A 108953-nucleotide genomic window follows, 5' to 3' on the forward strand; every position below is an offset into this window, starting at 1 on the left:
TGCGGGGGCCGGATTTGAACCGACGACCTTCGGGTTATGAGCCCGACGAGCTACCAGGCTGCTCCACCCCGCGTCCGTGGAAGCGCACTATACGGAATATGCCGATCTTTGCAACCCAAATTTTAAAACATAACGAAAAAAAGTCTTATTTTGATGGATTAGTAGTCGTAACGCCCTTTTTTTAGTCATTTTTTGCGACGAGAGGGCTTTACAGTTTTAATCTAATAGGGGCTCTGCTATCTTCGCCAACAGAACATTGAGCGATAAGAGAGACGCATGAAACTCCCACTATTAAAACTAGCCGTTACCGGCTCCCTGGTCGCGATCTTACTTGCGGGCTGTTCATCTAAGCCTACCGATCGAGGCCAGCAATATAAAGATGGTAAAATCACCTCACAATTTGCCTTACGTAATCAGCCGAACGCTATCGGCGCGCCAATTAATGGTGGCGACTTCGTAGACCAAGTCCAACAGATCCAAGGGGCTTCGTCACGTCTATACCAGCGCCAACAAAGTACCTTTAATGCAATTCAGAGCTGGTTAAATTCAGGGGGAGATACCCGTCAGCTACGCAACTACGGTATCGAAGCCTGGCAAATGGAAGGCGCGGATGATTACGGTAACGTACAATTTACGGGCTACTACACGCCGGTTATCCAAGCGCGCTATACCCGCCAAGGCGAATTCCAATATCCTATCTACCGTATGCCACCCAAACATGGCCGTTACAAATTGCCGCGTCGTGCCGATATTTATAACGGCGCTATCGATTCGCGTTATGTCGTTGCGTGGAGTAACTCGCTTATCGATAACTTTATGATGGATGTGCAGGGGAGTGGTTATGTCGATTACGGCGATGGCCGTCCATTAACCTTCTTTGGCTATGGCGGGAAAAACGGCTGGGCCTATCACAGTATCGGAAAAGAGCTGATTGACCGGGGCGAGGTGAAACGCGAAGACATGTCGATGCAAGCGATTCGCGATTGGGCTGAGAGCCACTCTTACGCCGAAGTGCGTCAGCTCTTAGAGAGCAACGATTCCTTTGTATTCTTCAAGCCTGAACCTTTTACTCCGGTACGCGGTGCGAGCGCGGTTCCCCTCGTCGCTAAAGCCTCCGTCGCGGCAGACCGCTCGTTGCTCCCACCGGGGTCGGTACTCCTCGCTGAGATCCCGCAGCTCAACGAGAAAGGAAAGTTTAACGGTAAATATCAGATGCGCTTAATGGTGGCATTGGATGTGGGCGGTGCAATCAAAGGGCAACACTTCGATATCTATCAAGGTATTGGTCAAGAGGCTGCACACCTAGCAGGATTCTATAACCATTACGGCCGAGTGTGGATCTTGAAATCTGCCCCGGGCGCTGGCGTGTTCTCGGCGAATCCGGTTTTTAGTCAGTAGGCTATAGTAATTTTTTATTAAGAGTTAATTAACGATGACAGAAGCATGGCAGCAGCGCTTTGCCGGGATCGAACGATTGTACGGGCAACAAGCGGTACAATTTTTCCCCGACGCGAAATTCTGCGTGATTGGTATTGGTGGTGTAGGATCTTGGGCCGCCGAGGCGCTAGCGCGTACAGGGATTGGCCATATTACGCTGGTCGATATGGATGATATCTGTGTAACAAACACCAACCGCCAGCTACACGCGTTAAAAGGGACGGTGGGAGACCAGAAAATCGAGGTAATGGCCGAGCGTATTCGCCAGATCAATCCCGAATGCCAAGTCACTTGTATTGATGACTTTATTACCCCCGATAACGTGGCGGAGCACCTGACGCCTACGTTCGATTATGTGATCGATGCGATCGATGCAATACGCCCGAAAGCGGCGTTACTCGCGTATTGTCGGCGTAATAAAATCCCGGTGGTGACGGTCGGTGGGGCGGGCGGACAAATCGATCCAACGCAGATCTCGGTCGTCGATTTGGCGAAAACAATCCAAGATCCCTTAGCCGCAAAGTTACGTGAGCGCCTAAAAAGTGATTTTAATATCGTTAAAAACAGTAAAGGTAAGCTCGGTATTGACTGTGTCTTCTCAACGGAAGCCTTGCGTTATCCGCAGAACGATGGCTCAGTCTGCCACGCCAAAGCCACGGCTGAAGGCCCTAAGCGGATGGACTGTGCCTCGGGCTTTGGCGCGGTGACCATGGTCACCGCCTCCTTTGGCTTCGTCGCGGTATCTCATGCGTTGAAGAAGTTTATTGCCCGTAAGCTGCGCCAAGCCGAACGTTAACGCCTCTCCAATGCGGCATTCGCCGCATTTTTTATCGCCTGAACGACCGCCGTTAATCCACTATTACGCGTGGTAGACAGATGCTGTGCTAGACCAAGTTCACTCAATGAGCTAAGAAGGTCTTTGTCGACGAGCACGTGGGGGGGCTGGCCTTCGCATTGGCTTAATAAGAGTGCTAATAAACCTTTCACGATACGGCTCTCGCTCTCTAATACGAAGTGCATAGCTCCTTGTGGAGTCAGTTCATAAGCTACCCAGACGCGATTCTCGCAGCCAAATACCTCGTTCTCTACGCTGCGCCACTCCTCGGGTAACGTCGGCATTTGCCGACTTAAGCGGATAAGCTCGCGATAACGATCTTCCCAATGGGGACTTTTTTGTAAGCGCTCGGCGATATCCTGTGACGTGATAGCCGTTGCGAAAGGGTGGTCAGGGAGATGCATGAGTTTGGGGCCTTACTCTTCTTCAGTGAGGAGTTGATAAGCAAAAGTGACTGCGTTCACTAATTTTTCAACATCTTGATAAGTGTTATACGCGGCGAATGAAGCTCTAAGCGTCCCCTCTATGCCTAATGCTTGCATGAGCGGCTGAGCGCAATGTTGGCCAACGCGTAATGCAACATGCTGTTCGCTAATGATAGCGAAGAGATCAGCATGATGAAGATCGTCGAAGACAAACGAGATAATCGGCGAGTCGGTAGCACGAAATAGCCGGATACCGGGTAGGGCGGAGAGACGTTCTGCCGCGAGGTCTGCAAGTTGACAAGTCCACTCTTCGGCTGCCTGCCAATCGACAGACTGATGAAAGTCGAGGGCGCTCGCCAGCCCAAATATCCCGGCAATATTGGGCGTTCCCGGCTCAAAACACCAAGGAGCAGGTTGCAGACGATACCCCTCGAAATTAACCTGAGTGATCATCTTCCCGCCCCCTTGTACCGGACGCATTTCGGCTAATCGGTCCTCGCGTGCATAAAGGATGCCAACGCCTGTCGGGCCATAGAGTTTGTGCGCTGAGAAGACATAGAAGTCTGCGTTTAATCGACGGACATCTGTGGAGTGATGCACAATGCCCTGCGCACCATCCACCAAGACGGGCACGCCCGCTTGATGAGCGATAGCGATGATTTCGGCTAAGGCAGGGCAATACCCGGTCACATTAGACATTTGGGTGACCGCAAGCAGGCGGGTACGCGCAGTGAGTCGCGGCAGTAGCTGCTCGGTGACGAGAAAACCCTGCTCGTTTAGCGGCCAGGGTACGACTTTTGCGCCCGTCCGCTCGGCTAGCATCAGCCATGGGAGCAGGTTGGCATGGTGCTCCAGCTCGCTGACAATGATCTCATCGCCGGGCTGTAATCGATCGTCGAGCCAGGCTTGCGCGACCAGATTGATGGACTCGGTACTCCCGCGCGTCCAGATAATCTGTTGCGCGCAAGCGGCGTTAATGAGTTGGGCGACCTGTTGCCGACAAGCCTCATACCGTTCGGTACTTTCCTGCGCTGCAGCATAGTGGCTGCGATGGACGGTGCCACCGGTTTGGTAATACGCTTGCGTCGCGTCAAGGACTGCTTGTGGGCGCAGGCTCGTCGCGGCACTATCAAGATAACAGTAGGGTTCATGCAGCGCTGGGAACTGTTGGCGAAACCATTCAGGAGAGAATTTTCTCATACTGTGTGTAGTAACCCTTTTTTTGATCATCCACCATGGTAAATTCGTAAACTTCGCCTATGGTAGTTATAAGAACTGAAAAAATAATCAGCTCTATAATGACTGAAAATATTTAAGATGGAGATAATAAATGAAAAAGCATCTTTTAGCTGTATTGGCAGTATCGGGCTTAGCTTTTACTCTTGCAGGATGTTCGAGTAATTATGTTATGCATACTAACGATGGTCAAACTATCGTTACTCAGGGCAAACCTGCTGTGGACGAAGACACCGGCTTGATTCTTTATAAAGACGGCGCAGGCGTTAAGCAACAGATCAACCGCTCAGAAGTTAAAGACTTAACCGAAGTCGGTCAGTAGTTTCCCCAAGGCTGACTCTCAACAGTCAGCCTACCTCCCTTATCCCACCCAGCACTATTTTTGCATTAATTAAATCTATCCGGTATACACGCAAACGATTGGCATTGCGTTGCAGACATCCAGTACAAGTTACCCAGCGTATAGGCAAAAAAAAACACCGCCTAGGCGGTGTTATAAACAATATACTATGGACAGACAGGGTGTATATCACAGGAAATAGTGGACTCGAACCTTCCAAGTCAAATGCAAACACAACATCACCACCTAAGCTTCTGTTAATAAGCGATAGCGCTTATTGCCATACCACCTTCGGAAGTGGGCGCAACTATAGGTATTTAGTGGAAGTTACTCAATGGACAAATTATAATGCTTCACATTATAAAAACTAATGCACGATGGTTGATTGCCGTCCATAAATCGAGACCTATAGGGTATGTCCAAACGTCTTCCCCCCCTAAACGCGCTGAAGGTTTTTGACGCGGCAGCGCGGCACCTCAGTTTTACTCGCGCCGCAGAAGAATTATTCGTCACACAGGCGGCAGTAAGTCATCAAATCAAAGGATTAGAGGATTTTCTAGGATTAAAGCTGTTTCGCCGCCGAAATCGCTCGCTGTTACTGACAGAAGAGGGGCAAAGTTATTATCTCGATATTAAAGAGATATTCTCTGCGTTAAACGATGCGACACGCAAGCTTCAAGCGCGCAGCGCCAAAGGTGCGCTGACGGTAAGTTTGTTACCGAGCTTTGCTATCCAATGGTTGGTGCCACGATTGACCAGTTTTAATCAACAGCATCCAGGAATCGATGTGCGTATTCAGGCCGTTGATCGCGAAGAAGATAAGCTTGCCGATGATGTGGATATTGCCATTTTTTATGGTCGTGGTAACTGGCCAGGATTGCGCGTCGAAAAACTGTATGCAGAATATTTACTCCCGGTATGCTCACCAGTGTTGCTAACCGGCGAGCGTCCGTTACAATCCCCCGCAGATTTACATCATGTCACGCTACTGCACGATGCTTCACGACGGGATTGGCAGAGTTGGGTAAGACAAGTGGGATTAGCACACGTAAACGTGCAACAGGGGCCGATCTTTAGTCACAGTGCGATGGTGCTGCAAGCCGCGATCCATGGCCAGGGTATCGCGCTGGCTAATAACGTGATGGTACAAAGCGAGCTAAGTTCTGGGCGCTTGGTTTGCCCATTTAATGAAGTGCTCTCCACTAAAAATGCTTTTTATCTGGTTTACCATGACAGCCAAGCAGAACTCGGTAAAATAGCCGCCTTTCGGCAATGGATTATCGATACCGCCGCCCGCGAGCAAGATAGCCTAAGGGCTTAAGCGTTTGGTAGAAAAGGGGGATAAAATGAGTAGTCGCACCATTTATATTTTCGTCGCGATCAGCGGTTTTTTACTGGTCGCGTTCGGCGCATTCGGCGCCCATGTATTAAGTCATTTATTAGGTAGCGAGCAGCTAGCTTGGATCCACACAGGCCTGCAATATCAAGCATGGCACACGTTAGCTATCTTAGGACTGGGCAGCGTAATGCAGACCCGGCGCAATATTTGGTTTTATTGGAGTGCGGCCAGCATGGCTTTAGGGGTAGTGCTGTTCAGCGGAAGTTTATACAGCTTAGCGTTGTCACACCTGCGCTTCCTCGTTTTTGTTACGCCAATTGGAGGACTTTTCTTTCTGATTGGTTGGTTATTGATGTTAATTGGCGCGCTGCGTCTGAGAAATAGGGCTAGTCGCCATGAATAAAGTTTTACTGTACTGCCGACAAGGGTTTGAGAAGGAGTGTGCGGCAGAAATCACCGCCCGCGCCACCGAGTTGAATGCCTTTGGTTTTGCTCGGGTTAAAGATAACTCCGGTTATGTGCTATACGAATGTTATCAGTATGAAGATGCCGATCGTTTAGTTCGCGAGTTACCTTTTAACAGTCTTATCTTTGCCCGCCAGATGTGCATAGTTGGTGAATTACTGAAAAATCTTCCTCCAGAAGACAGAATCACACCGATTGTCGGGATGTTGATGGGGGTCGTTGAGAAAGCCGGTGATCTGCGCGTTGAAGTGCCTGATACTAACGAAGCGAAGGAATTATTAAAATTCTGTCGGAAGTTCACCGTGCCATTGCGCTCGGCCTTGCGTCAAGAAAAGCTATTACTCAACTTCGAAAGCGATAAGCGCCCGGTGATACATGTCTTTTTCATCGCACCGGGTACCTGTTATGTCGGTTACTCTTACTCAAACAACAACTCGACGCTATTTATGGGGATCCCCCGTCTGCGCTTCCCTTCCGATGCGCCGAGCCGTTCGACCTTAAAGCTCGAGGAAGCGTTTCATGTTTTTGTACCTGCCGATGAGTGGGATGAACGCCTAGCGAGCGGTATGTACGCCGTCGATTTGGGTGCTTGTCCGGGCGGATGGACCTACCAGCTGGTACAGCGGTCGATGATGGTTTTTGCCGTCGATAACGGCCCGATGGCGCCATCTTTAATGGATACCGGGCAGGTGACACACCTGCAAGAAGATGGCTTTCGTTTTCAACCCCCTCGCAATAACATTAGCTGGCTAGTGTGCGATATGGTGGAGAAACCGATCAAAGTGGCCCATCTTATGATGCGTTGGATTACTAATGGCTGGTGTCGCGAAGCGATCTTCAACCTGAAGTTGCCGATGAAAAAACGTTATGAAGAGGTGACGCAGATCCTGGCGATGATGGAGACCTCATGGGCAGAGCAGGGGCTGAATGTTCAAATTCGCGCGCGTCATTTGTACCACGATCGTGAGGAAGTGACCGTCCACATCCGTCGCATTTGGAGTGCTTGGGCGGGACGGATAGACGAACGCTAAACCGCTGTCGGGGTAAGATAGCGTAGCTGCTTTAGATTACCGCTGAGGTGTAAGTCGGTTTTCAGCTGCGCTAACTCACGACTCATAAAGGCGTTGTCACGCCCCGCTTCAAGCTTGCATCGCCACTTAGCGGGAACTTCATCAAGCTGATGATAGATTTCTTCTAATGTGGCGAATTGACTGATTAGCGCTTGTGCACTCTTCGGCCCAATCCCCGCTACACCGGGGATTTTATTGCTCGCTATCCCACATAATCCCCAATAATCCGGCAGTTGCTCGGCGTTAACGCCGTACTCGCGTTCGATAAACGGTACATCTAGCCAACGTTTTTGGAAGTAATCCCGAATCTGAATCTGCGCGGATAGCAGCTGGCAGTAACCTTTGTCCGTCGAGACTAGTGTGACTTGATGCCCGGCACTACGCATTTTGACGGCGAGGGTTGCCGCAAGATCGTCGGCTTCATCGTGCTCTGAGGTCCAGCTAGGGATCCCTAACGTCGCGAACGTTTGTTCGATACTAGGGAGTTGTTGTGCCAAATCCTCGGGCATCGCACTACGCCCTGCCTTATAGTCGGGGTAGCGTTGGTGCCGCCAGCCGCTCTTTCTGAGCGGATGATCGAAAACGGCGACGGTATGTGTGGGTTGGCTATGGTGTAGAAGCTGCTTAGCGGCGGCGACACAGCCGCTTAAGCAGTTGCTTCCTTGTACGGCATGAATACGGCGAATTAAATTCAACGCGTCGATAATCAGTAGGTGGTGAGTCATCTCTCTTACTCTCTCTTGGGCTGTACGCCGAACGTACAGCCTTCTGAGTTAACGAATAATTTGGTAACAAGGAACGTAGGCGCTGCCCGGTAATTTCATCCGCTGCTGGGCAACGAAGCCTTGCAACATTTCGTCCATTCTCGCCATGATGTCACTTTCGCCATGAATGAGATAGGGGCCATGTTGCGCGATTTCTCGAATACCGACATCTTTAACATTCCCGGCAACGATACCAGAGAACATACGTCTTAAGTCCGCCGCGAGTTTTTCTACTGGCTGGTCTTTGAACAGTTTTAGACTCGCCATGTTTTCGTGCGAAGGATGGAAGGGATGCTGTAATTCACTATCGATATGCAGTGACCAGTTAAAGCTGTAGGCATCGCCCGTATCACGGCGGTACTGCTTAACGGCAGGCATAGCCTCTTTCATCACGCGCGCGACTTCAGCAGCATCACCGATAATAATCCGGTAGTGTTGGGTTGCCGCCTCACCCAGCGTATGACGAATGAAGTCGTCCAGCATGGTGAAGTAGTCTTCACTTTCTTTAGGCCCCGTAAGGACCAAAGGCAGAACTTGCTGCTGATTATTGGGATGCATCATGATACCCAATAGGTAAAGTAACTCTTCCGCAGTACCAACCCCACCAGGGAAGATAATAATACCGTGTGCAATACGGACAAAGGCTTCGAGTCGCTTTTCAATATCCGGCATGATAATCAGTTCGTTGACCAGTGGATTGGGCGGCTCAGCGGCAATAATAGATGGCTCGGTCATGCCGATAAACCGGCTATCGTGGTAACGCTGTTGAGCATGGCCGACGGCGGCCCCTTTCATCGGTGCTTCCATGGCGCCGGGGCCACAACCGGTACAGACATTAAGCTCACGTAATCCCAGCTGTTTACCGACGTCTCGACAATAAAGATATTCTGTTGGATTGATCGAGTGTCCGCCCCAGCACACCACCATATTAGGGAGTTCACCGACGTGTAAGGCGCGGGCATTACGCAGTAAAGAGAAGACCATGTTGGTGATATACACCGAATCGGTCGGTGCATGCTGCTTAACGCGTTTATCGGTATTCAGTTGCGCAGTCACAAAAACAATATCGCGTAGCACGGCGAAGAGGTTAGCTTGCAGCGAACGAATAATTTGTCCATCGACAAATGCAGCTTGTGGAGGATTGATGAGCTCGAGTTTTACGCCGCGTTCACGGCGTAATACATTAATTTCAAAATCTTTATAAAGAGAGAGGAGCGCATCACTACTATCGGTTTGACTACCTGTATTGAGTACGGCTAATGAACAATTACGAAACAGTTGGTAGAGGTCGCTGCTGGCGGTATCTTTAAGCATATCGACTTCGAGCTGCGATAACAGATCCATTGCGCCTAACGGACTGACATGTGTAATCAAGTGAGCTCCTTAATAATTATTCATAAAGCGTCGGTCGACGCATCCATCTTTAGCTACAACGTCCAGACTACGGCGAGAGGCTCGCGACCGACAATCTCTTTTTAGTGTCGAGTTATTATTGTCGAGCGAGACGGCGGTTGTGTGGAGTAAAGTGCTGATTCGTTCGCCACGGATTGATATCCAACCCTCCACGCCGCGTATAACGGGCATATACCGTTAAGGCTTCTGGTTGGCAGAGCGCCATGATATCCATATAGATTCGTTCTACGCACTGTTCGTGAAACTCATTGTGCTGGCGGAAAGACAGGAGGTAGCGTAAAAGCGCCTCGCGGTTAATCTTTTTACCCGTGTAGCGGATCATCACCGAGCCCCAATCAGGCTGCTGTGTAATCAAGCAGTTCGACTTGAGTAAATGACTAACTAATGTCTCTTCAACTTGCTCATCAGTCGTCGCTTCACGTAGATAATCGCGGTTAAATTGGTAGTCGTCGACAGTGATTGGCTGCTCGTCAATGACTTCCCCAGTAAAATCGTCAATGGGCTGTGCGGTAAAGTCTTGCAGGCGATGTAACGTTACGCGAACGGCTCCCTGCGCGCAGTGGCTTAAGTCGCGGATAAGCGTCTGCTCAACGCTAGACCAGTCACTAAAGCGAGTCTGGTTGAAGCTGTTTAAGTAAAGCTTAAAGCTTTTCGATTCAATTAAGTTCTTACTACTCGCAGGGAGCGCGACATCGCCTATTGCGACCTGTGGGATACCCTGGTCGTTCAGCCATGAAAGTTCATAGAGAGTCCAATAATCTTCACCGTGGAAGGGGAGTTGCTGTTCATTAAGCTGCAGACTGTCGCGATTTAAGCTTCTTGGCACGGCTTGTAGAAGGTCTGGTTGATAATCGGAAATATAAGCGGTGGATTTACCTAACGTCAGTTCCGATAAGGTAGGATGGTTTTCGTAGTCGGCCATTGCATCTGCACCTAAGTAAATGGATGATGGGGGAATTGTAACTGATCCAGAGTAATAAATAGAATGTTAGATGAGACCTCTGCGCAGCTTAGCGATTTTACACAGCGTTATTGCAACTATTGGCAAGAAAAGCATCAAAGCGCGCCGCAAAACGAATTTTTACTGGGAGTTGATTCCCCGTGCCTAATCGGAACTTACGACAACTACATCACTTGGCAACCGCACCTTTTTAGTAGGCCGAAAAATTTGGATGCGGTATCCAACGGTGTCGACCTTCTGCTGCAACCTTCAGTCGTTGCTTTCTATGGCACGCAATATGCCGCAGAAATGCCCGCGATCTTTGAAGAGCTTCCCCTCACGTTACTGCAAGCATGGAACGACGAAGATTTCACGTTACTGCAACAGAATCTTGTTGCTCATCTTGTAATGAAACGGCGATTGAAGCATAGCCCCACACTATTTATCGGTACAACGGAGGATGACAGCACGATTATTTCTGTAGAAAACCTTTCGGGAAATGTGGTGCTTGAGCTCCTCGGTAAACAACAGCATAAAGTGTTGGCGCCCTCGCTTAGCGATTTTCTACAGCGATTAGTACCACGATCTCGGTTATTATCTTAATTATTATGTAAATAAGAATGATCTTATTATAGTGATCAGGATCACAAAATAACACGATTAATCAAAGGTAGTGGTTGGCGAATTGTATTTTGAATCAATTGTTTAAGTTTTTAACAATCAATAATCTAAGAATCTTAGGTAAGACAATGAAAAAATCTGGTTGTTTATCCTTATGACTTTGAGAGAATAGACGGGTCAGAAGGATGTTTGTAAGTTCTAAGGATAGGACCCAAGGATGGAACCGCTTTACAGTGAGTTGAGCGTGGGAATAGTAGATTAGGATGATGAGCTGTTTTCAAAACATTAGGGAACCTTCTGTAGAAGGACAAGCGACCAAGGAAGTGTGGCTAAGTTCATAGGATTACGTAGTCAGGGAGACACATCCTTCTGGATTGTCGAATCCTATGAAAGCAGGATGCAGACAGTGGTAGGATGCCGCAATGAAAAAGGGAGTACCGATTTTTCGGTACTCCCTTTTTTTCCGTTAATCCTCTTTCCCATGTTATTATCTTCACCTGTTAATCAGCCAACCTGTATCTATTTTAGCCGCATGCCTTATCGTGACACGAGATTATCTGTCTTATCTCACGATGCTGATTGCCTTTTATACTCGCGCATACTCCGATGGAGCCACTGCCACAGTGTATAGGGCTAAAGTAAGTACTCTGTTAAGAATTAGGTATTTTAGTGCTCGAGATTATTTATCAAGATGAGTGGATCGTTGCTGTGAATAAGCCCGCTAATATGCTGGTTCACCGCAGCTGGTTAGCGCGCCATGAAACTCAGTTTGTGATGCAAACCCTACGTGACCAGATAGGTCAGCACGTCTTTACTGTGCATCGCTTAGACCGCCCAACTTCAGGGGTATTAGTCTTTGGCCTATCCAGCGAGGCTGGCCGGGAGTTGTCGCAACTTTTCGAACACCATAAGATGAGTAAAACCTACCATGCGATTGTGCGCGGGTGGCTGCAAGGAGAAGGAGTGGTCGATTACCCGCTCCAAGAAGAACACGATAAGATTGCCGATAAATTTGCTACCAGTGAACCGGTTTCACAGTCAGCGATCACTGAGTATAAAACGCTGGCTCAGGTCGAGATGCCTTATCCGGTCGGGCGCTACGAAAGTTGTCGTTACAGTTGGGTGGAGCTTCACCCTAAAACCGGGCGTAAGCATCAACTGCGTCGTCATATGTCCCATCTGCGCCACCCAATAATTGGCGATACGGCTCATGGCGATCTTAAGCAGAATCGTGGGGCGGCGGAGCACTTTGGCTGTCAGCGTTTAATGCTGCATGCCCTTAAGCTCTCCTTTATTCATCCCTTTACCCAGCAGCTAATAAGCTTAGAAGCAGGGGTGGATGAAACTTGGCGTGAGATGCAACGCCAATTCGGTTGGATGCGTTAAGTCCTTCACAGGGAAAGGTTAACGTGAACGGCTCTATTTTTTATCTGTGAGATGTCATCGTTATGGTGCAATTTTATAAAGCAAAAAAAACCTCATCTGCTCGTCAAACGATGACTCTCTGTGCCGAGAGTATCGACCAGTTTGGACAGGGCGTGGGTCATCATCAAGGCAAAACCTGCTTTATCGAGGGAATGCTGCCCGGAGAAACGGGAAAAGTAGCGGTCACTGAGAATAAGCGCCATTTCATGCGCGCGAAACTTATTACTCTCACCACGTCCAGTGCACAACGCCGAGAACCGCTTTGCCCGATTTATCAGCAATGCGGGGGGTGCCAGCAGCAGCATATGAGCGAATCTTTACAACACACCTCTAAGGCTGAGGCATTAGCACGCTTATTAAAGCCGGTTGGCGTTGAGAACGTCGATGACATCATTAGTGCCCAGAGCTGGCACTACCGCCGCCGCACACGTATGAGCCTACGTGTCGACGATAGCGGACAGCTGGTTATGGGATTTCGGCGTAAAAAAAGTAACGAGATCGTCGACGTGCGCACCTGTCCGGTCCTGGTCGAAAAACTCAATACCGTACTAGAACCTCTCTATCACTGCCTTGCTCAATTACAGGGTGCCCCTCATCTTGGGCATGTTGAGCTGGTCGCAGCGGATAACGACAGCGTCACGGTTGTCCTAAGGCATTTGCGTCCTCTTTCTGATCAGGATTTAAAAAAACTGGAACAGTTTTCGCATAAGCATTCTGTTTCGCTTTTCTTAGCGGATGGACAGCAACAAACTCTGCTACGGGGGGAGATGCCGTGGTATGGTATTGGTGAGATAAATTTATATTTTAACCCTCAAGGGTTTATTCAGGTTAACGCGGAAATTAATCAGCAAATGATTGATAACGCGATAAAATGGCTGAATATCCAATCGACTGATCGTGTATTAGACCTCTTTTGTGGGGTAGGGAACTTCACCCTTCCTTTAGCAAGATTCGCGAGTTCAGTCACAGGAGTCGAGGGTTTAGCAGAATTAGTGGCGAAGGCAGAGTATAATGCTCAGCAAAATAACATCAGCAATGCTGCCTTTTACCAACATAATTTGGAGCAGGACGTCTCACAGCAACCTTGGGCAAAACAGGGCTTCAATAAAGTCCTGTTAGATCCCGCCCGTGCAGGGGCTGCAGAGGTCATGCCTTATATCTGTGCCTTACAGCCAGAGTGTATTGTCTATATTTCTTGTAATCCCGCGACATTGGCTCGGGATAGCAAAATCGCCTGTCAATTAGGGTATAGAGTAGTAAAAGTGGCGATGTTGGATATGTTTCCACATACCGAACATCTTGAATCAATGGTGTTATTTGAACGTCGTTAAGCATTAAGCCTATAGTTATGCGGGAGATATCATGGTTGCAGTAAGAAGCGCGCACCTCAATCCAGCCGGAGAGTTTGCTGTCGAGCAATGGATCGAGAGTTTACATCATATCTCGGCGCCGACAGGCCAAGCCCTTAGTACTTGCTGGAGTTACTGTCAGGAAAAAACCACCGATCATCCTTCTCAAGCTCTATTACTGAGCCGTGGTATCGAGATGGTCGAAATCCTAACCATGCTGAGTATGGATTGTGACACGCTATGTGCTGCCCTCATTTTCCCGCTGGCTAACGCCAATGTGCTCGACGCTGAACAGATTAAAACGACCTACGGTGACAGCATTCTCTCTTTGGTGAATGGCGTATTAGATATGGATGCCATTCGCCAGCTTAAAGCCATTCAGAATGATTCAATGGCGTCGGAGCAAGTCGATAATATCCGCCGTATGCTATTAGCGATGGTGGAAGATTTCCGTTGCGTGGTCATCAAGCTCGCTGAGCGAATCGCCTACTTACGGGAAATGAAAGATGCGCCTGAAGATGAAAGAGTCTTAGCCGCGAAGGAAAGTACGAATATCTACGCTCCCCTCGCCAACCGTCTCGGTATCGGGCAACTAAAATGGGAGTTGGAAGATTATTGCTTCCGCTATCTGCATCCCGAAGAGTACAAGCGTATTGCCAGTTTGCTGCATGAGCGGCGTATCGATCGTGAAATATATATCGATAATTTCGTCACACAGATTCGTGACATGATGAGCCAAGAGGGTGTGCGAGCCGAGGTCTATGGCCGGCCTAAACACATCTACAGCATTTGGCGAAAAATGCAGAAAAAATCTCTCGCTTTCGACGAGCTATTCGATGTACGAGCGGTGCGGATCGTTGCCGAGAGGCTGCAAGATTGCTACGGCGCATTGGGAATCGTCCATACGCTGTTTCGCCACCTTCCGAATGAATTCGATGATTATGTCGCAAACCCTAAACCTAATGGTTATCAATCCATTCACACCGTCGTATTAGGGCCCAAGGGCCAGACGGTTGAGGTGCAGATCCGCACCAAGCAGATGCACGAAGATGCAGAGCTGGGCGTTGCCGCACACTGGAAATATAAAGAAGGCAGCACGACGCCGGTAGGAAGAGGGGCTGCGGGTCACGAAGGTCGTATCGCGTGGCTGCGTAAGCTTATCGCCTGGCAAGAAGAGATGGCTGATAGCGGCGAAATGCTGGAAGAGGTACGCAGCCAGGTCTTTGACGATCGCGTTTATGTCTACACGCCTAAAGGGGATGTTATCGACCTGCCTGCTGGGTCTACCCCCCTCGATTTTGCTTACCATATCCATAGTGATATTGGGCACCGCTGTATTGGGGCTAAAATTAGCGGGCGGATTGTTCCATTCACTTATCATCTACAAATGGGTGACCAAGTCGAGGTCATTACTCAGAAGCAACCGAACCCGAGCCGCGATTGGCTTAACCCTCATTTAGGCTATATCACTACTAGCCGTGGGCGAGCAAAAGTCCACGCGTGGTTCAAAAAGCAGGATCGCGATAAGAATATTCTAGCGGGTAAACAGATACTGGATAACGAGTTGAGCCAGCTGGATATTAGCTGGAAAGATGCGGAAAAATTCCTTTTACCACGTTATAACATGACCTCGATGGAAGAGATCCTCGCGGCGATTGGCTGCGGAGATATCCGCCAAAATCAGATGGTCAATTTCTTACAGGCTAAGGTTTACAAACCGAGTGCGGAAGAAGAAGACCAGAAAGCGCTAGAGCAACTCACACAAAAATCGGCGAATAATCAAAACGCCCGTAAAGACAGTGGTCGTATCGTGGTGGAGGGCGTCGGCAACCTGATGCACCATATTGCTCGCTGTTGCCAGCCTATCCCAGGCGACGATATTACCGGATTCATAACGCAGGGGCGCGGAATATCGATTCACCGTGCCGATTGTGAGCAGCTTGCTGAGTTAATCAACCATGCGCCGGAAAGGATTGTTGATGCGGTCTGGGGGGAGAATTACTCCAGTGGCTACTCGCTAGTCGTCCGAGTCGTGGCGAACGATCGTAGCGGCCTATTACGCGACATCACCACCATTCTCGCGAATGAGAAAGTGAATGTATTAGGGGTCTCTAGCCATAGTGACACGCGTAAACAATTAGCGACCATCGATATGGATATCGAAATTTATAATCAGCAGGTCTTAGGCAGAATTATTTCGCGGTTGAATCAAATCCCCGATGTGATCGATGCTAAGCGACTCCATTAATTTTCAGTCTAACCACTCTTACAGAGTGGTTTTTTTTAAGAGGTTTACATGAGTGATTCATCATTGTCGCAATTATTATCAGTGATGCAGCGCTTGCGCGATCCAGATGAGGGATGTGAGTGGGATAAGCAGCAAACCTTCGAAACTATTGCTCCTTATACCTTGGAAGAGTGTTATGAGGTCTTAGATGCGATAGCCCGGCAGGATTTCGGGGATCTTAAACAAGAGCTTGGCGATCTCCTTTACCAAATCGTTTTCTATGCGCAGATGGCCTCGGAACAAGGCCAGTTCGATTTTGACGCTATTTGCCAAACGATCACACAAAAACTTATTCGTCGCCATCCAGATATCTTTTCTGACGTCGCGACTGCACCCGGTTGGGAGCAGATAAAACAGCAAGAACGCAAACAAAAAAACCAACACTCGCTACTCGACGATATTCCCCATGCTATGCCCGCCCTGATCCGCGCAGATAAAATTCAGCAGCGCTGTCAGACAGTGGGGTTCGATTGGGATACGTTAGGCCCGGTCGTTGATAAGGTCAAAGAAGAACTCGATGAGGTGATGGAAGAGGCGCTATTGGTCGATCGCAACCCCGAGCGCCTAGAAGAAGAGCTGGGCGATCTTCTATTTGCGACCGTTAATCTTACCCGTCACCTGGGGAGTCGCGCTGAAACCGCATTGCACAAAGCTAATTTAAAATTTGAACGGCGTTTTCGTCTGGTTGAGCAAAAAATTATCGAACAGGGTATGACCCTCGACCAAGCGACTCTCGAACAGATGGAACTTGCTTGGCAACACGTTAAGCAAGACGAAAAAAACGCGAACGCGATTGCTGATTGAAATCAAAAGAGAGGCGTGGCAGATTAGGTATTATCATTGTTAGTTGAACAGAGAAGGGGAGGGTGAATGAGCAATTGTGACGCCATAGAGTTTCGGGTATACTGCTTTCCCGTCCTGGTGCATCCACCGTCTTTAAACCTAAACCTTCAGGTTCTGCATGACAACTAACTATATTTTTGTGACCGGCGGGGTCGTTTCCTCTCTGGGTAAAGGCATTGCCGCAGCCTCTCTGGCAGCCATTCTCGAAGCTCGTGGTCTTAAAGTGACCATTATGAAGCTTGATCCCTACATCAACGTCGATCCAGGGACGATGAGCCCTACTCAACATGGTGAAGTGTTTGTCACGGATGATGGTGCCGAAACGGATCTCGATCTTGGTCACTATGAGCGTTTTATTCGTACCCGCATGAGCCGTCGTAACAACTTCACGACTGGGCGCATTTACTCAGAGGTGTTGAGAAAAGAGCGTCGTGGCGACTATTTGGGTGCAACCATTCAAGTTATTCCGCACATCACTAACGCAATCAAAGAGCGTATCATCGCGGGTGGCGAAGGTCACGACGTGGTCTTGGTCGAAATCGGTGGAACTGTCGGTGATATCGAATCGCTACCTTTCTTAGAAGCTATCCGTCAGATGGCGGTAGACGTTGGTCGCGAGCATACGCTCTATATGCACCTGACGCTGGTGCCTTATATGGCGGCGGCAGGCGAGGTCAAAACCAAGCCAACCCAGCACTCAGTCAAAGAGCTACTCTCTATCGGTATCCAGCCAGATATGCTGATTTGCCGCTCAGATCGTGCAGTGCCTGCGAATGAACGTGCGAAAATTGCCCTGTTTTGTAATGTGCCAGAAAAGGCCGTCGTTTCATTGAAAGATGTCGACTCGATTTACAAAATCCCTGGGATGTTAAAATCACAAGGATTGGACGATTATATCTGTAAACGCTTCAACCTTAATCCACCGGTTGCTGATCTTTCTGAGTGGGAGCAGGTGATTTACGAAGAAGCGAACCCAGGTGGTGAAGTGACCATCGGGATGGTCGGGAAATACATTGAACTGCCTGACGCTTATAAATCGGTCATTGAAGCGCTTAAACACGCGGGCCTGAAAAACCGTGTAACCGTCAATATTAAACTGATCGATTCGCAAGATGTCGAGACGCGCGGGACGGAAGTCCTGAAAGATCTCGATGCTATCTTAATTCCAGGTGGATTCGGTTCGCGTGGGATTGAAGGTAAGATTATGACTGCGCAATATGCTCGCGAGAACAAAATTCCATATTTAGGGATCTGTTTAGGGATGCAAATCGCACTCATTGAGTTTGCACGTAACGTCGCGGGGATGAAAGGCGCGAACTCAACGGAGTTCGACGCGAATTGTGAGTCGCCTGTCGTTGCACTGATCACCGAATGGCGTGACGAAGAAGGTAATTTAGAAGTCCGTGATGAGAAGAGCGATCTAGGCGGGACCATGCGTCTAGGCAGCCAACCTTGCCAGCTGAGTGACGAAAGCATCGTACGTAAACTCTACGGGTCTAGCACCATCGTTGAGCGTCATCGCCATCGCTACGAAGTCAATAACTATCTCTTGAAGCCAATTGAACAAGCGGGTCTACGTATTGCCGGTCGTTCAGGCGATGACCAATTGGTCGAAATCATCGAGAACCCTAACCATCCGTGGTTTGTTGCGTGTCAATTCCATCCAGAATTCACCTCGACCCCGCGTGATGGACATCCACTGTTTTCCGGCTTTGTCGGCGCCGCTGTCGATTTCCAGAAGCGGATGGATAAGTAAGCTTTTTGGTGCAGCCAGTGAACCTCTTGCTGGCTGTGTGTCTTAGATTTAAGAACGTTAGCTTAACTAGTACTGAGGAACAACGAATGTCCAAAATCGTAAAAATCATCGGTCGTGAAATTATTGATTCGCGTGGCAACCCGACTGTTGAAGCAGAAGTGCATTTAGAAGGCGGTTTCGTAGGTTTAGCGGCAGCACCATCAGGCGCGTCAACCGGTTCTCGTGAAGCACTAGAATTACGTGACGGTGATAAATCACGTTTTCTGGGCAAAGGTGTGACTAAAGCTGTCGCCGCAGTCAATGGCCCGCTGGCAGAAGCGTTAGCGGGTAAAGACGCGAAAGATCAGGCTAACATCGATAACATCATGATCGAGCTTGACGGTACCGAGAACAAATCTAAATTTGGTGCGAACGCCATCCTGGCTGTGTCGCTGGCTGCTGCGAAAGCCGCTGCGGCATCAAAGGGTCAACCACTGTACGAGCACATCGCTGAGCTTAACGGCACTCCAGGCAAATTCTCTATGCCACTTCCAATGATGAACATCATCAACGGTGGTGAGCACGCAGACAACAACGTCGACATCCAAGAGTTTATGGTGCAGCCGGTCGGCGCATCAAGCCTTAAAGAAGCCGTACGTATCGGTTCAGAAATTTTTCATCACCTAGCTAAAGTACTAAAAGCTAAAGGGATGAACACGGCAGTAGGCGACGAAGGCGGTTATGCGCCAAACTTAGGCTCTAACGCCGATGCACTCGCTGCAATCGCTGAAGCGGTCAAAGCGGCAGGCTATGAGTTAGGTAAAGACGTCACTTTAGCCATGGACTGTGCAGCCTCTGAGTTTTATAACAAAGAGACGGGTAATTATGAGCTGAAAGGCGAAGGTAAAACCTTTACCTCTCAAGAGTTCACCCATTACTTGGAAGAGCTGACTAAGCAATACCCAATCGTTTCCATCGAAGATGGTTTAGACGAATCAGACTGGGATGGTTTCGCTTACCAAACTAAAGTATTGGGCGACAAAATTCAGTTAGTGGGCGATGACTTATTCGTGACCAATACCAAAATTTTGAAAGAAGGGATTGAAAAAGGTATCGCTAACTCAATCCTAATCAAATTTAACCAAATTGGTTCTCTGACCGAAACGTTAGCGGCAATCAAAATGGCGAAAGATGCAGGCTACACGGCAGTCATCTCTCACCGTTCAGGTGAGACCGAAGATGCAACCATCGCAGACTTAGCAGTGGGTACCGCAGCAGGCCAAATCAAAACCGGTTCTATGAGCCGTTCTGATCGTGTTGCTAAGTACAATCAGCTGATTCGTATTGAAGAAGCTCTGGGTGGTAAAGCGACCTTTAATGGTCTTAAAGAAGTTAAAGGCCAAGCGTAAGCCTAGCATAATACGATATAGCCCTCATTATGAGGGCTTTTTTTTTAGCTATACCCATCGTTCAGGAGCATTACGGCTCAGCGACTTTCTCTAACTCTGCGAGACTGAGTAACGCATAAGGGAATAGGAAAAGAAGCGGTGCATCGCATGAAAGCGAAGTGGGAAGGATTGGGAAGAAAACGGTATTGAGAAGTGCTTGAGGGATCTCCTCTTGACCTGCAGAAAATGAGCAGAAACCTGCCTCGTCTATAAAATTCAGCGTACGAAACCGGAAATGCTTAACACAAATCTCATGAGCCAAGGCTGCCTTTTGTTGGCGTTCGTCAACGAGTATTGTCAGATATTTCATAAAATAGGAAGAGGCGAGAAAAGCTTTTACTATATCGAAACTGGCAGGGGGGTAAGTACTGACCATCGCACGGTGCGTAATATGCAACGTCTGACTAAACGATTCGGGTAATATAAGGATAGCGAGATTGTAAGTGGTCCCTACTAACTCAAAGAGGTGGGTGAGATAAAAAATAGGGATATCAGTATAAGTACTAAATAATGGCAGTGAGCTATTTTTCCCAAAACTGAGCATCGCATAGCGATCATCCTCAATGAGGATCGCCTGATTTTTAACGGTCCAGTCGTGAAGTCGCTGCCTGCGAGATTCGCTAAGCCGAGTGGCACTCGGATAGTGTAACGTTGGCATACAGAGTAGTGTTGCATAGCGGATATCGGGTAATGCCTCAACGATTAATCCCTGATGGTCGGTAGGGACATCGATAATCTCAAACCCATACTGAACAAATAACTCCCTCACTTCCCAAGAGCAAGGGGCCTCAAGGATGATGACGTTTCGACCTGGTTCGCGCTTAAGAAACAGTGCAATTAGGCTTAATGCCTCTTGGATACCGGGAAAGAGGAGGAGTGAATGGTTCCCAATATCTAAGCAGCGTGAGAGTTTGAGAAAGCGAGTAATTGGTGAGGAAGGCTCAAGGGTCGCGCGCCGAAAATGGCTTTTCTCGTAATTCACTAACCAGCGTCTGACAAAATGCATGGGCAGTCGACAGGGTTTTCTATCTATTAACGTAGTGAGTGGTTCATGGCTGGGAGATGATAAGTATTTAATGTCGGGTGCATCGATAAGCTGTTGTTGCGAAGGAGGTGGTGATTGCGTACTTTTTAGTACGACGTATCCGCTACGTTCGAAACCCTGGATATAGCCTATTGATTCCAAGTGCTTATAGACAACGAGTACCGTCCCGCGCGAGACATGGTAGCGCATACTCATGCTGCGGATGGAGGGCAAGAAATCGCCTTCGCTCAGGTTTCCCTGAATAATCATAGAAATAATATCGTTAATTATTTCTACTTTCACTATTCCTTTAGCCTTTTTCACGCTGACCTCTAGTTTTTTATAAGTCCATTTCGGTAATTGTATAAAGTATAAGAAATTTTTCTATAGTCGCATCATTACTATTTTTATTTACTTGTTTAACTGATTGGACTAATTAGATATAAGTTAAACATTTTATTTAATATTAATTAGGAATGGAATATTTAACAGGTTCTGACATTTTTTTAAAAGAGAATTGTATCTTGAATAAAATATACAATAAAGTAGTATCTGTCGTGTAAGTGGCCCTTTGGATAGTAGCCTCTTATTTCTTTTACTATATAATCAATATTAACCTCTGAATTTGGATAAGGAAAGCTAATGAAAGATACTATCATGTATGGAATTGTGCATGGACAAAACTATGCCCACGATAACATCAAAAAAATTAAGGGGCGTCTTAGCAAAGAAGATGGCGTAACCGCTATTGAATATGCTGTTATTGCGGTTGCTATTAGTGTAATGCTATTGGCAGTGTTTGGGAATGGTAAGGAGTCATTCATTACTGCAATTACCGAAAAGTTTAGAATCCTATCGACTAATATAAATGGTACCGTTAAGTAAAGTTATCAGAATTTATACCGATAAAGGAGTTTGCGCTCCTTTATCTAATAGTGTGCCTATGATTATTATTTTAATAGCATTACTTTTAAGAGTCTGTTATACAGATATTCGCTATAGAATTATCGAAAATAAGTGCGTAGCAGTAATAGTATTAGTTAACATCTTTTACTTATGTTCGATAAGCCAACCAGTGAACTTTATCAGTGCCGTAGTCGTATTCGGTATTGGAATTATTGTTATATTAACTAATTTTATTGGGGCTGGAGATATCAAACTCCTATCGGCGTTAGGACTCGCCTTCCCACTACGTGAGCTGCCGGATTTTATCTTCTTAGTCACTGTATCAGGGCTGCCACTAATTTTAATTGTCTTTTGCTTACATAAGTCCTCACAGGGAAAATTCTCTAAAACCCTTCCTTACGGCGTGGCGATAAGCAGTGGGTATTTACTTAAATTATTGATATAAGTTAGGGATTAACGTGAATCAAAGGCTGATTATCATAGTTTCTATCGTACTGTTGCTTTTAGGTATTTTAGGAATGTTTTTTTCTGACTCAGGGGATAGTACCTCCGCGGAACAAGAACCACAGACACCGCATATTACCTACTATGTTACTAAAAGAGTCATGGCAGCCGGCGAAAAAGTCACGAAAGATGATTACGAAGTAAAAACGGAAGACCTTGAAGATGGCGCCCCTGCGCCGGAAAAAGTGGAGGATGTTGCTGGGTATTATCTGACTGAATCAGTCGACGTGGGTACTAAATTAGTTCCTACACTATTAACTAAAGATAAACCAACACCTATTAAAAATAATCAGTATTTTCGATTTACCGTAAATCTTAACAAACGATATATAAATAATATAAATGGTCTCAGGCCCGGCGAGCTGGTAGATGTCTATTTACGATTTGAGTCACCGAAGAGAGAGCAAGACAATAAATCGACGATATTTCGCGGCGACTCTGTGGTGAGGATTGTTAAGATATTTAGACATAAAAAATTACTGACTCCCGCGCTGAGGGGAAAGGTTACCACTGCCGAGGGTGAAAAAAGTAATTTTTCAACAAGTAATTTACTTGATAATAGCACAGACTATTCAGTCGATATTGAACTCAGTCGGGCGGACTTAAAGAAAATTTATCAAATAGATAATAAATATGAAATGATTATTTTTCCCGCTGATATGAGTATTCCCGATAAAAAAAGTGAAAATATCCTTAAAAAAGGAAGTAAGTAATGAAGACACTCTACGCGGGGATTTCCTTAAAATTTATATTGATGATTTTAGTAATGTCACTTCCTTGTTTAGTGAATGCAGAAACGATCTACCTCTCGAAAGGCGGTGCAAGAACAATAAAAAGCCATACGCCTATAGATACTGTCTTTACCACGGATGCTAATGTCGTGAGTTATAATATGATTAGCGATAATGAAGTCGTGATCTATGGGGTCGATAATGGTGAGGGAGAAATACTTATCGTACAAAACGATACGACCCGTAATATAAAAGTCACTGTCGATCCTTTGATCGGTAAGTTAGCCAAGCAGATTGAAGATCAATTTGTAGGCTCCACCATCGGCTTAAAAAAAGTGGGAGATAGTTATATTCTCACGGGGATCGCCGCTGATGAAGAAAGCCGTGATGCGATATATCAAATCGTTGGTGAGGCATTAGGCCTAGAACGGATTGAGGTAAAAACCAAATTTACGAGCGAATCGGCCGGCTTTGAACAGGATAATATCCCTTATTTAAGTCAATACAGCTATCGTAAGTTACAAAATAAAATGACGCTCCCCTTTGCTAATCAGGTAAACGTCAAAGTTTCTATCGTCGAGTTAAATAGAAACTACAGCGATGCCTTAGGGATAGAGTGGGGGCAGGCGATGGATGTCGGGAGCTTCGTATTAAATAAGCTCAAGTTCGACGCCACACAGCTCACCTCAGTGATTAATGCGCTAGGCAACGAATCCGTCGCCAGGGTATTGGCTGAACCTAACCTTTCTGTCTTGTCAGGGGAAACGGCTGACTTCCTCGTCGGCGGAGAGATCCCCGTCTTAACGAGCTCCTCAAATGGTAGCAGTGTCGAATATAAAGAAGTGGGAATTAAGATGTTAGTGGCGGCCAAGGTTGAGAGTAGCCAGAAAGTACGGCTAACGCTCTCACAAGAGGTGAGTAATATCGATAGTAATAATATCACTAAGACCAACGAACTCCTTTTACCCGCCATTAAGTCCCGTAAATCGCGCACGACGATTGAACTCGCGGATGGCGAGAGCTTTGTGTTGGCCGGGTTACTGAGTGAGTCGGAAAAAGAAGTTTTAAAGAAAATTCCGTATATCGGGGATATACCGGTACTTGGCGCATTTTTTCGTTCGACATCCTCACAGCGCGAACGGACTGAGCTAGTGGTGGTGGCAACGGTGAATCTGGTACGACCGATCTCATCATCGCAAGTCACATTACCTAACTGGCAAAGAAGTACATTGCTAGAGCGCTATTTAAATATCGGCAGTTCAGGCAGCCACACCTCTAAAAAAGCAGTCGTCGATTTTCTCGAACAGGGAGGTTTTATTTACTGATGCTTAGCTTACTTAAAAAAATAATAGTCGGAACGACCCTGTCCCTTTCACTCAGTACACTATGCTCGGCTAGTGATTACGTCTTCAATGTTCAAGGGCGCAGCGATATAGAGCAGGAAATTAGCGTCGCGAAGATACTGCCTTTTTATCAATACCTGCATGGTGAGATAGAAATTCAATGGGCAAATCCTGAGCTACTTAGCTCCGTAAATAAGCTTGCCTCGTTGCTACAGAAAGAAGGCGTGCGTAAACAAGATATTGTCCGCAACTTCTCACAGAGCATGGCGTACAAAAACCATACTCGTGATTCTATTATGCTGGTACTTAAAACCTCTAAAACGAGTACCCAATGTGCTCCCTATAACCTCCGCTCGTCTTTTAAGGCGCTGGGCGAAGACAGTTGTGCAATCAATGACAATCTTGATGCGATGAAAATACGTAAATAACCTGACAGCGGGTAACACAAGGATGAATTATGTTACTTTTCTCCGAAAATACTAAGCAAGATGACTCACTGGGCAATTCCATACTCGTTGTCACCCCCGATCTGGGGAGAATGGAGAAGGTATGTGAACAATTATCTTTGCGCGATGTGGGAACGGTTAAGCAGTTTCATGGCGATATACGACAATTAGATCAATTGGAAGACACCGCTAATACTGATTGCATCATTTTCGATGCCTCGGAGCTTGATTCGCCCGATAACGTTATTGAGATTATCGATCTACAGTTATCGAAAAATATAACTAAAATAGCCTTTAGTACTAAGGACTCACTCCTCTTAGCTGAGGAGTTTCAAAAAAAAGAGATCCAATACTGCCACTATCCAACTCAAATTAACCGTATTGGTAGTTTAGTCCTTAACGATACGCAGCAATCGGTCGCAATCGGTAACAGTGCAGTACGCATTACCCTATTAGGCTGTAAGGGGGGCGTAGGCAATTCGATGCTAAGCTATTATGCCGCGCAATTTATTGCTAATAAACGGCAATCCTCTACCTTGCTGGTACAGGGTGCCTTTGGAAGCAGGAATTTAGACTTAATCTCTAAGGTCGCTATCTCTAATGAAGTCACTCTGTTAGAGAATAACCTCTCAGCCTTATATGAAGAGCGAAGTAGTGCTTGGCAATATTACAACTCAGTCTACGACAATTACGAATGTATTATTTTCGATTTTTCTGCCTATAACGCCGCTGATGAGAATATCGAAAATGTATTAACGCACACTGATTGTCTGTTATTGGTGTGTGACAGAGACCTTTCATCGGTAAGAACCGCAAAGAAAATTATCGAAGCCAATAACCATCTAATGAATAGTAATAATGGCGTACGGAGGATCTATGTCTGCCATAACCAACATCACAGTAAAGTTAACGGTGAAATTAGCAGTCAGGAAGTCAGCGGACTATTAGGAAAACCCGTCGATGTGACGATTCCTTTTCTTATAAAGCCCGGTGATCCTTCGTTAACACTTAATTTTAATGGTAAAAACCATCAGTACTTAGAGTCCTTATGTAATTTACTTCTAGGAAGGAAAAATAAACATCAGGAAAAAACAAGTTTATTCGACTCAATAAAAAAAATAACAGGAAGAGGGTAATATAAGGTGGCGGATAAGTACGAAGACATAGCTAAACAATTACGTGGCCTAGTGCTGCCCGAGCTGGATATCGATTTAGTCGAAAGTTTACTCAGTGATCGGGTGGGGTTAATTCGCGAGATCTCGAAAACTATCCAACGGGTCAGTATCGAGCGCAACCTTTACCTCCCCTCAGAGAATACGCAAATATTAGCGATTGCTGTCGCAGATGAAATTCTCGGCGTCGGACCGCTACGTGAACTGATGGAGGATACTACCGTCAGCGATATTTTAGTCAATGGCCCTGAAAAAATCTTCGTGGAACGCAGCGGTAAGCTAGTACGTACCAATAAGCGATTTATCGATAACCAGCAGCTGACCGAAATAGCCAAACGCTTAGTGAACCGAGTCGGTCGGCGTATCGACGAATCACAGCCGTTAGTCGATGCACGGATGAGCGATGGCAGCCGTTTAAATGTGGTGATCAATCCGGTCGCGCTAGATGGAACCTCTATCTCGATTCGTAAGTTCAGTAATGTCTCCAGGACACTGAAGGACTTAGTGAGTTGGGGCGCTATGAATGAGCAGATGGCGAATTTTCTCGCCCTTGCGGTCAGTTGTCAGGCGAATATTATTATCTCTGGAGGAACCGGCTCCGGGAAAACCACGCTGCTAAATGCCTTATCTCGCCATATTAATAGCGATGAAAGGGTCATCACACTTGAAGATGCCGCCGAACTAAAATTACAGCAAGAGCATGTTGTCAGGCTCGAAACCAAAATGGCGGGTATTGAAAGCAGTGGCCAAGTGACCATGCGTGACCTGATGATCAATACCTTACGGATGAGGCCAGACCGTATTATCGTCGGTGAGTGTCGGGGGGGAGAGACATTTGAGATGTTACAGGCGATGAATACCGGCCACGATGGTTCGATGACAACACTGCATGCCAACTCGCCGCGTGATGCCGTGGCGCGGCTTGAAAATATGGTGATGATGGCCGGGCTAAATCTTCCTATAGAGGCTATTCGACGCAACATTAGTTCTGCGGTCAACTTAATTGTGCAAGCTAACCGATTACACGATGGCTCGCGTAAGATCACTCACATCGCAGAAATTATGGGGCTAGAAGGGGAAACCATCATCCTGCAAGAAATATTCTCCTTTCAGATAGGCGAGTCCTCCACGGGAAGAGTGAATGGTAAGTTTGTCACCCCAGGACTCTCTACTCGGTCGAATATTTATAGCCGTGCCAAAATGCACTCAAAAGACTCGTATTTGAAACAGATATTTGGTCAATGATATGAAACAAATCTCGCTTATGTTGATTGTTATGGCGTTGTTTTTTTTTATGATGGTCGTCATTCGCAATAGAACGACACGCAATGCCTTTACTAAGAGCGACGATAGAAAAAATATGCTCATGACATTACTGGGTCAAAATTCCGCGGAGAAAATCGGTGATTCTCTAAACGTCATACTCTTACGAAGAGTGAATGAGACCCTATTTAAAATTAAGTATGTGTTTGTTGCGGATAATTTATTTGATTTAGTGAAAAGGTTAGCCATACCCTTAGTCTTTGTTATTATTGTTGAGGCAATTAATTTAAAGTTTCTTCACTTCCCCACTGTACCTATTGCGATAGTCTTAACTCCGGTGAGCTATATTTTTTGGTATAAGCTATTACTGAAAAAAAGAAAAAAAGTGTTTGAGGTTGATTTCACCGAGTCTATTTCATCGATTAATGGTGCTATATCTGCTGGGCGTACGTTCCTACAGGCAATGGATGATTATAGTCGTAACAATAGTAACAAGTTGGCGAAAGAGTTCGGTATCATCACCCGTCGCTTAAATTTCGGCGATAGCCCTGAAGTGGTGTTTCTCGACTCTTGGAAGGTTTATCCTTATAAAGAGTATTATTTCTTTATTGTTGCAATATTACTCAATATTAATAGTGGTGGCCGACTACGTGAAGTGTTGGGGAAATTACAGCGCTCCTTAGCGAACAATACGGCGATGGAAAGCAAAATGCAGACACTTACGTCAGAGATGCGTATGGCATCAAAAATCACAGGAGCGATACCGTTTATTTTTCTGATTCTACTCAAGTTTATTAGTGAAGATAATTTCAATTTTATTTTTGAGGACCCTCGCGGAAATATACTGCTCTATTATTTATTAGGAAGCGTGGGTGTCGGTACTTTAATTATCAAATTACTAATGAGGAAAATATAGTATGTCTATCTTCCTTGTTATGATGATCATTCCCTGCATAGTTATTCTGTCCTTTATCATGCGTAAGGTCAGACAATCCACCATTGAAAAAAGTATGACCTTGGTTGATGCCAAAACCCAGGAATTAAAAATACAGGAACATAAAGATCATCATCAAACCGAAGCAGTACTCGGGCAAAACAGCCAGACGCTCAACCTCTATCGACGTATCGACGCAAGTATCATTCTAAAAATCGGGCTAGCTGTCATGTTGACGGTGGTGGGGATAGTCGCCAGCCAGTTGATGGGGTGGGAGTTAGCGCGTAACGATTATGTGGTGGTCGGGATTATAAGCTTAGTGATAACTATCGTCCTCCCCAGCACGCTTAGGGCGATGTATGTCAAAAAGCGGGTCAAAAAATTAACGGCTGAGCTGCCCTGGATGATCGATCTTTTGGCGGTGAGTATTCAATGTGGAATGACGCCTGAGCAGGCGTTCAAATTCTTATCGACCAAAATGTCGGGGATTAATCCAGACTTCGTTCCCTTTTTACAGCGTTTAGTTAGACGCACCGAGATGAGCGGCTTAAGTAATGCGCTGTATCACTTTAGTCGAGAAATTCCCTCGACGGAGACGCGCCTATTCTGCGCCATGCTCGAACAGAGCTTACAGTATGGCTCCTCGCTGTATGACCAGCTCATGGAGCTCTCACGAGAGATACGCGAAATTCAGTTGCTGACCACCGAAGAAAATATTGGAAAGTTATCGGCGAAAATGAGCGTGCCATTAATACTCTTTTTTATGTTTCCCGTTGTCATTATCGTTGCCGCACCAGGCATTATGAGGGTTTTTTCTAATGGTTAAATCGCTATTATTTCCGCTATTTCTCTTTTCTTTCGTGGTGATGACCAGTGCGTGTACCAGTGGGAATGGGCCATCATTTAAAAATAACTCTCTGGCAAGCGAAAGTCTGCTCCTTAAGGTGAAAAATTATTCTGGACTGATTAAGATCAAGCGCGAAGAACTTAAAAAAAGTAATAACCCAAAGGTTCGTTATGAGCTGGCTAATTATTATTATCTTTCGCAAGATTACCGGTCGTCCATGTATTACCTTACTCCTTTATTAGCCTCTGGAGCATCCTCGGATATTTACCTCTTACAAGCAAAAAATCTGGCGGCATTAGGCGAATATAAAAAATCACTTAGCTTTGTCGACATTGCGTTGAGTAAACAGCGTAATAATGCCCAAGGGTTAAATTTAAAAGGGGTCATTCAAGCGCAAATGGGTGAGCTGGACGCTGCGTTGTCGTCCTTTACACAGGCGAGAGCAAGCTACGAAAAAGAAGAGGAGGTCGTGAATAATATGGCGATGATCTATATTATTCAGAAGAAATATACTGAGGCAGTACAACTGCTTCTCCCTATCTATTTACGCGGATACAGTAATCCACAGCTTGAACATAACCTTATTTTTGCTTTAGCGAAGAGTGGGGACTTACGGTACGCTAAAGATATTATGAAAAAAAGGAATTTCACCAAACATCCTGATCTTCTTGCTACCGATTTATTTAATGTGCAAACTTTTTAGAGGGTTGAAATTATGCAACGGTGGTACAGGAAGTTTTCCGCCCAGGATGGTGTGATTACTATAGAGTTTTCTTTTATCTATATAATATTTGTTGCCTTTGTATTTATCATATTTGAAATCAATAAATTTATATTCATTATTACCGCTATGGATTATTCGCTCTCTGAGGCGGCACGTAATAGTGCTTATCGAGATAATAGTACTTCGGTTGTCGATTATCAGCAGGTATTTGACGAGTATTTTTTTAGCCAGAATGGCTTTTGGAGTATGTTTATTAATCCAAAAGATATTAAAGTCGAGGCGAGTTTTTGCAGCACCGTCAACGAGGTTATTACAGGCCGTTGCTCATCATTGTATAACAGTCAAAAGAGGCTTGCGCTGTACTCAGTTAGCTATCAATACCGGCCTTTAAAAATAATCAGTCAGGTCGCGTGGGCCGAATCGTTATTTAGTCAGTTGGACGGGCTATTGACACGTAAGGTCACTTATATGATTGAGTCGTCGAGGTAAGGATGCTAGCGAGAATACATTCAGTCGTTAAGGATACCCGTGGAAGTATCGTGGTCGAGGCCGCCTTCATCTTCTCTTTTCTGTCGATTATCACGGTCGCCAGCTTAGAATATGGCTTCTGGCTCGCGGCAAAAAGCCAGGTAGAGCGGGTCAATTACTCGTTAGCCTCGCTGGTGCGGGAAAGAACGCAATTCTATGGTAATCGAGAGAGCTTTTCTAATAACGATATTAAACAAATTTATGATTTAGCAAAAAGCCTTACCTATCATCGCTACGACAAGGAGTTATGCCTTCGTGTCGAATCAATTGGCTTCACCCCCGCGGTAAAAAAGACGATTAGCTATCAACAGAAATTGGATTACGGCTCGACGCTTTGTAATAGCATCACTACGCCTCCGCTTAGAAATAGTATTGAATTTTCACCCTTTAGTAGCCGCCAGCGCTGGTTACCGCTGTATCAGGTCACCCTAATCTTGCCAACGCCTAAAGGGACGCTGCACCGATTGCTTAAGAGTGTCGATCTCCTTCCTGAGTATGTCTCGGCCTATACCATCCTCTTGGCGCGCTAACCATGAATCGGCCATGGCTCTTTGGGATACTGCTCTTTTTATGCATCTTCAAGGCAGCTGCCGGAAAGGCGCAGGGAAGGGTAGAGTGCTTCGTTTTTATCGATGCGGCGATACCCGCGCAGCTCGCGCTATTTAAACACTTTAATCGCGAATATTATTCGAGTCCGACATTGCAACAGCTAGGCTCGATGACTTTTATCAATATAGGCCTACAGCCGCTGGCTAACACGACGACCGTTCCCCTCATCAACGATACGACGGGGATCTGGGTACGAAAATTTAAACCGCAAAGTTTACCTGCGATGTTTTCGATGCACCAAGGCAAGCCTGTTCTGCAGGCGCTCAAGGATACTAGGGAGATGAGACAATGCTTACAAGGACAGTAAAGCAGATCCTAACCAGATGCCGCGATCAGCGCGGCACCATAATGATCTCCTTCGCCGTGTTATTACCCATATTGATGGTTCTCATTGCGCTGGGGGTTAATTCGGTCAAGATGTTTATCGCGAAGGCTAAACTGACTGATGTTGTAGCGGAGGTGGGCTTAATCGTCTCGGCACATAGCTCGGTGAACAATAAAGGCCAGTATCCACCGGAATTGAAGAATTTAGTCACTCGCTACGTTAAAAATTTCTTTCCAGAGGCATCCAAAATGCCGGAGGTGGTGGTCGATTTCTCGCAAGTGGCGACGGACAAGACCAGTAATGCCGAGTATATGACCTATCACCCTAGCATCAAGGTCGAATTACCCTTTCCCTTCTACCATGCCACCCTAAGCGAAGGCGCTAAGAACTTTACGATCTCCGCCACGCCGTTGACCGTTAAAAAACAAGTCTCGCGACCGGTAGATGTCGTGTTTGTGATGGACTTCTCGACCTCTCAACAGGGATCTCGGATGCGTATACTTAAAGAGGTCTTTCGAGAACTCACCGACTATATCTTAGCCAGTAACCCCGAGTCGAAAATAGGGATGATACCTTTTAGTAGCGGCGTGGCAGTGAAGTACCCCGAGACGAATCAACGCGGCGGCCCCAAAGCCGGTTGCAGCGTATTATTCGTCCCCAAAAAAGACTGGGCGATCGATTACGCGTTTTGGGGCGATAAATTTGTCGATAAAAAATACACTAAACTCACCGATCAGAGCTATTACATCGATGAGTACCGCAGGAAATATTATCTCAATCGCGTCGGCCAATCCCGACCGGCGCTAACAGTCGATGCGCTCAATAAGCAGTGGTGTCGTAAGAACGATGTATGGGGGACCAAGGTGGGGCAAACCCAATATTCGTGCTTCGATCCTCGCTTTAAAATACTTGATCTCGATGGCAGCCGGGTCGCTAAGGATGATATCTACACTAAGCGCGCGCAGCGGACAATCGAACAACAATATGCCATGGCGTTCAAAGTGCGTGAACGCCAACGTTCCACGTACACGATTGAGCACGATGATGCGATCGATTATGAAGCGACGCTGAACCAGATGTTTGGCGAACAGGCGATCATCACGTTCCCCATGTTATGGGACGACCGCGATAATTACCGCTACCGCGTCTATAACCAGATGTGCCATAACGTCGGGTGGTGGGGTAAATTTGGCGACCTTACCGGCGCACGCCTGTACTCGTGGCTGATCGAATTAACGAATAACGCCAATGAACTGCATCAGTTCCAAAACATGGAGCCACAGGGATGGACGGCAACGACCTCCGGGCTGGTGCGATCGGTACCGGTTATGATGAAAGGCACTAATCCACGGAAAATATTTGTCATTATGTCTGATGGAGAGGATAGTAAGGCACCTGGGATAGTCACTGATCGTTATCTAAAGAAATATAATCTCTGCGAAAAAATCCGTAGTGGCATTCTCGAACGATCGAAAGACCATACCGAACGCGTCGATATTTATTATGTCTCGACGACCAACTCAGACAAACGGGTGAATTACTGGAAAGACTTTTGTACCGGTGAAGGAAATGCAGCGAAAGCCGTTAACCGCCAAGCGATAGTGTCGTTAATCAAAGGATACTTAAGCGATGAGATCGGCAACTTCTCCCAGTGAGCATCATCGGGACATGGTAATTAGGGGATTTTCTGCGATAATAGACGTTTTCGCGCAACGATTGAGTCTCCATGCTTTACCCGATTAATGAAATGTTCCAAACCTTACAAGGCGAAGGGTTTTACACCGGCGCACCGGCGATATTTATCCGTCTACAGGGCTGTCCTGTCGGCTGTAGCTGGTGCGATACCAAGCATACCTGGGAAAAGTATGCCGATAAGCAGCAGCCGCTGTCCGATATCGTACAGAAAACCGCAGAAAGCGAGGCGTGGGCCGACGCCAGCGTCGAGCAGCTACTCGCGGTTGTCCGCGATCAGGGTTGGACCGCAAAGCATATCGTCATTACGGGCGGTGAGCCTGCGCTCTACGATCTGACGGTGCTGACTGAATACCTAGAGCAACAGGGTTTTCAGTGCCAAATCGAAACCAGCGGCACACATCCCATTCGTTGCTCTGCCGCGACGTGGGTGACGGTCTCGCCTAAAGTCAACATGCGGGGGGGCTATGATGTCCTAAACAGCGCGCTATTGCGGGCGAATGAGGTGAAACACCCCGTTGGACGTCAGCGCGATATCGATGCGTTGGATCTGTTATTGAGCCAAGTTCCACCTTCTAGCCAACGGATTATCGCGTTGCAGCCCATCAGCTGTAAGAAGGCGGCTACCGAGTTATGTATCGCCACCTGTATTGCAAGGAACTGGCGTTTTTCAATGCAAACTCATAAATACCTGAATATCGCCTAGGCTTATTCGCCGCGATAGGTACAACCGGCGGTACAGGTTTCTTTGATCATCACAGCACTTAGCAATGGCAGCAACGGTTTCATCTGCTGCCAAATCCATACCGCCAAGACTTCGCTGGTCGGATTCTCTAGACCGGGAATATCATTTAAATAGTGGTGATCAAGTCGTTCATACAGCGGCTTGAACACGGCCTTAAGCTCTGCAAAATCCATGACCCATCCCGTATAGGCATCAACCTCGCCTGTAATTTCGAGACGAACGAGAAATGAGTGACCATGTAACCGTCCACATTTATGCCCTTCAGGCACATGGGGAAGGAAGTGGGCAGCTTCGAATTGAAATTCTTTAAAAAGAGTGGTGACAGCCATAATAACGTGTAAATTCCGCGGTAGATAAGTCTAAAACCCGAAGTTTAGCGCAAATTAGCGGCTGACTCACCCTTTTCACGCAGAGTCGCGCGTTTTACCCATTCCCAATGACTAACCAGTTTTATCGATAAGTCTTAGCAACAAAACGAGTTAGTGTATTTAGTTATTTAATATGCTTAAGCCGTCTTTATCAGTAATAATCGTACGGTTACTCTACACTTACTACATTTTAAGCCATTGGCACTGGAACCTATTAAGCAATGACGACTCAAGCCCCTCAGCTGCCGCTTAGTGCGGAGCAACTCGCCCGCCTACAAGACGTGACCCAAGAACTCTCTTCGCACCAATTGGCGTGGATTTCCGGGTACTGCTGGGGGCGGCTTAACGAAACGTCTTCGGTGTCAAGCAGCACGACCACGAACGCCATCACGGCCCCTGAGGTCGTCGCACCGACGATTACGCTGGTCTCTGCCTCGCAGACCGGTAACGCTCGTCGCCTCGCCGAGGAACTGCGCGACGACCTGTTGGCTGCGCAGCTGCAAGTCAACTTAATCAACGCCGCCGACTACAAATTTAAGCAGATTGCAGCGGAAAAAATCGTCATCGTCATCGCCTCCACCCAAGGGGAAGGCGAGGCACCAGAAGAAGCGGTCGCTTTTTATAAATACCTTCATTCGAAGAAAGCCCCATCACTCCCCGACGTCGGTTTTGCCGTTTTCGGTTTGGGTGACTCTTCTTATGAGTTTTTCTGTAAAGCGGGCAAAGATTTCGACCAGCGACTCAGTGACCTCGGTGCGCAGCGTTTATTGCCGCGCGTCGATGCCGATGTCGACTACGCTCAGGCAGCCGAACAGTGGCGCACCGAGGTCGTTGCTGCGCTCAAGGCTCGCATGCCGACCAGTTCTGCGCAGGCTGTCGCGCACGCGGCAGCGGGTAACAGCGATACACTCGATAGCACGCCCTATACGAAAGAGGCTCCACTGACGGCAACGCTTGCCGTCAGTCAGAAAATCACTGGGCGCGACTCTGACCGTGATATTCGTCATATTGAAATCGATATCAGTGAGTCGGGCCTACGCTATAACGCAGGGGATGCGCTAGGGGTATGGTTTAAAAACGATCCCGCGCTAGTCAGCGAGATTATCGAACTACTCTGGCTTGACGCCAGCGAGATCGTAACGGTCGATGGCCAATCGCTGCCGTTAAGCGAAGCCCTCCAGCGTCGCCTAGAGCTGACTATTAATAGCGCTAAAATTGTCGAGCACTATGCACAGCTCTCTGCCAACGACAAGCTACTAGACCTAGTCAGCGATAAGCAAGCGCTGCAGCAGTTTGCACAGCTTTGGCCGATCGCCGATATGATCCGCCATGCTCCCGCGCAGCTTAAGGCTCAACAATTCGTTGACGTTCTCCGGCCATTAACGCCACGCCTCTATTCGATCTCCTCGTCACAAGCGGAAGTGGAGGACGAAGTCCATATCACCGTCGGGGTGGTACGTTATGACATAGAAGGGCGCGCACGGACCGGCGGCGCATCGGGCTTCTTGGCCGACCATCTGCAAGAAGACGACGAGCTGGAAGTCTTTATCGAGCATAACGATAACTTCCGTCTGCCGACCGCTGGCGATACTCCAGTCATTATGATTGGGCCGGGTACGGGGATCGCACCGTTCCGTTCATTTATCCAGCAACGGGATAACGACGGGGCAGAAGGGCCGAACTGGCTATTTTTCGGTAACCCACACTTCACCGAAGATTTCTTATATCAGGTGGAGTGGCAGAAGTATGTAAAACAAGGACTCCTCACGCGTATCGATCTGGCCTGGTCTCGTGACCAAGCAGAGAAAGTTTACGTCCAAGATAAACTTCGCGAACACGGTGAGGAAGTATGGCGCTGGATTGAACAGGGCGCCCATATCTATGTCTGTGGTGATGCAACGCGCATGGCAAAAGATGTCGAAAACACCTTATTGGCAATTATTGCTGAATATGGCGGAATGGACACTGAGTCTGCAGACGAATACTTAAGCGATTTGCGCATTGCTCGTCGCTATCAGAGAGATGTCTACTAATGAGTATAAAATATCCTGGCCCTCTGGTTGTAGAGGGTAAATTATCCGATGCCGAGCGCCTAAAGAAAGAGAGCAACTTTCTACGCGGAACGATCAAAGAAGATCTCGACGATGGCCTTACTGGTGGGTTTAATGGCGATAACTATCTGCTGATCCGCTTTCACGGCATGTATCAGCAGGACGACCGTGATATTCGTGCTGAGCGTGCCGAACAGAAGCTCGAGGCGCGCCATGCCATGATGCTACGCTGCCGTCTGCCGGGCGGGATCATCACCCCACAACAGTGGCTGGCTATCGACCGCTTCGCGCAAGATAAAACGATTTACGGTAGTATTCGTCTGACTAACCGTCAAACCTTTCAGTTTCACGGTATTCTGAAAAAGAACGTTAAGCCGGTACACCAGATGTTACATGAGGTGGGGCTTGATGCGTTAGCGACCGCCAACGACGTTAACCGTAACGTCCTCTGTACCTCGAATCCGGTCGAATCTGCGCTACACCAAGAAGCGTATGAGTGGGCGAAGAAACTTTCAGAGCATCTGCTTCCGCAAACGCGCGCCTATGCAGAGATCTGGTGGGATAAAGAGAAAGTCGCCACCACCGATGAAGAACCGATCTTGGGTGAAACCTATCTGCCGCGTAAATTCAAGACGACGGTGGTCGTTCCCCCGCATAACGATGTCGACCTGCATGCGAATGACTTGAACTTTATCGCTATCGCCGAAGAGGGCAAGCTCGTCGGCTTCAACCTACTAGTAGGTGGTGGGCTCTCTATCGATCACGGTAATAGAGCGACCTATGCGCGCACAGCAACGGAATTTGGCTTCCTGCCGTTGGAGAAAGTCCTCGATGTCGCGCAGGCGGTAGTCACCACGCAACGCGATTGGGGTAACCGTACCGATCGTAAAAATGCGAAAACTAAATATACCTTGGAGCGTGTCGGCCCCGATGTCTTCAAAGCAGAAGTAGAAAAGCGCGCGGGTCTAACCTTCGCGCCCATCCGTCCTTACGAATTCACGACCCGTGGCGATCGCTTCGGCTGGATTAAGGGAATCGATAACCAGTGGCACCTCACGCTATTTATCGAGAACGGCCGGTTACTCGACTACCCAGGACGCCCGTTAAAGTCAGGGATCGCGCAGATCGCTAAAATCCACCAAGGCGATTTCCGCCTGACGGCTAACCAAAACCTGATCGTTGCAGGAGTACCCGAAGACCAGAAGGCGGCCATTGAAGCCTTAGCGGTAGAACATGGTTTGATGGAAAAGGTTTCACCACAGCGTGAGAACTCAATGGCCTGTGTGGCATTCCCAACCTGTCCACTGGCGATGGCGGAAGCCGAGCGCTTTCTGCCAGGCTTCGTCAGCGAAGTCGAAACATTGATGACGCGCCATCAGGTTGCTGATGAGGCTATCGTGATGCGTGTCACGGGATGCCCTAATGGCTGTGGCCGTGCGCTGTTAGCTGAAGTTGGGTTAGTCGGTAAAGCGCCTGGGCGTTATAACCTCCACCTAGGCGGTAATCGAATCGGAACGCGCATCCCCGCGATGTATCGAGAAAATATTCAGGAAGCGGAGATTCTATCGATTCTTGATGAGCTGATCGGACGTTGGTCGCAGGAGCGTCAACCGGACGAAGGCTTTGGCGATTACACCATTCGTACCGGTATCGTGCGCGAAGTGATCGATCCGGCACGGGATTTCTGGGAAGCTGTGGAGGCATAATGGCAACACTTAACCTAGCAGAACTCGCGTCGCTTGAGAAAGCGGCGCAGCAGGCCGAACTCGCAGACGTCAATCAGCGCCTCGATACATTGAGTGCGCAAGAGCGGGTCGCTTGGGCACTGGAAAACTTACCCGGCCAAGCTGCTTTAACGAGTAGTTTCGGGATTCAAGCTGCGGTAAGCCTGCATCTGGTTAACCAACAATCCCCGAATATACCGGTGATCTTAACCGACACCGGTTACCTATTCCCGGAAACCTACCAGTTTATCGATAGCTTGCAGGAGCGCTTGCAGCTTAACCTGCAAGTCTACCGGGCTGAGCTATCCCCAGCCTGGCAAGAGGCACGTTACGGTAAACTCTGGGAGCAGGGCGTCGAGGGTCTTGAACGCTATAACCAGCTTAACAAGGTAGAGCCACTGACGAGGGCGCTGGGGGAGTTACAGGTAAGCACCTGGTTTGCCGGCCTACGTCGTGAGCAATCTGCAAGTCGTGCGCATTTACCCGTATTATCCATCGCACGAGGGATTTTTAAATTCCTACCGATTGTGGATTGGGATAACCGCCAAGTATATCAATATTTGAAAAAACACGACCTCAGTTACCATCCGCTTTGGGAGCAGGGCTACCTATCGGTCGGCGACACGCATACCACGCGTAAATGGGAGCCGGGGATGCGTGAGGAAGAAACGCGCTTCTTTGGGCTGAAACGCGAATGTGGCCTTCACGACGGCTAATGCTTTGGCGCAGAAGAGGTAGGTGCTAGTAGTCCTCGCAGCAGCGGCGTTAAGACGAGTACTAGCTGGTGGCCGCGCTGTTGTAACCGTTTAGGATAATGGCTGTCGATAAAGGCTAAATTATCCTTTGCGGCATCATCATGAAACAATGGCGCTTCGTCCGCTGCGGCAAGCGTAATCAGCGTGTTCGTATTCGAGGCGGTGACGCGCATATAGGGGAGCCCCAGCTTCTCGAACTCGGTTAACGTGCGCGAACGGCTACTGGCTAATTGCGCAGTTGATAGCGAAACATGGTAGTGCTGAGCGAGTCGCTTGGCTTCACCCGTTGTCTGTTTACGCACCGCTGCTGCGGTATTGGTACCGTTTAAAAAGGCCAGTTTTTTGCCTGCGATGATATTTTCTATATCGATCACCAGTAGCGTATTCGCCCGGTCGTGGGTCGACAAGCTATTCAGATAATCTTGAACGCCATGCTGCGGCGGCTGGGTGCCACTTAGCGCGACAAACCGTAAGCCATAGCCTTTGTGGGTGGTCGCTAAGCGCTTAGCTAATTCCAGCATAACTCCTAAGCTTGCGGCACTGTTATCGACGCCTTGAAAGGTTAATCCACCGATGTTCTGTTGGCGCTGCTGTGCCGTCAGTGCCTGCGGGGTATCGATATGGGTGACGATCAGGATCTGCTGAGGGAGCTGCCCACGATGCTCCGCGACAACAGATAGCGCTGAGCGCGGACGGGCCTCTCCCACCTGACGATGGATCTGTGTGGCATAGCCTAGCTGCGTGAATTGCTGGTCCAGATATTGCGCGGTCAGGAACTCAGCCGGTGACCCGGACATCCTGCCGGGAAAATAGGTGGCGATATAGCGTGCTTGCTGGTCTGCATAGTTTCCCACCTCTTGCTCAGATTGAGCCTGTGCCAGCAGAGGGGAGAACAAAAGGCTAGAGCAAAGCATACAAGATGCTAATTTATTCTTTAACAAACTTAACATTATTAATAGGTTCCACACAGTCACGCAGCGCAGATAATATCATTAGTCGTACGTTCTAAGGGTAGACATTTATCTGAATTACGCCGTTATACCCTAAAGCAAAAAAATTGCTAAGCTTATTCCATAATGTTACTGCTCATTCCAAAACAACATTTCATCATTAGACCCAGAAGCTTATATAGTTTAGTCATTGAACGACTAACTTTGTTGAGTGCGTGTGGACTACTTACCGCTGTTTGCTGAATTAAAAAATCGTCCAGTATTGGTGATTGGTGGGGGCGAAATTGCCTCCAGAAAAATCGATCTGTTGTTGCGTGCACAGGCGGTTGTGCACATTGCCGCGCGTGAGCTTTTCCACGAGGTCAACGAGCTAGTCGAGGCGCAGCAGGCCTTATGGATTGCGTCGGAATATCATCCTGATCAAATCGATAAGGTTTTTTTCGTTATTGCCGCGACAGACGACGCGGAACTCAACGAACAGGTCTATCAAGACGCACAGCGTAAATTCAAATTGGTTAATGTGGTCGATGACCAAGCACGCTGTAGTTTTATCTTTCCTTCAATTGTCGACCGCTCGCCGGTGATCGTCGCGATCTCCTCGGCGGGTACCGCTCCTGTATTGGCTCGCTCATTACGCGAAAAGATCGAGACACTGCTTCCGGCTCGTCTTGGCGATGCCGCACAACTCGCCGGATGTTGGCGCGACCGCGTGAAACAGCGTTTTCAGCGTATGGTTGATCGCCGTCGTTTCTGGGAGCGTCTGTTTAGCGGTGAGTTTATGCATCAAGCAACGGCGGGTAACCTGCAACAGGCGGAGGCGATCCTCGCACAAAGCCTGCAGCACCCGGTGGCGCAGCGTGGAGAAATCTATTTAGTCGGCGGTGGTCCTGGGGATCCCGGGTTACTCACGCTAAGGGGCCTGCAAGTAATGCAGCTGGCAGATGTCGTGCTCTACGATCACTTGGTAAGCGACGAGGTATTAGATCTGGTTCGCCGCGATGCAGAGCGGATCTGTGTCGGTAAACGTGCTGGCGCTCATTCAGTGCCGCAAAACGAAACAAACCAATTATTAGTCAGCCTAGCCCAACAAGGTAAAAAAGTCGTTCGTCTAAAAGGTGGAGACCCGTTCATTTTTGGGCGCGGCGGCGAGGAGCTAGAGGCGGCGGTGGCGGCCAATATTCCTTTCCAAGTTGTCCCGGGGATCACCGCGGCGGCGGGGGCGACGGCTTACGCCGGTATTCCACTGACTCATCGGGACTATGCGCAGAGCGCGGTCTTTATAACCGGACATTGTCGCAGCGATGGGCGAGAACCCGACTGGGCTGCACTGGCGCTCAGCGACCAGACCCTAGCCATCTACATGGGGACGGTAAAAGCGGGAGAAATTAGTCGCCGCTTAATCGAACACGGCCGAGCGGCCGAAACGCCGGTTGCGATTATTGCACGGGGCACCCGGCAAGATCAGTGCGTGCTCACCGGTCGGCTCGATCAGCTCGCAGATTTAGCGACTCATGCGCCATCGCCCGCTCTAGTGGTGATTGGCGAGGTCGTTCACTTACACAAGCAGTTAGCCTGGTTTCAGAAGTCATCCGCGATGATGACTCCCTCTTCAGCGCTTACCCCTATTATTTGAGGAATCGTATGGACCAACAACGACTGACTCATCTGCGTCAGCTTGAAGCAGAGAGTATTCACATCCTACGCGAGGTGGCAGCAGAATTCTCCAACCCGGTCATGATGTACTCGATCGGTAAAGACTCTTCGGTCATGTTGCATCTTGCCCGTAAGGCTTTCTACCCAGGCAAGCTTCCTTTCCCTCTATTACACGTCGATACGGGCTGGAAATTTAAGCAAATGTACGAGTTTCGTGATCGGATGGTCAAAGAGATTGGCGCTGAGCTTATCGTACACCGTAACCCTGAAGGGGTTGCAATGGGGATCAACCCCTTCGTACACGGCAGCGCCAAGCATACCGATATCATGAAGACGGAAGGCTTAAAGCAGGCTCTGAATAAGTATGGTTTCGATGCGGCGTTCGGTGGCGCACGTCGCGACGAAGAAAAATCGCGTGCGAAAGAACGTATCTATTCTTTCCGCGATCGGTTTCACCGTTGGGATCCGAAAAATCAGCGTCCTGAGCTATGGCACAACTACAACGGTCAAATCAATAAAGGCGAGAGTATTCGTGTGTTCCCGCTCTCAAACTGGACCGAGCTGGATATCTGGCAATATATCTTTTTAGAGAACATTGAGATCGTTCCGCTGTATCTATCGGCAGAACGTCCGGTTCTTGAGCGCGACGGCATGCTAATGATGATCGATGACGATCGCATCGACCTACAACCTGGCGAGAAAATCGAGCAGCGTAAAGTCCGTTTTCGCACACTAGGCTGCTGGCCGCTTACCGGTGCGGTTGAGTCTTCGGCCGAAACACTGCCGGAAATTATTGAAGAGATGTTGGTTTCCACCACCAGCGAGCGCCAAGGCCGCGTTATCGATCGGGACCAAGCAGGCTCGATGGAAATGAAAAAACGCCAGGGTTACTTCTAAGGATCTGATTATGAATAACGCATTAGCACAACAAATTGCCGAACAAGGTGGCGTAGAAGCCTGGCTGACCGCACAACAATACAAGAGCTTACTCCGCTTCCTGACCTGCGGAAGCGTTGATGATGGGAAAAGTACCCTCATTGGCCGCCTACTTCATGATACCCGCCAAATTTATGAAGACCAGCTCACCTCACTGCACAACGACAGTAAGCGCCATGGTACGCAAGGCGAGAAGCTCGATTTGGCGCTGCTGGTCGACGGACTACAGGCGGAGCGCGAGCAAGGGATTACCATTGATGTTGCCTATCGCTATTTCTCGACGGAGAAGCGTAAATTTATCATTGCTGACACGCCAGGCCACGAGCAATACACGCGAAACATGGCAACTGGCGCCTCAACCTGTGACTTGGCTATCCTACTGATCGATGCTCGCAAAGGGGTATTAGACCAAACGCGACGCCATAGCTTTATCTCGACCTTGCTGGGTATCAAGCACTTGGTGGTGGCGGTGAACAAAATGGATCTGGTTGAGTATAGCGAGACGACGTTTAACGACATCGTGCAGCAATATCTCGACTTTGCAGAGCAACTGCCGAAGGACCTCGATATTCGCTTCGTTCCGGTCTCCGCTCTAGAAGGGGAAAATATCGCGAATGCTAGCCAGCATATGCCTTGGTACACCGGCCCGACGTTATTAGAGATCCTAGAAACGGTCGACATCAATAAAGTCGTGGAAGGTCAAGCGATGCGCTTCCCGGTACAATATGTCAATCGTCCTAACCTCGATTTTAGAGGGTATGCAGGGACCGTTGCCTCGGGTACCGTCTCGGTCGGTCAACAGATTAAAGTATTGCCTTCTGGCGTTAGCAGCCGCGTAGCCAAAATTACCACTTTCGATGGGGATCTCGAACACGCCTCTGCGGGTGAGGCGGTCACCTTGGTGCTGGAAAGTGAAATCGATATCTCTCGCGGTGACCTGCTCGTCGACGTCGAGGCGCAATTAACCCCCACGCACTCCGCGGAAGTAGACGTGGTGTGGATGGGCGAAAATGCCTTACAACCTGGCCAGAGTTATCAGGTAAAAGTCGCCGGCAAGACAGCACGTGCCGTGGTCGATGAGATTATTCACCAAGTGAATATCAATACGCTCGCCACCAGTGAGACTCAGACGCTACCGCTCAACGCAATTGGCCGTGTGCTACTCACCTTTGACGAGCCGCTGATGCTCGATCCTTATGCGCAAAACCCTGTAACGGGCGGCCTTATCTTTATCGACCGCTTGAGTAATGTCACGGTGGGGGCGGGGATGGTCTATCAAACTCGCGCGGTAGACAGCCATCAGTCCACCGGACAATTCAGTGCCTTTGAACTTGAGCTGAACGCGCTAGTGCGTAAGCATTTCCCGCACTGGGATGCGAAGGATCTGCGAGATAGTCTGAAATGAGTCGGCAAGCCGAAAATATTGTCTGGCATCAGCATGCCGTGACGGCTGAGATGCGCGAAACACTGCACCGCCATCGCGGTGCAGTCGTATGGTTTACCGGGCTATCAGGGTCCGGCAAATCAACGCTCTCCGGCGCGGTAGAGCTAGCGCTGCACCAATTGGGGATTAGCTCCTTCCTTCTCGACGGCGACAACGTGCGCCAGGGGTTGTGCCGTGACCTTGGATTTAGCGATGAAGATCGCAAGGAAAATATCCGTCGTATTAGTGAGGTGGCCAACTTAATGGTGGATGCCGGGCTGATCGTACTGACGGCCTTTATCTCTCCGCACCGCAGCGAGCGCCAAGTGGCCCGTGAACTGATTGGTGAAGAGAGATTTATCGAAATATTTGTCGATACGCCAGTGGAAATTTGCGAACAGCGCGATCCCAAAGGGCTTTACCGTAAGGCGAGGGCGGGTGAAATCAAAGACTTCACGGGGATTGGCTCGGGTTACGAACCTCCTCTAACGCCTGAACTCAAGGTCGACGGTCAACAATTGGTTACAAAACTTAGCGAGCAGATCATCGATCTGTTGCGCGAGCGCGCTATTATTCCGGCTTAACTTTTTTCAAGGATAAGCCACGAGTTATGCCTGATTTGCCCGACCCAGTTAGTCATGCGCCACCCTATAATAAAGAATGGCCCTCCGCACTCGTTGCCGGGGGCTGTTTTGGCCTATTCGCTTACCTGCTTGCACTCCTTTCTCCCTTTATGGCGTTTGGCGCCAGCGTACTCTTCTTTTTCCTCTATACTTGGCCTTTCTTTTTAGCGCTACTGCCGGTTGCTGTCTTCTCAGGCATGGCGATATCGGTATGGCAACGTCAAAAGATATTTATCACTTTTTTACTCACCTTGGCCGTGGTCGGTCTTAGCTTCTGGGGATTATTTTATGCCTTCATCGGATGGTGAGGCGAATCGCCCGGGATAGAGGACACTAAAACTTGTCAGAAAACGCTGACTTGCGGCAGGTTACAGTGGAGTCAAAGGCTAACTTGTGGGAAGATTAGCGAATCTGTCGGGGGGAAGGATGGGAAAACTCACTTTATTGCTACTTATTTTACTGGGATGGTTACAATATTCATTGTGGCTCGGTAAAAATGGTATCCATGATTACAGTCGTGTCAGCGAGGAAGTTGCGCAGCACCAAGATGCTAATGCAAAACTTAAAGCGCGTAATGATCAGCTCTTTGCTGAAATCGACGATCTTAATGGCGGGTCTGAAGCCATTGAAGAGCGCTCGCGAGACGAGCTTGGTATGATTCGTCCTGGTGAAACCTTCTTTCGCTTAGTGCCTGAACAGAACCGTAACGCCGTTAATAATTCGGCATCAGGACAATAACAACGACGAAAATTAATGATGACAACCGTTTCTCCTACGGGAATTATTGCTGTGGTTCCCGCCGCCGGCATTGGCAGCCGCATGCAATCCTCTTGCCCAAAACAATATCTGTCGATCGGCTCTAAAACTCTCCTCGAACACAGTATCGCCGTACTCGTCGCTCACCCAGCGATTACCCAGGTTATCGTTGCCTTACACCCCGAGGATATCCACTTTCGTCATCTGCCCATCGCGGAGGATAGGCGGATAACGACGGTAATTGGCGGAGAAACGCGTGCTGAATCCGTTTTAGCCGCGCTGGAGAGTATCAATGCAGCAGCGACCCCTTGGGTACTCGTTCACGATGCGGCTCGTCCTTGCTTGGCCTTAACTGATTTAGAGCGTCTATTAGCCCTGACTACACAGAGTTCAGTGGGGGGCTTGCTCGCGACGCCGGTTAAAGACACGATGAAACGGGCGATGAGTGGAGAAAAACAGGTCGACCATAGTGTTGAACGGCGCGATCTCTGGCATGCGCTAACGCCTCAGCTCTTTCCATTGTCGTTGTTAAAGACGTGTTTATCTACCGCATTGCAACGGGGGGAAGAAGTGACTGACGAAGCCTCGGCGTTGGAGCTATGTGGCTATCATCCTGAACTCGTTGAAGGCCGCAGTGATAATTTAAAAGTGACCCGTCCAGAAGATCTGGCATTAGCGGGGTTCTATCTTTCTCAATAACACCAATAGGAGCCGCATAATGCGTATTGGACACGGTTTCGATGTACATGCTTTCGGAGGGGAAGGCCCCTTGGTCATCGGCGGAGTGCGTATTCCCTTCCCACAAGGTTTTCTTGCCCATTCTGACGGTGATGTCGCGCTACACGCGTTAACCGATGCCCTCCTTGGCGCGGTGGCGCTTGGGGATATCGGTAAACTCTTTCCCGATACCGACCCGGCCTTCAAAGGCGCGGACAGCCGCGGCTTGCTCCGGGAAGCTTGGCGCCGTATTCAAGAGAAAGGCTACACGATCGGTAACGTCGACGTGACGATTATCGCTCAGGTGCCAAAAATGCTGCCACATATTCCCCAAATGCGTATCAATATCGCTGAAGACTTAGGCTGCCACATGGACGACGTAAATGTTAAAGCGACCACGACGGAAAAATTAGGCTTCACCGGGCGTGGGGAAGGGATTGCTTGCGAAGCGGTCGCCCTGCTAACCAAGGTAGAAAAATGATAGAGAGTACTCCCTTAACGTGGTTGCTGGGTAAGCCCAGTGCGACGGGATTGATTAAACAGTCTGCGAGCGATTTTCGTGTTGTCGAAGATCTTGGCTATACTGCTGATCAACATGGTGAGCATTTGCTCATTCGCCTACGTAAAACCGGCTGTAACACGCGCTTCGTTGCTGATGCACTGGCGAAATTTTTAAAAATTCCGGCACGAGAAGTCAGCTATGCTGGCATGAAAGATCGCCATGCCGTCACCGAGCAAACGCTCTGCGCTCGCTTTCCGGGTAAAGAGATGCCAAGTTTTGCGGCATTTTCGCTCGAAGGGGTAGAAATCCTTGAGGTCGCCCGGCACCAACGTAAAGTGCGTATCGGTGGTCTTGCAGGAAACTCGTTTCAGTTGGTGGTTCGCGATATCAGCGATAAGCAGGCGGTCGAGCAGCGTTTAGCCGTTATCGCCGAGCAGGGTGTACCTAATTATTTTGGTGAGCAACGCTTCGGACGTGATCGCCACAATATTACCCTCGCTCAACAATGGGCGGCTGGAGAGATTCGGATTAAAGATCGTGCCAAGCGTAGCCTGCTGCTTTCTGCGATACGTAGCGATATCTTCAACCAAGTGACTAGCGCACGACTGGCGAAACAGGCGAGTCTCTCCCAATTATGGGTAGGCGACTGCGTACAGCTTACGGGACGGGGAAGCTGGTTTGTCGTCGACGATGACGAGTTTGCACAGACGCAGACCCGTGTTCAACATGGCGAATTACGGATTACCGCGCCACTCGTCGGTAAGGGCGAGGGGGTGGTGAGTGGTGCTGCCGCTGAATTTGAGCAACAACAGTTGGCGGCGCACAGCGCTTTTATTACATTATTATCTAACGAAAGGGTAGATGCGGCACGCCGAGCGATGCTGGTCTGCCCACAAAAAATGACCTGGGAATGGCTGGATGAGCACAATCTTCAGCTTAATTTCTGGCTGCCTGCTGGCAGCTATGCAACCAGTGTCGTCAGAGAACTCGTTTTACAGGGAGAAATGATTGAGGATCCTGCTGAGTAATGATGACGGTGTGTTAGCACCCGGCATTCAACGGTTGGCTCAAGCGCTGCGTAGCATGGCGCAAGACGTCCGTATTATTGCTCCTGACCGTAATCGTAGCGGCGCCTCAAGCGCGTTGACGCTCGATATGCCATTACGGACTTATCGGCATGCTAACGGCGATATCGCGGTGCAACAGGGCACGCCGACAGATTGCGTCTATCTAGGGGTTAATTGTCTGATGACGCCGGCCCCCGATATCGTGATTTCTGGCATTAACGCCGGGCCGAATCTTGGGGACGATGTCATCTACTCTGGGACGGTGGCTGCTGCCATAGAAGGACGTCACTTGGGGCTGCCCGCGCTCGCCGTGTCACTTAACGGTAGTACGCATTACGAGACGGCGGCCGAGGTAACCTGTCAGATCCTTCGCGTCCTTACCGCTCAGCCGTTACGCCTCAGCCCTGTATTAAACATCAACGTTCCTGATCTTCCTTTAGCTGAAATCAAAGGATGGAAGGTGACGCGCTGCGGTTACCGCCATCCCGCCGATAGAGTGATCACCCAACAAGATCCGCGTGGTGAGACCTTATATTGGATCGGCCCGCAGGGTAAGCCGCATGATGCAGGGGAAGGGACTGACTTCGACGCGATCGAACAGGGGTATGTTTCTATCACTCCATTAGGCATCGATCTCACGGCTTACCATGCAGTATCCCAACTTTCCGAATGGTTAGAGAATGTCGAGGGCCTAGTTACATGCTGAGTCGGCGTGTTGAGATGTTACTTGATTACTTACGTCTGCATGGGATTGCCGACGAGGCGATACTGCGTGCGATTTCGCTGGTTCCCCGCGAGCAGTTTGTCGACGAGGCTTTTGAACATAAGGCTTGGGATAATAATGCCTTACCCATAGGCTATGGCCAAACCATCTCACAGCCTTATATGGTCGCCAGAATGACGGAACTGCTAGGGTTGACGCCTTTTTCTCGTGTACTAGAGATCGGTACAGGCTCGGGCTACCAAACGGCCATCCTCGCAAACTTAGTCGAGCACGTTTATTCGGTGGAGCGGATCAAGGGATTACAGTGGGCGGCAAAACGGCGTCTAAAGAACCTTGACCTGCACAATGTCTCTACGCGTCATGGCGACGGCTGGCATGGCTGGGTCTCACGCGGGCCTTTCGATGCGATCATCGTGACCGCGGCTGCGCCTGAAATACCTTTCGAATTACTCGCGCAGCTTGCCGAAGGCGGCGTCATGGTACTCCCCGTGGGCGAAGAACAGCAGTTTTTACAACGTATCCAGCGAACGGGTGATACCTTCACTGACGACATAATAGAACCCGTACGATTCGTACCGTTAATTCCAGGCGACCTGGCTTAACGTTTTCCTGACATCGTCTCATAGCCTGATTCGGCGTTGCCTGCTACTATTGGACGATAATTTCATTTAAGCATCTTAAAATCTGAGTTTGGATCTTAATATCGATAGCCGTAAGCCTTATGGGGGAATGAATGAGCAAAGGAAGCAATAGTATTAATTATCGCCAGATGGCGCTAGCCTCATTGATTGCAGCCAGCTTGGCAGGATGCAGCAGTTCAGATAGTGATAATTCGCAAGCTCCAATCACCGCCATCGGCGCGAGCGGCGGCGCTCCAGCGGGATCAGCACAACCTGCAGTTCCAAACTATCCTTCACCGTCATCGGCCGTACCGAATGCTCCACGAGCCATGGCCTCGCAGCCTATCGCACAGCGTGTACCGCGTACTCAGCCAGTGACGAACGTAGTACCCACGGCAAGCTCAACTTCCGGACAAGTCCCTGTAGGCCAACCGGTCAAGTTACAGAATGGAAAAATCGTCTATAACCGTAATTATGGGAATATTCCTAAGGGTAGTTATAGCGGCAGCACCTACACTGTTAAGCGCGGTGATACATTATTCTACATTGCATGGATTACAGGTAACGACTTTCGTGATCTTGCACAAAAAAATAATGTCGCAGCACCTTATGGCTTGAATGCGGGTCAAGTACTGCAAATTGGTAACGGTGCCGGACAACCCATAACGGGGCCTAATGAAATTAGTAAGGCAGACAATGTCTCAACTAATGAAAATAGTGCAAATAATGTTCAGAGAACCGTTCCCAAAGAGGTTGCACAACGACCAATAGTTACGTATTCTGAAGATACTGATGAACAAAGCAGCAATAATTCTGCTCAATCAAGCAGCAAATTATTACCGGGCAAAGCTGCTGTGACAGGAAGTGCTGCAGCGCCAATTGTGGCGCCGGTTACGACTCCAACGGTCAGTAGCACCACCAGTTCAACACCAATTACTACTTGGCGTTGGCCGACAAGCGGAAAGATTATTGATGGTTTTTCTGCGTCGGAAGGGGGGAATAAGGGTATCGATATTGCGGGCTCACGTGGTCAGGCAGTGGTCTCTACAGCAGCGGGTAGAGTTGTTTATGCAGGTAATGCGTTACGCGGTTACGGTAACCTCATTATCATTAAGCATAATGATGATTATCTCAGTGCTTATGCACACAACGACACAATGCTGGTTAGAGAGCAACAGGAAGTCACTGCTGGGCAGAAAATTGCCACCATGGGGAATACAGGGACCAGCTCGGTAAGATTGCACTTTGAGATTCGTTATAAAGGAAAATCCGTCAATCCGTTGCGTTATTTACCGCAACGATAGATGCAGGGCCTTCTGGCTCTGCCCAGGACCAGGAGGCATCACAATGAGTCAAAATACGCTGAAAGTTGAAGAGTTACATGATATCGACCTTGAAGATCATGATAATGTAGCTTTTGAAGAGCAGAACGCGACGAGCGATTCAAAAGATGATTATGGAATTTCGAACGCGGAAGAGGATCTCTTCTCGCCGAATTCATCCCAACGGGTTCTGGACGCTACACAACTTTACTTAGGTGAAATTGGTTTCTCACCACTGCTGACCGCAGAGGAAGAGATCTACTTCGCTCGCCGTGCATTACGCGGTGACGTTTCATCACGCCGTAGAATGATCGAGAGTAACTTACGCCTCGTGGTCAAAATTTCTCGTCGCTATAACAACCGTGGATTACCGCTTCTCGATCTTATCGAAGAAGGTAACTTAGGTTTGATCCGCGCGGTAGAGAAATTCGATCCTGAGAAAGGCTTCCGCTTCTCTACCTACGCCACGTGGTGGATCCGCCAAACTATCGAGCGGGCAATCATGAATCAGACGCGTACCATTCGTCTGCCTATCCATATCGTGAAAGAACTGAATGTGTACTTACGTACCGCTCGTGAATTGACTCAGGTCTTAGACCATGAGCCAACGGCGGAAGATATTGCACATAAATTGGATAAGCCCGTCGAGGATGTCAGTCGAATGCTTCGCCTGAACGAACGTATCGCCTCAGTTGATACGCCTATCGGTGGCGATTCTGATACGTCGCTGCTTGATATGATTTCGGATGATGACGAGAACTCGCCTGAGTATACCAATCAAGATAACGATATGAAGCAAAGCATCGTTAAATGGTTGTACGAGCTGAATGCTAAACAGCGCGAAGTCCTTGCACGTCGTTTCGGTCTGTTAGGTTACGAACCCGCAACGCTTGAAGATGTAGGCCAAGAAATCGGTCTGACTCGCGAACGTGTTCGTCAAATTCAAGTTGAAGGTCTACGTCGCTTACGCGAAATCCTTGAAGGTCAAGGCTTAAGCTTAGATGCACTGTTCCTGTAGTCGTTATTGAATCGAAAAAAAGCCATCGTAAGATGGCTTTTTTTTTGCCTAGGTTTAGAGCAGCGTCTTAAGCCGATAGACCCACTCCAGCGCTTGGCGCGGGCTTAGGCTGTCGGGATCTAGCGCCTCCAACGCATCAAGCGCTGGCGAAGTCTCTTCCACCAGAAGGGGAAGTTGATGAGTATCGTCAGCTTGGCTAGGGCGCTGGCTGGGCTGGGTTTCGAGTTCACGCAACTTCTGCCGCGCACGCTTAATCACCTCTTTAGGTACACCAGCTAAGGCAGCGACCGCCAAGCCATAACTTTTACTCGCTGCACCCTCGCTAACCGTATGCATGAACGCGATGCTATCGCCATGCTCTCGGGCATCGAGGTGCACGTTCTCTACGCCTTGGATCTGGTCGGGCAGGGCAGTCAACTCAAAGTAGTGGGTGGCAAATAACGTGAGCGATTGTAACTGCTTGGCTAGATTTTCTGCACAAGCCCAAGCCAAAGACAGCCCATCGTAGGTCGAGGTCCCCCGGCCAATCTCATCCATCAATACTAAACTGTGTCGAGTGGCGTTGTTTAGAATATTCGCCGTCTCGGTCATCTCCACCATAAAGGTCGACCTTCCCGAGGCTAAGTCATCGGCCGCCCCAACCCGCGTGAAGATGCGATCGATAGGGCCGATGGTGACGGCGTCAGCGGGGACGTAACTCCCCATCCAGCTGAGTAGCGCAATTAGCGCGGTCTGACGCATATAGGTGCTTTTCCCGCCCATATTAGGCCCTGTGATGATCAGCATCCGGCGCTCGGGCTGTAACGACACGGGGTTGGCAATAAACGGTTCTTTTAATACCTGCTCCACGACTGGATGGCGGCCATTGGCGATTGTAATGCCGGGTTGGTCGGATAAGGTCGGGCAGACATAATGTAAGGTCTCAGCACGCTCCGCCAGGTTTGCTAAGACGTCCAGCTCTGCCAGAGCTGTCGCACTGCGTTGTAACTCGGCCAGGTGCGGCAAGAGCTGGTCAAATAACTGCTCGTAGAGCATTTTTTCTAAGGCAAGTGCTTTCCCTTTAGAGGTTAACACTTTGTCTTCGTACTCTTTCAACTCTGGGATGATATAGCGTTCCGCATTTTTCAGCGTTTGGCGGCGCACGTAGTGGATGGGGACTTGATGGCTTTGCCCACGGCTTACCTGAATGAAGTAGCCGTGTATCGCGTTATAGCCGACCTTTAAGGTATCGAGTCCTAAGCGCTCGCGTTCACGGATCTCTAAACGATCCAGATAGTCCGTCGCTCCGGCGGCTAGCGCTCGCCACTCATCCAACTCTGCGTGATAGCCTGCGGCGATCACACCGCCATCACGAACGAGTACGGGAGGGGCTTCGACGACCGCCTGATCGAGGAGTTCGCGTAGTGTACTAAAGTCGCCACAGCCTGCAGCGAGTGCTGCCAGCGATGCGCCACTCGTCTCGGCGAGTAGAGCTTGGATTTCGGGAAGTTGATGGAACGCATGACGCATCCGTGCGAGATCGCGAGGACGCGCGGTACGCAGCGCCAGACGGGCAAGAATACGCTCTAAATCGCCGACCTGATGGAGCAATGGCTGCAGCGAGGAGGCCAGCGGCTGCAATTCAGCGATCGCCTCCTGACGCGCAGCGATAACCTTGGCGTCGCGCAGGGGTGTATGTAACCAACGCTTAAGCATCCGGCTGCCCATCGGGGTAACGGTACGATCCAACACCGAGGCCAGCGTGTTATCCGTTCCCCCGGCGAGATTATAGGTAATCTCTAAATTTCTACGCGTAGCGGCATCCATGATGATGGTATCTTGCTGACGCTCCATCGTGATACTACGCAGATGGGGCAGGGCGGTACGCTGGGTATCTTTCGCATATTGCAGCAGGCATCCGGCGGCTGGCAGCGCGAGTAAGGCCTGTTCGACCCCAAACCCTTGTAGATCACGCGTACCGAACTGTAGCGTCAGTTGCTGGCGAGCCGTCGCCAGATCGAACTCCCACACTGGGCGGCGACGCAACCCACGACGCTGCTCGATCAAATGAAAAGCCGTAAAGCCTTCCGGGTAGAGGAGTTCTGCCGGATTGCTGCGTTGTAGCTCTGCCGCGAGCGTCTCTTCGCTCTGTGCCTCGGTAAGCAGAAAACGACCCGAACCGATATCCAGCGTGGCATAGCCAAAGCCTTGTTTGCTCTCGTAGACGGCGGCCAGCAAGTTATCTTGACGCTCGTTTAACAACGCCTCATCGCTAATCGTCCCCGGCGTGACGATACGCAATACTTTACGTTCGACCGGACCCTTGCTGAGTGCGGGGTCGCCGACCTGTTCGCAGATCGCGACCGATTCGCCCATCTGTACCAGCTTAGCTAAATAGCCCTCTACGGCATGATAGGGCACGCCGGCCATAGGAATCGGTTGTCCGGCGGAGGAGCCGCGCTTGGTTAAGGAGATATCCAGCAGTTGTGACGCCCGGCGAGCATCATCAAAAAATAGCTCATAAAAATCCCCCATACGATAGAACAACAGGATATCCGGATGCTCGGCTTTCAGGCCAAGATACTGCTGCATCATGGGCGTGTGGGTGGGTAAGTTGTCGTGAGTCGTCATTAGCTTGGGTATCCATTTCCGTGGTTTTCGATTGTGTCAGTGAATGTTCTGGTTATCGTTAGGTTTCACGTTGTCGCATCGAAATCATGAAATTATTAATTTGAAGATAAAGTTAAGTGTTACTTGCCGACGTCTCATCGGATGAGAGGCGGATGCATGTTGCGTGACCTACATCGATATTCGTGACTACATGAGGTGCATGATAACCGAGTCTGTTGGGCAGGAAAACACAAGGGGAAACGACTTTACTCTAAAATGAGAGAAATGACGAAGATGTGTGAAAACGATAAGCCCGATATAAGCGAAAACTGGGGGCTGTGTGTGTTGTAGATTGTCACTGGGATTCAAGTTGTTTTCTACTATTACACAAACTCTCGCATAGGAAAGCTTGCCAAATTTATACCGGTAAAAGCTTGTCTGGCCGTGAGTTTTTTGACTGAGCTTAATATGAAATTGCCTAGAAATTTTGGTATACTCTCTGAACGATGTCTTTCAGCCCAGATACTGCTTTCAGGAGTAATTATGAGCAACAACAAAAAAAATCAGGCACGCTACGCTAAGCCATCTCGTGCTGATATCGTTCGCTCAGTAGCAACCTCTACGGCTGTTGAAACAGGGCAGTCTTCCGCAAAGATCGAAGCTTCCCTCGAAGCGACACGCAAAAAATTTGCTCATTTGCGTCTTGCGGTTTAATCCCTTCTTAATGCTTCTCTCACCCAGTATTTCATCGGTTTGTAGTCAATCGACAATCTAGCGGTTTATATCCAACCTGAATGGCCACAACACAGTTAATTATCGCGTAAATTCCCCTTATTTTCTGAAAAGATGGATATATCTCAGTATACTGTGTACTCATTACTTATAATTTTTATTAGTCCTACTCGAATATTAATTAGTACTACATAAGCTTCCATCGAGAAAAATTACTCGTGGAGAAGGTTTACACAAAGACACCTTTACCTAGTTTAAGTAAAAAACTTCAATTACTACTAAGAATTACTGTGCGTTTATTAGTGTTTGTAAAATACAACACTTTCTTAATTTGTTATCTATAGAGATGATTGTTGATTCATGAATAGTAGGTTGGTAAGTAAAAAAGGATGTGTTATGGAAAAGGAAAATTCCCTGCGCCTTTTAACATTGGGTGAAATAAACCTAGGGTAAACAGTTTTCGGTAGTTCAATCGCATGGAGTAAGGTATGGGTTCATTGTGAGAGCTATCTTCCTTTTGGTTTACAAGGAAAATTCTTTGGGATGTCACCGAATGGTGAAATATATTTTAGAAAAGAGATTTATCTCAAGGACTTCTCCTCATCCACAAAATCTAACCAACATTTTTTTATGCATGAAATGACGCATGTTTGGCAACATCAGCATGGGATGTGGGTGAGAACTAGAGGTTTATTTAGCTGGGCATCAACATATCGCTACACTATCAACTCTAATAAGAAATTAAGTCAATATAGTATGGAGCAACAAGCGCAGATTATTGCTGATTACTTTATATTAAAAAATATGGCGTAAATGCTCTTAAAAGAGAAGTTGGCCACCAGGCCGGTTTTCAGGGGGGCTTAGATAGTAATTCCATTTCGCTTTTTAGAAAAATATCACCAGAATTCATTTTATAGGAGAGTGACAGGATGAAAGCTATAAGCCTAATCATCTCTATTTTATTCTTAACCTCTTGTCATATCAATGATCCCCGACCAGAAATCCATCGAGCCAAGGTGAATATAGTCGGCAATACTATCTGCGTCACGCTCCCTGATACTAAAAACGAAAATATATCTCTATTAAGTATAGATGAGATGGGTAAGAGTAATAGTGAAGTAGAAAAACAATTCACTATTGAAAACGCGCCTCAATTATATGCAGACAAATGCCTACCTAATTTTGGATTTTCCTTTGAGCCCGGTAGATTATATGTGTTCTCTATTAATACTATACGCATTAAAGACAATCACACTGCAGTAAATGGCAATAATTATGGTGTGACCTTTTCCGTTTGGGTCGATAAAGGGCAGTTAAACGTTAAAGATATTAATTAACGATATCCCCGCACTGGCATGCAAGACATATCTTGCTGCTAAAAAGTGACTCGCGTCGTTTAGCGAGTCACTCCTCGTCGTCATCGTGTTGGAGGCTATCAATCCTGCGAAGAACGCGTAGACAAGATTAGGTCTCCTCCTTTACCTCAGTAATAATTTTTGGAGCCAATTTAGCCGGCTGCGGCGAGAGTAGATGGCTGTCTTTTTGGAACCAAGGGAGGAAAAACTGAATCATAGGACCGATAGCCAACGCATAGACGATAGTGCCTATACCGAAATTCCCACCGAGAGACCAACCAATTAATAAGACAGTGACTTCAATTGAGGTGCGGATCAATCGTAACGACCAGCCTGTGCGGCGGTGCAGGCCAGTCATCAGGCCGTCTCGTGGGCCGGGACCAAATCCGGCACAAATATACATTACGGTAGCAATCGCATTGAGAATAACGGCGAAAATCAACACTAGCCAACAGGTTATGAGTGACGTGAGTGGCGGCATGAGGGCCAGGGTTGCGTCAGCCGCTAATCCCAGCACCAGCACATTGCTCAGTGTCCCGAGCCCGGGACGCTGGCGCAGCGGGATCCACAGTAGCAATACCAGAGCGCCAGTGATAATGATCACGTGACCCACCGAAAGTGAGAAGGTCTGTGCAATACCCAGATGAAAAACATCCCATGGGTCAGCCCCTAATCCCGTTTGGATGTACAGACCGCAGGAAACACCGTACAGCACTAAACCAACATAAAGTTGCGACAATCTCTTAAGCATCGTAGTTCTCATTATTTTTATATTGACAGTGGACTGATTGTTATTTGAAATGGATTACAAATTAATAGCCAGTTAAGTAAAAGTGGATTGGATATGACCTCAAGACGATTTGGCCAACAGTCACTGATTCAGTTACTCGGCCATTGGCAGCAAACGCCCTCCCGAATCCCTTTATGGCAGCAGCTTGCGGCCGCATTACGTCTGCTGATTCTTGACGGCCGGCTCGTACAGGGAGCTCGGCTACCCGGTGAGCGAGAATTAGCGTCAGGCCTTAACATAAGCCGTACCACTGTCAGCAGTGCGCTGGCGCAACTACGTGAACAGGGCTTTTTACAAAGTCGGCAAGGAAGTGGTAGCCAAGTGGTCATCCCGGCGAGTAGTACGTCTGCTCACCGAGCGATGTCGTCCACGACTCAACTAGATTTATCAACCGCCTCGTTGACGGCAGGGGCTGAAATTCATCAAGCTTACACGCATGCGATGGAATTATTACCTAGCCAACTGCAGACCTCCGGCTATAACCAGAAAGGCGTGTTACCCTTGCGAGAATCCATCGCGCAGCGTTATTGCTTAAGAGGGCTGCCGACCACGCCGGATCAGGTGATGGTGGTTAATGGTGCGGTCAGCGGGCTTGCTCTAATTTTGCGATTACTCGCAGGTCCGGGGGATCGGGTTCTCGTCGATCATCCGACTTATCCTTCGGCGCTGAGTGCTATTCGCGGCGCATCCTGTCAGGCAGTTGGCGTTCCCTTATTGTCAGGACGCTGGGATATTACAGGGCTAAAAGCGACCATTGCCCAAACTTCTCCTCGACTGGCCTACCTTATTGCCGATTACAACAATCCCACCGGTTACTGTATGGATGAAGCCAGTCGGGCTGAAATTGCCGCAATCGCCGCCCAGTCACGCACACCGCTGGTGATCGATGAAACACTGGCAGAACTTTGGTATCACGAGCCTCCGCCCCTGCCTGTTGCCGCTTTTTCCAACAGTGCTCAGGTAATCAGCCTTGGTTCGGCGTCGAAGAGTTTTTGGGGTGGGTTGCGGATCGGTTGGATTCGGGCATCGCCTTCACTGATCACCTCGCTGATACAAATTAGGGACTCGCTAGATTTAGGCTCGCCACTGCTGAGCCAGCTGGCGGTCGGATGGTTATTGGACAATAGCGATAACTTTTTAGCGCAGCGTCGTCACATGTTGAAACAGCAACGTGATGATTGTCAGCGTTTAATGCAGGAGTATTTTCCCGAATGGAAAACCTCTACTCCTGCCGGAGGTCTCTCTTTTTGGGTCGAGTTGCCGGGTATGCAGGCAACCCAGTTTTCGTCCAGGGCGAGTGATAGCGGAATATTATTGGGCACCGGTACACGATTCGGCCTGTCTGGGGCTTTTGACCGTTATCTTCGTATGCCTTTCACTTCAGATGAGCAAACCCTGCGTCGCGCCTTTCAGCAACTACAGCCGTTATGGTCGACCTTGCCGGAAAACACGGCTGCGGCTAATCACCGTAAAATATTTTAAGACAATGAGGGGTGACTCGGTTTCGTAACCGATTAATCTTCTTAGTGTGTATGGCGTACCTCTTAAAAAAAAAACTTATGCTGTGGTTATTGTGGGATGATAACGTAGTTGTAAAATAGACAAAATAGACAAAATAGACAAAATAGACAAAATAGACAAAATAGATCTGAAATAGATAAAATATTTGTAAAATAAAAAAGCTCAGTTTTGCTGCTTGACAGAATACTGGGCTTTTTTATGAGTAGAAATCAGCCGTCAGTCACTTGGGTATATAACGACTCATAGCGTCAGAATTCAACTAAGCGATCCTAGGGGGATGAGGAGATAACACTTAGGATTAAAATCCTTCATTCATGTTGGTAGTAGACATTAAAATGTGGGGCAGAAATTAAACCATCTTTGTAAGAATTTTTTTCCTTTCGTTGTTATTGATATTTCCCTATGACCCACTGTTTTTATTACTAATTTTTGCTCCAAGCAGTAGCTCAGTAGATTAGCGCCAGCTTCACCACCCAAGTGAAAATGTCTTTCACTCCAATCCAAACATGGACAGGCTCTCTTACGCTTAGAATTAGAATTGATTTTTATACCCAATTTTTCAAACTGTTTTAAACCATGCTCGCTTAAAGATGTTTGATCATCAGACAGCCATTGTTGTTCAAACATCGATTGATAAATTTTAACTGCAACTTCTCCTGCTAGATGATCATAGCAGGTTCTTGCATGCCTCAAATGAGATGGAGTTTTCGTCTTGAGAATAGGTACTGGAGTAATAGATATTGTCATCATTTTCTCCAATAGTTCAGCAATTTCGCATCGAGTAATACTGTAGTATCTATGACGGCCTTGTTGAAGACAGCTTATCAACCCTGATTTAACCAGTTTATCTAGGTGTGAACTTGTTGTGGACGGAGATACTCCAGATATTGTACCCAGCTCTGTTGCTGTCCATGCTTGTCCATTCATTAGCGAGCATAGAATTTTCACTCTTGCAGGCTCAGCTATTGCTCCAGCAATAGCTGATATCTGATTTTCAATGTGAATTACCGAATCTTCTTCTATCACGTGTGGACTTTCCTCAGTCAAACTGCCCAATCGGTAGTTACTTCGCTGGCAAGTTTATCATTGTCCGTTACTAGAATGAGTCTATTATTATGGTCACTGTATTGAACTAATATATTTATGCCTACTAAGGCAATGGCATTTGTTATGCTCCCTAGTTCACCTGGCTTTTCTTGCTTCAGCTTTCTAATTACTGGCTGAGATATACTTAAGACTTTGAAGCCTTTCTTTATGAGTATTTCTTGTGCAGCCTTTCCATTTTCGACAAGAAAATTAGCATGACTTGATATGCTATCGGTAGAAAACACACCTCCACCTTCCAACCCAATCCCATTTTCACCTAAAATTTTCCCGAATTCTGCGAGAGAGCCCGGCCGATTTTTCAAAATAACATGGATGTTGTACATATCATTCATTCTCCTTTTTCGATGAATAATCGCGTACAACTTTTGCAACTCTAATACGGTAGTAAGAAAAAATATCCTCTTTACCTTCTTTTTGAGCCGAGGCATGGGCCATATTTTGCTTCCATACGGCGATAGATTTTTCGTCTTCCCACCATGATAGGGAGAGTATTTTCCCTTGCGTACGAAGACTTTGGAATCGTTCTATATCAATGAACCCGGGTATTGTATTAAGCAGAGGTTTAAGTTCTGAAGCTAACTCAAAGTATCGAGTCTCAGCCTCTGGTTGCGTATCTGCTTCGAAAAGTACAGCGATCATGTTTAGCTCCTTAACGTTTTTTATATAGTAGAGGGAGCATTATTGTGATGTTTCGTTATCCATCGAACTATGGATTACTATTGATATCATAATTAATTGAAACGGCCTCAATTTAACATGATAGTGTTTTTACGTACCGCCGCCATACTGCTTAGCGCCAAAATCCCCTCAACTGCCCAAAATTTTCCCTTTACACATCTTAAATGAGGGATCATACGTAAATTATTCGTTCTATTTTAATAGAATATTATTTGAATCATAGATAGAAAATATATTTTTTAACTTTTTTCTATCTTGGAAAAAAACAATCCTCAAGCTTGGTATATTAATTTTATATCTATTTTGTCATCCCTCAGTTATCAAAGATAAAGAGGGGGAGTTAAATCAGGCTGTTGGCGAATATTCTCCCTTTATCTACCCGCCTTGTCTCCTCTCATGGCACTGTAAACAAACTGAAACTCACTGCCTTTACCTAGGATTCGGTGGCCATATCAAACTGTTAACGGCGCTAATTTTAGCAGTAAGAGTAATCAACAAGCTAAGCCAGTCTATAGCCTGTCCTCTGCGCATCAATGCTGAGGATTAGAGAAAAATATCACCAAACCTTAGAAAAGGATGGCTACGCTTAGCTAAGTTTTTTTTTGATAAAGCTAAGCGAGTTTTGTTATTTAAACTCTGAAAATCGTCCCCTTATGATGGCCTTATTAGAAAGTAATAATCATTAAGAGGCTGTGCATGAAAGGGGTGGGAATAAATCGTTTTACACATTATCTATGGCTGGCAGGCGTGTTGGCCTCTTCGTCGGCGTGGTCTGCGCAGCCGGTTCAAGGTGGCACGCTGATCTATCTCGAACAGCAGGCCCATACCACCCTCTACCCCCCAGCGGGGGGCTTCTATCCCAATGGCGGGATACTCAACCAGATCACCGATAAGCTCACCTGGCAAAACCCGAAAACGCTCGCGATAGAGCCGTGGATAGCCCAAAGTTGGCATAGTAATCCGCAGAAAACGGAGTGGACATTCACGCTACGCCCAGGGGTGACTTTCTCGGATGGAACGCCGTTGGATGCTGCAGCGGTGGCCAAAAACTTCGATACCTACGGCTTAGGGAATAAAGCCAAACACCTACCCGTTTCCGAGGTGATTAATAACTACGACCATAGTGAGGTCATCGATCCCCTTACCGTTAAGTTCTATTTTAAACAGCCCTCACCGGGTTTCTTACAGGGTACCTCCACCATTGGATCTGGCCTCGTTGCCTTGTCGACGCTAAATAAAGATTTCGAACAGCTCGGTGATGCGCGCAATATTATTGGTTCAGGACCTTTTGTGGTGTCGGCAGAAACCCTCGGCCACGAAGTCGATCTCACGGCACGCAAAGCCTATAACTGGGCGCCAGCAGGCGCGCAACACCAGGGCCCCGCCTACTTACAGGGAATTAAGGTCATCGTTACGCCGGAAGACGGTGTGCGTATCGGCGCATTACTCGCCGGGCAAGCAGACTTTGTTCGTCAAATTCAGGCCTACGATGAGAAGCGAGTCGAAGCGCAACATTTTGCTATCTATGCAGAGGCGACCCGTGGCGTAAACGATAGCTTGAGTTTCCGTCCAGATAATCCACTGGTCAGTGATATTCGGGTACGTAAGGCTCTCTCATTAGCCACTAATCGCCAGCAGATTGTCGATACCTTATTTTCACCGCGCTATCCAGTCGCTACCTCCGTCTTGGCGGCCACCGCTGCGGGCTACGTACCGCTGCAAGATCTTTTGCACTACGATCCTCAACAGGCCGCAAAATTACTGGATGAGGCGGGTTGGCGACTAAACAGTCAGGGGATACGTGAAAAACAAGGTGTTCCCTTATCGCTGAGCGTCTATATCTCGCCGCCACAGCCTCAAAACAAAGAAGTCCTGCAATTAATCGTTCGTCAGTGGAAGGCGATTGGTGTCACCTTGAATGTCCGCCCGGCTGATTCCGGCACCGCAGCCCTCAATAAACTCGACCCGATTAAAGCCCCATTGATGGTTTCAGAGGTAGGCAGAGCCGATCCGGATGTGGTGAAGAGCATGTTCTCGCCAGACAATCGCGATGCGTTGCTACAAAAAGGCGGCCTGAGCGATAAGGTGAAAACTTTCCGCGACGACAAACTCAATGCGTTATTAGCACAAATTTCGTCAGAAACAGACCCCGCGACGCGGCTGAAGCTTACCGGTGAGGCTCAACGTTACCTACTTCAGCAGGCCTATGTGATCCCAATTTTTGAAGAGCCACAGGTCTATGCCGGAGCGCCATGGCTGAAAGGCGCGAGTTTCGAAGCGGTGGGGCGGCCATCTTTCTACGATACTTGGCTTGCTAAGCACTAAGAGGGTAAAGGAATGGCGATCTATAGTCTAAAACGTCTGGGGCAAGGTTTGATTGTACTGTGGGCAGCGTGGACACTGTCCTTCGTCCTTTTGCAGCTCCTGCCGGGTGATGCAGTACTGATTAAATTTCTTGATCCCTCGCTAGGGTTGAGCGCTGATCAAGTGGCACAGATGCGCAAGGTCTATGGGGAGGGCACCCCCCTCTGGCAGCAATATTTTTCTGCGCTTAATACATTACTCCATGGAAATCTCGGCTACTCCGTACAACTCGGGGTGCCGGTGACCGACGTCTTGGCAGCAAACTTTCCTCAAACGCTTAAGCTTATTATCCCCGGCTTTTTCCTCGCCCTGATCGTAGGACCAGGGCTAGCCATTTTGGCTTGGCTCCCTGGGTTAAAAGTATTACGCAATCTATTACTGGCCCTTCCTTCGTTACTCGTCTCGCTACCGGTGTTTTGGTTAGGGATAGTCTTAATCCAAGTTTTCTCGTTCCACTTACACTGGGTATCGATCATCAATCCCTCGCCAATAGGCGGCATGGTCCTGCCGGTCATTACCCTAGCGCTCCCTATTGCGGCTCCCCTTGCCCAGATATTTATGCGAAGTATCGATCAGGTGCGTACGCAGCCCTTTGTCGCCGCTGCGCGCGCGCGTGGGCTGAGTCAGCAGCGCGTGTTATTCAAGCATGTGTTACGCAACGCTAGCCTGCCGCTACTCACGGTGGCGGGCTTGTTACTCGGTGAGTTGATTGCAGGAGCACTGGTGACTGAAACGGTATTTGGCCTCAACGGGTTGGGGCAGGTGACCCAGCAAGCCGTGGATTCACAAGATGTGAACGTACTGCAAGCGGTCGTCATGATTTCAGCCCTCGCGTACGTAGTGATTAATTTATTCGCCGATCTGGTTACTCCCTTACTCGATCCACGCCTTAATCTGGTTGCTGGAGGTTCTCAATGAGCTTAGCGAGCACGTTGCGGCTAGCCCCTCGACAGCGCACCCTAGCAAGGCGCAGGATCCCGTTCCGTCCTGGGCTGTGGGTCGCGTGGGCGATTATCGTTATCGTCATCGCCGCCGCATGTTTTCCACAACTCTTCACGCATTTCGACCCTTATAACAGCGTAGACGGTGCACAGCTTGTCGCGCCGGGGCATCTCTACTGGCTAGGGACCGATCAACTAGGTCGCGATCTCTATACGCGCATAGTCTACGGATCGCGCTGGTCGCTAGCGTCTGCGAGCGCGGCGGTCGCGGTTGGGCTGGTCTTCGGCTCTCTGCTCGGCATGCTTGCGGCGTTTGCCGGGGGGAAAACAGAAAACGTATCGATGAGAGTGGTGGATGTTCTGCTCTCTATCCCCGCATTATTGCTGTCGTTGAGCATTATTATCTTACTCGGGGTAGGGAGTGCCCATGCCGCCTTAGCGGTCGGCTGTGCATCCATCGCCCATTTTGCGCGGCTCGCCCGGGCCGAGGTATTGCGTATCCGCCAGCAGGATTATATCGAAGCGGCCTTCGGCAGCGGTGGCCGCTTCTTTTCCGTCTTCGTGAGACACGTCCTGCCTAATGCCTTACCGACATTGCTGGCCTTCGCCGCGTTACAGTTTGGGCAGGCGATCCTAGCGCTCTCTACGCTCAGTTTCCTCGGCTTTGGCAGCCCTCCACCGATCCCAGAGTGGGGGCTATTAATTGCCGAGGGTCGTAACTATTTAGCAACGTCTTGGTGGTTAACGGTATTCCCAGGGCTACTCGTCATTACCGTCGTCATCGCCACACACCGTATCAGCAGTGCCTTTGCAGGAGAAAACCGATGAGTACGAGCGACCTACCGGTCTTACAAGTAGAAGATCTCAGCCTAAGTTACCATACCGACGAAGGCTGGCGAGAGACGGTACATCGGGTAAGCTTCACGCTGGCCGCGGGAGAGATGTTAGCGGTGGTGGGAGAGTCCGGTTCGGGAAAGACGACAACCGCGCAATCTGTACTCGGGCTATTGCCGGAAAATGGCCGTCGTACCGGGGGCAAAATAATATTCCAAGGTGAGGAGATCAGCCAGTGGTCCTCTCGGCGGCTAGATAGTCTGCGCGGCTCCCACATTAGTCTGATCCCACAGGACCCGGGAAACTCGCTAAACCCATTGAAAACGATTGGCGATCAGGTAGGCGAAGTGCTGAAAATTAAGCATCGGCGTCTGTCTCGTGCCGACCGCCAACAACGGGGAATTGCGCTGTTACAGCGAGTGGGGCTAAGCCATCCAGAACAACGATTTTTTCAGTATCCGCATCAGCTATCCGGTGGAATGAAGCAGCGAGTACTGATTGCTATCGCTATCGCGCTACAGCCAGCGCTGATCATTGCCGATGAGCCAACCAGCGCACTCGATGTCACCGTCCAACAGCACATCATGGCGCTAATCGACGAGTTACGGCATGAGTATGGGACGGCAGTGCTGTTCGTCACCCACTCCCTCGCGCTAGCCGCTGAACACGCTGATCGACTCGCCGTATTCCAATATGGCAAGCTGCTTGAACAGGGAAAAACGGCAGCGATGATTCGCCAACCCCAGCACCCCTACACGGCGGCTCTATTGAACGATGTCGCGAGTCATTATCAAGCCGCGGATACGGCACCGATAACCCACACTGATCAGCCGCCTGCTATTCGTCTGCAGGGAGTGAGTAAGCAGTTTTCCCTGACTCGGCACCAGAAGCTGTTGGCCTTAGATAATATCTCTTTGACGATACAACGGGGGACCACTCATGCCTTAGTGGGCGAGTCTGGGTCGGGAAAAACGACCTTGGCCCGGATCTTATTAGGGTTTGAGCGCGCCGATAGCGGCACGATAGAGATCAGCGGACAACCGGTAATTGGATATCCTCGAGAACAGTGGCGGCGCTTAAGACAGACGATCCAATTCGTTTATCAGAATCCCTTTTCTTCACTCGATCCGCGACAGACGCTGTTTGCCGTCATTGAGGAGCCACTGCTCAATTTTGGATCGTTAACCCGCGAACAGCGACGAGAAAAAGTCCTAGAAGTGGTACGACAAGTCGCCCTCGATCCGGCGCTATTATCGCGACGCGCGCAGCAGCTCTCGGGTGGGCAACGTCAGCGTGTTGCGATTGCACGGGCCTTAATTGTACAGCCAGAAATTCTGGTCCTTGATGAGGCCACCTCGGCGTTAGATGTGACCGTACAGTCCCAAATACTCAACCTATTAGCATCGTTGCAACAGCGGTTATCGTTAACCTATCTGTTTATCACCCATGATTTACAAGTGGTTCGCCGCATCGCCCATCAGGCGACAGTGTTAAGGGGAGGACAGTTAATCGAAACCGGGAATACCTCACAACTCTTTGCACGCCCACAGCATGCTTATACCCAGCAATTGATCGCGGCCATTCCGCCCTTTCATACCCAGCAGGAGGCCCAATTATAATGGCAACACGTATTGGTTTTTTTACTCGATTATTAGACAAGGTTCCTGCCAGCGAGCGTTACCGCTTAGCCACCGAGCAGATCCAGTATGCAGAACAGCTGGGTTTCGACAGTGCTTGGGTCGCTCAGCATCACTTTCACGAAAACGAAGGGGGCCTACCTTCGCCGCTGGTATTTTTAGCCCACGTCGGGGCGCAGACTCAGCGTATTCGTCTGGGAACGGGGATCATTACGTTACCGATGGAGAATGCGGTTAGGGTAGCGGAAGATGCGGCAGTGGCTGACCTATTAATCGGCGGTCGGCTTGAATTAGGATTAGGTTCTGGCGGGACGCCGAGCGCCTTCGACACGTTCGGGCTAACCTTCGATCAGCGCGGTGACGTCTTTGCCCAGCATCTGGCGACGCTGCAAGACGCATGGCAGGGAAAGACGCTCACGGAAACCGACAATCGCTTATATCCACCAGCCCTTGGTTTAGATAAGAAAATATGGATCGCGACGTTTTCTGCACGAGGCGCGCAGCTCGCGGGAAAAGCGGGACATGGTTTAATGCTTTCTCGTACTCAGCCGCGACCGGAGGGGCAACCGCATCTGCCGTTAGACGCGCTACAAAATCCAATCATCGATGCTTACCTCGAAGCATTACCCGCAGGCGTCACCCCACGTATCCTCGCCTCACGCACGGCTTTTGTCGCCGATGATCACCACTATGCGCGTAAGGTGGCGTTGCCGGGGTTGACCGAGCAGGCTGCAGGTTATCGGCGGGCGGGCCATCATTTACGGGGGGAGACGCTCGACGACCTGATCGGCCAGTTCGATGCGCATATCGGCGATCCGCAACAGGTATTAACGTCGTTGCGCCAAGATAGCGTACTCCCTCGCGTTACCGATATCTCTTTTCAGGTCCATTCGGTTGAACCTTCTCATCGCGATCTCCTTCATTCTTTGGATCTTCTATCCCGTTATATCGTCCCAGTATTACGCAGCCATACCGCTACCCGAGAACTCGAGAGGTCCCTATGAGTAATGATGATCTGATCCAAACCCTAGCGGGTATTCCATCTGGTTCTGAGCTAGCAGAGAGTCGACAGTTTCGTCGCGCGGCGACCGAACATACCCAAGGTAGCTACCAAGCATTATTTCGCTCCGGGACTGACGCATTCCCCTTGGCCGCCCGAGCGGCGATTGCGGCACAGGTCGCCGACTGGCATCGGGCCGAAACGTTGTCTCGACATTACCAGACGCTCGCGGTTGGAGTAGAACAAACGCCACTATTGGCCGCGGCGGTGGAATTTGCCCATCGTCTTACCTTCGAGCCTGTATCGGCGAGCGCACAGCATGTGCATCAACTGCAGCAGTCTGGCTGGCAGACTGAGGCCCTGATCACGCTGGCGCAATTAATTGGTTTTGTGAGTTTCCAAAGTCGCCTCATTTATGGCTTTTCACTGCTGGCTCGATTGCCGCAGACAGCTCGGGAAGAGGGGGAAAAAGTCCCAGAAGTGAAGGCGGGACGTTGGCATACGCAGCCGCGTACTAGCACGTATCGTCGTGCTCCTCAGGCCTTTACGCGTAAAGAACTGGGGTGGGAGCCATGGTTAACGCCTAAGCCCTACGACGCCTTTACGCAACAACAGCAGGAAGTATTAGTCCGTTTTGGCCATCAACACTCGGATTATTTTCTTTTATTAGGGCACGACCAGCCGGTGCTCGAGCAACGAACCCTCACCGACAAAGGGATCTTTTATACACCCGGTGGATTGACGCGTGCCGAGCGTGAACTCGCGGCGACGGTAGTCAGTAAGGTTAACGGCTGTATCTATTGCGCATCAGTACATGCCAGAAAAGCGAGCCAGCTTGCCAAAAAGCCAGAAGAGGTGGCCTTACTCTTACAAGTTCAACCGGGCGATGCACTATCGGTAGGTCAGTCTGAGCGTTGGCAGATAGAGATCGAAGCAGTAGCCGCGTTATCGCTAACACCGCCGCGTCTCACCGAACAACACCTCTACGCCTTACAGCAGCTCCCTTTAACCACGTTGGAAATCACAGATCTTATCCAATCCGCGGCCTTCTTTGCATGGGCAAATCGGCTGATGTTGACGCTTGGTGAACCCTTCATCCCCGAGCCATCACCCCAAGAAAGTGAAGAGAAAACGACGAGTGCCTAAAGCTCGCCCCGTAAGCGGGGCGATGGGGTCTACTCTATCTCCGCCAGTGGGCAGCAGGATGGCTAGTGGGTAGTCGGTCGCTATGCTGGAAAAGTTTTTGGCGCAGGCTACCGCTTCGATAGGCGGTTTTATAGCGCCCGCGTTGCTGTAATTCGGGGACTACCATGTCGATAAAATCCTGGTAGCTTTGTGGATTAAGAATACGCGTGAGATTAAAACCATCGATATCCCCTTCATCGATCCAGGTGATCAGCGCATCGGCCACTTGGCTGGGATCACCGATGATAAGCGGGTAACGACTACCTAATGCATGTTGTGCCAAGATCTGGCGGCGCGTCCAGCCGTCAAAGGCTTGGCTGACGGATTGAATCGCGCGGGTGTCTCCGCTACGGATTGGCTCATCAAGCTCGAAGGCTGCAAGGTCGAGGCCGATTGAACTGGAAAAATGGGCGATACCCGCTTCAGGACTCGCGTACTCAAGATAGCTACGATACTTCTCCTGCGCCTCCTGTTCGCTCGCGGCAACGATCACACTGATCCCCATAAAAATACGAATATCGTCGGGCTGACGGCCAGCGGCAACGGCGGCCTGGCGCAGCCGTTGCGATTGAACTTTTAGGGCCTGCGGGGAGGCGGCATTAACAAACGAGCACTCTGCATGGCGCGCCGCAAAGGCGATCCCTCGTGGTGATGATCCGGCTTGGAATAGCAATGGCGTGCGCTGCGGAGAGGGGCTACTGAGGTGATAGCCGCGTACCTGATAAAACTCGCCGTGGTGGTCGATTTCGTGGATCTTCTGGGCATTGGCATAGCGTCGCTGTAGTTTATCGATCACCAGCGCATCATCCTGCCAGCTCCCTTCCCAGAGTTGATAGGCGACATCCAGAAACTCATCGGCTTGGTCGTAACGACGGTCGTGGTTCATCAGCTGAGACTGCCCCATCGCACGTGCCGCACTATCCAGATAACCGGTTACGATATTCCAGCCGATACGGCCTTGTGTGAGGTGGTCGAGGGTCGAAAAACGACGTGCGAAGGCGTAAGGCGCTTCATAGCTGAGGTTAGCGGTGACGCCGAAGCCGAGGTGTTCGGTAACGCTGGCCATCCCCGAAATGAGGAGCAGTGGGTCATTAACCGGTAGCTGAATCGACTCGCGTGCAGTAATGCCAATGCCTTGCTGGTACACATCATAGACGCCCAGAATATCGGCGATAAACATGCCATCGAAGAGGCCTTTTTCGAGTAGGCGTGCGAGGTCGAGCCAATAGTTTAACGAGGTAAACTCGGTGGAACGATCTGCCGGATGCGTCCACATCCCATGATGAATATGCCCAACACAGTTCATCGTGAAGGCGTTTAATAAAATCTCTTTTTGGCTCATATCGTGCCTCGACGAGGTGGCAATACGCCGTTTAGTACGTAATTACCGATGAGCGGATACTTCCAACGAACTGGGTCATGCAGGGTATGCGTGCGTGCATTACGCCAGTGGCGATCGAATTGGTGCTCGGCGAGGCTTGCGCGTGCGCCACCGAGTTCGAACAACAGATTAGCCGCTTCCAGCGAGATCTCGGTTGTCCAGGCGCGGGCTTTCGCCACCGCGATGGAGGCTTGAGCGACATGCTCAGCATGACTCTCTCGTTGTGCGCGATCGACCGCTTCACCCGCCAGAGTGAGCAGAGCCTCGCCTGCCGTTAAGCGAGACGCTAACCGTCCGATACGGTCTAGGCTCAGCGGGTCTTGTGAGGCGTGCGCGACCTGGCTATCGGGCCAAGGCCGCGCGCGCTCTCGTACGAAGGGTAATAGGTCGTTAAAGGCGGCGCGAGCAATCCCTTGGTCTATTGCGGCATGCATGATTTGCGCAAAGGGGCCTAATGGTGTGGGGCGACTAAAAGCGGTATGGAAGGGAACGATGTCGAGGGGATCAACGTTTACGTCACGAAACTGGACGCTACCGCTACCCGTAGAGCGTTGCCCAAACCCACTCCAGTCGTCGATAACGGTAACGCCCGGCTGCTGGCGGGGGACGAAAACCAGATATTCTTCACCTTCCTCTCCCTGCGCTAAAGTCGGTATGCGATCCGCGAACAGTGCCCCGGTAGCATAAAACTTGTCACCATTAATATAGTGTGCAGCGCCACGTGCGGTGATGGATGTTGATCGGTGATGTGCGGCGCTGGCGTTAAATTCCGCCAAGGCATTACCTAAATGAACCCCCGCGAGCACCTCGGCGTAGAGGCGTGTTTTTTGTTCTTCACTACCGTTAATGCGTAACAACTCTAGGGCGTAAAAATGATTCTGCGGGATCTGCCCGATGGAGCCATCGGCCGCGCTGAGTATGACGAAAAGCTCGGTTAGGGTCGCGGTAGAGAGGGCGATCCCACCATAAGCCTCCGGCACTGTTACGCCACCCAGCCCCGATTGGAAGTAGAGCGCTAACTCTTCATGCGGCAACTCGCGATGACGATCACGGGCGAGGGCACCCGTGCGAAAGTGGTCGGCTAGGCTGCGCGCAACGACTAAGGCATGCTCGGCGTTCTCGATGCGTGAGGCGGGGAATTTCGGTTGGACAGTCATCATTCTTCCTTTTAGATCCAAGCATGGCGTGCGGGGAGTGTGTGGTTCAGGTAGTAGTCACCGACCGCATGCTGTTTCCAACGCAGCGGATCATGCAGGGTATGTGTGCGAGCATTTCGCCAGTGGCGATCGAGGCCGTGTTTCAGGAGCGTTGCCCGGCTACCTCCCCATTCCAGTAACTTCTCACTGGTACGCAGGGCAACCTCGGTAGTGAGGATCTTTGCCTCGGCCACGGCAATCGAAGCCTCTGCACAGACCTGTGCAGTCAGGGCGAGGGGATCGCTACGATCGAGAATTTTCGCCGCGCGGACTAATAAAGCGTTGGCGGCGGTTAACTCGGTACTGAGTCGCCCGACATCGGCGAGTAGATAGGGGTCATCGGCATTGCGCGCGACGGCGGCTTCAATCCATGGCCGCGAGCTGCTGTGGATGAATGCGAGCGCCTCATCAAAAGCGCCTTGAGCGATCCCGGCATCGATCGCGGCCTGTATCAGTTGAGACACCGCACCGCGTAGGGTCGGTTTATCCGGGCCGGGTTGGGCAATGATCCACTCTGGGTTAAGTTGAACATTGCGTAACCGCACCGTACCACTGGCAGTCGTACGCTGGCCGATCCCCGACCAATCATCGATAATCTCAACCCCTGAGGCCGGAAGCGGGATAAAGGCCATCACCGGCCTCTCCTGATAGTTCGCCGCCACCACGAGGATATCGGCGAATAACGCGCCGGTTGAATAGAACTTCTCGCCGTTAAGGACTAAGCCAGTGTTAGTCTCCTCAATCTGCGCCTGCACATCGCGAGTATGGCGACTGTTTTTTTCAGGACCTCCATTGCCAAATCGCTTGCCTGCGACGACGGCTTGCAGCAGCTGCTGCTGTTGGGTGGCGGAACCCTCACCAAGAATAAACTGAACAATCCCGAAGTGATTCTGCGGAATCTGTCCCAGCGACGGATCGCTGGCGGAGATGAGACGGAACACCTCCGCCAGCGTCTGAAAAGAGAATCCCGCTCCCCCTAAGGCCTTGGGAATGGTGATACTGCCTAATCCACACGCTGAAAACTGTTGTAATAATTCGAGGGGATAAATGCGCTGCTGATCGCGCACGACGGCGCCGTCCTTGGCATATTCGGCTATCTGTTGCGCGGCCGCCAGAGCATCCGCCTCACGCGTGAAGACGTTGGCGAATATCTCTGTACTGTCGTTAGGATGAGTCATGAGTACTGTCACCGTTAAATAAACGTTTTTCTCGCCGTGTCGTTCACAAGATAAGAGAGAGGGATAGGGTGTGGTTTCGATAGTAGTAATAACAATAAACCAAGTAAATAGAATCACTTATGCTATATCTTGCAATCTATTTGCCGTATTGATCTAAGCGAGAGTCGTTAACGATAGACCGAGAACGTGGGGGGCGAAGTTAAGAAAAAATATTTACCGCACGAGGCCTCTCGCGGGTGTTGCAACCGGTTAGCGGTTAACGCAGGAAAGCTTTCCCTTCAAACTGGCGAGTAATTATGCCACCGTAAGTCACTTTCCTTAGTGGGTAAACGAGGCGCGAGTGAACGAGTTAATCATTGCATTGGCAGGGCTAATTACCGGAATGACTACGGTACTGTTTGGGTTTGGCGGCGGGTTCGTGGTGGTGCCTTTCGTTTACCAGCTGTTCCTCCGCCAGCCGTCCTTGGCTGACCATGCGTTACACTGTGCCGTCGCGACCTCGACGGCGGTGATGGTCTTTAACGCGGGGTGGGCAACCTATAAACATTATCGTGCGGGTAACCTCTCAGCGTCTCTCCTCCTGCCCCTATGTAGCTTTATCGGGGGGGTGCTGTTATTGGCTCGCTGCTGGCAGGGAGGCTACACGAAGAGACCGTAAGGGTCCTGTTTATTCTCTATATGCTGATCACCATTAGCGATTGTTTATTCAGTCGTCGTTTTCTTAAAGAGAGTACGCAACGAGAGCTTTCGCCTCTTACCCGCAAAGTCGGGGGTGTGGTGATCGGCGTAGTGGCGGCTCTGCTGGGGGTGGGAGGGAGCGTGATGACGGTTCCTTTATTGCGTAGACATGGGTACAGCATGAAGGCCTGTGTGGCAATGGCTAACGCTCTCTCCCTTCCCGTAGCGCTATGCGCGACACTCATCTACGCACTCAGCGACTGGGGGACGATTCCCGGCGGCGGGTTCGTTGGCGATATTCATCTACCGACCTTAGCGATCTTGGTGGTCACGGGCTGGTGCGGCATGGTGATCAGTCAGCGTTACCTTCCCAAGATTGCCGATCTCTGGCATGCCAGAATTTATGTGTTACTGCTTATCGTCGTGTTAATCGCGATGATCGCAGTCTGATCGGCACATCATAAGATTAACTCGGTCGCCAAAGGTCCATGCGCTGATCGTCCGAAATACCATAGTAAGCCGATGGCCCGCCCGCGCGTAACAACGGCGCGGCCTCGACCGTTTGGTAGACGCCTTGCTCATCGAGTAGTGCCGTCTGGATATGGATCATCACTACCTCACCCAATACCAACCAACTGTCGATAGGCTTATCCTGGATATCGCGCAGTTGAATCAGCTGAGTTAATCGACACTCGAAATGCACGGGGCTTTCGGCCACACGGTCGACGGCGATGAGTTGGCTCTTCACTGGCGTTAATCCGGCTAGGGCGAACTCATCTTGACCATGGGGGAGTGGAGAAGAAGTTTGGTTCATCGCCTGGGCAAGCGGCTGAGTCACGAGGTTCCACACGAACTCTTTCGTTTCGGCAATATTCGCCACACTGTCCTTCCACCCGCTACTCGCAAAGCCGATGATCGGTGGCTGGTAATTGAAGAGATTAAAGAAACTATAGGGCGCTAAATTACGGTGACCGGACGTGCTGCTTGAAGAGATCCAGCCAATAGGGCGCGGGGCAATAATCGCATTAAGTGGATCATGGGCGAGGCCATGACCCTGTGTCGGTTGATAACTATAGGTTGCTTGAGTCACCCTTGGTCTCCTTGGCTACGCTTGGGGTGGGTCGTAACCTTGAGTATAGGCTACACCGAGCGCGACGGCGTTATTCCCAAGGAACAAAGCTATTGATGATTTGCTGAAAGTGCGCGAGCTGTTCGGCCTGCTCATTAGGCGTCGCCAATGAGATGACGACACAATTTTTTTCATAGGGGTTCAGCTGTGGATGCACAGGCAGATGAATAAAGGCACACTGTTGCGTGAACCAACACCCCTCGTGCAATAATTTATGCGTTTGCTGGATCACCTCACACTGCGCCGGGCCGACGCGGTAGGCAGGTAACGTCGCTTCAAGGCTAAAGCCGGGCACCTGCCGCTGCATCTTCTCCACCTCTTGCGCGACAAATTGCTGCAGATCTTGATTATCGGCCAAATGGCCATGGTTGATAATAATTTGATAGGCGTTGTCCTGTGTGTCGACAAAATGTAGCTGATGAATACTCCGGTTGTATAAGGGAACCGGTGTGAGGAAATAGCCATCGGCAAAAGGGTATTTACTGCATTGACTGTCCATCGATCATTTTCCTTTAAAGTAAACAATAAGGCCCTTCGTCATCGCCCCAAGGTTGCTGGATAACGCAGCCCCAGCCTGACGGTTCCCACCAGCTGGCAAGGCGTAGGAAGGCGGGCGGGCAATTAGGTGTCGACCAACCGCTCACCTCGATATGCTTAGCGCGAAGCTGCGCGCGCGTAAATTCGCGATATGCTAAGCGAGTGTTGTTCTGGGCATAGAGGTGAAGGATGAGTTTATCCGGTAACGTGAGTGTGGGTGGCATACCGAGGAGCGCCATCAGGCTAAGGGGTTTCGAGTAATAATGACGGTGGCGATTTACCCACTCCGCCTCATCCCTCGGTGGCAAGAAGTGGCTAGTGAAGCCTGGCGCTAGGCACTCGGCATAGCAGCTGGCTAACTGGAAGTTAAGGCCACACTGGTATTCAAACTGCCGACGTGAGCGTATCGGCCCTAAGGATTTGGCCTCGTTATCCGCAGGCGAGAGAGAAACCAGCCCGAGTAGCGCTTTGACCCGGCGCTGTGACCAGGCCTCTCGCTGGAGCCAGCAGACACTAATGTCTCCGCGTTCCTGCGCGCAGAGGCTTTGATCCTCCCAAACCTTTGGCGAGGTGGGACGGGTATAGTGGTGCCACAATGGTTGCTCGGGCAAGTGGAACACATCATAGCCCCAGCTGTAGGCGCGCAGAGAGAGAGTAATTTCCTCCCCTTCGAAGAAGATGGTTGGGTCATTACCGACCTCCCGCACAAAGCTGCCTTGCGTAAAGATAAATCCGGCGGCAACAAAGCTGCCTCTAACGGGCTGCGAAGCGCTGAGCTTCTGGCAGGTCAAGGTGGGCAGCCCTTCCGGGGTAAACCGGTTAAATGTGACTCGCCCCACGTCTTGGCCGTAGAGAACCTCGCCCGCCTCAGTCACATGGTAGCTCGGCGGATAGCCACTGATCAGTGGCTTAGCGCTTTGTTGAGATAAGCTGGTTAGCGTGTTGATCAGATAAGCATCCCACTCTCTCGCGAACAGACTGTGCGCATCTATCTGAAGAAACCACTGCTCATCACGGTAGAGCTGGTCACACAACGCCCGTGCAAAGCCGACGCCTTGCGCGTGCTGGTAGGGGAGTGCGATCAGCTCGATCAACGCAGCGCTCCCGTCGAGTCGATAAACCGGAAACCCCGCGAGACTCGACACTGTAACCGGCGTCCAGCCTTTTTGTCGAAGTGCGGTGAGATTGTTATCATCTTGCCAACAGATGGCGATATGTAGTTTATCGGGGGCAATGGCCGTCGTCAGTAGGCTCTCGAGTGTGTCCCAGAGCTCGCGATCACGATAACTGGCGATGTTGATAAAGAGGGTCTTATCCATCGTGGTTTACTCGATCGCGAACTGTATCTCTGCATAGGCAGCAAATGGCCCCGAAGCAGGCGGACTCTTGAGTCCCGGCGATAATCTGGCTTGCCAGCTAAAGGTCGCATCGCCCTGTGAAGTGGTGTTGCTCACCGTTTCGCTTCGGGTGCCGTCGACGAGAAGTGGGGAGCTGTTACTATCATATAGAGTGATGCGTAGGCGGTCATCCTGTCCGGCAGAATCGGTCACCTTGATCGACTGAAGATCATCACTCGGTGTTTTCGTCGTAATGGAAGCCTTTGTTGAAAAACGCTGATAGTCACTGCGGCAGTTGATCTTAAACTGCAGATCACGATAGATCCCTTGAGCCAGATCGCTGGCACTGACCTTTCCGAAATCGACTGTCTTACTCGAATCGAGCGTACAGCTCGGTAGGCTTTTCACCGTGATCGCCCCCAGGTTTAGGCGCATAGCGAAATTACCGGGGGTGGGGGAAAATATATAGTTATAGGCGACAACCCCCATCGGCAGCAGCTGTGAGCTATTACCCGCGGTCACGTTAATCTTCTCGGCTACCTTATAAAACTCTAACCGGTACGCGGCCCCCGGCTCGAAATCGAAGGTTGCTGAGGCGGCAAAAGCGGGGACTGACATCCACTGTGTTCGGGGAAAAGGCCCATATCCTGCTTTGCCATTGGTCCAGAGCACCTTAACGCCAATACCGGGAATATCGGTCTGATAGACCTGATTGGAAATCCCCCGGCTATCGAGATAGGTGAAGGCACGACCGTATTCGGTCCCGTTTAGGCATTCGTTATACCCGACACGTGCGGTCAGCGGTGGACTATCGATGCGAGCAAACGGCTGGTCTAGGCTAACGGGAGCATCCGCATCGATAGTAATGGTTTGCGAGGGGATGGTCAGCGTTGTCGGTTGACCGCGCACTAAATAGCATGACGCATAAGAGGTTCCATTCACTAAAGTCAGCAATAGTAATCCGTATAACCATCTCATATTAGATATCCTTTTCTAAAGTTAGCAGAGTGAGAAGCTCGCGCGGATAGCGCTGGCTAATCTGCTGGCAATCCAAGCCGATGCTATGTTCCGCGAAATGCAGTACTAGACTCAACGGGCTACTCGGTTCGTAGTAGGTAAAATTTTCACGAATTTCGCGGAGTTTTTCGCGTGCCTCATTCCGGTAGGCCAATCTGTCGTTAATGGCGGGCGGATCGGGCCGAAGTGCCGTGGGATCGGCTACCCTTGCGGTCGGTTCTGGAGGTAAAAGCTGTCGCTGTTTCTGGTGAAAGCGGCACAGTGTAGTAAAGAGTTGTGCGAGGTGCGGACAGGAGAAGCTCTCTGTGCCTAAGGCATCATCAGGTAACTGACACAGCTGCTGCAAACGTTGCTGCGCGACGAGGCAGTGATCGAAAAAGTAGAGATGATGATGATAGCATTGCTGTAGCCGCTCTTTGTCCGCCAAGGATAGCGTTTTATCGTCACGTATCCAGCGTTCTATCTGGGCAAGGGAGTAGGCCTGCCCTTCTGACGTCGTTAATGAGAAGCGGCGGAGTTCAGCCACGCAGCCTTCAATATCGTCCAATTCGGATAAAGCGTTATGGCGAAACTCCGGGACATACTCCCCCTCATCATGGCATTGTGGATGCAGCGCTTGCGGCCAGCGCTCCAGTAATGCAATAAGAAGCTCGATACCCTCGACTATCGCCTTAATTCCTTCTTGTGCTAAACGCGCACGGATCAGCAGTACGACCAGCCGAATATCTTTGCTCTGTTGGCTTAGGCTGTACAGCGTAGGAAGTAGCGAGGGCCAATGAACAGGAGAAGGTGCTTGAATAAACTCACCATATTCGACGGTATTTTGCGAGCTAACCTGTTGCTGTAAGGCCAAGAATTCGGGGTGATAATCGATAGAGGGGCCACAGGGCCGATCGTTATCGATAGGCTCCCCGAGCCATGGGTAGTGCATAAAAATCGGTGTTAGCGCTGACATATTCTCTTCCTTGAGTGCGTGTCGTCGTCGTCTTAGGTTGGGGACTGATAAGATTCAGTAATCATTCCTAATTGTGGGGAGTGGCTCTCTTCGTTGGATAGCCAAGTATCAAAGCCTAGCTGCTGCGCCCCGCTAAGCGTTGGCAGTGGAGCCGCATCTGCGGCCAGAACAAGTTGTAGATCATAATGATAATAGCCACCGGTTAGGCGCTGTATCGCTTCGCCTAATCGTGCCCACGGACTCCCTTCTGGATGCAGGCTAAGGTACTGCTCGTAGGTGAGCGGGCCACACCAAACCTTAAATTTATGACTGACCTGATAGCAGGTATTACCGAGGATCCCCCCAGCGGCCAATTGCGGCCCGTGCGTAGCATTATACAGTTGGCTTTGTCCTTCCACACCGACCGTAATCCACTCTGGCTGGAACTCCTCAATCTGAAAAGGAAGATGGAACCAGGCATTGAGCGTCGCGATCAGGTCCTGCGGTGAACAGGTTTTCCTCGCAAGATGAAGTCCTGCGCTGAGTTGCTCATGGTGCGTGAGCCCGCGGTCTTGCGCGACGGTTGACGATAACCCCGATAAGCAGTGCAGATAATGCGAAAAGCGATCGTGCTGTGGCCGGTCTAAAGAGGCGGTGTCTTGTGCGGCATGCCATGCGCGAAAAAATATCGCCATACTACGATGGTGAAAGAGATCGATAAAATCGATCAGCGCGGTATCTTGCTGCTGCGCCCGAGTGAAGGCGAGTTCTGAGAAATGGAGGGGCAGTGCTCCCTGTGGCCCCCAAATTCCAAGGCTAAAAAGCTTAACGGCTAACTGCTGATCGTGCCAAGATAGCGAGGCGACTTCACTCGCCGGAAAGGCCAGGCTCACGGCTTGGCTTAGGCGAAAATTTTCTTCGGCTGGACTTAGTGCGTTACCCGGAATTGGTTTTTCTTGGTCCATGGCCGAGAGGCGACGTAACGTGGCAAAGAAATTGCCTTTCCAAGGTGCGTCGAGCGGTAGCCCCTCTAGCGACTGCGGGAGGCTAGCGGGTACTGAGTGAGGTTTCATAGCACGCCTCGTCGTCCGAGAGATGCAGGCCAGCAGTAGAGCAGCCCTCGCTGTAGCGAGAGTAATTCTACGTCGACAAAGCTATTGACCGCGCTATGTGTAGCGAGAAAAAGGGCGATAGCGTGACCAAATAATAACGGACTATGGTTAGAGTAACAGCGTTCATCAACGGTTAACCGGCATCTTACTCCGCGATAGTTAAGCAATAAATCGTCGTCGGATAAGCGTCGAACGATGGGCTGACATGTCAGCGCGACCACACTGTGGATCAAGGCTTCAGAGAAATCATCTCCTTGGCGTAGAAATAATCTTAATCTTTCACGCAGGTGCTCGGCGCTCTCTGTAGGAGTGTCTCCATCAAGCGGTTGATAGGCACACTGTAAAAGGTTAATCAATTTCCACGCCTGATCGGCATAGGCGAGAGAGTCATAACGCTGGCTTATCGGCGCAACGAAGGTCGCACCGCTAGTAGGGATGCTCTCTTCTAGTTGCAGATCCATCCCTTGGTCATCCGCCAGCGGGAGATGTTGCGGCAGATAACGATTAGAGACCAACGCATCGAGATGCAAGCTGGCTAAACGAGGGGGATAGGGGGGCTGAGATTGGTCGACCAGACTTAACCAGACATCGCTCTCCTGCGATGGGTGCTCAGTGAGATCGCCGATAAGGTGTGGCGTACGTTGTACTGAAAAATAGCGACCCACTTCAGCCCTGTCGGCGACAGCGCGTTGGTAGAGCGGGGAAAAGGTGGCCAGCGCCTCACCCTCACTACTAAAGCCACTTACTGAACGCACTATCCCCACCTCGTAGTCTGCGGGGCGGCTCCTATCGACGACGATATGATGGTTGACTGAACCTGGTGAAACTCTAATTCTGTCCACCTTTCCGGGAAAGAGATTTACCACCGGGACACAATGTAAACTAAAGCGTTGCACCGTGACCAGTGGCGCGAGTTCAATTGGAAAGCTATCGAGCAATACGCTGATTTCAATCTGGTTACTGTGGCAGTGACGCAAAGCAGGGGCCAGATGTGCGAGAGAAAAGAAATAAAACTGCGAACGGAAATCAAAAAACTCTTTGAGATAGCGATAGCCATGATGGCTCTGCCAGAAGGATCGCGGGGGATGATTAGCGTAGAGGTGCGCGGGAATAATCGGGCCGGTCTCTTCACGTGAGAATATCGTGGTATAGGCGTCGGCCGTCACGGTAATACCGGAGTAATGGCAGGCGAGGAGTTCGAAGAGATGGGAAGTGACTTGTTCATCCCCACAAATATAAATTGGGATCTCGTCACAGTCTGTCAATTGTGAAAAAAGTAAGTCGTGAGACAGCGTTAACGTGAAGGTTAGCGTCGATTTTACCGCGTTCTGTCGCCCCTCTTTCTCAAGGAGAGTCGTTAACTCAGGGGGACTCTTTGTCAATATGGCCTGTAGCAGAGTCATTGGCCAAAGCGTCAGTGGGCGGCAGGTTCTAAATTCACACCGCGTACTATTTTTGCCTACGGCCTGGCTAAGCAGCCGAGTATCTGCCGCGAGTCGGTAACCGTTAGTTAAATCACCCTGTAGCGCCGAGGGGTGGATTTGCGCCACAGATTTGGCGGGTGTCGGTAAGGTAAATTCTGGCGAGAGACTATTTAGCAACCGTTGTGTAAAAGGCTCAAATTCAGCATCGATCTTTAATTGCGTTCTGGCATTAAGGAAGCAAAATGAATCAATAAGACGTTCAATCCAAGGGTCTGCAATCGCTGTACTATTAATATTGAGGCGCTTAGCTATTTTAGGGTGTTTGGCTGCGAAATCCGCCGCGATTTCACGCATAAAAAGTAGCTCACGGCGGTAATAGTTAAGAAACCGTTGGTCCATAGAGAGAGAGTTCCTAATGAGTGCTGCGATGGATAATAAATATTTTTATTCAGAATAAAGATTTATCGATAAATAAACTCTAGGAAGGTAAATAAATGCAATCCATTAATCAATATATTAATTGTTAGTGTGATTAAATTTAAGAATATAAGCCGGGCTATATTCTTAAATTGTTATTTTTATATGATAAGTACTTTATCTTACGAATTAATTGAATAATATCCTATTCCTGTATTACCAAAGCTGTGCTGATATTGACGGATGAATATCAGAAGATTGGTAATACAGTCATTTATTACCGGTGCTAGCTAGGCCGTTAATAAACGCGATTTAAAATAGCTATTAGCCATTTTTACTCTAAAGGAGTGCTTCTACCATCAACGGCAATGAAGCATAAAAGATAGTTTTTCAAAGGAATGTCACACATGTCAAAAGTGAAAGTACTATTATGCAGCGCGCTACTTTTCTCTGTTTCCCCAATGAGCTATTCAGCCGATCCCAACAACCTCAGTGAACAGCAGGGTCTCATCACCTTTACGGGTGCGTTAACATCGGAAACCTGTGAAATTGATGGTATCAAGAATATAACAGTCGAACTGCCTAAGCTCTCGGTGGATACCTTTAAAGTCGCCGGGACGGAAGCAGGATCTAGAGACTTTACTATTTCCGTTAAAAATTGCTCAGCCACACTGAAAAGTATCGCTGCGCATTTCGAGGCTGTGGGAGGCAGTGAGAAAGATACGGTAACGGGTAACTTAAAAAATAGTTTACAAGGGGGGGCAAATATTCAAGTTCGCCTATACAAAGGTCAAAAGCAAGTTAAGGTCGGTGAGACCTCGGAGCTATTCCCACTCGTTGGTAATGCGGCAAAAATGACCTTTGCAGGGGGATATTACTCAACGGGTGCGGCAACTGCTGGCGCGGTTGAAGCCAAAGCTATTTATACCATCGCCTATCCATAATCATCCTACTGCCACGGAATCGCTCCGTGGCAGCTCTCTCCTAGCGGAAATGACTATGCAACACGCAATAAAACGTCATGTGAAAGGATTGACTCTGAGCGTTATCGCCATGAGTTTCTTCCTGACAAACTGCTATGCCGGGGTCACATTAACCGGTACGCGAATTGTTTTTATTGAAGGTCAGAACGAAAAAATTGTGCGTACCTCTAATAAAGGTGAGCAGCCAGCATTGGTACAAGTTTGGGTGGATGAGAGCAATTCTACCGTCGAGGGCATTGCACAAGAGGTTCCCTTTATGGCGATCCCGCCGCTATTTAGGATGGAACCAGGTAAAGGGCAAAGCGTCAGGGTGCGCTATCTTGGACAAGACTTGCCTAAGGATAGGGAATCCCTTTTCTGGTTTAATCTGCTGGAAGTCCCCCCGCGGAGTGATGAGGAGGTGACCAGTGAGCGACTTACCTTGGCCTTTAAGACTAAAATAAAACTATTTTATCGCCCCGTGGCATTGACCGAAACGAGTGCCGATCAGGGCAATAAACTGCAATGGCGCCAAGCTGCAAAGGGTGAGCTGACGGCCACTAATCCAACACCCTATTACCTCTCTTTTTATTCCGTCGGCGTGAGGGCTGAAGGCGTAACGCAAGAGCTCGCCTCACCGATGCTGGCACCTTTCTCTGAGCAAAAACTCGTGCTGCCATCTGCCTTACGAAATAAGAAGATTACAGAAATTAACTTCGAATTAATTAATGATTACGGTAATGGGGTTAATTACCAAGCAAAAAAAAATGACGGTAAAGGATTTATCGTTAATAAGAAATAGTTGTCACCCTATTATTCACTATTCAGGATGATGCATAGCCATGGATGAGCTAAAGCAGAATACTGGCGCGAGAAGATTCGTAACAGTCGAAAAAAGCGGTGGTGTACGGCGTTTTTATCTACGGGTCATTGCTCTGACTTCTCCTCTCGTCGGCATGTTAGGTGTTTCGACGATGGGATGGGCCAGCGAGCGAGCGCTGAGTCCCGACGACGTGTCTCACAAACAGACGGCAGGCATAGCGTTCGATGACCACTTTTTACATGGTGAAAAAGTGGATCTGTCGCTATTCGAGCGAGGTAATCCCGTTGCGGCCGGGGATTATCCCGTTACCATTCAAGTCAATAATCAGCCGCGTGGACGGTTCGTTATCAGCTTTGTTCAGCAAAGAGGGCAACCCCAAGGCTATGCACAGCCTTGCTTTACCCTTGAGACGCTACAAACGATCGGCATCACCCTAGAAAAAACGTCATCTGAACCAGCCTGTCTTCCCCTTGAGCAGTGGATCCCCACTAGCCGCGCTCATTACGAGAGCGGTGATTTCACCCTACAGCTAAGCGTACCTCAAAAATATTTTCAGCCGCATTCTCCGGGGGATATTCCCCCGGAAAGGTGGGAGCAGGGGAGTAACGTCGCCTTTATCGATTATAGTTTCGATGGTTATCGCCAACGAACATTATCATCGACGACCACGCCATCCCGCTCGCAAACCACGTTGAGCTTCAGCTCATTGCTGGGGATTAACTTTGAAGGGTGGCGGTTACGTTATCGACAAATCAGTCGTAAATTTCAGGAGAGGGGCTGGCAATATCATGGTCAGTCTGCCTATGCAGAACACGATATTACCGGGCTAAAAAGCCAGTTACGCTTGGGCGAGACCTGGTCTTCCGGTGAACTGTTCGATAGTGTCACCTTTCGCGGCATCCAACTCCGTTCCGATCACCGCATGCTTCCGGCAAAACTCCGGACTTATACGCCCTATTTTACGGGGATTGCCGAAACCAATGCAAAGGTCTCGATTTGGCAGCAAGGCAAGGTGATTCAAGAAACGAGTGTGCCGGCGGGGCCTTTCGAAATCGACTCTCCGACGGTTGGCGGCTATGGCGGCGATTATACTCTGGTCATTGACGAGGCGGACGGTCGGCAAAAAGTCATGATCGTTCCTAACTCGGCTCCGCCACTAATCCTGAACCAGTCGGTACTTAAATATGAGTTGGATGCGGGAAAGATCACGACGACTCAGGCACTTAACCGCGCCTATTTTCTCCAAGCTAACCTCTTTTATGGATTGACGGAAAACATCACCATGTACACGGGACTGCAAGTCGGTGATGGCTATCAGGGAGGGGCGGTCGGCAATGCCTTTAATACTCCGCTCGGCGGAATGGCGGTGACCGCGAATTATTCGCAGCTTCCTAGCGAACCCCGTAAAACTAAACGAAGGGGAAGTCGCATGACGCTCGCTTACAATAAGTCGCTACGCGATACGCAAACGAGCATTAACCTCGCCTTCGAACGCCTGACGTCAGGTCACTATCAATCTTTAAATACGGTCAGTAACGGCCAAGCCTCCTATGGAAATTGGGGGTATCCGACGGCAAAACAACGGATGTCACTCTCCATCGGTCAGCCTATTGGCGACAGTTTTAGTATTAACCTTTCTGCCTCGCACTACCGTTTTAAAAATAAATCATCGTCTAAACAGTACAGCCTATCGGTGAATAATCAGTTTCGTTACTTTGGTCTAGGGGGCTATTTATCGAGAAATCAGACGCAGAGCGGCCTCTATGAAAATTCACTGATGCTGTCCCTGAGTATTCCATTAGGCGCCAGCACAGAGAAGAACAGTCTCTTCGACTCTTTCTATAGTACCTACTCCCACGATAATAATCGGACTACCAGCGTTCAAAATAGCTTCAACGGCCACTATGGTGATGAGAATGCGCTAGTTTATGGCCTAGGGATCAATAGCGAGAAAAGTCAGCAGGAAAAACGTAATAACGGGGTTCAAGGGAATATTTCTTATAACCGCTCACAAGGCCAATACAGTAGCTCGTTCAGTCGCAATCGCCGCTATCAGCAATTTTCGCTATCGGCTAACGGTAGCCTCGTCGGGCATTCAGCAGGGCTCATTGCGGGAAGGCAGCTGGGGAATAATCCGTTTGCCATTATTTATGCGGAAGGTGCGCAGGGAGCGAAGATCATGAACGGGCAAGGGGCTACCCTCAATCGCGAGGGGTACGGCGTATTACCTTCGCTCACTCCCTATCTCGAAAATAGAATTACGGTCAATCCAGAAGGATTACCCCTTAGCGTCTCGATTGAAGAGAATGAAACGACGGTCGTCCCGCGTATGGGCGCGGCAGTAAAAGTTCAGATGAAAACGCAGACCGGCGTCCCAATCTTACTCAAAGTCCGCGATCGCCAGCAGCGGCCCTTCAGCATGATGAGCCAGCTGTTTACCCATTCCAACCCTCACTTGGCGTTGGTCTCACAAGCGGGTAGAGCCTTTATTCAAGGATGGCACCCCGATACAGAAGCGCTCTTTATTCGCGACAGCGTGACCCATGGGGTCTGCCAAATTGAAGTCAGTGAGCAGTTTATTAATAAAGTTAAACATTCTCAGGATGAGATGATTTATCAGGAGGTCAGCTGTAAATGAAAGGAATCGAAAAATTAGCGGTGAGTTATCTACTGTTAGTGTCGGTAATGGGTTTTCCTCACGCCCATGCCGCGACGAATGTGTGTAAGGGGGATTGTCATATCGACGTGCTGTTTAAAGGCGAATACCTCGCTCAGACGTGTCGCTTGAGTATTAATCAGGCGACGTCCCGAGAAACCATCGCCTTACCCGTAGTGTCGACCTCTAAATTTACCCCCCAGGAACATGAACTAGGTACGACCCCTTTTACGCTACAGCTGACCGACTGCCCCGATAAACAGACGGTATTAGTAGCCCTCCAGACTGATAATGCCTTCTATGATGCACTAACCGGAAACTTTAAAAATACGCAGGGCGCTGGGATGAGTGAGGCGATACAACTACGAATTAGAAAGGAAAATGGCGAGCAACTCAAAGTTAATCAGCCGGATTCTGGGCAGATCTATAAATATGCCTCGGGGACTAATGTTGAATCGCATCAATTCACCGCGAGCTATTTTTCGAAGACTTCACAGCAGCCAACACCCGGAAAGCTATTAGTCAGAGCAATAGTCACCATTAATTATCAGTGAAGACCGAGCAATCGATAGGATTATTTAACAGGGAGTGTCAGGAATGAGTCATAACGATTCGCAGAAATTTATTGCGAGAAACCGCGCACCACGCGTGCAAATTGAATACGATGTTGAGATCTACGGCGATGATAAGAAAGTTAATCTCCCTTTCGTAATGGGCGTAATGTCCGACCTTTCAGGTAAATCACATGTCGCGCAACAACCGCTAAAGGAGAGGAAGTTCCTGGCCATTGATATCGATAATTTCGATGAGCGAATGAAAGCATTACAACCGCGAGTCCTCTTCGATGTGGAAAACACATTAAGTGGGGAAGGACAGCTACTGGTCGATTTAACGCTAGAGAGCTTATCCGATTTCTCGCCGGAGAATATCGCCAAAAAAGTCGCGCCCCTTGCGCAACTATTGGAAGCCAGAACGCAACTGGCTAACCTACAGACCTACATGGACGGGAAGAGCGATGCAGAAGGGCTGGTGATGCAACTGCTGAATGATCCCGACCTGTTAGCCGCGCTTGCCACGCTACCTGCGGCAGACGATCGCCCAGCTTTATCACCAACGAGTGAGGAGTAAGCGATGAAACAGGTAACGACGCAAGCGGGGCTAACGACGACGGCTACGACGGTTTCCGCCGAACTCCCGGCGCTCTTACAGAAGGCATTTCGCCCGCAAACCGATGTCGCGAAACAGGCGGTTGAAACGGCGGTCAAAACGCTGGCGCAACAAGCCTTACAGAGTGCAATTTTACTGTCCGAAGATGCGTATAAAAATATCGCCGCGTTGATCGAAACGATCGACCGCAAAATATCCGATCAGATTAACGGTATCTTACATCATCCAGAATTTCAGCAGTTAGAAAGCGCCTGGCGTGGATTACATCATCTGGTAACGAACACCGAAACGGATGAGCAACTTAAGCTGCGCGTTCTGGATATTTCTCGTGATGAGTTAAGACGTAACTTGAAGCGTTATAAGGGGGCCAACTGGGATCAGAGCCCTATCTTTCGGATGATCTACGAAGAAGAATATGGGCAGCTAGGTGGCGAACCCTATGGCTGTTTAGTCGGCGATTATTACTTCGACCACTCTCCTGAAGACGTCGATCTCTTAACTTCTTTAGCGAAGATCGCCTCCTCCGCGCATGTTCCTTTTATCTCTGCGGCGGCGCCTGCGGTGATGCAAATGCAGAGCTGGCAGGAGTTAGCGAATCCTCGTGACCTGACGAAAATTTTCACGCAAAACCTCGAATATGCGGCGTGGAATGGCTTACGACAATCGGAAGATGCGCGCTACATCGGGCTTGCGATGCCGCGATTTTTGGCGAGATTACCTTATGGGGCGCGCACTAACCCGGTCGAAGCCTTTGCGTTCGAAGAGAACACCTCCGGTGCCGACCACAGCCACTATGTCTGGGCGAATGCGGCCTATGCCATGGCAGTCAATATCAATCGTTCGTTTAAGCAGTACGGTTGGTGCACGATGATCCGCGGCGTAGAAAGTGGTGGTGTCGTAGAGGGATTACCCTGCCATACCTTTCCCACCGACGATGGGGGTATTGATTTAAAGTGCCCAACAGAAATTGCGATCTCCGATCGGCGCGAGGCTGAGTTGGCGAAAAATGGCTTTATTCCGCTCGTTCACCGAAAAAATACCGACTATGCCGCGTTCATTGGGGCGCAGTCGTTACAAAAGCCAACCGAATACTACGACGACGATGCTACCGCGAACGCGAGCCTATCGGCGCGACTCCCTTATCTGTTCGCCTGTTCGCGCTTTGCGCACTATTTAAAGTGCATCGTACGTGACAAGGTGGGAAGTTTTAAGTCGAGGGAAGCGATGGAGAAGTGGCTAAACGATTGGGTGATGAATTATGTGGATGGCGATCCGGCAAACTCATCGCAGCAGACTAAAGCCAAACGTCCCTTAGCGGCGGCCGAGGTGCTGGTTACCGATATCGAAGGTAATCCCGGCTACTACCAAGCCAAATTCTATTTACGACCCCATTTTCAATTGGAAGGGCTGACCGTCTCCCTACGGATGGTTGCCAAACTGCCTTCGGTCAAAGAGAGCCTTTAATTCTCTATTCATTAACGTCAACAAGGAGTGTGTATGTCTCAGGATATTTTTATTAAATTCGAGGGTATTGAAGGGGAATCGCAAGATGCCCAACATAAAGGAGAGATAGAAGTCTTAAGTTGGGGATGGGGCTGTGCGCAACATTCTAATATGCATCAAGGCTCAGGAGGTGGGGCAGGGAAGGCGACTGTTGATGACTTCTCTTTCGAGCATTATATCGATCGCGCAAGCCCTAACCTCTTAAGCTACTGCCTATCGGGGAAACACATCAAGAGTGTCAAGTTTATCATACGTAAAGCCGGCGGCGATCCCTTGGAATACCTGACGCTAACCTTTAGCGACGTCATTATTACTCGTCTGACCAATAGCGGTTCTTCACAAGAAGATGTTCGAGCGAAGGAGTTGGTGAGTTTTTCCTTCACCGCCGTTACCGAGGACTATGTGATGCAAAATGCAGAAGGGAGTAAATCAGGAGCAGTGACCGTCAGCTATAACGTGAAGTCTAATTCGCTGAACTAAATGAGATAATAGAAGGAAATAACAGATTTCTAAAAGCATCTTGGAATCTGTTATTTCTCTCTCTCCAACTTGATTCTTTTATTCATCAATAGCGTGAAGGGAGTGTTATGCCTTTAATTTATCTTTATGCCCTTTTTTGCGCCATGCTGATGTCGGGATGCACGATTAAACCGACCACTCGCGAAGACGTAAAAGTCACGATCACCGCCGCCTCCGATATCAATAAGAATACACAGGGCTACCCGTCACCGGTGCAATTATTTATTTATGTGGTGAGTAATCGCGATAACTTTAGCGCAGAGAACCCTCTGCTGCTGGTCGCCTCGCCTCAGGCCACAACCAGTACTGATTACAAGCGCATTGCAGACATCATCATCCAGCCAGGTGAAAAAAAATCATTATCCCTCCCGCTTCAGCCTGGCACCAATACCTTCGCCTACGTTGTCGCATACCGAGAGATGAAGGCGAACCAATGGTTACTCCTGCGTGATATCAATAATTCACCGCGATTTATCTGGCAAAAGCCTTTTACTAGCCCCCCAGCCGAGCAGCAAATCAGACTGCGGGATTCTAGTGTTACGTTTGCAGAATAAGGAATGTTATGAGAAAAAATAAAGTGGTATGGAGCGAAGGACTGTTCTTGCGACCACAACTCTTCCAACAACAAGAGCGCTACGTTGAGCATTATATCCACCAGCGGACATCGCTATTAACGCCTTATTATTGGGGCTTCTCTTCGCTCACCATCGACCGCCAAGGGTTGGAGTATGGAAAGCTGATTATCAACGCCGCGGCGGGAATTTTTCCGGATGGTACGCCGTTTAGCGTCCCGGATACCTGTCCCGCACCGAGCCCATTAACGTTATTGCCACACCATTGCGGTCAGCAGCTGTATCTTGCGATCTCGTTAGCGCTACCCGGCCATGACGAAACACTCTTATCCTCATCTCACTCCACATCCCTAGCGCGTTTTACGGCTAAGGAGCATCTGGTTCATGATAGTAATGCGGTACATCGTGAAGCCCGTCATCTACTCCTTGCCCAATTAAACCTGCGTCTGCTACCCGAGTCAGAGATGAACGATACGTGGATTGGCCTGCCTTGCGCCAGACTCAAGCATCTCGATGCAGATGGGCGGGCGATATTGGTCGAGGATGACTATATTCCTCCGCTGATCGACTGCCGCGACAATACGTTGTTGATGAGCTGGATAATGCATGTTGTCGGCCAACTGCGGCATCGGGCGGAGACCTTTGCCTTGCAGCTTAGCGACTCTTTTAAGGGAGAATCGCAGGCGGTGGGAATTGAAGATTACTTATTACTGCAGCTCTGCAATCGTTACCACAGCATGCTCGACTATTGGTTACAAAGGCCCTCAGTCCATCCAGAGGTACTCTTTTGTGAGGTGAATGCCTTACAGGCTGAACTCGCGACGTATCTCTCGGCTCAGCGCCGCCCACCGCAAGAGGGATATCTCTACCAGCATAAAGCGTTAGCAGAGACGTTTCGCCCGCTACTCGACGACATTAGCCAGCAGTTAAACCTGCTACTGACCAAAGCCGGTGAGTGTTACGAATTCCAGCGTCAGACTAATGGAGTATGGGTGACAGCCGATCCGGATCTCCAGCTTGATGCGTATCAAACGCTGATCGTGGCCGTCAAAGCGGCAGTACCGCATCAGCAAATTCATAAGCATTTTATTCAGCAAACTAAAATCAGTGCGCCACGGCAAATTCTCGACTTAGTACGGTCGCATTTACCCGGTGTAACGTTGCAGCCCCTCGCGGGGCCACCTCGTCAACTCGCCCATTGCTCGGGGACGCACTATTTTGAGTTAGTACAGAGTGGCCGTGATTGGCAAAGTATCGTGGATGAGCGTGCCGTCGCCCTGCATATTGCTGGGCAGTTTCCCGAGTTAACGCTCCGACTATGGGGGCTGCGTGACAGATGACTAAACTCGACACCTTATCCACAAGACTTCTGCACGATGGGCCGCCGGCTGCGCATTGTGCTGGCGATTTATCGGCCAGAACAGGCTCCTCCTCAGTACCGCATCAGTATTTTATTGGTGAGAGTGCCAGCCAACGATTAGCGCAAGCCCGTGGCAGCCATTATCCACTCCTCCATTTGGCGAAACCGCTCCTCGCCGTACTGAGCGAGGTGCCTGCGCGACGCGAATACGCAGAAAGCGTCGACGTTTTACGCTCTTGGCTCATCTATGAGATCTCGCTCTTTGCACAATTATGCGAACAGCTGGATATCCCGTGGCGAAAGATGACGATCGCACGCTATTGCCTCTGCACAGCACTGGATGAGGCCATTCATACCACGGAATGGGGGATTAATAGCGGCTGGGCGCAACAAAACCTGTTGAACTACTTCGAGGAAGATAACGATGGCGGTAATAAGTTTTTCTTACTCGCCGGTCGGCTTGCGATGAATCCCACAGAGTATGCCGAGGTATTGCTCATTATGCTGCATAGCTTAAATTTGGGGTTTACCGGGCGCTACAGTATCCAACAAGACGGGGCGCAGCAATTGGCACAGATCCGCCAGCAACTCTATACGTTATTGGTCCCCTTTATCCCCCGTTCTGAGGCGGCGATAGTAACGGTTTACTCTTCACCGCCTCTCGTCGACGTGAAAAAGCGGCTGTCGCTACGCGGCTGCAGTGTATTGGCCCTGCTCGTCGTTGCGGCGACTTTCGGTGCCTATCGACTGCAGCTCCACCTCAGTCTTTCTCAACTGACCGAGGATGCTGTACAGCTCTCGCAGTATTTAGCCGTACCCGCAACCACCGTCGTGCTACCGACGCTTCCCGTCCTGATGAAGCGTGATATCGACCAAGGTCGGCTGGTTATCGAAAATTCGGAGCAGGGATATCGGGTGAAAGTGATCGGTGGGCCGATGTTTTCCTCGGGCAGTGCGACGCTCTCCACTGAGTATCAAGCGGTGCTCCAGCGACTGGCGCAAGCGGTAAAACAGTTAGGCGGTTCGGTGACACTGATTGGGCATAGCGACAGCCAACCGATTAGGACGCAGAAAAAGCTGTCTAATCAGCAGCTCTCTTTGCAGCGTGCAGATAACGTCGCACAGCTCTTTTACCCCTATGGTTTTACTGATCGTCAACTTAAGCGGGTGGGCGTCGGCGAGCAGCAACCCCTAGCCCCCGATTCGAGCATCGCACAGCGTAACCAAAATAGACGCGTTGAGTTTATCGTCACCTTTTAGAGAGATAACACATGGAATTGTTGTCGCCAGTTTTTAGAAAAATAGCCAGCCGAGTCATCGTCATTGGCGTCATTTCGCTGCTCTGTTATAGCATTGCTCAGTATGGCGAGTTTTGGGGAGTCGGACACGCTTACCCGCTATCGCCCCTTCATTGCCGTGGCGTCGTTATTGCGAGCCTCGTGCTGTCAGCCTTGGTATTTTATTATGGCCTGCCTCGCTATATCATCCTAGCACTAGGAATGGGCGCAGTATTATGGGTCATGGGGCCGTTATTGTCGGTCGGCGAGCTAAAGCCATTGGCCTCACTGCTTATCCGTTCACTCCTCTGCTCGTTGCTAGCGTTAGTGACACTCGGGTACTTTCTGGCGGCGCTTGCGGTACAAGCCTATGGCGCGTTACCCCAGATAATTGCGTCACTTCCCTTCGCGCCACGGTGTCATCCACCTCGCTACCCTGAGTTAATCCGGTTAGTTAAGACCTGGCGAAAAAAGCTCCGCAACGTGAAAGGGCGGGTGCCGGTATTTAAACGGTTATTTTGGACCGATGCCGCCAGTGAACCGCACTGCTGTGTCCTGGTCGTCGGGCCACCCGGTAGCGGCAAATCCTCGGCATTAGCGAATGCCGAACTCATGTTTGCGCTGCCCTCCCAACAGCAAGCCGCACGACAGGCCGTCGAGAAGACGGAGCACTGCGCGTTATGGCTTACGGACGACGTGCTGTGGTGTGATACGCCTGGGCGCTTTTTCGATCCGCAACAGCCGCCGGAGGAGAGGGCTGACGAGTGGTCAGAGGTGGCAAAACAGCTGGTGGCGATGAAACGCGTGGCTCGAGTTGAAGCGGTGGTGGTCGTGATAGATTGTCCACGATTACTATTAGCGACCCCGCAACAATTAACCGACTATGCGGCGTTATGTCGTACCCAATTACGAACGCTGCAACAGCAGACAAATCGTGCTATCCCGCTTTATCTTTTTATGAGTCAGGGGGATCAGCTCGAGGGCTTTCATGACTATTTTCATGGCATCACTCCTGAGGATCGCCAGCAACTCTTCGGACAACCCATCGAACAGGGGCCGTCTACGCGTTCTCTTAATCGCGATGGCATCCGCCAACAGCTGGCAGCATGGGCTAAACAGATTGCACAGCAAGTTCTAGCTCAGCAACACTACTGCGAGAGTGTAGACACCCGCAAGGGGATAGAGCGTTTCTCTACCAACTTTGCCGCCCTGACTGAAGTATTGGCAACCTTTATTGAACATTTAGCGCCACCCCCCTACGAGCGACTTCCCAACAGCGACCTCGTGTTAGCAGGGATCTATCTCGGTTGCAGTGCGAACCCTCGCGGGCGGCCCTATACTTATCCTCACACACTGGTTCAGCAGTGGCAAAAGCAGCCGGAGGCGTTGGATGACCGCAATAGCGACGGTCAGCCACTAGGGCATCCATCTCAACACTACTTCTTGAATACCTTCTTCAATCATCTGCTGGTCGGTGAGTGCCGCGCACGCTTGCGCGGTACAGCGCAGCGTTTCTCGGCTCGTTATCGTCGAGGGGCTGCCTTCGCGCTACTTACCCTGTGCAGTGCACTAATTCTCTATGCGTTGACGCGGAGTTATTACGCTAATCACCGTTATCTCACTCAGGTTGGTGACGGTCTTCAACAACTCAGACAACAGCTGAGCACGACGCCTGTTACCTTAGACAGTGCGTTGAGTCGACTGCGCCACCTCTCACCGTCCGCCGCGCGAGTAGCAGGAGATACGGCCTTTTCCAGCGGGCATTGGGGGCTATATACTCCGCCGTCCTGGAAAGATAGCGTTAATGCCGTTTATGACCAGTGGTTAGTCGATTATTTACTGCCCCAATTAGGACGCGCAGTGGCCGAGGAGATTTCGGCGCAGATTAGCCGTAACGATCCCTATTCATTGTTCACAACGTTGCGTGTTTATCTCATGCTGCAGGGGGAAGTCCCGAGAGATAACGGCTTTCTTATCACTTGGTTTTCGGATCACGAGGCGCAATTACCTCTCCTCAAGAGCCAAGACAACGCCGCCACACTACTTCGCCACCTGCTGCGTGATACAGACTGGCCGCCGCTTAATGGCCCCCTCGGTCGGCAACAGATTAAGGCTGCACGCAAGCTATTAGCCGAACAACCGTTGGCGACCTACGTCTATCAAGACATCCTGCAGCACGTCGCGCCTGAATCTCTACCCGCCAATGGTTTATCGCAGTTGATTACCCCGGCACAGCCATCGCTGTTTACTGAACCCGGGCAGGGGGATCCGCTGGCAGGGCTGTATACCCTGTCCGGTGCGCAGTTCTGGAGCAAGACCATTTATAAGACACTGTTCCCGAACGCGCTGGCGCGGGTTGAATACATGCTTTATGGCGAGGAGCAACGCGGCGCAGGGCTGGTGACTAAGCAGGAGGTGTGGCAGCAGGTTACTACACGTTATTTGGATGATTATCGTAGCTATTGGCAGACTTTCTTGCAGGGGATCCAGTTTGCTTTACCGGTGGAAGACGGCAAAGCAAAACGGGTAAATACGCGTCAGCGCGTGGAGTATCTATTAAAAGACTTCACCCGCCAAGACTCGCAATTACGCCAGCTACTGGTGAACATCGCACACCAGACACAACCCGGCACGCGTCAGCAGCAGAAGGACGACAAGCCGATGCTTTCAGTGGCAGAGGGTGGAATGCTAAACGATGAGATGGCACAGCGAGTGGATCGACACTTCGCAACCCTTCATCGCTTCGTCGAACCGCCTAGCACTCCGTCTTCGTTTTCATTGGAGCAGCTAGAACGTGCATTCATCCAGCTCTACCTGAGCATGCAAGCCACGGGAGTGACCAGCGAACGTCAGCTGTCGGCGCTGGTTGCAGGGCAATCGGAGACGGACAGCGTGCAGACTTTCTTGCTGCACCTCGACCAGTTACCGGCGCCTCTGCCACAGCTACTCGGTCAATTATTTTCCGTTGCTCAGCGGCAAGTCACTCAACAAGCGTGGGCAACCAATGCCCAACAGATCGAACAAGAGATCATCACGTACTGTCGCCAACACCTACTGGGGCGCTATCCCTTCGCAAAGCGAGGAAGGGATGCCTCGCCACAAGCTATCGTTGAGATGTTTGCTCCACAAGGCAAGTTAAGCCGCTACTTTTCCCAGCACCTCGCCGATAACGTTGATACCCGGCATCGTCCATGGCGCTTCACTCGCGCAGAACCGACGCTTTCGCCACAGTTGCTGGCTGTTTTTGAACAAGGAGACCGGATCCAGCAGCTGCTTTTTCCTCAGTCGTCATCGCACCCCTCTCTAGACTTCAGGCTGTCGGTGAAGGAGTTAGCGAGCGGTATTACCCAACTAATTATCGATAACGACAACCAGCAATTTCGTTATGTCCATGGACCGATTATTCAGCAGGCCATGCACTGGCCTGCACAGAGCCTGACGCCAAACTTACAGATCCGGGCGATCGCCGCTAAAGGCCGTCTAGTGTGGAAGGTCGAAGAGAAAGGCTACTGGGGACTATTTCGTTGGCTTGAGGGGAGTCACTCACAATTTGAGCCTCGTAGCCAACAAACCCTCATCACGCTGGGAGATGATGGGCAACACGCGACGATCGCGATTAATGAATTGGGGCGCTCTGTGCCTGAGCTAATTAGGCTATTTCGAACCTTTCGCTGTCCGATTGGCGATTAGTCGGCTATCAACATAATCAAGGAAGACGATGAACAGAATACTGACATTACTTATTAACGCTGACACCACACAGCGATTCGTGATCACACAACTCTCGGGGGTTGAAGCGCTTTCGACCCTGGGTCACTACCAGTTAAACGCTCAGACCGTGGGGCAAGAGGGGGGCGCTACGCTGCCGGACATTGAATTGAAATCGCTGATCGGTCAATCGGTGAGTATTCGTATTGAGTTGGAAGCCGAACAGGATACTGCGTTGCCCCCCCCGGTTCGTTGGATAAATGGTATGGTGGAAAAGGCCCGCTACTTGGGGCATGACGCGCAGCATGCCCAGTACCAGATGATTATTCGACCTTGGCTGTTTCTTCTGAGGAAGACGACCGATTTTAAAATCTATCAGCAAAAGTCGGTCGTCGATATTCTACACGATGTGCTCGCCGATTACGGGCGAGCCTACGAGTGCCGATTAAACGATGTCTATCCGGCACTCGATTACCAAGTACAGTATGGCGAAACCGATTTTGATTTTATTCAGCGGTTAGTGGAGAAATGGGGAATTTATTGGTACGTCGAACACGATGAGCGTGACCATAACATTGTCTTTGTCGATAGTCCGTCTGCGCACACGCCGATTGCGCATGAGCGCTACAAAACCTTACCCTATCTAGCCGAGGCTCCCGAGCTTCAGGCGCCTTATATTCCTACTTTTCACTACCAAGAGAGCCTCACATCGGGTCACTGGGTCACCTCTGACTACGATTTTACGCGCTCGCGTAAAACGCTATCGGTAACCGAACAGCAGCCGCGTAAGACGCCTTACAATCGTATGGAAATTTACGATTGGCCGGGCGACTTTACGCAGACCGAGATAGGAGAGCACCTCGCTAAGGTTCGTATCGAAGCATTGGGCGCACAAGGGCAGCGCTGTTCTGGCAGCGCGGCGCTGCGCGGACTTAGTTGCGGATCGCAATTTACGCTAGCGGCTTACCCTCTCGAACAGGCTAATCGCGCCTATTTTATCCTGCGCAGCGAGCTTGAGATCATCAATAATCAGCAAAGTTCTACCCAAGCCCTCTGTCAGACAAGCTGTCAGTTTACGGTGCAACCGCTCACTAAGCGTTATCGTCATCCACAAAATACCCCGAAGCCTCGAACGTTTGGTCCGCAGACCGCTAAGGTTACCGGGCCTGCCGGTAAGGAGATTTGGACCGACCAATTTGGTCGCGTTAAAGTCCGCTTTCACTGGGATAGATATGGACACAATAGCGAGGCCGACTCCTGCTGGCTAAGGGTTAGCCAAGCTTGGGCCGGTAACCGCTTTGGCGGCATGTACATACCGCGTATTGGTCACGAAGTGATTGTCGATTTTATCCAGGGCGATCCGGATCGTCCGCTAATTATCGGCAGCCTATATAACGACAAGTCGGCACCGCCTTGGGCGTTACCCAATAATGGTAGCCAAAGTGGCTTAGTGAGCCGCAGCGTAGGGGGGAATGAGGTCAACTTTAATGGTATTCGCTTCGAAGATAAGTTAGGGCAGGAGCAGTACTGGGAGCAAGCTGAACGGGATATGCACCGCCTTATTAAGCAGAACGAGGTACAAGTTGTTGGGGCATCAAGGCAGGTCGATGTCGGACAAAACTATCGCTCAACGGTAGCCGGTACGAGTGATTATGTTGTCGGGGCATCGCTGGGGGTCACCGTTGGCGGCGCGCATAACACTACCGTCGGCGGAATAATTGGTATGAACGCTGGGGCGGCGATCGGCGTCAATGCGGGGGGAGCCATCGGTATCAACGCCGGAGGCGCGATCGGTATCGCCAGTGGTGGGGCGATGTCGATGGTCACGGGAGGTGCCATGGGGCTAGCCGTAGGCGGCGCGATGGGACTGAGTTCCGGGGGCGACTTGGTGATCTCTGCGCGTCGTATCCGGATTATTGCCGATAGCCAAATTATCCTACAAGCAGGACAAATCGACTTTAATCCTGGCGATGCGGGTCCACGCGGCGGCGGAGGTGGCGGGGGCGTTATTGGCCTGCCCGGCGCCACCCCGTCGGCCGGGCTATTTGTGGGGAAAAGGCTAGGGCCGACCCCCAACCCGACCCCAACACCAACGGTAACTACCAGTATCGGACCAGAGATTAGAAAGCCACAAGGAGGGGAATAATGTTAAGCGCAAGAGTTGGGGATGCCACCTCGCACGGTGGCGTTATCATCACGGGGCTCGGGACGGTGCGCTGTCATGGCCTGCCGATTGCCTTAGCCGGCAGTAGCCTCACCAGTTGTTCTGCTTTGCATGGCGCGAGCCCTATTGCGACCGGTTCTAGCGCGGTATTTGCCACCGGAGTACCGGTTGCTCGTTTAGGCGATACGACCGGGTGTGGCGCGCAGATTATCAGTGGGGCGCCCGATGTATTTATTAGAAATTGAGTTAATGCGGCAACGAAGGCTCGCTGAACGTAAAAAATCCTCGGCGCGCGCTGCGCATCAAGGCGCCTACTTTTTGGAGCGGGGAGATGAGCAGGATCTTCTCAAAGCGTTAGCGAAAGAGTCTTGGTATTACCAAGACGATCCGCAAACACTTTACAACCCACGGGGTCAGCTCTCCTCGCCCAACGAAGAGACGGTCGAACAGCTTTTTAAACAAGATATTGAGGATTTAGCACGGCGATTGGTGACCGATATCCTCCAGCCATCGCTCACCATCGCTGATATTATCGCCCAGCTTGAACGGGAAACACTGGGGGGCGTCGCCTTCGAGCAACGTGGCATTGGCGCCGATATATTGACCTTATTGGAGGATGAGGTTTACGCGATCGATGAATGGTGGGTCGATACTCAACACCATGAACAATAAGGATAAACGATGATGAATTCTCCCCCTCACGGGACACCGGTCACATTATATAAATTACTGGATGACGATCCTCACCAAGACGAAACATTCGCGACCGACCCTCTAACGATTAAGCATCTCGTGACACAGGATCTTAGCCAATTGTTGAATAGCCAACCTACGCAGAGATTGGCCGCTGATCAGGCAGACCCTTTGGTTGCGGCATCTGTAGTGAATTATGGATTGGGTATTACTATCGGCGAGTCTATGTCGTCCGCGGACTATCCCGACGTTGAATCGGCAATTCGTTGGGCAATTATCCGCTTCGAGCCGCGTATCGATCCCCATCATTTAACCGTAAAGGTCCTGCCAATCATGACGCGGAGCCAGACGGTATCCCAACTTAGCATCAGCATCAGTGCGAAACTTCTCGCCTATCCCGAAGCGATGGCACTGAACTTAGCCGGGACCTATGACCTAGGTACGGCTAAGGCGATGTTTAGCCCCTAAAAGGGATGACTTTATACATATAGGATTATTGTTTTTATAGGTATAAACAATAAATAAATCCTATTCTCATATATTTTTTATTCCCCTATCCTGTCCTCGGGGTACTTTTTAATTTATTAGGGAAACTACTAGCGTTACTCACTTGTTTTTGCGGGTAAATAATGGATGCATTAGTCATTAGCGTCGTTAGTGAAGACGCCTACTTCAAACTAGGTGTCATGTCATTAGTCCATCAACACTGGGAGGGGGGAACGAATCAACTATGCATAGCGACTGACGATAGACCTTATTTTGATCTGTGTTTCGATTTTCATAAAGAAGTTGTCGTTATTAGCGCATCGTCATTACTGCGGCGCTGTCCTTCGCTAATCGTCTCATCGCATCAGTGGGGAGATATTTATATTCCTTTTAACTGTCGTCGTTATCGCTTAACTCAGATTGAAAAAAAACTAGCGAAAATTTTAGAGATAGCCTTAGGCAAAATTATTAATGAGGCCGATTTAAACCTCTTTATTACCAATGGAGAAATTAGAGGATATCAGCAACTCTCCCAGACTGAGTTTTTAATCATGACCTTTATTGGTCAAGGGTTAGATTGTTACCTCATTTCTAAAAAAATTAATCGCTCGCCTAAAACGATTCGTACACATTATCGAAGCGCCAGTCGAAAACTCGGGTTTGATAATCGCGCAGATTTTTTTCGGTTTGCAAAATATATATCAAAAAATAATCAAGGCGTTATCAACACACTCTGTCTTTAAAATAAGGATATTATGATGAATAAAGGATTTTCATCACAAGAGAAGGATATTTGTTTCTCAAGAAAACACCTTCTATGTATCGCCCTCTGCCTCTCGCCTGGCGCTGCTTATGCGCAAAATTATGAAACGCTGACCCTAGACTCATCGGGGTTATGGGAAGATATCGTCATTGTGAATAACAAAACGACCAACGGGGCATTGGTCATTGATAATGGCGCCAATGTTACGTTAAGAAACGCGAGGATTAATGTGTCGCTGTTTGGCGGTGTTGGCGTTCGAGTCTATAAATCGTCATTTACCGCCGATCAGTTAATCGTCAAAGTGGAAAACCCCAATAATAAAGCGGTCGCCGTTAATATCGGCCCCTCCAGTCAAGTGGATCTGACTAACTCTACTATCACGAATGAAGCCATTGGCGATGGCATCGCGTTTAATAGCTATGATGATGCGCCCTCCATCTTGAAGGTCTCGGATAGCGAGATCTCGACATATAAAGGCTCGGGAATTAGGGCGATGGCGGGAGAGGTGACCCTAAATAGGGTGAATATCACCGCTCGCGGCGACCACTCCCATGCCATTGATATGAATACGGGGACTAAATTCCTCTCCATATTCGGTGGCCATTATAATACCGAAGGTGATGGAGGTTATGGGGTCTGGATGATCCACGATGGCGGCAAGATGGTCGCGCAGAATGCGAGCTTTGAAACATCGGGTAAAAAATCCCATGGCCTAGTGCTGCAACAGTCCAAGGCCAACGTACCGATGAGCGATGCGGTATTAAGCGATATAATTTTTAATGTCACCGGGGATAAGGCTTACGGCATTTACTCGGAAGGTAAGGTAAACGGCTATCGTGTTCAAGTGGATACTTTGGGCGAGAATGGCCATGGTATCGCCGCCTTGAAAGGCGGGACGATCTCGTTAAATCAAGCACAGGTTTATACCGGTCAGGACTCGTCATTCGGCGTGGCGGCAGTCAGTGGGGCAACTATTACTGCCAAAGATTTAAGCGTCACCACCAATGGAAAACTTTCTCATGGCCTGTTTAGTGATCAAGGGACGCTAAACATCAAAGAGAGTCAGGTTTCCACCGTAGGAAAGGATGCCGCGGGACTCTATGTTGGCGGTGATGGTAAAACGAATAGTTGGTCGTACGACCAAATACGTACGCTTACCCCCAATGCGGTGATTGCAGATAGCTCGCTAGAAAGTCAAGAAGGCATCGGCATCCTCGGTGTCGAGGGGGCTAGCGCGGTGCGATTGACGAACAGTGTGGTCAGGAGTGATGTGGACATTGCGGTCGCCGCGCTCACAACCAAAAATAATGCTCAAAAAGATGTTGCTGCGTCCTTGTATCTTGATGCTCAGGATAGCCAGCTCATCGGTAGTCTCTATGCCAGAACCGATGATAAGCTGTTTGTGGATCTAAAAGGCACAAAGAGTGTACTGACCGGCAAAGCGTTTAATGTTGAGCGCCTCGCTTTAGAGAATAGCCGCTGGAATATTACGGGGGATAGCCAGCTAAACAACTTACACAATGAGGGCATCGTCGCTTTTGGCGATAACGATAGTACAAGCTTTTTGAAGATCGACGGTAACTATAGCGGTTCTGGTGAACTACTCATGAACGCGGTTCTAGCGGGAGACAATTCACCACGAAATCGCGTGATTATCAATGGCGATGTCTTAGACGGGAGTACGCGGGTAAGCGTTGCGAATCTCGGTGGGAGCGGGGCGGAAACCGTTCAGGGTATCGAGCTTATCTCGGTGGGGGGCACCTCTTACGGCCAGTTTACTCAGCAGGGACGTATTGTAGCGGGCGCTTACGAGTATAATCTGGTGAAAAAAGCGCAGAGTTGGTTTCTGAGTTCACAACAGCCGACACCGGACCCAACGCCGGACCCAACACCGGACCCAACACCGGACCCAACACCGGACCCAACGCCGGACCCAACACCGGACCCAACACCGGATCCAACACCAGACCCGGATCCAATGCCGATTCCTGACCCTACTCCCGATCCGATTCCGGTCCCCGATCCGATTCCTGTCCCGGACCCGACGCCCAACCCTCGGCCAGAGCCGATCTATCGCGTCGAATCCGGTAGCTATTTAGCTAACTACATCGCGGGGAACACTCTTTTCAATACTTCGCTCTTTGAAAGAGAATCGGATCCGTTCGAACATGACGCACCCTTGCTGGGACAAAATACCTCGAATCTCTGGCTACGTCAGTCGGGAGGCCGTAGTGGCTGGTCCGACGGCAGTGGTCAGCTATCGACGAAATCCAATCGCTATGTCGCACAGCTCGGCGGTGCCTTATTGCATATCGAAACGCCAGCAGGTGGGCGCTGGAGTACTGGTGTAATGGCAGGTTATGGCCATCATAATAATTCGACGTCTTCACATCGGGTAGCCTACCGTGCTAAAGGCTCGGTCAATGGCTACAGCACGGGCATCTATTCGACCTGGATCAACGATAACTCGGGTAAAGGTGGCTATATCGATAGCTGGATCCTCTATAACTGGTTCAATAACTCGGTTAAGGGCGATCAATTAACGGCGGAATATTATCGTTCGAAAGGCTTAACCGGGAGTATAGAGGCTGGCTACGTCTCAGAAGTCTTGCGGTTTAATGGCAGTAAAGGGTCTGAATACCGTTGGTACTTTATGCCCTCAGCTCAGCTGACCTATCAGGGGGTGAAACATCATCAGCTGACGGAGGCCAATAATACGCGTATCAGTAATACAGGTAAGAATAATATACAGAGCAAGCTGGGGATCAGGAGCTGGATACATGGCCGCCATCAGCTCGATCAAGGTACGGAACGCTATTTTCAGCCGTTTGCCGAAGTTAACTGGCTGCATAATCTCAAGCGCCACGGCGTCAAAATGGATAGTACTAAAGTTGAACTGGCCGGAGCTGAAAATGTTGTCGAAATGAAGCTCGGTTTAGAAGCTACCCTGAGTAAACAAAGCCGCGTATGGGTAAATACGGGGGTACAAGTGGGTAATCAAGGCTATAACGATAATCGCTTAACACTGGGTGGAAAGTGGTATTTCTAATTTGACCTAACTGTTTGCTCTAAGGTGGAAACGGACTGTATAGGAAATATTCAGTTGATGCAGAAAGTTTCCGCCTTTTATATTATGCTATGACATCAATAATCCGGCTTTCTGACTATGGAACGTCGATGTACTAGCTAGTGGAGCCCGCATGCGATTTAATTATCTTATCGTACCTATCATTACTCTTCTCTGTTCCTGCAGTAGCCACTCGCATCGTGCAGATAATCAAACTATGCCACAGGGCGGTTTTTTATTAAAACCTGCCACGCTAGGTCAAAATGAATTGACCGGAGACTTCGCCGGAAATCCGCGCGCAGAACAGTTTATTGATATGATGGTTGAGAAACATAACTTTAACCGTCAACAATTAATCGGATGGCTTAGCCAAACTCGCCGTCTCGATTACGTACTCCGTCTTATGGATCGCCAAGCACCGAATTACACGCCTGCGCCAGGCCCTAACGGTGCATGGTTACGCTACCGCGCTAAATTTATTACTGACTCTAATGTGCAAAATGGGGTGGCATTTTGGAACCAATACCGCGATGCTCTCTCACGTGCTGAGGTACAGTACGGCGTTCCTGCCGAAATTATCGTTGGTATAATTGGCGTCGAGACGCGTTGGGGTCGAGTGATGGGTAAAACCCGTATTATCGACGGACTCGCGACGCTGGCCTTCGACTACCCCCGCCGAGCGACATACTTTAGTAGCGAGCTTGAAACCTTCTTATTAATGTCGCAACACGAAGATGACAATCCGCTGAATTTACGTGGATCCTTTGCCGGCGCGATGGGCTACGGCCAGTTTATGCCCTCTGCTTACAAACAATTTGCCGTAGACTTTAATGGCGACGGACACATTAATCTTTGGGACCCAGTCGATGCGATTGGTAGTGTCGCGAACTACTTCCAGAAAAGCGGATGGAAGACTGGACAGCCAGTAGCCATTGTTGGCACTGGACAAGCGCCAGGGTTAGATAATGGCTTTGCCACGCGCTACTCCGTTGCCCAGCTACAAAACAGCGGGTTAACGCCACAGCAGGCGCTGTCTGGCTCACAAAAAGTGAGTCTATTACGTCTCGATATGGGAAGCAGTTATCAATATTGGTTCGGTTTGCCGAATTTTTATGCCATCACCCGTTACAATCATAGTACTCACTATGCGATGGCCGTCTGGCAGCTCGGCGAATCAGTACGAGCTTCTCGACAAAATAATCTGTAAGTCGTCTTAGAAAAGTGAGTATCAGGTTACAACGTTGCGATCTGATACTCTCCTCACCAAGAAACATGGCTAAACTAGTGGTCTAGATGACTAAGATGGAGCGACTAATATGTCAGATCAAATAGAACTCCTCAGCCGACGACTCGGGCAATCCCTCACGCAATCTCAGTCGACAATCACCACCGCTGAATCCTGTACAGGGGGCGCAATCGCTAAAGCGCTGACCGATATTAGTGGTTGTTCCGCTTATTTCGATGGTGGCCTCGTGACCTATAGCGAACAGAGTAAACAACGCTTCTTAGGGGTGCAGGAACACACCCTTCAGCAGCATGGCGTAGTCAGTGAAGAGGTCGCCGCAGAAATGGCCCAAGGCGCCTGTGCCGCGCTATCCGCAGACTATGCCATTGCCGTCACGGGATTCGCAGGCCCAGGAGGAGGAACCGCTGAGAAACCAGTGGGGACGGTTTGTTTCGGCTTTGCCTCATCGTCGGGGACCGTGATCACCTGCCAACATCATTTCACCGGCAGCCGTGAAGTCATTCGCCAACAATCCGTGCAGTTTGCGTTAGAGAAAGCGCTAGCGTCTTTTTTCAAAATTAAGCTTGATACTGTATGACTATACAGTATAATTACCCCAGTAAATGCATAAGCATAAAATCCCCTTGCTGGCGAAACCAGTACGATTAGGAGTTGAAATGGCTATCGATGAAAATAAACAAAAAGCACTTGCAGCTGCGCTAGGACAGATTGAGAAGCAGTTTGGTAAAGGCTCCATCATGCGTCTTGGTGAAGACCGGACGATGGATGTTGAAACCATTTCAACGGGATCATTATCTTTAGATATCGCGTTGGGAGCCGGTGGCTTACCAATGGGACGTATTGTTGAAATCTACGGCCCTGAATCATCGGGTAAAACTACGCTCACGTTACAAGTTATCGCTGCCGCGCAACGTAAAGGAAAAACCTGTGCCTTTATCGACGCTGAACATGCGCTAGACCCGGTCTATGCTAAAAAATTAGGCGTAGATATCGATAACCTGCTGTGTTCTCAGCCTGATACCGGTGAGCAAGCGTTAGAAATCTGTGACGCACTCGCGCGCTCAGGCGCTGTTGACGTCATCATCGTTGACTCCGTCGCCGCTTTGACACCGAAAGCAGAAATCGAAGGCGAAATCGGTGACTCACACATGGGCCTCGCGGCGCGTATGATGAGCCAAGCGATGCGTAAATTAGCGGGTAACTTGAAGCAATCTAATACGCTACTTATTTTCATCAACCAAATCCGGATGAAAATCGGCGTAATGTTCGGTAACCCTGAAACCACCACGGGTGGTAATGCGTTAAAATTCTACGCCTCAGTTCGCCTTGATATTCGCCGTATTGGTGCGATTAAAGAGGGTGAAAACGTGGTGGGTAGTGAAACCCGCGTCAAGGTTGTTAAAAACAAAATTGCCGCACCTTTCCGCCAAGCAGAGTTCCAAATCATGTACGGGGAAGGGATTAACTTCTACGGCGAGATAGTCGACCTAGGCGTGAAGCACAAGTTCATTGAAAAAGCGGGTGCCTGGTATAGTTATCAAGGCGATAAGATCGGACAAGGTAAGGCGAATGCAGGTAACTACCTGCGTGAGAATCCGCAAATCGCAACTGAAATTGAGCAGAAGCTGCGTGAAACCTTACTTAACCCAAGCCACGAAGGCGAAGCCTCTCCAAAACAAGATGTTGATGGTGAGAGCGACGAGCAAGAAGAGTTTTAACATCGAGTTGTAATATAAATAACGGGAGCCTGCGTAAGCGGCTCCCGTTTTGCGTTGTAGCGATGAATAGAAGGGGCGCCCATGGAAAAAATAACACCGCCAAAAGAGGTCACTTATACCCAGTTACTTCAACGTGCTGTCTGGATCTTAGGTCAGCGCGATCATGGCACGGAAGAGTTACGCGAAAAACTACGTCTGTCTATCTCACGGAAGGCCCTACGGGATAATACGCCTGAACTCTATTTGCCTGACGCAACACTAAATAGTGTGTTGGAGTGGTGCGTAGAGCAAGGATATTTAAACGATCAACGATTTTGTCAGCACTACATCAGTCAACGCAGCCGTCGCGGTTATGGGCCGCAACGCGTTAGCCAAGATCTACAGCGCAAAGGAATAGCATCGTCGCTGATCGTGGATGCCATGCGGGATAGCGAGGTAGATTGGCAGCAATGTGCACGTGAGGTCGCCGAGAAGAAGGCCGGACGTCGTTGGCCCACGACCTATCCCGAAAAGGTGAAGCTACAACGTTATCTTTACAGCCGAGGCTTTCAAGGCGAAGATATTCGTGCTGTTTTCGAAAATTTTCCCTCGTGAATAAGATTGAGATTTTACTTCCCCGTGAAGAAAACTTATCTTATTGAGACTTTTAGTTCCACGATCATAGGTCGACTGTGAATAATCCAGTGACTTAGATGAAACGGAACGTCTGTTAAGCAAGATACCAGGACATTTATGAGCAAGAGTACTGCAGAGATTCGCCAGACGTTTCTCGATTTTTTCCAAAGCAAAGGCCACCAAATTGTTTCTAGCAGCTCGCTAGTACCAAATAATGACCCGACGTTACTCTTTACTAACGCAGGGATGAACCAGTTCAAGGATGTGTTCCTCGGCCAAGATAAGCGTGATTACTCACGTGCAACGACCTCGCAACGTTGTGTCCGCGCAGGGGGTAAACACAACGATCTTGAAAACGTCGGGTACACTGCACGCCATCACACTTTCTTTGAAATGCTCGGTAACTTTAGTTTCGGTGATTACTTTAAACGTGAAGCCATTTCATTCGCGTGGGAACTCCTTACAGGCGCTCAATGGTTTAATTTACCGAAAGAACGTTTGTGGGTCACCATCTACGAGACCGATGATGAAGCGTGGGATATCTGGGAGAAAGAAATTGGTATCCCAGCAGAACGCATCATCCGTATTGGCGACAATAAAGGCAGTGCTTACGCGTCAGATAACTTCTGGCAGATGGGCGATACGGGACCTTGCGGCCCCTGCAGCGAAATTTTCTATGATCACGGCGACCATATCTGGGGCGGTCCTCCAGGCTCTGCAGAGGAAGATGGTGATCGTTATATCGAAATTTGGAACATCGTATTTATGCAGTTCAACCGTCAAGCTGACGGTACGATGCTGCCTCTGCCTAAGCCTTCTGTTGATACCGGAATGGGCTTAGAGCGTATTTCTGCCGTACTGCAACATGTTAACTCTAACTACGATATCGATTTGTTCCAAAAACTGATCGCGTCAGTTGCACAGGTCACTGGAACGCAAGATCTAACGAATAAATCGTTACGCGTTATTGCCGACCATATTCGTTCTTGTGCCTTCTTAATTGCGGATGGCGTAGTCCCTTCTAACGAGAACCGTGGCTATGTCTTGCGTCGTATCATCCGTCGCGCCGTACGCCACGGCAACATGCTAGGGGCACAACAGAGCTTCTTCTATAAACTCGTCGCGCCACTGATTGCCGTGATGGGCAGTGCAGGCGAAGAGTTACAAAAACAACAACAGCATGTTGAAAACATACTCAGAGCAGAAGAAGAACAGTTTGCGAAAACCTTAGAGCGTGGATTAGCACTTCTTGATGAAGAGCTTGCTGCACTTCAAGGCGATACCCTACAGGGTGAGATTGTATTCCGTCTCTACGACACCTTCGGTTTCCCTGCTGACTTAACGGCAGACGTCTGTCGTGAGCGTGATTTGAAAATCGATGAAGCTGGCTTCGAAGCGGCAATGGAAGCGCAACGTCAACGCGCACGCCAAGCCAGCGGCTTCAGCGCGGACTATAATGCGCAGATCCGCGTAGAGAAAGACGCCGAGTTCAAAGGTTACGACGAATTAGCGTTTACTGCTACGGTGAGCGAAATTTTTGTCGAAGGCCAATCGGTTCAGAAACTTCAATCGGGGCAATCGGCCGTTGTCATCCTCGATAAAACCCCGTTCTATGGCGAGTCGGGCGGGCAAGTCGGTGATACTGGCGTTATCGTGACAGACCAAGGTGAATTTACCGTAGAAGATACACAAAAATACGGTAAAAGCCCGGGACATTTAGGCCGCTTAGTCACCGGTGAACTTGCGGTTGGGCAACAGGTTAATGCGCGGGTGAACGAAGCTAGACGTGCTAAAATCCGCCTCAACCACTCAGCGACTCACCTGCTGCATGCAGCGCTACGCCAAGTCTTAGGGCCACATGTGGCGCAGAAAGGCTCTCTCGTTAACGATAAATACCTACGTTTCGATTTCTCTCATACAGAAGCGATGACTGCACAGCAGTTACGCGAAGTAACGGAAATCGTCAACCAGCAGATCCGTCTCAACCTGCCTGTCACGACCGATATCATGGATATCGAAGAGGCTAAGCAAAAAGGCGCAATGGCTCTGTTTGGTGAGAAGTATGATCAGCAAGTCCGTGTATTGACTATGGGGGATTTCTCCGTAGAGCTGTGTGGCGGGACACACGCCCAACGCACCGGTGATATCGGCTTATTCGTCCTAGATTCTGAGTCAGGGACTGCGGCAGGGGTGCGCCGTATTGAGGCATTCACCGGCGAGCGTGCCTTAGCGACGGTATTTGCTGCCGAAGACCAATTAACGCAAATAGCACAACTGATCAAAGCGAATAGCACTAATCTTAATGACAAGGTGAAGGCGCTAGCTGAACATGCTCGAGTACTGGAAAAAGAAATTCAGCAACTTAAAGACCAACAAGCTGCGCAAAAAAGTGCTTCGCTCGCCGACCAAGTGAGTGAGATCAATGGCATTAAGGTTTTAGTCAGTGAATTACCATCAATTGATCCCAAGCTACTTCGTACCATGGTTGATGACCTGAAAAACCAATTAGGTTCAGCAGTGATTGTATTAGGGACCACCAGCGAAGATAAAGTTTCGCTTATTGTTGGTGTCACTAAAGACCTGACTGACCGTATTAAAGCGGGTGAACTAATTGGGCTTATTGCACCGAAGGTGGGTGGCAAAGGGGGCGGTCGACCGGATATGGCGCAAGCGGGTGGAAATTTACCTGAGGCTTTAACGGCAACCTTGGCAGACGTTCCTGGAATTATTTCTGATAAATTACAATAAGTTAAATTGATTCATCTTAACGCCTAATACATCAGTATTAGGCGTTTTATAAAATCATTTAATTAATCTCTTGATAAAGTCAGGTAAGAACTCTGTATTTCGGCTAAACTATTATTAAGCATGAGTAATGACGGATTGAGTGAATTTTACTAATAAAATACGGTCCTAACTACTTAGTGTTAACGATGGATGTGCCGGGTTGTGCAGAGACCCGACCTTTTTAATCTTTCAAGGAGCAAAGAATGCTTATTCTAACTCGTCGAGTTGGTGAAACCCTCATGATCGGTGATGAGGTTACAGTGACGGTACTCGGTGTCAAAGGGAACCAAGTAAGAATCGGTGTTAATGCACCTAAAGAGGTTTCGGTGCACCGTGAAGAGATTTACCAACGCATCCAAGCTGAGAAAACTCAGGACTCTGAGTATTAATTTATCTGCACTTACCAGGGGCAGGTTTAGCGAAACGGCTGTGAAACATAATTATGTTCACAGCCTTTTTTTTAGGTTTAAGAGCGAAATTTGCCGATGTATTGTGCTAATTGCTGCGCTTTTGTGCAAACAAACAATCTTCTCGAAAAAGTGTTTGACTTATAAGTCGGGGAAAGTAATATGTGCGCCAACGCAGCAACGAACGGTTACGTAAGTTTCCATCGGCGCTAAGTTAAGAAGTAATAAGAAGTAAATTGGTGAGGTGGCCGAGAGGCTGAAGGCGCTCCCCTGCTAAGGGAGTATGCGGTCAAAAGCTGCATCGAGGGTTCGAATCCCTCCCTCACCGCCATTTACGCATCCGTAGCTCAGCTGGATAGAGTACTCGGCTACGAACCGAGCGGTCGGAGGTTCGAATCCTCCCGGATGCACCA

Annotated in this window: 100 protein-coding genes, 3 tRNA genes and 1 pseudogene; 80 read left to right on the forward strand and 24 right to left on the reverse strand. The window is 49.6% G+C overall.

The window, feature by feature from the left end; all coding sequences use genetic code 11:
- A tRNA-Met gene (locus HGT70_RS14850) sits at positions 1-73 on the reverse strand.
- A gap of 203 nt (positions 74-276) precedes the next feature.
- On the opposite strand from HGT70_RS14850, the gene mltA reads away from it, so the two are divergent.
- Positions 277-1398, forward strand: a complete 1122-nt coding sequence (mltA, locus tag HGT70_RS14855; protein ID WP_214196391.1) for a murein transglycosylase A — start codon at positions 277-279, stop codon at positions 1396-1398.
- 34 nt (positions 1399-1432) lie between these two features.
- Entirely contained in the window at positions 1433-2233 is an 801-nt protein-coding gene (tcdA, locus tag HGT70_RS14860) for a tRNA cyclic N6-threonylcarbamoyladenosine(37) synthase TcdA (protein ID WP_214196392.1), read from the forward strand.
- Here tcdA and csdE read toward each other — a convergent pair.
- Positions 2230-2676, reverse strand: coding sequence for a cysteine desulfurase sulfur acceptor subunit CsdE (gene csdE / locus HGT70_RS14865; protein ID WP_214196393.1), 447 nt, complete (start codon positions 2674-2676; stop codon positions 2230-2232). The genes tcdA and csdE overlap by 4 nt on opposite strands.
- 12 nt (positions 2677-2688) lie before the next feature.
- Positions 2689-3897, reverse strand: a complete 1209-nt coding sequence (gene csdA / locus HGT70_RS14870; protein ID WP_214196394.1) for a cysteine desulfurase CsdA — start codon at positions 3895-3897, stop codon at positions 2689-2691.
- A 130-nt stretch (positions 3898-4027) separates the two neighbouring features.
- On the opposite strand from csdA, the gene HGT70_RS14875 reads away from it, so the two are divergent.
- The 4 genes from HGT70_RS14875 to rlmM all read left to right on the forward strand — a co-directional run bounded on the left by HGT70_RS14875 (position 4028) and on the right by rlmM (position 7108).
- Positions 4028-4255 carry a YgdI/YgdR family lipoprotein gene (locus tag HGT70_RS14875; protein ID WP_071431641.1) on the forward strand — a complete coding sequence of 76 codons (228 nt, stop codon included), beginning with the start codon at positions 4028-4030 and terminating at the stop codon, positions 4253-4255.
- 433 nt (positions 4256-4688) lie between these two features.
- Positions 4689-5594 (forward strand): transcriptional regulator GcvA, encoded by a 906-nt coding sequence (locus tag HGT70_RS14880; RefSeq protein ID WP_071431639.1) that lies wholly within the window; start codon positions 4689-4691, stop codon positions 5592-5594.
- A gap of 25 nt (positions 5595-5619) precedes the next feature.
- Positions 5620-6015 carry a DUF423 domain-containing protein gene (locus HGT70_RS14885; protein WP_071431636.1) on the forward strand — a complete coding sequence of 132 codons (396 nt, stop codon included), beginning with the start codon at positions 5620-5622 and terminating at the stop codon, positions 6013-6015.
- Positions 6008-7108 (forward strand): 23S rRNA (cytidine(2498)-2'-O)-methyltransferase RlmM, encoded by a 1101-nt coding sequence (rlmM, locus tag HGT70_RS14890; protein ID WP_214196395.1) that lies wholly within the window; start codon positions 6008-6010, stop codon positions 7106-7108. Before HGT70_RS14885 ends, rlmM begins: the two co-directional genes overlap by 8 nt.
- Here the strand turns inward: rlmM and xni are convergent.
- From xni to queF, 3 genes are all read right to left on the reverse strand, one after another.
- Entirely contained in the window at positions 7105-7872 is a 768-nt protein-coding gene (gene xni, locus HGT70_RS14895) for a flap endonuclease Xni (protein WP_214196396.1), read from the reverse strand. The genes rlmM and xni overlap by 4 nt on opposite strands.
- Before the next feature lie 48 nt (positions 7873-7920).
- Positions 7921-9285 (reverse strand): nucleotide 5'-monophosphate nucleosidase PpnN, encoded by a 1365-nt coding sequence (gene ppnN, locus HGT70_RS14900; protein WP_214196397.1) that lies wholly within the window; start codon positions 9283-9285, stop codon positions 7921-7923.
- 115 nt (positions 9286-9400) lie between these two features.
- Positions 9401-10246, reverse strand: coding sequence for an NADPH-dependent 7-cyano-7-deazaguanine reductase QueF (gene queF, locus HGT70_RS14905; RefSeq protein WP_214196398.1), 846 nt, complete (start codon positions 10244-10246; stop codon positions 9401-9403).
- 63 nt (positions 10247-10309) lie between these two features.
- On the opposite strand from queF, the gene syd reads away from it, so the two are divergent.
- The 7 genes from syd to eno all read left to right on the forward strand — a co-directional run bounded on the left by syd (position 10310) and on the right by eno (position 19933).
- A complete protein-coding gene (gene syd / locus HGT70_RS14910; RefSeq protein WP_214196399.1) occupies positions 10310-10867 on the forward strand; it encodes a SecY-interacting protein in 558 nt (185 codons plus the stop codon).
- 687 nt (positions 10868-11554) lie between these two features.
- The gene (gene truC, locus HGT70_RS14915; protein ID WP_214196400.1) at positions 11555-12271 is read left to right on the forward strand and encodes a tRNA pseudouridine(65) synthase TruC; all 717 of its coding nucleotides are present in this window, start codon (positions 11555-11557) and stop codon (positions 12269-12271) included.
- Positions 12272-12333: 62 nt separating this feature from the next.
- On the forward strand, positions 12334-13641 hold the full coding sequence (gene rlmD / locus HGT70_RS14920; protein ID WP_214196401.1) for a 23S rRNA (uracil(1939)-C(5))-methyltransferase RlmD: 1308 nt from the start codon (positions 12334-12336) through the stop codon (positions 13639-13641).
- Between the two features lie 31 nt (positions 13642-13672).
- On the forward strand, positions 13673-15907 hold the full coding sequence (relA, locus tag HGT70_RS14925; RefSeq protein WP_214196402.1) for a GTP diphosphokinase: 2235 nt from the start codon (positions 13673-13675) through the stop codon (positions 15905-15907).
- A 48-nt stretch (positions 15908-15955) separates the two neighbouring features.
- Entirely contained in the window at positions 15956-16750 is a 795-nt protein-coding gene (mazG, locus tag HGT70_RS14930; RefSeq protein ID WP_071431617.1) for a nucleoside triphosphate pyrophosphohydrolase, read from the forward strand.
- Between the two features lie 157 nt (positions 16751-16907).
- On the forward strand, positions 16908-18545 hold the full coding sequence (gene pyrG, locus HGT70_RS14935; RefSeq protein WP_214196403.1) for a glutamine hydrolyzing CTP synthase: 1638 nt from the start codon (positions 16908-16910) through the stop codon (positions 18543-18545).
- 86 nt (positions 18546-18631) lie between these two features.
- Complete coding sequence (gene eno, locus HGT70_RS14940) at positions 18632-19933, forward strand: phosphopyruvate hydratase (protein WP_214196404.1); 1302 nt, start codon at positions 18632-18634, stop codon at positions 19931-19933.
- A gap of 70 nt (positions 19934-20003) precedes the next feature.
- On the opposite strand, the gene HGT70_RS14945 is transcribed toward eno, so the two are convergent.
- Entirely contained in the window at positions 20004-21320 is a 1317-nt protein-coding gene (locus HGT70_RS14945) for an aminotransferase class I/II-fold pyridoxal phosphate-dependent enzyme (protein ID WP_214196405.1), read from the reverse strand.
- A gap of 318 nt (positions 21321-21638) precedes the next feature.
- Between HGT70_RS14945 and HGT70_RS14950 the strand changes: the two genes are divergently transcribed.
- The 15 genes from HGT70_RS14950 (at position 21639) to queE (ending at position 33726) form a co-directional block, all read left to right on the forward strand.
- Positions 21639-21881, forward strand: coding sequence for a Flp family type IVb pilin (locus HGT70_RS14950; protein WP_214196406.1), 243 nt, complete (start codon positions 21639-21641; stop codon positions 21879-21881).
- 58 nt (positions 21882-21939) lie between these two features.
- The gene (locus HGT70_RS16915) at positions 21940-22347 is read left to right on the forward strand and encodes an A24 family peptidase (RefSeq protein ID WP_214196407.1); all 408 of its coding nucleotides are present in this window, start codon (positions 21940-21942) and stop codon (positions 22345-22347) included.
- A 13-nt stretch (positions 22348-22360) separates the two neighbouring features.
- The gene (locus HGT70_RS14960; protein ID WP_214196408.1) at positions 22361-23119 is read left to right on the forward strand and encodes a CpaB family protein; all 759 of its coding nucleotides are present in this window, start codon (positions 22361-22363) and stop codon (positions 23117-23119) included.
- On the forward strand, positions 23119-24462 hold the full coding sequence (locus HGT70_RS14965) for a type II and III secretion system protein family protein (protein WP_214196409.1): 1344 nt from the start codon (positions 23119-23121) through the stop codon (positions 24460-24462). Before HGT70_RS14960 ends, HGT70_RS14965 begins: the two co-directional genes overlap by 1 nt.
- A complete protein-coding gene (locus HGT70_RS14970) occupies positions 24462-24908 on the forward strand; it encodes a hypothetical protein (protein WP_071434203.1) in 447 nt (148 codons plus the stop codon). Before HGT70_RS14965 ends, HGT70_RS14970 begins: the two co-directional genes overlap by 1 nt.
- Before the next feature lie 29 nt (positions 24909-24937).
- Positions 24938-26062, forward strand: a complete 1125-nt coding sequence (locus HGT70_RS14975) for a CpaE/TadZ family protein (protein WP_214196410.1) — start codon at positions 24938-24940, stop codon at positions 26060-26062.
- 6 nt (positions 26063-26068) lie between these two features.
- Positions 26069-27343, forward strand: coding sequence for a TadA family conjugal transfer-associated ATPase (locus HGT70_RS14980; RefSeq protein WP_241576463.1), 1275 nt, complete (start codon positions 26069-26071; stop codon positions 27341-27343).
- Position 27344: 1 nt separating this feature from the next.
- Positions 27345-28277, forward strand: a complete 933-nt coding sequence (locus HGT70_RS14985; RefSeq protein WP_214196411.1) for a type II secretion system F family protein — start codon at positions 27345-27347, stop codon at positions 28275-28277.
- A gap of 1 nt (position 28278) precedes the next feature.
- Positions 28279-29121, forward strand: coding sequence for a type II secretion system F family protein (locus tag HGT70_RS14990; RefSeq protein ID WP_157725231.1), 843 nt, complete (start codon positions 28279-28281; stop codon positions 29119-29121).
- A complete protein-coding gene (locus HGT70_RS14995) occupies positions 29114-29845 on the forward strand; it encodes a tetratricopeptide repeat protein (RefSeq protein WP_071434211.1) in 732 nt (243 codons plus the stop codon). The genes HGT70_RS14990 and HGT70_RS14995 overlap by 8 nt, the downstream gene beginning before the upstream one ends.
- Positions 29846-29857: 12 nt before the next feature.
- Positions 29858-30355, forward strand: a complete 498-nt coding sequence (locus HGT70_RS15000) for a TadE/TadG family type IV pilus assembly protein (RefSeq protein WP_214196412.1) — start codon at positions 29858-29860, stop codon at positions 30353-30355.
- 2 nt (positions 30356-30357) lie between these two features.
- Entirely contained in the window at positions 30358-30924 is a 567-nt protein-coding gene (gene tadF / locus HGT70_RS15005) for a tight adherence pilus pseudopilin TadF (RefSeq protein WP_214196413.1), read from the forward strand.
- Positions 30925-30926: 2 nt separating this feature from the next.
- Complete coding sequence (locus HGT70_RS15010) at positions 30927-31310, forward strand: hypothetical protein (RefSeq protein WP_071434220.1); 384 nt, start codon at positions 30927-30929, stop codon at positions 31308-31310.
- A complete protein-coding gene (locus HGT70_RS15015; RefSeq protein WP_214196414.1) occupies positions 31292-32983 on the forward strand; it encodes a TadE/TadG family type IV pilus assembly protein in 1692 nt (563 codons plus the stop codon). Before HGT70_RS15010 ends, HGT70_RS15015 begins: the two co-directional genes overlap by 19 nt.
- A gap of 71 nt (positions 32984-33054) precedes the next feature.
- Positions 33055-33726, forward strand: a complete 672-nt coding sequence (queE, locus tag HGT70_RS15020) for a 7-carboxy-7-deazaguanine synthase QueE (protein WP_071434224.1) — start codon at positions 33055-33057, stop codon at positions 33724-33726.
- 2 nt (positions 33727-33728) lie between these two features.
- On the opposite strand, the gene queD is transcribed toward queE, so the two are convergent.
- Complete coding sequence (gene queD / locus HGT70_RS15025; protein WP_071434226.1) at positions 33729-34094, reverse strand: 6-carboxytetrahydropterin synthase QueD; 366 nt, start codon at positions 34092-34094, stop codon at positions 33729-33731.
- Positions 34095-34354: 260 nt separating this feature from the next.
- Between queD and cysJ the strand changes: the two genes are divergently transcribed.
- From cysJ to HGT70_RS15040, 3 genes are read left to right on the forward strand one after another with little or no spacing between them, the layout of a single operon-like run.
- Positions 34355-36166, forward strand: a complete 1812-nt coding sequence (cysJ, locus tag HGT70_RS15030; RefSeq protein ID WP_214196415.1) for an NADPH-dependent assimilatory sulfite reductase flavoprotein subunit — start codon at positions 34355-34357, stop codon at positions 36164-36166.
- A complete protein-coding gene (gene cysI, locus HGT70_RS15035) occupies positions 36166-37890 on the forward strand; it encodes an assimilatory sulfite reductase (NADPH) hemoprotein subunit (protein ID WP_214196416.1) in 1725 nt (574 codons plus the stop codon). The genes cysJ and cysI overlap by 1 nt, the downstream gene beginning before the upstream one ends.
- Positions 37890-38624 (forward strand): phosphoadenylyl-sulfate reductase, encoded by a 735-nt coding sequence (locus HGT70_RS15040; RefSeq protein ID WP_071434232.1) that lies wholly within the window; start codon positions 37890-37892, stop codon positions 38622-38624. The genes cysI and HGT70_RS15040 overlap by 1 nt, the downstream gene beginning before the upstream one ends.
- On the opposite strand, the gene HGT70_RS15045 is transcribed toward HGT70_RS15040, so the two are convergent.
- Entirely contained in the window at positions 38621-39577 is a 957-nt protein-coding gene (locus tag HGT70_RS15045; RefSeq protein WP_214196417.1) for a M28 family peptidase, read from the reverse strand. The two genes, HGT70_RS15040 and HGT70_RS15045, sit on opposite strands and share 4 nt — an antisense overlap.
- A 253-nt stretch (positions 39578-39830) precedes the next feature.
- Here HGT70_RS15045 and cysG point away from each other — a divergent pair, with 253 nt between their 5' ends.
- From cysG to rpoS, 13 genes are all read left to right on the forward strand, one after another.
- The gene (gene cysG / locus HGT70_RS15050) at positions 39831-41246 is read left to right on the forward strand and encodes a siroheme synthase CysG (RefSeq protein ID WP_214196418.1); all 1416 of its coding nucleotides are present in this window, start codon (positions 39831-39833) and stop codon (positions 41244-41246) included.
- Positions 41247-41254: 8 nt separating this feature from the next.
- Complete coding sequence (gene cysD / locus HGT70_RS15055) at positions 41255-42163, forward strand: sulfate adenylyltransferase subunit CysD (protein WP_071434237.1); 909 nt, start codon at positions 41255-41257, stop codon at positions 42161-42163.
- A 10-nt stretch (positions 42164-42173) separates the two neighbouring features.
- The gene (gene cysN / locus HGT70_RS15060) at positions 42174-43607 is read left to right on the forward strand and encodes a sulfate adenylyltransferase subunit CysN (protein ID WP_214196419.1); all 1434 of its coding nucleotides are present in this window, start codon (positions 42174-42176) and stop codon (positions 43605-43607) included.
- Positions 43604-44209 (forward strand): adenylyl-sulfate kinase, encoded by a 606-nt coding sequence (cysC, locus tag HGT70_RS15065; RefSeq protein ID WP_214196420.1) that lies wholly within the window; start codon positions 43604-43606, stop codon positions 44207-44209. Before cysN ends, cysC begins: the two co-directional genes overlap by 4 nt.
- A gap of 26 nt (positions 44210-44235) precedes the next feature.
- A complete protein-coding gene (locus HGT70_RS15070; protein ID WP_071434242.1) occupies positions 44236-44556 on the forward strand; it encodes a DUF3561 family protein in 321 nt (106 codons plus the stop codon).
- A 118-nt stretch (positions 44557-44674) separates the two neighbouring features.
- Entirely contained in the window at positions 44675-44986 is a 312-nt protein-coding gene (gene ftsB, locus HGT70_RS15075) for a cell division protein FtsB (protein ID WP_071434244.1), read from the forward strand.
- Positions 44987-45001: 15 nt separating this feature from the next.
- Entirely contained in the window at positions 45002-45703 is a 702-nt protein-coding gene (gene ispD, locus HGT70_RS15080; protein ID WP_214196421.1) for a 2-C-methyl-D-erythritol 4-phosphate cytidylyltransferase, read from the forward strand.
- Between the two features lie 19 nt (positions 45704-45722).
- Positions 45723-46202, forward strand: a complete 480-nt coding sequence (ispF, locus tag HGT70_RS15085; RefSeq protein ID WP_244968972.1) for a 2-C-methyl-D-erythritol 2,4-cyclodiphosphate synthase — start codon at positions 45723-45725, stop codon at positions 46200-46202.
- Positions 46202-47251 carry a tRNA pseudouridine(13) synthase TruD gene (gene truD / locus HGT70_RS15090; protein WP_422047372.1) on the forward strand — a complete coding sequence of 350 codons (1050 nt, stop codon included), beginning with the start codon at positions 46202-46204 and terminating at the stop codon, positions 47249-47251. Before ispF ends, truD begins: the two co-directional genes overlap by 1 nt.
- The gene (gene surE / locus HGT70_RS15095) at positions 47232-47996 is read left to right on the forward strand and encodes a 5'/3'-nucleotidase SurE (protein WP_214196422.1); all 765 of its coding nucleotides are present in this window, start codon (positions 47232-47234) and stop codon (positions 47994-47996) included. The genes truD and surE overlap by 20 nt, the downstream gene beginning before the upstream one ends.
- Positions 47990-48616, forward strand: coding sequence for a protein-L-isoaspartate(D-aspartate) O-methyltransferase (locus HGT70_RS15100; protein WP_071434252.1), 627 nt, complete (start codon positions 47990-47992; stop codon positions 48614-48616). The genes surE and HGT70_RS15100 overlap by 7 nt, the downstream gene beginning before the upstream one ends.
- A 131-nt stretch (positions 48617-48747) precedes the next feature.
- Entirely contained in the window at positions 48748-49938 is a 1191-nt protein-coding gene (gene nlpD / locus HGT70_RS15105) for a murein hydrolase activator NlpD (protein ID WP_214196423.1), read from the forward strand.
- A 43-nt stretch (positions 49939-49981) separates the two neighbouring features.
- Positions 49982-50974 (forward strand): RNA polymerase sigma factor RpoS, encoded by a 993-nt coding sequence (gene rpoS, locus HGT70_RS15110; protein ID WP_071434256.1) that lies wholly within the window; start codon positions 49982-49984, stop codon positions 50972-50974.
- 54 nt (positions 50975-51028) lie between these two features.
- Here the strand turns inward: rpoS and mutS are convergent, their stop codons facing one another.
- Positions 51029-53584 carry a DNA mismatch repair protein MutS gene (gene mutS / locus HGT70_RS15115; RefSeq protein ID WP_214196424.1) on the reverse strand — a complete coding sequence of 852 codons (2556 nt, stop codon included), beginning with the start codon at positions 53582-53584 and terminating at the stop codon, positions 51029-51031.
- A 522-nt stretch (positions 53585-54106) separates the two neighbouring features.
- On the opposite strand from mutS, the gene HGT70_RS15120 reads away from it, so the two are divergent.
- The 3 genes from HGT70_RS15120 (at position 54107) to HGT70_RS15130 (ending at position 55632) form a co-directional block, all read left to right on the forward strand.
- Entirely contained in the window at positions 54107-54277 is a 171-nt protein-coding gene (locus HGT70_RS15120) for a hypothetical protein (protein ID WP_214196425.1), read from the forward strand.
- A 561-nt stretch (positions 54278-54838) separates the two neighbouring features.
- The gene (locus HGT70_RS16680; RefSeq protein WP_241576479.1) at positions 54839-55108 is read left to right on the forward strand and encodes a hypothetical protein; all 270 of its coding nucleotides are present in this window, start codon (positions 54839-54841) and stop codon (positions 55106-55108) included.
- Positions 55109-55224: 116 nt separating this feature from the next.
- Complete coding sequence (locus tag HGT70_RS15130; RefSeq protein ID WP_214196426.1) at positions 55225-55632, forward strand: putative T6SS immunity periplasmic lipoprotein; 408 nt, start codon at positions 55225-55227, stop codon at positions 55630-55632.
- 127 nt (positions 55633-55759) lie between these two features.
- On the opposite strand, the gene yczE is transcribed toward HGT70_RS15130, so the two are convergent.
- Entirely contained in the window at positions 55760-56401 is a 642-nt protein-coding gene (yczE, locus tag HGT70_RS15135; RefSeq protein ID WP_214196427.1) for a membrane protein YczE, read from the reverse strand.
- A 93-nt stretch (positions 56402-56494) separates the two neighbouring features.
- On the opposite strand from yczE, the gene yczR reads away from it, so the two are divergent.
- Positions 56495-57922 (forward strand): MocR-like transcription factor YczR, encoded by a 1428-nt coding sequence (yczR, locus tag HGT70_RS15140; RefSeq protein ID WP_214196428.1) that lies wholly within the window; start codon positions 56495-56497, stop codon positions 57920-57922.
- A 369-nt stretch (positions 57923-58291) separates the two neighbouring features.
- On the opposite strand, the gene HGT70_RS15145 is transcribed toward yczR, so the two are convergent.
- Genes HGT70_RS15145 through HGT70_RS15155 form a run of 3 tightly spaced genes read right to left on the reverse strand, consistent with a single transcriptional unit; the run spans position 58292 to position 59707 of the window.
- Complete coding sequence (locus HGT70_RS15145; RefSeq protein ID WP_241576481.1) at positions 58292-58987, reverse strand: ArsR/SmtB family transcription factor; 696 nt, start codon at positions 58985-58987, stop codon at positions 58292-58294.
- Between the two features lie 17 nt (positions 58988-59004).
- Positions 59005-59391, reverse strand: a complete 387-nt coding sequence (locus HGT70_RS15150; protein WP_214196429.1) for an amino acid-binding protein — start codon at positions 59389-59391, stop codon at positions 59005-59007.
- 1 nt (position 59392) lies between these two features.
- On the reverse strand, positions 59393-59707 hold the full coding sequence (locus HGT70_RS15155) for an antibiotic biosynthesis monooxygenase family protein (protein WP_214196430.1): 315 nt from the start codon (positions 59705-59707) through the stop codon (positions 59393-59395).
- Between the two features lie 735 nt (positions 59708-60442).
- Between HGT70_RS15155 and HGT70_RS15160 the strand changes: the two genes are divergently transcribed.
- Genes HGT70_RS15160 through HGT70_RS15185 form a run of 6 tightly spaced genes read left to right on the forward strand, consistent with a single transcriptional unit; the run spans position 60443 to position 67668 of the window.
- Positions 60443-62071, forward strand: a complete 1629-nt coding sequence (locus HGT70_RS15160; RefSeq protein WP_214196431.1) for a TIGR04028 family ABC transporter substrate-binding protein — start codon at positions 60443-60445, stop codon at positions 62069-62071.
- Between the two features lie 12 nt (positions 62072-62083).
- Positions 62084-63028 carry an ABC transporter permease gene (locus HGT70_RS15165; protein ID WP_214196432.1) on the forward strand — a complete coding sequence of 315 codons (945 nt, stop codon included), beginning with the start codon at positions 62084-62086 and terminating at the stop codon, positions 63026-63028.
- Positions 63025-63879 carry an ABC transporter permease gene (locus HGT70_RS15170; RefSeq protein WP_214196433.1) on the forward strand — a complete coding sequence of 285 codons (855 nt, stop codon included), beginning with the start codon at positions 63025-63027 and terminating at the stop codon, positions 63877-63879. The genes HGT70_RS15165 and HGT70_RS15170 overlap by 4 nt, the downstream gene beginning before the upstream one ends.
- Positions 63876-65504 carry a dipeptide ABC transporter ATP-binding protein gene (locus HGT70_RS15175; RefSeq protein ID WP_214196434.1) on the forward strand — a complete coding sequence of 543 codons (1629 nt, stop codon included), beginning with the start codon at positions 63876-63878 and terminating at the stop codon, positions 65502-65504. Before HGT70_RS15170 ends, HGT70_RS15175 begins: the two co-directional genes overlap by 4 nt.
- Positions 65504-66526 (forward strand): putative FMN-dependent luciferase-like monooxygenase, encoded by a 1023-nt coding sequence (locus HGT70_RS15180; protein ID WP_214196435.1) that lies wholly within the window; start codon positions 65504-65506, stop codon positions 66524-66526. Before HGT70_RS15175 ends, HGT70_RS15180 begins: the two co-directional genes overlap by 1 nt.
- Positions 66523-67668, forward strand: a complete 1146-nt coding sequence (locus HGT70_RS15185) for an alkylhydroperoxidase domain protein (protein ID WP_214196436.1) — start codon at positions 66523-66525, stop codon at positions 67666-67668. Before HGT70_RS15180 ends, HGT70_RS15185 begins: the two co-directional genes overlap by 4 nt.
- A 34-nt stretch (positions 67669-67702) precedes the next feature.
- On the opposite strand, the gene HGT70_RS15190 is transcribed toward HGT70_RS15185, so the two are convergent.
- Genes HGT70_RS15190 through HGT70_RS15200 form a run of 3 tightly spaced genes read right to left on the reverse strand, consistent with a single transcriptional unit; the run spans position 67703 to position 71462 of the window.
- Positions 67703-69049 (reverse strand): LLM class flavin-dependent oxidoreductase, encoded by a 1347-nt coding sequence (locus HGT70_RS15190; protein WP_214196437.1) that lies wholly within the window; start codon positions 69047-69049, stop codon positions 67703-67705.
- Positions 69046-70248 (reverse strand): SfnB family sulfur acquisition oxidoreductase, encoded by a 1203-nt coding sequence (locus HGT70_RS15195; RefSeq protein ID WP_214196438.1) that lies wholly within the window; start codon positions 70246-70248, stop codon positions 69046-69048. The genes HGT70_RS15190 and HGT70_RS15195 overlap by 4 nt, the downstream gene beginning before the upstream one ends.
- An 8-nt stretch (positions 70249-70256) precedes the next feature.
- Positions 70257-71462, reverse strand: coding sequence for an SfnB family sulfur acquisition oxidoreductase (locus HGT70_RS15200; protein ID WP_214196466.1), 1206 nt, complete (start codon positions 71460-71462; stop codon positions 70257-70259).
- A gap of 382 nt (positions 71463-71844) precedes the next feature.
- Here HGT70_RS15200 and HGT70_RS15205 point away from each other — a divergent pair.
- Positions 71845-72590, forward strand: a pseudogene (locus tag HGT70_RS15205) (sulfite exporter TauE/SafE family protein).
- Positions 72591-72606: 16 nt separating this feature from the next.
- Here HGT70_RS15205 and HGT70_RS15210 read toward each other — a convergent pair.
- The 7 genes from HGT70_RS15210 to tssF form a co-directional block, all read right to left on the reverse strand.
- On the reverse strand, positions 72607-73230 hold the full coding sequence (locus HGT70_RS15210) for a flavin reductase family protein (RefSeq protein WP_214196439.1): 624 nt from the start codon (positions 73228-73230) through the stop codon (positions 72607-72609).
- Positions 73231-73300: 70 nt separating this feature from the next.
- A complete protein-coding gene (locus tag HGT70_RS15215; protein ID WP_214196440.1) occupies positions 73301-73768 on the reverse strand; it encodes a DcrB-related protein in 468 nt (155 codons plus the stop codon).
- Between the two features lie 13 nt (positions 73769-73781).
- A complete protein-coding gene (locus tag HGT70_RS15220; protein ID WP_214196441.1) occupies positions 73782-75125 on the reverse strand; it encodes a GlcNAc-transferase family protein in 1344 nt (447 codons plus the stop codon).
- 6 nt (positions 75126-75131) lie between these two features.
- A complete protein-coding gene (locus tag HGT70_RS15225) occupies positions 75132-76121 on the reverse strand; it encodes a fimbrial protein (RefSeq protein ID WP_214196442.1) in 990 nt (329 codons plus the stop codon).
- Between the two features lies 1 nt (position 76122).
- On the reverse strand, positions 76123-77115 hold the full coding sequence (locus HGT70_RS15230; RefSeq protein ID WP_214196443.1) for a type VI secretion system protein TssA: 993 nt from the start codon (positions 77113-77115) through the stop codon (positions 76123-76125).
- A gap of 32 nt (positions 77116-77147) precedes the next feature.
- Entirely contained in the window at positions 77148-78167 is a 1020-nt protein-coding gene (gene tssG, locus HGT70_RS15235; RefSeq protein WP_214196444.1) for a type VI secretion system baseplate subunit TssG, read from the reverse strand.
- A complete protein-coding gene (gene tssF / locus HGT70_RS15240) occupies positions 78164-80029 on the reverse strand; it encodes a type VI secretion system baseplate subunit TssF (protein WP_214196445.1) in 1866 nt (621 codons plus the stop codon). The genes tssG and tssF overlap by 4 nt, the downstream gene beginning before the upstream one ends.
- Before the next feature lie 425 nt (positions 80030-80454).
- On the opposite strand from tssF, the gene HGT70_RS15245 reads away from it, so the two are divergent.
- The 25 genes from HGT70_RS15245 to HGT70_RS15365 all read left to right on the forward strand — a co-directional run bounded on the left by HGT70_RS15245 (position 80455) and on the right by HGT70_RS15365 (position 108953).
- Positions 80455-80991 (forward strand): fimbrial protein, encoded by a 537-nt coding sequence (locus HGT70_RS15245; RefSeq protein WP_214196446.1) that lies wholly within the window; start codon positions 80455-80457, stop codon positions 80989-80991.
- A 55-nt stretch (positions 80992-81046) separates the two neighbouring features.
- Positions 81047-81811: a fimbrial biogenesis chaperone gene (locus tag HGT70_RS15250; protein WP_214196447.1), complete on the forward strand. Its 765-nt coding sequence runs from the start codon at positions 81047-81049 to the stop codon at positions 81809-81811.
- A gap of 40 nt (positions 81812-81851) precedes the next feature.
- On the forward strand, positions 81852-84470 hold the full coding sequence (locus HGT70_RS15255) for a fimbria/pilus outer membrane usher protein (RefSeq protein ID WP_214196448.1): 2619 nt from the start codon (positions 81852-81854) through the stop codon (positions 84468-84470).
- On the forward strand, positions 84467-85042 hold the full coding sequence (locus HGT70_RS15260) for a fimbrial protein (protein WP_214196449.1): 576 nt from the start codon (positions 84467-84469) through the stop codon (positions 85040-85042). The genes HGT70_RS15255 and HGT70_RS15260 overlap by 4 nt, the downstream gene beginning before the upstream one ends.
- 43 nt (positions 85043-85085) lie before the next feature.
- Positions 85086-85616 (forward strand): type VI secretion system contractile sheath small subunit, encoded by a 531-nt coding sequence (gene tssB / locus HGT70_RS15265; RefSeq protein WP_214196450.1) that lies wholly within the window; start codon positions 85086-85088, stop codon positions 85614-85616.
- Between the two features lie 3 nt (positions 85617-85619).
- On the forward strand, positions 85620-87119 hold the full coding sequence (gene tssC, locus HGT70_RS15270; RefSeq protein WP_214196451.1) for a type VI secretion system contractile sheath large subunit: 1500 nt from the start codon (positions 85620-85622) through the stop codon (positions 87117-87119).
- 33 nt (positions 87120-87152) lie between these two features.
- A complete protein-coding gene (locus HGT70_RS15275) occupies positions 87153-87638 on the forward strand; it encodes an Hcp family type VI secretion system effector (RefSeq protein ID WP_214196452.1) in 486 nt (161 codons plus the stop codon).
- Between the two features lie 107 nt (positions 87639-87745).
- On the forward strand, positions 87746-88231 hold the full coding sequence (gene tssJ, locus HGT70_RS15280) for a type VI secretion system lipoprotein TssJ (protein WP_214196453.1): 486 nt from the start codon (positions 87746-87748) through the stop codon (positions 88229-88231).
- Between the two features lie 8 nt (positions 88232-88239).
- Positions 88240-89589 carry a type VI secretion system baseplate subunit TssK gene (gene tssK / locus HGT70_RS15285; RefSeq protein ID WP_214196454.1) on the forward strand — a complete coding sequence of 450 codons (1350 nt, stop codon included), beginning with the start codon at positions 88240-88242 and terminating at the stop codon, positions 89587-89589.
- Complete coding sequence (icmH, locus tag HGT70_RS15290) at positions 89586-90869, forward strand: type IVB secretion system protein IcmH/DotU (RefSeq protein WP_214196455.1); 1284 nt, start codon at positions 89586-89588, stop codon at positions 90867-90869. Before tssK ends, icmH begins: the two co-directional genes overlap by 4 nt.
- 11 nt (positions 90870-90880) lie before the next feature.
- Positions 90881-94576, forward strand: coding sequence for a type VI secretion system membrane subunit TssM (gene tssM, locus HGT70_RS15295; protein ID WP_214196456.1), 3696 nt, complete (start codon positions 90881-90883; stop codon positions 94574-94576).
- Between the two features lie 28 nt (positions 94577-94604).
- On the forward strand, positions 94605-96740 hold the full coding sequence (locus HGT70_RS15300; protein ID WP_214196457.1) for a type VI secretion system Vgr family protein: 2136 nt from the start codon (positions 94605-94607) through the stop codon (positions 96738-96740).
- Complete coding sequence (locus tag HGT70_RS15305) at positions 96740-97003, forward strand: PAAR domain-containing protein (protein ID WP_241569790.1); 264 nt, start codon at positions 96740-96742, stop codon at positions 97001-97003. Before HGT70_RS15300 ends, HGT70_RS15305 begins: the two co-directional genes overlap by 1 nt.
- Positions 96984-97430: a hypothetical protein gene (locus HGT70_RS15310; RefSeq protein ID WP_214196458.1), complete on the forward strand. Its 447-nt coding sequence runs from the start codon at positions 96984-96986 to the stop codon at positions 97428-97430. Before HGT70_RS15305 ends, HGT70_RS15310 begins: the two co-directional genes overlap by 20 nt.
- Before the next feature lie 9 nt (positions 97431-97439).
- Complete coding sequence (locus HGT70_RS15315) at positions 97440-97919, forward strand: type VI secretion system baseplate subunit TssE (protein ID WP_214196459.1); 480 nt, start codon at positions 97440-97442, stop codon at positions 97917-97919.
- Positions 97920-98080: 161 nt separating this feature from the next.
- Positions 98081-98680 (forward strand): helix-turn-helix domain-containing protein, encoded by a 600-nt coding sequence (locus tag HGT70_RS15320; protein ID WP_214196460.1) that lies wholly within the window; start codon positions 98081-98083, stop codon positions 98678-98680.
- A gap of 15 nt (positions 98681-98695) precedes the next feature.
- Positions 98696-101749 carry an autotransporter outer membrane beta-barrel domain-containing protein gene (locus HGT70_RS15325; RefSeq protein WP_214196461.1) on the forward strand — a complete coding sequence of 1018 codons (3054 nt, stop codon included), beginning with the start codon at positions 98696-98698 and terminating at the stop codon, positions 101747-101749.
- 151 nt (positions 101750-101900) lie between these two features.
- Positions 101901-102974: a lytic murein transglycosylase B gene (mltB, locus tag HGT70_RS15330; RefSeq protein WP_071434265.1), complete on the forward strand. Its 1074-nt coding sequence runs from the start codon at positions 101901-101903 to the stop codon at positions 102972-102974.
- A gap of 109 nt (positions 102975-103083) precedes the next feature.
- Positions 103084-103590 (forward strand): CinA family protein, encoded by a 507-nt coding sequence (locus tag HGT70_RS15335; protein WP_214196462.1) that lies wholly within the window; start codon positions 103084-103086, stop codon positions 103588-103590.
- A gap of 79 nt (positions 103591-103669) precedes the next feature.
- Positions 103670-104731, forward strand: a complete 1062-nt coding sequence (gene recA / locus HGT70_RS15340) for a recombinase RecA (protein WP_071434268.1) — start codon at positions 103670-103672, stop codon at positions 104729-104731.
- Positions 104732-104812: 81 nt separating this feature from the next.
- Complete coding sequence (locus tag HGT70_RS15345) at positions 104813-105325, forward strand: regulatory protein RecX (protein ID WP_071434271.1); 513 nt, start codon at positions 104813-104815, stop codon at positions 105323-105325.
- Positions 105326-105463: 138 nt separating this feature from the next.
- A complete protein-coding gene (gene alaS, locus HGT70_RS15350; protein ID WP_071434273.1) occupies positions 105464-108094 on the forward strand; it encodes an alanine--tRNA ligase in 2631 nt (876 codons plus the stop codon).
- Positions 108095-108336: 242 nt separating this feature from the next.
- Positions 108337-108522 (forward strand): carbon storage regulator CsrA, encoded by a 186-nt coding sequence (gene csrA, locus HGT70_RS15355; RefSeq protein ID WP_062812383.1) that lies wholly within the window; start codon positions 108337-108339, stop codon positions 108520-108522.
- 256 nt (positions 108523-108778) lie between these two features.
- Positions 108779-108871: transfer RNA gene (locus HGT70_RS15360), tRNA-Ser, on the forward strand.
- A gap of 5 nt (positions 108872-108876) precedes the next feature.
- A tRNA-Arg gene (locus HGT70_RS15365) sits at positions 108877-108953 on the forward strand.

The sequence above is a fragment of the Rosenbergiella collisarenosi genome, from assembly GCF_018494085.1.
In the GTDB taxonomy this organism is placed as follows: domain Bacteria; phylum Pseudomonadota; class Gammaproteobacteria; order Enterobacterales; family Enterobacteriaceae; genus Rosenbergiella; species Rosenbergiella collisarenosi.

Bases quoted from the DNA above. Each gene is read 5' to 3' on its own strand.
- mltA (WP_214196391.1), top strand. From the start codon at position 277: ATGAAACTCCCACTATTAAAACTAGCCGTTACCGGCTCCCTGGTCGCG.
- tcdA (WP_214196392.1), top strand. From the start codon at position 1,433: ATGACAGAAGCATGGCAGCAGCGCTTTGCCGGGATCGAACGATTGTAC.
- csdE (WP_214196393.1), bottom strand. From the start codon at position 2,676: ATGCATCTCCCTGACCACCCTTTCGCAACGGCTATCACGTCACAGGAT.
- csdA (WP_214196394.1), bottom strand. From the start codon at position 3,897: ATGAGAAAATTCTCTCCTGAATGGTTTCGCCAACAGTTCCCAGCGCTG.
- HGT70_RS14875 (WP_071431641.1), top strand. From the start codon at position 4,028: ATGAAAAAGCATCTTTTAGCTGTATTGGCAGTATCGGGCTTAGCTTTT.
- HGT70_RS14880 (WP_071431639.1), top strand. From the start codon at position 4,689: ATGTCCAAACGTCTTCCCCCCCTAAACGCGCTGAAGGTTTTTGACGCG.
- HGT70_RS14885 (WP_071431636.1), top strand. From the start codon at position 5,620: ATGAGTAGTCGCACCATTTATATTTTCGTCGCGATCAGCGGTTTTTTA.
- rlmM (WP_214196395.1), top strand. From the start codon at position 6,008: ATGAATAAAGTTTTACTGTACTGCCGACAAGGGTTTGAGAAGGAGTGT.
- xni (WP_214196396.1), bottom strand. From the start codon at position 7,872: ATGACTCACCACCTACTGATTATCGACGCGTTGAATTTAATTCGCCGT.
- queF (WP_214196398.1), bottom strand. From the start codon at position 10,246: ATGGCCGACTACGAAAACCATCCTACCTTATCGGAACTGACGTTAGGT.
- syd (WP_214196399.1), top strand. From the start codon at position 10,310: ATGTTAGATGAGACCTCTGCGCAGCTTAGCGATTTTACACAGCGTTAT.
- rlmD (WP_214196401.1), top strand. From the start codon at position 12,334: ATGGTGCAATTTTATAAAGCAAAAAAAACCTCATCTGCTCGTCAAACG.
- relA (WP_214196402.1), top strand. From the start codon at position 13,673: ATGGTTGCAGTAAGAAGCGCGCACCTCAATCCAGCCGGAGAGTTTGCT.
- mazG (WP_071431617.1), top strand. From the start codon at position 15,956: ATGAGTGATTCATCATTGTCGCAATTATTATCAGTGATGCAGCGCTTG.
- pyrG (WP_214196403.1), top strand. From the start codon at position 16,908: ATGACAACTAACTATATTTTTGTGACCGGCGGGGTCGTTTCCTCTCTG.
- eno (WP_214196404.1), top strand. From the start codon at position 18,632: ATGTCCAAAATCGTAAAAATCATCGGTCGTGAAATTATTGATTCGCGT.
- HGT70_RS14950 (WP_214196406.1), top strand. From the start codon at position 21,639: ATGAAAGATACTATCATGTATGGAATTGTGCATGGACAAAACTATGCC.
- HGT70_RS16915 (WP_214196407.1), top strand. From the start codon at position 21,940: ATGATTATTATTTTAATAGCATTACTTTTAAGAGTCTGTTATACAGAT.
- HGT70_RS14965 (WP_214196409.1), top strand. From the start codon at position 23,119: ATGAAGACACTCTACGCGGGGATTTCCTTAAAATTTATATTGATGATT.
- HGT70_RS14970 (WP_071434203.1), top strand. From the start codon at position 24,462: ATGCTTAGCTTACTTAAAAAAATAATAGTCGGAACGACCCTGTCCCTT.
- HGT70_RS14975 (WP_214196410.1), top strand. From the start codon at position 24,938: ATGTTACTTTTCTCCGAAAATACTAAGCAAGATGACTCACTGGGCAAT.
- HGT70_RS14985 (WP_214196411.1), top strand. From the start codon at position 27,345: ATGAAACAAATCTCGCTTATGTTGATTGTTATGGCGTTGTTTTTTTTT.
- HGT70_RS14990 (WP_157725231.1), top strand. From the start codon at position 28,279: ATGTCTATCTTCCTTGTTATGATGATCATTCCCTGCATAGTTATTCTG.
- HGT70_RS14995 (WP_071434211.1), top strand. From the start codon at position 29,114: ATGGTTAAATCGCTATTATTTCCGCTATTTCTCTTTTCTTTCGTGGTG.
- HGT70_RS15000 (WP_214196412.1), top strand. From the start codon at position 29,858: ATGCAACGGTGGTACAGGAAGTTTTCCGCCCAGGATGGTGTGATTACT.
- tadF (WP_214196413.1), top strand. From the start codon at position 30,358: ATGCTAGCGAGAATACATTCAGTCGTTAAGGATACCCGTGGAAGTATC.
- HGT70_RS15010 (WP_071434220.1), top strand. From the start codon at position 30,927: ATGAATCGGCCATGGCTCTTTGGGATACTGCTCTTTTTATGCATCTTC.
- HGT70_RS15015 (WP_214196414.1), top strand. From the start codon at position 31,292: ATGCTTACAAGGACAGTAAAGCAGATCCTAACCAGATGCCGCGATCAG.
- queE (WP_071434224.1), top strand. From the start codon at position 33,055: ATGCTTTACCCGATTAATGAAATGTTCCAAACCTTACAAGGCGAAGGG.
- queD (WP_071434226.1), bottom strand. From the start codon at position 34,094: ATGGCTGTCACCACTCTTTTTAAAGAATTTCAATTCGAAGCTGCCCAC.
- cysJ (WP_214196415.1), top strand. From the start codon at position 34,355: ATGACGACTCAAGCCCCTCAGCTGCCGCTTAGTGCGGAGCAACTCGCC.
- cysI (WP_214196416.1), top strand. From the start codon at position 36,166: ATGAGTATAAAATATCCTGGCCCTCTGGTTGTAGAGGGTAAATTATCC.
- HGT70_RS15040 (WP_071434232.1), top strand. From the start codon at position 37,890: ATGGCAACACTTAACCTAGCAGAACTCGCGTCGCTTGAGAAAGCGGCG.
- HGT70_RS15045 (WP_214196417.1), bottom strand. From the start codon at position 39,577: ATGCTTTGCTCTAGCCTTTTGTTCTCCCCTCTGCTGGCACAGGCTCAA.
- cysD (WP_071434237.1), top strand. From the start codon at position 41,255: ATGGACCAACAACGACTGACTCATCTGCGTCAGCTTGAAGCAGAGAGT.
- cysN (WP_214196419.1), top strand. From the start codon at position 42,174: ATGAATAACGCATTAGCACAACAAATTGCCGAACAAGGTGGCGTAGAA.
- cysC (WP_214196420.1), top strand. From the start codon at position 43,604: ATGAGTCGGCAAGCCGAAAATATTGTCTGGCATCAGCATGCCGTGACG.
- HGT70_RS15070 (WP_071434242.1), top strand. From the start codon at position 44,236: ATGCCTGATTTGCCCGACCCAGTTAGTCATGCGCCACCCTATAATAAA.
- ftsB (WP_071434244.1), top strand. From the start codon at position 44,675: ATGGGAAAACTCACTTTATTGCTACTTATTTTACTGGGATGGTTACAA.
- ispD (WP_214196421.1), top strand. From the start codon at position 45,002: ATGATGACAACCGTTTCTCCTACGGGAATTATTGCTGTGGTTCCCGCC.
- ispF (WP_244968972.1), top strand. From the start codon at position 45,723: ATGCGTATTGGACACGGTTTCGATGTACATGCTTTCGGAGGGGAAGGC.
- HGT70_RS15100 (WP_071434252.1), top strand. From the start codon at position 47,990: ATGCTGAGTCGGCGTGTTGAGATGTTACTTGATTACTTACGTCTGCAT.
- nlpD (WP_214196423.1), top strand. From the start codon at position 48,748: ATGAGCAAAGGAAGCAATAGTATTAATTATCGCCAGATGGCGCTAGCC.
- rpoS (WP_071434256.1), top strand. From the start codon at position 49,982: ATGAGTCAAAATACGCTGAAAGTTGAAGAGTTACATGATATCGACCTT.
- mutS (WP_214196424.1), bottom strand. From the start codon at position 53,584: ATGACGACTCACGACAACTTACCCACCCACACGCCCATGATGCAGCAG.
- HGT70_RS15120 (WP_214196425.1), top strand. From the start codon at position 54,107: ATGAGCAACAACAAAAAAAATCAGGCACGCTACGCTAAGCCATCTCGT.
- HGT70_RS16680 (WP_241576479.1), top strand. From the start codon at position 54,839: ATGTCACCGAATGGTGAAATATATTTTAGAAAAGAGATTTATCTCAAG.
- HGT70_RS15130 (WP_214196426.1), top strand. From the start codon at position 55,225: ATGAAAGCTATAAGCCTAATCATCTCTATTTTATTCTTAACCTCTTGT.
- yczE (WP_214196427.1), bottom strand. From the start codon at position 56,401: ATGCTTAAGAGATTGTCGCAACTTTATGTTGGTTTAGTGCTGTACGGT.
- yczR (WP_214196428.1), top strand. From the start codon at position 56,495: ATGACCTCAAGACGATTTGGCCAACAGTCACTGATTCAGTTACTCGGC.
- HGT70_RS15150 (WP_214196429.1), bottom strand. From the start codon at position 59,391: ATGTACAACATCCATGTTATTTTGAAAAATCGGCCGGGCTCTCTCGCA.
- HGT70_RS15155 (WP_214196430.1), bottom strand. From the start codon at position 59,707: ATGATCGCTGTACTTTTCGAAGCAGATACGCAACCAGAGGCTGAGACT.
- HGT70_RS15160 (WP_214196431.1), top strand. From the start codon at position 60,443: ATGAAAGGGGTGGGAATAAATCGTTTTACACATTATCTATGGCTGGCA.
- HGT70_RS15165 (WP_214196432.1), top strand. From the start codon at position 62,084: ATGGCGATCTATAGTCTAAAACGTCTGGGGCAAGGTTTGATTGTACTG.
- HGT70_RS15170 (WP_214196433.1), top strand. From the start codon at position 63,025: ATGAGCTTAGCGAGCACGTTGCGGCTAGCCCCTCGACAGCGCACCCTA.
- HGT70_RS15175 (WP_214196434.1), top strand. From the start codon at position 63,876: ATGAGTACGAGCGACCTACCGGTCTTACAAGTAGAAGATCTCAGCCTA.
- HGT70_RS15180 (WP_214196435.1), top strand. From the start codon at position 65,504: ATGGCAACACGTATTGGTTTTTTTACTCGATTATTAGACAAGGTTCCT.
- HGT70_RS15185 (WP_214196436.1), top strand. From the start codon at position 66,523: ATGAGTAATGATGATCTGATCCAAACCCTAGCGGGTATTCCATCTGGT.
- HGT70_RS15190 (WP_214196437.1), bottom strand. From the start codon at position 69,049: ATGAGCCAAAAAGAGATTTTATTAAACGCCTTCACGATGAACTGTGTT.
- HGT70_RS15195 (WP_214196438.1), bottom strand. From the start codon at position 70,248: ATGATGACTGTCCAACCGAAATTCCCCGCCTCACGCATCGAGAACGCC.
- HGT70_RS15200 (WP_214196466.1), bottom strand. From the start codon at position 71,462: ATGACTCATCCTAACGACAGTACAGAGATATTCGCCAACGTCTTCACG.
- HGT70_RS15215 (WP_214196440.1), bottom strand. From the start codon at position 73,768: ATGGACAGTCAATGCAGTAAATACCCTTTTGCCGATGGCTATTTCCTC.
- HGT70_RS15220 (WP_214196441.1), bottom strand. From the start codon at position 75,125: ATGGATAAGACCCTCTTTATCAACATCGCCAGTTATCGTGATCGCGAG.
- HGT70_RS15225 (WP_214196442.1), bottom strand. From the start codon at position 76,121: ATGAGATGGTTATACGGATTACTATTGCTGACTTTAGTGAATGGAACC.
- HGT70_RS15230 (WP_214196443.1), bottom strand. From the start codon at position 77,115: ATGTCAGCGCTAACACCGATTTTTATGCACTACCCATGGCTCGGGGAG.
- tssG (WP_214196444.1), bottom strand. From the start codon at position 78,167: ATGAAACCTCACTCAGTACCCGCTAGCCTCCCGCAGTCGCTAGAGGGG.
- tssF (WP_214196445.1), bottom strand. From the start codon at position 80,029: ATGGACCAACGGTTTCTTAACTATTACCGCCGTGAGCTACTTTTTATG.
- HGT70_RS15245 (WP_214196446.1), top strand. From the start codon at position 80,455: ATGTCAAAAGTGAAAGTACTATTATGCAGCGCGCTACTTTTCTCTGTT.
- HGT70_RS15250 (WP_214196447.1), top strand. From the start codon at position 81,047: ATGCAACACGCAATAAAACGTCATGTGAAAGGATTGACTCTGAGCGTT.
- HGT70_RS15255 (WP_214196448.1), top strand. From the start codon at position 81,852: ATGGATGAGCTAAAGCAGAATACTGGCGCGAGAAGATTCGTAACAGTC.
- HGT70_RS15260 (WP_214196449.1), top strand. From the start codon at position 84,467: ATGAAAGGAATCGAAAAATTAGCGGTGAGTTATCTACTGTTAGTGTCG.
- tssB (WP_214196450.1), top strand. From the start codon at position 85,086: ATGAGTCATAACGATTCGCAGAAATTTATTGCGAGAAACCGCGCACCA.
- tssC (WP_214196451.1), top strand. From the start codon at position 85,620: ATGAAACAGGTAACGACGCAAGCGGGGCTAACGACGACGGCTACGACG.
- HGT70_RS15275 (WP_214196452.1), top strand. From the start codon at position 87,153: ATGTCTCAGGATATTTTTATTAAATTCGAGGGTATTGAAGGGGAATCG.
- tssJ (WP_214196453.1), top strand. From the start codon at position 87,746: ATGCCTTTAATTTATCTTTATGCCCTTTTTTGCGCCATGCTGATGTCG.
- tssK (WP_214196454.1), top strand. From the start codon at position 88,240: ATGAGAAAAAATAAAGTGGTATGGAGCGAAGGACTGTTCTTGCGACCA.
- icmH (WP_214196455.1), top strand. From the start codon at position 89,586: ATGACTAAACTCGACACCTTATCCACAAGACTTCTGCACGATGGGCCG.
- tssM (WP_214196456.1), top strand. From the start codon at position 90,881: ATGGAATTGTTGTCGCCAGTTTTTAGAAAAATAGCCAGCCGAGTCATC.
- HGT70_RS15300 (WP_214196457.1), top strand. From the start codon at position 94,605: ATGAACAGAATACTGACATTACTTATTAACGCTGACACCACACAGCGA.
- HGT70_RS15305 (WP_241569790.1), top strand. From the start codon at position 96,740: ATGTTAAGCGCAAGAGTTGGGGATGCCACCTCGCACGGTGGCGTTATC.
- HGT70_RS15310 (WP_214196458.1), top strand. From the start codon at position 96,984: ATGTATTTATTAGAAATTGAGTTAATGCGGCAACGAAGGCTCGCTGAA.
- HGT70_RS15315 (WP_214196459.1), top strand. From the start codon at position 97,440: ATGATGAATTCTCCCCCTCACGGGACACCGGTCACATTATATAAATTA.
- HGT70_RS15320 (WP_214196460.1), top strand. From the start codon at position 98,081: ATGGATGCATTAGTCATTAGCGTCGTTAGTGAAGACGCCTACTTCAAA.
- HGT70_RS15325 (WP_214196461.1), top strand. From the start codon at position 98,696: ATGAATAAAGGATTTTCATCACAAGAGAAGGATATTTGTTTCTCAAGA.
- mltB (WP_071434265.1), top strand. From the start codon at position 101,901: ATGCGATTTAATTATCTTATCGTACCTATCATTACTCTTCTCTGTTCC.
- HGT70_RS15335 (WP_214196462.1), top strand. From the start codon at position 103,084: ATGTCAGATCAAATAGAACTCCTCAGCCGACGACTCGGGCAATCCCTC.
- recA (WP_071434268.1), top strand. From the start codon at position 103,670: ATGGCTATCGATGAAAATAAACAAAAAGCACTTGCAGCTGCGCTAGGA.
- HGT70_RS15345 (WP_071434271.1), top strand. From the start codon at position 104,813: ATGGAAAAAATAACACCGCCAAAAGAGGTCACTTATACCCAGTTACTT.
- alaS (WP_071434273.1), top strand. From the start codon at position 105,464: ATGAGCAAGAGTACTGCAGAGATTCGCCAGACGTTTCTCGATTTTTTC.
- csrA (WP_062812383.1), top strand. From the start codon at position 108,337: ATGCTTATTCTAACTCGTCGAGTTGGTGAAACCCTCATGATCGGTGAT.